The organism is Cellulomonas sp. P2_F12, assembly GCF_056403775.1.
In genome coordinates this window covers 630,054-711,055 of record NZ_JBFUEV010000002.1, presented here as the reverse complement: position 1 = coordinate 711,055, position 81,002 = coordinate 630,054, and the positions used below count along the sequence as shown (strand labels likewise).

The window sequence follows — 81,002 nt, the reverse complement described above, 5'->3', positions numbered from 1 at the left end:
GGGTCAGGCCGAGGCGGCGAACGCCCGTGCCGCCGCCGCCGAGGCCGCCGCGGCCCGGGCCCGGTCGCAGGCCGCGGTGGCGACAGCCCCCGCCGTCGTCGCCAAGCCGACCGCGCCACCCCTGTCGGAGCTGCTCGCGCCGACCAAGCGCCAGTTCGGCCTCTACACGCCGCAGTCGCCGTTCAACTGGGCGGAGCTCGACAACGTCAGCTCGACCGTCGGCGTCGCGCCCACGATCGCGGGCTACTTCCAGGGCTGGGACGGACCGTTCCGGCCGGACGCGGTCACGCGCGCCTGGCAGAAGGGCATGCTTCCGCTGCTCACCTGGGAGTCCCGCCCCCTCAAGGCGGCGAACGACCAGGCCGTCGACCCGAACTACTCGCTGCCCAAGATCATCGGCGGGCAGTACGACGACTACCTGCACCAGTACGCCAAGGACATCGTCAGCCTGGGCCTGCCCATGGCCATCCGTCTCGACCACGAGATGAACGGCAGCTGGTACCCGTGGGGCGAGCGGGCGTGGGGCGGCAACTCCCTCAACGGCAACGGCAAGGGCGACTACGTGAAGATGTGGCGCCACGTGCACGACATCTTCCAGGCGGAGGGCGCCAACCAGTACGTCATCTGGGTCTGGGCGCCGAACATCGTCAACGCGCTGCCGGACTGGGCCAAGAACTCGTCCTGGTACATGCGGAGCCTGTACCCCGGCGACGACTACGTGGACTGGGTGGGCCTGTCGGGCTACTACCGGCCGCCGTTCAGGTCCGACCAGACGCCGACGTTCTCCTACACGTACGACAAGTCCCTGAACCAGCTGCGGTCGATCACCAAGAAACCGATCCTGCTCGCGGAGATCGGCGCCTCCGAGGTGGGCGGCCAGAAACCTCAGTGGGTCGCCGACCTGTTCGCGGCCCTGGCCAAGCCGGAGAACGCCGACGTCATCGGGTTCGCGTGGTTCAACCACACGGTCACGACGATCTCCGGCGGCCAGCGCGTCACCAACGACTGGCGCATCACGTCCCGGCGCGACTCGCAACAGGCGTTCATCGACGGCATCCACAACCCGGCGGCGGGCTTCGTCGACGGACCGGTGGCCGCCACGACGCTCGCCGCACCCGCACCGACCCCGGAGGTCGTGACCCCGACCCCGACCCCGACGCCCACCCCGGCGCCGGAACCGACCCCGACGCCGGAACCCACCCCGACGCCGACACCCGAACCGACCCCCACACCGACCCCGGAACTGACCCCCGAGCCCACCCCGAGCCCGACGACCACCCAGGAGCCGTCATGAAGACACCCCGTGTCGACGCCCTCGACACCCCCGTCCGTCGCCCGTTCGACCCCGCCGGCCCCGCGCCGCGGATCGCCGTCCTCGGCACCGGCTACCTCGGCGCCACCCACGCGGTCGCCATGGCCCAGCTGGGCATGGAGGTGGTGGGCGTCGACACCGACCCGCACAAGGTCGAGATGCTCGCCGCCGGCAAGGTCCCGTTCTACGAGCCCGGGCTGCCCGAGCTCCTCGCCGAGCAGATGGCCACGGGTCGGCTCCGGTTCACCACGGACGTGGCCGAGGCGGTGGGCTGGGCGGACGTGCACTTCGTCTGCGTCGGCACCCCGCAGTCCAAGACGAGCCACGCCGCGGACCTGCGGTACGTGGAGGCGGCGACGACGGCCATCGCGCGGCACCTGACCCACGACGGGCTCATCGTCGGCAAGTCGACGGTGCCCGTCGGCACGGCCGCCCGGCTCCGGACGCTGGTGGCCCGCGAGGCGCCGTCGGGCGTCCGGGCCGAGCTGGTGTGGAACCCGGAGTTCCTGCGGGAGGGCAAGGCGGTCGCCGACACGCTGCACCCCGACCGGATCGTCCTGGGCGGCACGTCGCCCGAGGCGGAGGCGCTCCTGCGGAAGGTCTACTCCGGTCCCATCGCCGAGGGGTCGCCGGTGGTCGTCTGCGACCTGCCGACCGCGGAGCTGGTCAAGGTCAGCGCCAACGCGTTCCTGGCCACGAAGATCTCGTTCATCAACGCGATCTCCGGGGTCTGCGAGGCGGCGGGTGCCGACGTCACGGTGCTGGCCGACGCCCTCGGGCACGACATCCGCATCGGGCGGCGGTTCCTCGACGCCGGCCTCGGGTTCGGCGGCGGGTGCCTGCCCAAGGACATCCGCGCCCTGATGTACCGGGCCAACGAGCTCGGGGCCGGCCGGGCGGCGGCGCTGCTCCAGCAGGTCGACGAGATCAACATGGGTCAGCGCGAACGCGTCATCGAGCTCGCCGTGCAGGCCTGCGGCGGCTCGGTGCTCAACCGGCGGGTCGGCGTGCTCGGCGCCGCGTTCAAGCCGCACACCGACGACGTCCGGGACTCCCCGGCGCTCAACGTGGCGGCGGCCCTGCACCTGCGGGGCGCCCAGGTCACCGTCTACGACCCGCAGGCGGGCGACACCGCCCGGTCGATGTTCCCGACCCTCGGCTACGCGACCAGCGTGGAGGAGGCCGTCGAGGGCACTGACGTGATCCTCGTGCTGACCGAGTGGGACGAGTTCCTCCAGGCGGACCCGTCGCACCTCGCCGCGCTCGCCCACCAGCCGGCCGTCATCGACGCGCGCGGCAAGCTCGACGCGGGCCGGTGGCGCGCGGCCGGGTGGACGTTCACGGGGCTGGGCCGCGCGGCGGCGTGAGCAGACACACCGACGGCCCCGGGGTCGGTCCCCGGGGCCGTCGGCCTGACCTCAGCCTCAGCCCAGCGCCACGCCCTCGATCGCGGCGTTCGGCTGCGGGTCGGGCAGGCGCCGCATCCGGAAGCCGTTGACCAGCCCGACCAGGCCGGCGAGCAGCGGGACCAGCAGCGCGATCTGCAGGGCGCGCGGCCGCACCTCGGTGTTGATGCGCAGGATCTCGGCCTGCACGTCGGCCGGCTGGCCCACCAGGACCTCCTCGAGCTGCGTGTTGCTCATCAGCTGCGCGTCGTCCTCCAGCGCGGTGGCGACCTGGGTCTGCTCGTCGGGCGAGAGGACCGTGCTCGCGTCGGACTGCGTGGTGAACCCCAGCGACAGCGCGGCGAGCAGGAGACCGCCGGCGAACGCGAGCCCGAACGACAGGCCGAACGAGCCCGACGCCGAGTTGACGCCCGCGGCCTCGCTGACCCGCTCCTCGGTGATGGGCGACAGCGTGTAGTTGTTCAGCTGCGACACCAGGAGCCCGAGGCCGGACCCGATGATGATCAGCGGGACCACCAGGTACCAGCCGGACGTCGCCCGCGGCACCACGGGGATCAGCACCAGGACACCGACGACGACCAGCGCGAAGCCGACCAGCACGATGTCCGCCGGCCGGCGCCGGCCCGAGCGCTTCCCGGCCAGCAGGGCCAGGGCGAACATGCTCAGGGACAGCGGGGCCAGCGACAGGCCCGCCGACATCGCGTCGTACTCCAGGACCATCTGCAGGAAGATCGGCAGCGTGATCATCGCGGCCCCGAGCGTGATCTGCTGGAGCATCTGCTGGGAGACGCCGACGCGGAACAGCGGCAGCCGGAACAGGTCGGGGTCGAGCAGCACGGGCTTGCCCGCGCGCTTGCGGCGCACGAGCCAGCGGACCAGCAGCCCGAGGGCGATGGCGCCGACGGCGATCAGGGCGCCGACGGCCTCGCCGCCCTCCTGCCACACGAGGATGCCGAGGACGATGCCGCCCATCGCGAGCGCGGACAGGATGGCGCCGACGACGTCGATCGAGCGGTCGCCGGTGTAGGCCACGTCCTTGACCAGCCTGATGCCGCTGAGCACCACCACGATGATCAGCGCCTCGAGCCCGAAGGCCACGCGCCACGACAGGTAGGTGGTGATGAAGCCGCCGAGCAGGGGACCGACCGCCGCCGCGATCGAGGCGGACGCCCCGACCAGCGCGTAGACCCGCACCTGCGCACCGCCCGTGAAGTTGCCGTGGATCAGCGACTGCATCGAGGGCAGCAGGAGCGACGCGCCCAGCCCGCCGATGATCGCCCAGAAGATGATCACCGCCGTCAGGCTCTGCGCCAGCATCATCGCGACCGCGCCGGTGGCGTACCCGAGCAGCCCCAGCACGTAGGCGCGCTTGCGGCCGATCAGGTCACCGACCTTGCTGCCGATGAGGATGAACGCGGCGGACACCAGGGCCTCGAGCGCGATCGCGGACTGCACGCCGCTCACCGTCGTGTCCAGGTCGGCGACGACCGCGGAGATCGACACGTTCATGAAGGACGTGTCGACCACGAGGACGAACATCGCCATCGCGAGCAGGAGCGCGAGGCGACGGTCCAGCGGCGGTGCGGTCGGTGTCGACATCTATGCCCCCAGGGCTGCGGAGACGACGTCCTTCGCCTCTGCCTGCACCTGGGCCAGGTGCTCGGCGGACACGAACGACTCGGCGTAGATCTTGTACACGTCCTCGGTGCCGGACGGCCGGGCGGCGAACCAGGCGTTCTGCGTGGTGACCTTGAGGCCGCCGATCGCCGCGTCGTTGCCGGGCGCGTTGGTCAGCTTCGCGGTGATCTCCTCGCCGGCCAGCGTGGTCGCGGTGACCTGCTCGGGCGTGAGCCTCGACAGCGTCGCCTTCTCCTCGCGGGAGGCCGCGGCGTCGACCCGGGCGTACCAGGACTCCCCGAACTCGGCGACGAGCTCCTGGTGGTGGACCGACGGCGACTTGCCGGTGGTCGCCAGGATCTCCGAGGCCAGCAGCGCGGGGAGCATGCCGTCCTTGTCGGTGGTCCACACGGTGCCGTCCTTGCGCAGGAACGACGCTCCCGCGGACTCCTCGCCGCCGAACCCGACCGACCCGTCCACCAGGCCCGGCACGAACCACTTGAACCCGACCGGCACCTCCAGCAGCCGCCGGCCCAGCTTCCCGGCCACCCGGTCGATGAGGCCGGACGAGACGAGGGTCTTGCCGATGGCGGTGTCGGCCGGCCAGCCCCGGCGCGCGCCGCCGTAGAGGTAGGAGATGGCGACCGCGAGGTAGTGGTTCGGGTTCATCAGCCCGTCCGGGGTCACGATGCCGTGGCGGTCCGAGTCGGCGTCGTTGCCCGTCGCGATGTCGAACGGCGCCGGGTCCCCGGCCATCCGGGCCACCAGCGACGCCATCGCGTACGGCGACGAGCAGTCCATGCGGATCTTGCCGTCCCAATCGAGCGTCATGAACCCCCACTGCGGGTCCACCGTCGGGTTCACCACGGTCAGGTCCAGCCCGTAGTACTCGCCGATCTCGCCCCAGTACTCGACGGACGCGCCGCCCAGCGGGTCCGCGCCGATGCGGACGCCGGACGCGCGGATGGCGTCGACGTCGATGACGTTGGCCAGGTCCGCGACGTAGGAGGACAGGTAGTCGTGCTTGAGGGTGGTGTCCGCCGCCAGCGCGGCCTCGGCGCTCACGCGCGGCACGCTCTTCCAGCCGGTGGCGAGGATCTCGTTGGCGCGGTCGGCGATCCAGCCGGTGGCCTCCGACCCCGCGGGGCCGCCGTGCGGCGGGTTGTACTTGAAGCCGCCGTCGCGGGGCGGGTTGTGCGACGGGGTCACGACGATGCCGTCGGCGAGGCCCGGCCCCTGCGTGCGGACGCCCTCCGAGCTGCCGGCGCCGTTGTGCCGCAGGATCGCGTGCGAGACGCCGGGCGTCGGGGTCCACGAGTCGCGGGCGTCCACGTGCACCTCGACGTCCGCCGCCGCCAGCACCTCGAGCGCCGAGCGCCAGGCCGGGTCGGACAGCGCGTGCGTGTCCCGGCCGATGAACAGCGGGCCGTCGGTGCCCTGGGAGCGGCGGTACTCGACGATCGCGGCGGTGATGGCGACGATGTGCGCCTCGTTGAACGCGGTGTCGAGGGCCGACCCGCGGTGTCCGCTGGTGCCGAACACCACCCGCTGCGCGGGGTCGTCGAGGTCGGGTTCGCGGTCGTAGTACGCGCCGGTCAGGGCGTCGAGATCGACGAGGTCGGACGGTTGGGCGGGTGTTCCGGCACGCGGGTCCATGTCGCGATCCTCCCTTAACGCCCGGTACGAAGCGAGCCCCTCCCCGGCTGGTTGCCCTGGTGGGGACCGGTAACCTTTCCCGCATGGCCAAGAACTCGTCCGACTTCGTGCTGCGCCCGTTCGAGGGGCTCCCCGGTGAGCCCGACTGGGTCGCCCTCAAGGAGCTGGTCCCGGCCGCGACCGCGACGGCCCGGACCACCAAGGAGCACGGCGCGCGCGAGGTGCTGATCACCACGGTGCTGCCGACCAGCTGGCCCGCGCTGCACCGCGCGGACGGCGTCGTCCTCCTGGCCCTGCAGACCACCAGCAGCTCCAACGACGTCAGCCGCGACCTCGCGCACGCGCTGCTCGAGGCCCTCGAGGTCGAGGCCGGGACCGCCGTCGAGACCATCGGCCTGCCCGAGCCGGGCCCGCGCCTGCAGGACGTGCTCGACCTGTCGGTGCCGTTCGAGGTCACAGTGCAGGACTCGTTCGCGTACTGGCTGGCCCCGGACACCGAGCGCACGCCGGACCTGCAGGCCGCGATCGAGGAGGCCGACGGCGGCATCATCGACACGGTCAAGCTCGAGTCCGCCGACGCCGCGTACTGGTGCCGGATGGGTGCCCGCGAGTTCCTGCGCTGGGCCCAGCCGCACGAGGAGCAGGTGGTCCTCGACGGCCTCTCCCGCCTCCACGCCACGCGCGAGTCCGGGTTCGAGGGCGCCAAGTTCGTCGGCTACTTCCGCTCCGCCGGCCTGGTCGTCCCGGTGTGGGAGCTGGCCAAGGGCTCGGAGGCGGAGGACATCGAGAAGCCGGTCGCCGACTTCCTGCCCCGGTTCACCGCCGCGCTCCAGGACACCGCGCCGCTCGACGCCAACGAGCGCCGCGCGCGCGCCGGCCTGGTGGCCCGCCAGGTCACCCTGCGCTGACCCGTCCACGGACGGGCGGGACGGGTGCGGGTCGATAGGGTGGCGGACGTGATGCGCAAGGGCGGCAAGGCCGCCGACGACCAGGCGGAGTCCGCCGCACCCGTCGACACCCCGCAGCCGCCGGCGGACGCCGCGCAGGCTGCCGGGCAGGCTGCCGTGAAGGCTCCGAACGACGCCCGCAAGGCGGCGACCGACGAGCGCAAGGCGGCCGTCCACAAGGCCCGCCAGCGCGTCGCGGTGATCATCCCCGCCAAGGACGAGTCCCGGCGCATCGCCGCCACCGTCCGCTCGGCCCGCGCCATCCCGCACGTGGACCTGGTCCTGGTGGTCGACGACGGCTCCGAGGACAACACCCAGCACGTCGCCCGCGAGGCCGGCGCCGTGGTGGTCCGCCACTCGCACAACCGCGGCAAGGCGGCGGCGATGGAGACGGGCGCGGCGGTCGTCGCCATGCGTGACGCCCCCGACCGGCAGCCCCGCATCCTGCTGTTCATCGACGGCGACCTGGGCGAGACCGCGGTCAACACCGCCCCGCTGGTGCCGCCCGTGTACGAGGGGCACGCCGACCTGTCCATCGCCCTGATCCCGCCGCAGCCCGGCGCGGGCGGCCGGGGGATCGTCGTCGGCGCGGCCCGTCGGGCCATCGTGTCGATGACCGGCTGGACCCCGACGCAGCCCCTGTCCGGCATGCGGTGCCTGACCCGCGAGGCGTTCGAGGCAGCGACGCCGCTGGCCCACGGCTGGGGCGTGGAGACGGGCATGACCATCGACCTGCTGCGCCGCGGCTTCCGCGTCGTCGAGGTGCCCTGCGACCTCAAGCACCGGCCGTCCGGCTCGGACCTCAAGGGCCAGATGCACCGCGCCGCGCAGTACCGGGACGTCCAGCTCGCGGTGAACGCCCGCCGGGTGCGCCGCGCCGCCGGCGCCGTGAAGCGGACCGTCACACCGGCGCAGAAACCGCCTCAGACTCACCGCTAGCCGGTTCGTCGAGCTCCCCGTCGGGCGCCCCGAGCCGCCACTGCGCGGCCGCCGCGACCAGGCACGGGACCGCGACGGCGATGCCCGTGGCCGGAACGACGATGCCAGAGTCGTTCATGAGGAACCCGACGGCCAGCGCCGCGCCGATCGCCGCGACCGCCGGACGCAGGAGGGGCACCGCGCGCTGCAGGCCGGCCATCGAGCTGCCGGTCCCCATGAGCGCGCCGCGGCGGGGCCGGCCGCCGGCGATGACCAGCCAGGTCAGCAGCACGCCGCCGATGGCGAGCACGAGGTAGCGCCAGGACGTCAGGACGCGCAGGTTCACGGCGATCTTGCGGCCGACCACGTCCCACAGCCCGCCGTCGAGCACGGTCGCGAAGAACCGGCCGAGGTGCGTGCGGGCGTCGGGCGGGCGCATCCAGTCGAGCACCGCGAAGCCGCCGACGACCACGACGCCGACCAGGACGATCAGCCCGAGCCACTTCCAGCTGACCTTGCGGCCGCTGACCACGATGGTCAGCATCGCGAACGCGAGGATCAGCGCGGGCGGCCCGCCGAAGTCGCTGCCCAGCCCGGGCGCGCCGTCCACGACCACGAGCAGCAGCCCCAGACCGGCGACCGCGGCGGTGGCCAGCCCGCGGCGGCCGCGGCGCAGCAGCGGGTCCGCGATCGCGACCGCGAGCAGCAGCCCCGCCGCGGTGAGCAGCGCGAACGCCTGGTTGCTCATGCCGTAGAAGCGCGCGGCGAGCACCCGGTGGGCGCCCATCGGGGAGTCGATGACCAGCGTGGAGCCGGTGCAGGCGTCGACCACGAGCACCAGGACCGTCACGCCCGCGACGACGCCCGCCGGCCCGAGCAGGTTGCGCCGCCAGGGCCCGACCAGCGCCACGACCGTGATCAGCGCGATCCAGCCGAGCAGCACCCACCAGAACGTGGTGACCGGCATGTCCGAGCGCCACCACGGGACCAGGTTGGTGAGGAACGACGCCACCGGCGCGGCGGCCAGGGCCAGGGCGGCGACCCGCAGCACGCGCAGGGCCGGGCGCAGCGGCGCCTGGTCGGAGCGGCCCTTGCGGGTCAGGATGATCGCCGCCGCGATGAACAGGACGGCCTGGACGAGGACCAGCCGCGTCGAGTACGCCCCGGCCACGCGCGCGATCATGGTCGCGTGCCGCTGGATGTCGAGCAGGCGGTCCACCCGGGCGGTCGCGGCGGCGGTCGACGGGCCGGGCAGGATCTCGGACCCGCTGAACGTCGCGGCGCTGTCGTCGAGCCCGATGCCGGACAGCAGGGTCGGCGTGACGTCGACCGACTGGATCAGCCCGGCCTGGCGGGTCGAGCCCGACGTCAGCAGGCTCTGGGAGTACTCGGCGCCGTCGGGTGCGCGCCCGGTCGCGGCGCCGAGCTGCAGGACGGTGCGGCCTGAGTCGGCGAGCGAGACGACGAGGACGGTCGCACCCGAGCGCTGGGCCCCCGCGATCGCGGCGCCGATCCGGTCGTCGATCGCCTGGGCCTGCAGCGCCCGCGACGGCTCGATGATCGCGTCGGGGGTCGAGACCTCCGGCTGCGTCGGCTCGTCCACCTGGTCGCCGGGTTCGGTCGCGGTGGGCGCGGGGGTGTCGGGCCGGTCTGCGGTCGCGTACCCCGGGTCGCGCAGGGAGCCGGCGTCGATGACCACCAGCTGCGAGGTGGCGAGGGCGTCGCGCACGGCGCGGGTGATGCCGAGGTTGCTGGTGGGCAGGACCTGGTGGGTGCCGACGGGGATGCCCTGCTCGTCGGCCAGCGCGATCGCGGCGCCGGGCCCGATGCCCGCCACCGCGGAGCCGGCGTCGGCCAGCATGTTCCCCAGGAGCCCCGGGACCGCGCCGTACGACTCGGCGTCGGCGGCGGCCACGTAGTCGTCCCAGCCGGGCACCTGGCCGGTCTCGCCGGGCTCGCGCAGGGTGCGGCAGGTGCCGTCGTCGGTGCGCACGTCGGCGGCGCGGGTACCCGTCGAGACCGCGAGCCAGCCGTCGGCAGGGCAGGAGCGGGAGGCGACGCTGCGGGCGGCGACCAGGCCGACCGACCCCTCGCGGGACATGCTCCACAGCGCGGGCGTCGTGAGGGTGGTGACGTCGTCCCAGCGGACCCCGGTGACCCCGATCAGCAGGACCGGCGGCTCGTCGGCAGCCTGCGCGGGAGCCGCCAGGAGCAGGCTCGCCATGCTCAGCAGGAGTGCGAGCACCGCGCCGCGAAGCAGGGACGCGCGCGGGCGGGCAGGGGTCAGCACCGTTCCAGCCTACGGGCGCACTACCCTCGACCCCGGCGGCGCTGCGGGGTATCCGTGCAGCGTGCACATCATCTGCACGGGAGGAACGCCATGTCGAAGGCGCTACCGCGGTACGCCTACCTGGGTCCGGCCGGCACGTTCACCGAGGCCGCGCTGCGCCAGGTGGTCGCGGTCGACGAGTGCGTGGACCTCCCGGTGTCGGACGTCGCGTCGGCCATCGAGGCGGTCCGCACCGGCGACGCCGACTTCGCCGTGGTCGCCATCGAGAGCACGGTCGAGGGCGGCGTCACCGCGACCCTCGACAGCCTGGCCGGCGGCGACCCGCTGGTGATCCTGCGCGAGATGCTCGTGCCGGTGCAGTTCACGCTGGCGGCCGCGCCCGGGGTGCGGCTCGCGGACGTCGAGCGCATCTCCGCCCACCCGCACGCCTGGGTGCAGTGCCGGCGCTGGCTCGCGCACCACCTGCCGCACGTCGTGCACGTGCCGGCCACGTCCAACACGGCCCCGGCGGCGCTCATCGCCGACGGCGACGGCCGCGACCTCGGGTTCGACGCCGCGCTCGTCCCGCCCGCCGCCGTCGAGTCCTACGGCCTGGTCCCGTTGGCGGAGGACGTCGCGGACAACGTGTCGGCGCAGACCCGGTTCGTCGTCGTCGGCCATCCCGGCGACGTGCCGCCGCCCACCGGCGCGGACAAGACCACGCTCGTGGTGCACCTGCCCGACAACGAGGCCGGCGCGCTGCTCGCCATGCTCGAGCAGTTCGCGGTCCGCGGCGTGAACTTGTCCCGGATCGAGTCGCGGCCCATCGGCGACTCGCTCGGGCGGTACTCGTTCTCGCTGGACGCCGAGGGGCACATCACCGACGAGCGCGTCGGCGAGGCCGTCATGGGCCTGCACCGGCGCTGCCCGTACGTCCGGTTCCTCGGGTCCTACCCGCGGGCGGACGCGGTCGAGCCGACCGTGCACGTGGGTACGGCGGACGGCGACTTCGTGGGCGCGCGCGGGTGGCTGCAGGCCGTCCGCGGCGGGACCGCGACCTGAGCGTCAGGCGTCCGCGGGCGACTCGTCCGGCGCGTACGCGAGCAGGTGCGCGACCAGCAGGTCGCCGCTGTCCTTCGCCAGCCGCTCCCCGCTCCACGCCTCGCTGATCGACACGGTCCGCCCGTCGTGGAGCGTGAGCTCGGCGCGCACGGGGATCTGCTTGAGGACGCGGGCGACCGCGATCTCCTCGTACGCGAGGAAGCGGTGGTACGACGCGAGCTGCACCACCGAGCCCGACTGCAGCAGCCCGAGCAGCCGCTGCTTGCCGAACTCGTCCTTCTTGGGCGTCGGCACGAGGATCAGACCGTTGTCGAGGACCAGCACGTCGTGCTTCTTCCCGTCGACCTTGACGCTGGCCAGGCCGCCGACCACGTCACCGCCGTGCGCCGTGGCGGCCTCGTTGACCTGACCGGTGGACTCGACGTCCACCCCCAGCTCGACCAGCCGGGCGCGGGCCTCCGGCACGGACCCGGGGCTCAGCGCGAGCGTGACCACCGGGTCGACGTCGAGGACCTCGCCGTCCGCGCCGACCAGCTCCGCCGGCCCGCTCCACGAGTGGCGCCACCGGGCGACCCCCGCCTGCACGGCCGCCTGGCTGATCAGCATGTCCATCACGACGGCCAGGGGGTCGGCGTCCTGCGCCTCCTCCGGGTGGATCCCGAGATCCTTCTCCCAGGCGGCGCGCCGGCCCGACGCGACCAGGTCGAGCACCGTGCCGAGGTTCGCGCGGGGCTGCCCGGCCACGCGCGCGGCAGCGCGGTAGAAGATGTCGACGGTCCGCTGCCGCGTGAGCACGAGGGAGGTCGCGGTGAGCTCCTCCCAGTCCAGCTGCGTGCGGCCCTCGACGTCGAACGCGCTCGCGGCCAGGGCCGTGGCGGCGTCGTCGAAACCGGGGACCAGCACCGTCGCGGGACGGGTGTCGCGGACCGGCGCCGGGTCGGTCATCCGGTCCATCGCGGCCACGCGCACGGCGATGGACGGGTGGCTGTCCCAGCGCGACTGCTCGGCCGGCGGCGCGTCGGAGCGCATCTCGGCCAGCTCGCCCGCACGGGCGCCGACCAGCCGGCCGAAGCCCCCGAAGAACCCCTGCGCGGTCGGCGCGTAGCCGGACTCCCAGGCGTCCTCGAGGTACTGGCTCAGGTAGAACGACCAGGCGGCGTCGGCCACCGGCAGCTCCCGCAGCGCGCTCTGCGCGGTCGCCCGGCCCGCGATCTGCACGGAGAGCCGGTCCGCCTCGAGCTCCTGGCGGCGGTTCACGGCGGCGGCGACCATGACGTAGAGCCGGGCGTAGAGGGCGAGGAACCAGCCGACCAGGTTGCCGGAGAGCTGGTCGAGGGTCGCGCCGATCGCCTGCTTGCCGCGGTACGTGATCGCGCCGAGCCGGGTGTGGCTGTTCGAGTAGTGACCCAGCTCGTGCGCCAGCACCGACCGCAGCTGGCCCACGTCGAGCGTCTGCAGCAGCGGGACCCCGAGGTAGAGGTGCCGAGCGCCGCCGACGAGGCCGAGCAGGCGGGTGTCCTCGGAGACGGCCGCGTTGACGTCGGCGATGAGGCGGATGTCGTCGGGCACCCGGGTGTCGGCGGCGGCGGCGAGCTCGCGGACCGTGTCCCACAGCGCCGGGGCGTCGGCGGGCGTGAGCGTCGGGCCGTCGTCGGCCACCGGACGGGCACGGGCGACCTTCCACAGCGCGACGACGATCGCCACCGCGACGGCGGCGGCGAGGAACCCGAGCTTGGCCGCGGCGGCCTCGGCGTCCGACTGGAACGCCCACCACGCCAGCGCCCCCATGCCGACGACGACCGCCAGCGCGACGACGTAGAAGCCGACCAGCAGGAGCACGGCGAGCGCGGCCCGCAGGGTGGTGGTCATGGCGGTCCTCCCGGTGCGGGCGGCGCGGTCGCCCACCCTCGTTCGGCGGGGAGCGTAGCGGCCGCGCGCGCCGGTCCACCAACGCGCGTCCGGGTTGCCCTCGAACGGGCGTTCCGCGGGCCCGGATCCGCGCGATCGTGCGGATCTCAGCCCAGCGGCACCCGCACCACCAGGGCCGCGTGGTCCACGCGGGCCGACAGCTCGGTGACCCGGCCGACGATGTCGCCGTCCACCTGCACGTGCTCGCCGCCCTGCACCACCACGCGGACCTCCTGTGCCCGCGTGTGGTCGATCCGGCCGATCTTGGCGGGCAGGTCGTTGCGCATCCCGGCGCCCTGCAGCATCACCTCGCCGAACAGCTGCGCCCAGCCCGCGATGCCGCCGCGGGTGTCGATCGCCGCGACGTCCAGCCACCCGTCGTCGAGCACCGCGTCCGGGAGCAGCGTGATCCCGCCGGGCAGCTTGCCGCAGTTGCCGATGAGCAGGCTACGCAGCCGGGTCGTGGTCATCGGCTGGTCGTCGAGCCGGACGTGCATGCGGGTGCGGCGGCCGTGCAGGTGCCGCATGCCCGACACGAAGTACGCGATCCAGCCGACCCGGCGCTTGAGCTGCTCGTCGGTGTCGGCCACCATCGCGGCGTCGAACCCGAGCCCGGCGATGACCAGGAAGATGTGGTCGCGCTGCAGGCCCTCTTCGTCGGCGAGGTCGTCGACCGCGTCCGTGACGGCGTCGTCGACGTCGGACTCCCAGCGCAGCACCCGCAGCCAGCCGACGTCGATGGTCCGGTCCCGGCCCTCCAGCGCGATCCGCATGGCGGCCAACGGGTCGCTCAGCGGCAGGTCGAGATTGCGCGCCAGCAGGTTGCCCGTGCCCAGCGGCATCAGGCCCATGGGCACGCCGGTGCCGACCAGACCCTCGGCCACCGCCCGCACGGTCCCGTCGCCGCCGATCGCGACCACGACGTCGGCACCGTCCGCCACCGCCTTGCGCGTCTGCCCGACGCCGGGGTCCGCGATCGTCGTCTCGTACCAGAGGGGCTCGGGGTACCCCTGGGCCTCGCGCGCCCGGAAGACCGCCGCCCGCAGCGCGGGGACGTCGGACTTGCTGGGGTTGGCGACGAAGGCCACGACCTGCCCGGTCTCCTGCACGTCGCGCGAGAGCCGCAGCGCGCGGGCGCTCGTGCCGGCGCTCGGCGACTCGATCCGCCGCCGCAGCTCGCGCTGACGGATCCAGAGGATGAGGACCAGCAGGAGCGCGGCGAGCGCGGCGATGCCCGCGCTCACGGCGACCCACGCCTCCCACGTCATGCCGAGAATCTACGGGTCGCGCCCCCGAAAGCGCCGAGCCCGCCCCGACCCGAGAACGTCACTTCAGCGCGAGAACGGCAGTTCACGGTGACGTTCTCGCGCTGACATGACGTTCTCGAGCGCGGGCGCGGCGTCCGTCGGACCTCGGTGCGAGCGCCGCCGCACGGGTCTGTAGGGTTCTTGGGTGATCGATCTGCGGCTCCTGCGGGAGGACCCCGACCTCGTCCGGGCGAGCCAGGTGGCGCGCGGGGACGACCCCCACCTCGTCGACCAGGTGCTCGACGCCGACGCCCGGCGACGTTCGGCGCTGACCGAGTTCGAGACGCTGCGGGCCGAGCAGAAGTCCCTGGGCAAGCTGGTGGCGAAGGCGCAGGGGGACGAGAAGCACGCGCTGCTGACCCGCGGCAAGCACCTCGCCGACCAGGTCAAGGCGCTGCAGGCCGACGCCGACGCCGCCGAGACGGTCGCCACCGAGCTGAGCCGCCGCATCTCCAACGTCGTCGAGGACGGCGTGCCCGCCGGCGGCGAGGACGACTACGTCGTGCTCAAGCACGTCGGGCAGGCGCGCGACTTCGACTTCCCGGTCAAGGACCACCTCGAGCTGGGCGAGGGCCTCGCGGCGATCGACACCGAGCGGGGCGCCAAGGTCTCCGGCGCGCGGTTCTACTACCTCACCGGCATCGGCGCCCGCCTCGAGCTGGCCCTGCTCAACGCCGCCGTCGACAAGGCCCTGAGCGCCGGCTTCACGCCCGTCATCACGCCCACGCTGGTCAAGCCCGAGATCATGGCCGGCACCGGCTTCCTCGGCGCCCACGCCGACGAGATCTACCACCTGCCCGCCGACGACCTGTACCTCGTCGGCACCAGCGAGGTCGCGCTCGCGGGCTACCACTCGGGCGAGATCCTCGACCTGTCCAGGGGCCCCAAGCGCTACGCCGGCTGGTCGGCCTGCTACCGGCGCGAGGCCGGCTCGTACGGCAAGGACACCCGCGGGATCATCCGCGTGCACCAGTTCCACAAGGTCGAGGCGTTCACCTACACGACGATCGAGGACGCCTACGACGAGCACCGCCGCATCCTCGCGTGGGAGGAGGAGATGCTGGCCCTGGCCGAGCTGCCGTACCGCGTGATCGACACGGCCGCGGGCGATCTCGGCTCGAGCGCCGCCCGCAAGTTCGACTGTGAGGCGTGGCTGCCCAGCCAGCAGCGCTACCTCGAGCTCACCTCGACCTCCAACTGCACGACGTTCCAGGCCCGCCGCCTGGGTGTCCGCGAGCGCACCGCCGACGGGTCGATGCGGCCGGTGGCCACGCTCAACGGCACGCTGGCCACCACGCGCTGGATCGTGGCGCTGCTGGAGAACCACCAGCAGGCCGACGGCTCGGTGCGGGTCCCCGAGGGGCTGCGCCCGTACCTGGGCGGCCTCGAGGTGCTGGAGCCCGTGCGATGACGCGCTGCCGGCTCGTCGCGCTCGACGTCGACGGGACCCTCATGTCCTACGACGGCGTGATCTCCGACGAGGTCCGGCACGCGGTCCGGGCGGTCCGGGACGCCGGGCTGCACGTGGTGCTGGCGACCGGACGCGGGGTGCACTCGGCCGCGCCGGTGGCCCGGGACCTGGGCCTGACCGAGGGGTGGGTCGTCTGCTCCAACGGCGCGGTGACGGCGCGTCTCGATCCCGCCATGGAGCACGGGTACGAGATCGTCCGCGTGGTCACGTTCGACCCCGGACCGGCCCTGCGGGCGATCGCCATGGAGCTGCCCGACGCCCTGTACGCCGTCGAGGACCTCGGTCTCGGCTTCCGGGTGTCGGCCGACTTCCCGGACGGCGAGCTGTCCGGCGACCTCGAGGTGGTGTCCTGGGAGGAGCTCACGTCGACGCCCGCCACCCGCGTCGTCATCCGGAGCCCCGACAGCACGCCCGAGCTCTTCCACGAGCTGGTCGAGCGCGTCGGCCTGCACGAGGTCGAGTACGCGGTCGGCTGGTCGGCGTGGCTCGACCTGACCCCCGGGGGAGTGTCCAAGGCCAGCGCGCTGGAGGAGGTCCGCCAGCACCTCGGTGTCCAGCCGCACGCGACCGTGGCGATCGGCGACGGCGGCAACGACGTGCAGATGCTGCGCTGGGCCGCCCGCGGGGTGGCGATGGGCCACGCGCCGGAGTCGGTGCGCGCCGCGGCCGACGAGGTCACCGGCGGCATCGAGGACGACGGCGCGCTCGCCATCCTGCACAGCCTGCTCGTCTGACCCACAACGCCCCCGACCGGCCCATCTCGTCCGTTTCGGGCCCGATTCCGGGTGATTTCGACCGTGTGCGTGCGCTGTGGTCGAGCCGTGACTGAATCGTGACCGGATTGCCCGGTCTCTGAGGTTGCGCCCGTCTTGCGTAACGGCTTGCATCGCTTGCAAGGGCGCCGGGATTCCTCCTGCGCCCGACCGGTACATGACGACGTGGAGGTCTCATGAACGGCACGCGCAAGCGTCGCGGGTATGTGGCAGCAGCAGCAGCGAGCGCGGGCATCGCCCTCGCGCTGGCGGCCTGTTCGAGCGGGGACGACGGGGGCGGCGGCGGAGGCAGCACGGACAGCGCGTCCTCCGACTGCGCGATCTACGACTCGTACGGCGACCTGTCGGGCAAGACGGTCTCGATCTACGCCGGCATCGTCGCCCCGGAGGACAAGCCGTACACCGACTCGTTCAAGGCGTTCGAGGACTGCACGGGCGTCAAGGTCGACTACCAGGCCGACAAGAGCTTCGAGCAGCAGATCCTGGTCCAGGCGCAGGCGAAGAACACGCCGGACATCGCCATCGTCCCGCAGCCCGGCCTGCTGGCCCAGCTGGTGGCCACGGGCACGGTCGTCGCCGCGCCGCAGGCCGTCGCGGACAACGTCGACAAGTTCTGGGACCCGTCCTGGAAGGACTACGGCTCGGTCGACGGCACGTTCTACGCGGCCCCCTCGGGCGCGAGCGTGAAGTCGCTGGTCTGGTACTCGCCGAAGCAGTTCAAGGACAACGGCTGGGAGATCCCGACGACGCTGGACGAGCTCCAGCAGCTGTCCGACGACATCGCCGCCACCGGGATCAAGCCGTGGTGCGCCGGCATCGCGTCGGGTGACGCGACCGGCTGGCCGATCACGGACTGGATGGAGGACATGATGCTCCGGGTCGCCAGCCCGGAGTCCTTCGACAAGTGGGTCTCGCACGAGGAGGCGTTCAACTCGGCCGACCCGACCAAGGCGCTCGACGCCGTGGGCGACTACCTGAAGAACGACAAGTACGTCAACGGCGGCTTCGGCGACGTCACGTCGATCGCGAGCACCGCGTTCCAGGACGGCGGCCTGCCGATCCTCGACGGCCAGTGCGCGCTGCACCGCCAGGCGTCGTTCTACGCGGCCAACTGGCCCGAGGGCACCAAGGTGGCCGAGGACGGCGACGTCTTCGCGTTCTACCTGCCGGGCGAGGCGGCCGACGACCACCCCGTGCTCGGCGCCGGTGAGTTCGTGACCGCGTTCTCCGACCGTCCCGAGGTGCAGGCGCTCCAGACCTTCTGGTCGACGGACGCCTGGGCCAACATCAAGGCGAAGGCCAGCTCGGACGACACCGGCGGTGGCTGGGTCACCGCCAACAAGGGGCTCGACACCGCGAACCTGGTGAACCCCATCGACCTGCTCTCCGCCAAGATCCTGCAGGACCCGAACACGGTGTTCCGCTTCGACGGCTCGGACCGCATGCCGGCCGCCGCGAACACCGCCTTCTGGAAGGAAGCGACCAACTGGATCACGGGGCAGTCGACGAAGGACACGCTCGACAAGATCGAGGCCGCCTGGCCGACGTCCTGACGTGAGGCCGGTCCCCGGGGAGTCGTCCGCGGCTCCCCGGGGACCGGCCTGCACAGCGTCAGTGCCACCGTCGCCACTCGTCCCTGTCCGGAGGTCCGATGCAGCTCGCCGACAAGCTCGGAACCATGGTGATCGCGCTGCTCGCGTTCACCCTCGTGATCGGTCTGATCCTGTTCGTGGTCGCGCTCCTGGAGAAGCGGGGGGCCAAGCGGGTCGCCTGGTTCTTCGTGGGGCCGACGATCCTGCTCCTGCTGATCGGCCTGGTGTACCCCGCGGTGCGGACCGTCGGGCGCTCGTTCTTCGACGCCGCCGGCAAGGCCTTCATCGGCGTCGACAACTACACGGCGATCTTCACGTCCCCCGACCAGCTGGTCGTCCTGCGCAACACCGTGCTCTGGGTCCTCGTGGCGCCGTTCGTCGCGACGGCCGTCGGTCTCCTGTACGCCATCATCGTCGACGGCGCCAAGGGCGAGGCCGTGGCCAAGTCCCTGATCTTCCTGCCCATCGCCATCTCGTTCGTCGGGGCGTCGATCATCTGGAAGTTCGTCTACGAGTACCGGTTCTACGACCCGACGCTCAAGGTCAACCCGCAGCAGATCGGCCTGCTCAACCAGATCATCGTGTGGCTCGGCGGCACACCCCAGCAGTTCCTCATCAACCAACCGTGGAACAACCTGTTCCTCATCGCGGTGATGATCTGGATCCAGGCCGGGTTCGCCATGACCATCCTCTCCGCGGCGATCAAGGCGATCCCGCAGGACATGGTGGAGGCGGCGCGGCTCGACGGGGTGTCGTCCTGGGGGATGTTCCGCTTCATCACCATCCCGACCATCCGGCCCACGCTCGTGGTCGTCCTCACCACGATCGCCATCGGCAGCCTCAAGGTCTTCGACATCGTCCGCACCATGACCGGCGGCCAGTTCGGCACCAGCGTCGTGGCCAACGAGTTCTTCACGCAGAGCTTCAGCGCGGGCAACCAAGGACTCGGCGCGGCTCTCGCCGTGCTGCTGTTCATCCTCGTGATCCCGATCATCGTCTACAACATCCGGCACATCCGGGCATCGGAGGCACGATGAGCGCCGTCGGACCCCAGCTGGACCTCAGCGGGGTACAGGGAGGTGTCGACGACCAGGCCGGCGACGTCCGCGGTGTCGCCGAGGCGACCAAGAAGCGCCTGACGTCACCCTGGGCGTCGCTCGCGGCAGTGGTGCTCGCGGTCGTGTGGACCGTGCCCACCCTCGGGCTGTTCATCAGCTCGTTCCGGCCGGCCGCGGACATCAACAAGTCGGGCTGGTGGACGGCCTTCAGCGACCCGAACTTCACGCTCGAGAACTACCAGACGGTGCTGTCGTCCGACAGCTCGTCGTCGCTCGCGCCGTACATCGTCAACTCGCTCGTCATCACGATCCCGGCCGTGCTCATCCCGCTGCTCATCGCGTCCCTGGCGGCGTACGGGTTCGCGTGGATGGACTTCAAGTTCAAGAACGTGCTGTTCGTCGGGGTGTTCGCGCTGCAGATCGTGCCCATCCAGGTCACGCTCATCCCGCTGCTGACCATCTACGCGGATATCAACATCGCCGGCACGTTCTGGGCGATCTGGCTCTCGCACACCATGTTCGCCCTGCCGCTCGCGGTGTTCCTGCTGCACAACTTCATGAAGGAGATCCCCGCCGAGCTGATCGAGGCGGCCCGCGTCGACGGCGCCGGGCACGTGACGATCTTCTTCCGGCTGATGCTGCCGATCCTCAAGCCCGCGCTGGCGGCCTTCGGCATCTTCCAGTTCCTGTGGGTGTGGAACGACCTGCTCGTCGCCCTGACGTTCGCCGGGTCGTCCCAGGCGGTCGCACCGATGACCGTCGCGCTCTACAACCTCACGGGGCAGCGCGGTTCGCAGTGGTACCTGCTGACCGCCGGGGCGTTCGTGTCGATCATCATCCCGGTGATCGTCTTCCTCAGCCTGCAGCGGTACTTCGTCCGCGGGCTGCTCGCCGGGTCGGTCAAGGGGTAGGCCTGGTGCGGGCGCGGCTGTCCTAGCCTGAGGCCGTGCCCGCACCCCTCCTGTTCGTCGTCTCCGGGCTGACGCAGTACCTGGGTGCGGCGCTCGCGGTCGGCATCTTCGACACCGTCGCGCCCGCCACCGTGGCGTGGCTGCGGGTCGCGGTGGCCGCGGTCGTCCTGCTGGTCTGGCGACGGCCCTGGCGCGCCCGGGCCCTGTGGACCTGGCCCGAGCTGCGCACGGCCGTGGTGTTCGGCGTCGTCCTCGCCGTGATGAACGTGGCGTTCTACATCGCCATCGACCACCTGCCGCTGGGCACCGCCGTGGCCATCGAGTTCCTCGGGCCCGTGGCGGTGGCCGCCGCCACCGGGCACGGCTGGCGGGACCGTGTCGGCATCGCGATCGCGGCGATCGGCGTGGTGCTGCTGGCGGGGGTGAGCCTCGACGCCGGGCCCGACGCCGTCATCGGGCTGGTCGCGATCCTCGTCGCGGCGGCCTGCTGGGCGGCGTACATCCTGCTCGGCCGCCGCGTGGCTCGGGCCGCGTCCGGCGGGATCACCGGCCTGTCGGTCGCCATGGCCGCCGGCGCGGTCGTGCTCGGGCCGTTCCTGGCCGGTGGCGCCGGGCCGGTGCTGCACGACGCCCGGCTCGCCGCCCTCGTCGTCGCGATCGCCGTGTGCTCGTCGGTGATCCCCTACGCGCTCGAGCAGGTCGTGCTGCGCCGGGTGCGCGCCGCGACCTTCGCGGTGCTGCTGGCGATGCTCCCCGCGACCGCCGCGGTGGTCGGCGCGGTCCTGCTGCAGCAGGTGCCGCACGGGCTCGAGGTGGTCGGGCTGCTGCTGGTGTCCGGCGCGATCCTGCTCACCGGGCTGGAGCGCGAGGAGCCCGCCACCGACGAGGCGCCGCCGCCGGCGTAGAGGCCGTCGTGGCGTTACAGGTACTGCCCGGTCGACGGGTCCCGGCCGTCCGCCTGCAGGCCCGGCATCGGTCCGGCAGGGAGCTGGCGGCGCGTTCCGGGCAGCTGGGCCTGCGCGGCCATCTGCTGGGCGACGAGCGCGGTCTGGATGCCGTGGAACAACCCCTCGAGCCACCCGACCAGCTGGGCCTGCGCGATCCGGAGCTCGGCATCGGACGGCGCCTGGTCCTCCACGAACGGCAGCGTGATCCGGTGCAGCTCCGCCACCAGCTCGGGGGACAGGCCCTCCTCGAGCTCGTGCAGCGACCGCTCGTGGATCTCCGCCAGACGGGCGCGGGCGGCGTCGTCCAGCGGCGCGCTGCGCACCTCGTCGAGCAGCTGCTTGATCATGGTGCCGATCCGCATGACCTTGGCGGGCTGCTCGACCAGGGACGTGATGTCCTCGGGGGCGTCGTCGTCCGGCGGATCCACGATCACCACGCGAGGCGTGTCGTCCTGCGGGGCGTCCTGCGCGTTGTCGGTCACCCGGGCATTCTGACCGACTCGCACCCACAGCGCAGCGGCTCGCGTCACCCAATCTGCGCGCCCGGCCTCGTCGCTAGGGTGGTCGCATGCCCTGGCTCACCACACCTGCCCATGCCCGGTGGCTCGAGGACGAGACCGACCGGCTGCTCGCCTTCGGCCGGGCCTCCGTGGTCCCGGGCGGGTTCGCCCGGCAGGACGAGGCGGGCCTCGCCGTCGACGGGCCGCTGGAGCTCTGGATCGCCTGCCGCATGACGCACGTCTACGCGCTCGGGCACCTGCTGGGCCGCCCCGGCTCCGCGGCGCTGGTCGACCACGGGCTGGCCGCGCTGACCGGCGCCTTCCGTGACGACGAGCACGGCGGGTGGTTCGCCGAGGTCGAGCGCGACGGCACGCCCCGCGACACCGACAAGGCCGCCTACCCGCACGCGTTCGTCGTCCTCGCGGCATCCAGCGCCGCCGCGGCCGGCCGTCCGGGCGCCCGCGAGCTGCTGGACCAGGCGCTGGCCGTCTCCGAGCGGTGGTTCTGGGACGACGAGGCGGGCATGGTCGTCGAGCAGTGGGACCGGGGCTTCGCCACCCTCGACGACTACCGCGGCGTCAACGCCAACATGCACACGGTCGAGGCCTACCTCGCGGCCGCGGACGTCACCGGGCAGCGCGTCTGGCTGGACCGCGCCCTGCGGATCGTCGAGCGCGTCGTGCACGGCTGGGCGCGCGACAACTCCTGGCGCATCCCGGAGCACTTCGACTCCGCCTGGGTGCCCGACCTCGAGTACAACGTCGACACCCCGGCGCACCCGTTCCGGCCCTACGGTGCGACCATCGGCCACTGGCTCGAGTGGGCCCGGCTGACCCTGCACGCCCGCGCCGCGGTGACGGCCCGCGGCGACGTCGCCCCCGCCTGGATGCTCGAGGACGCGGTCGCGCTGTTCGACGCCGCCGTCCGCGAGGGCTGGGACGTCGACGGCGCGCCCGGCTTCGTCTACACCGTCGACTGGTCGGGTGCCCCGGTCGTGCGCGAGCGGATGCACTGGGTCGCCGCCGAGGCCGTCGCCGCGGCCGCCGCCCTGCACGCCGCCACGGGCGAGGACCGGTTCGACGACGCCTACACGCAATGGTGGGAGTACATCGGCGCGCACGTGCTGGACCGGGTGGGCGGCTCGTGGTGGCACGAGCTGGGCACCGACAACGAGGTGTCCCGGACCGTCTGGGCCGGCAAGGCCGACCTCTACCACGCGGTGCAGGCGACGCTGATCCCGCGCCTGCCCCTGACCCCCGTGATCGCCCCGGCCCTGGCCGCCGGCCTGCTGGACTGACAGCACGCAGCGTCCGCACTCGGTGGGGCTCCGACCCGCGGGAGTGCGGAGGTTGCGTCAGGGGATCAGCAGGACCTTGCCGAAGGCGTCGCCCGTCTCCAGGAGGCGGTGCGCCTCGGCGGCCCGGTCGAACGGCAGGCGCGCGTGCACCACGGGCCGCACCGAGCCGTCGGCGACGAACGGCCAGGCGTGCCGGCGGACGCCGTCCATGATCGCGACCTTCTGGTCGAGCGGACGCGAGCGCAGCATGGTGCCGAGGATGCTGGCCCGCTTGCTCAGCAGCACGGACAGGTCCAGCTCGCCGCGGCGGCCCTGCTGCATCCCGATGACGACCAGGCGGCCGTCGTCGGCGAGCATCGCGAGGTTGTCCGCGAGGCCGCCCGCGCCCAGCACGTCGAGGACGACGTCGACCCCGCGGCCGTGGGTCGCCTCAAGCACGCGGCCGACGAGGTCCGGCTCGCGGTGGTCCAGCGCGACGTCGGCACCGAGGGCGAGCACCCGGGCGGTGCGCTGCGGGCCGCCGGCCGTCGCGACCACCCGGGTCCCCAGCGCGTGGGCCAGCTGGACCGCCGCGGACCCGACGCCCCCCGAGCCGCCGCGCACCAGCAGGGTCTCGGCGGGGGAGAGGCGTGCCGCACGCAGGTTGGACCACACGGTGGCCAGGGCCTCGGGCAGCGCGGCGGCGTCGACGGTGGGCACGCCCTCGGGGACGCGCAGGCAGAGCGCCGCAGGCACGGCGACCCGCTCGGCGTAGCTGCCGCCCGCCAGCAGCGCGGCGACGCGATCACCCACCTGCAGGTCGTCGGCGCCCAGACCGTCGCCGCGGGCGACGACGGTCCCCGAGACCTCGAGCCCCGGCCAGGCCGGCGCACCCGGTGGCGGGGGGTAGTGACCCGCCCGCTGGAGCAGGTCCGCCCTGTTGACTCCGGCCGCCGCGACCTCGACTATCAGGTCCAGCGGTCCGGGGGCGGGTTCGGCCACCTCGTCGACTGCGAGGACGTCCGGATCTCCCGGCTTCGTGATCACCACCGCACGCACGTCCGCACAGTAACCCCAGTGTCACCGAGGCCCGCTGCTAGCACACGACACCCGAAAGGGCGGTCATGTCGCCGTATCCCAGTGGGTGAGGTCCATGGCAAACTCACCCGCGGGCTAATGGTCCGGCGTCCAGCAGCCGATGAAGGCCAACGGGACACCTCGTGGGTCGACTGGCCAGAGGGAACGACCGGTACGACCTGGTGGAGACACCTGTTGTCGGAAGACGGAAGGGAACGACATGCTGCGACGGCTCGGCATCCGCGCCAAAGTGATGGCTGTCCTTGCCGTCCCCATGATCGTGCTGCTTGCAGCCGGTGGGTACATCTCGTGGAACGCCCTCTCCGAGCTGCGGTACGCCAGGGCGGCCGAGAGTGTCGTGACGACGCTGCAGGCCTATGCCCCGGTGTCGAGCGCGCTGCAGGCGGAGCGGCTCCTCTCGCTCAACGGCGGGACCCCCGAGCAGCTCGCCGCGGCGCGTGAGCAGACGGACCAGGCGCTCGCCGCGGTGCGTCCGATCACCGCGAAGCTCGACCTGAGCCAGTTCCCCCCGTCGGTCGTCGACCAGTTCGTCGAGGTCCAGCTGGCGCACAACACGATGCTCCCCGCCGTCCGCACGGGCGTCGACATCAAGTCCCAGCGTGCGCAGATCGAGCGCAACTACTCGCAGATCATCGAGGGTCAGCTCTCGCTGATGGAGCAGGTCTCCAACAGCCTCGAGAACCGTGACCTCTCGGAGTACATCACCGCCTACCGCGAGATCGGCACCACCGCCGACGACCTGGTCGTCGAGATGATCGACGGTGTGGCGCTGCGGTCCAACCCGCGCTCCCCGTCGCCCGCCGCGGTCCGCCAGTACGGCACGCAGGCCGCCGCCGTCGAGCTGGCCCGTACGCGTGCCCACGACGCCGTGACCACCCTGGGCATCGAGGCCCTGGCCTTGCCGACCAAGGACCCGAGCTCCAACTTCACGCGTATGCGGGCCATGATCGAGCAGGGCAACACGGCCGGCCTGGTCCAGGTCGACCCGGCGCGGTACGTCGAGGAGATCCAGAACCAGCTGACCAGCCTCGGCGCGCTGAACACCGACGTCCTGGCCGACGCGCACAGCGTCGCGGCCCAGGCTGCCGACGACGCCGCCGCCCGAGCGTGGATCACCATCGGCATCGTCGCCGCGGCCCTCGCAGCCTCCCTGTTCTTCGCGCTCCTCGTCTCCCGCTCCATCGTCGTCCCGCTGCGTCGCCTGACGAAGGCCGCTGCCGACGTCCGCGAGCAGCTGCCGCGACTGGTCGAGCAGGTGGCCGTGCCCGGTGAGGGCCCGGAGATCACGCTGGCGCCCATCCCGGTGACGTCCCGCGACGAGGTCGGCCAGCTGGCCGCCGCGTTCAACTCGGTGAACTCGACCACCGTCTCGGTCGCCCAGGAGCAGGCCGCGCTGCGTGGCTCCATCGCTGAGATGTTCGTCAACGTCGCCCGCCGCGACCAGGTCCTCCTCAACCGCCAGCTGTCGTTCATCGACTCGCTCGAGCGTGCCGAGGAAGACCCGAGCACCCTGGCGAACCTGTTCCGCCTCGACCACCTCGCCACCCGCATGCGGCGGAACGCGGAGTCCCTCCTCGTCCTCGCCGGCATCGACTCGGGCCGCCGCCTGCGCGACGCCATGCCGCTCTCGGACGTCGTCCGCACGGCCTCCTCGGAGATCGAGCAGTACGACCGCGTCGAGCTCGACCTGCAGGTCGACCCGCACATGCACGGCTTCAACGCCCTGGGCGCCGCCCACATGCTCGCGGAGCTGCTCGAGAACGCGACGATCTTCTCCGAGCCGGAGACGCCCGTCACGGTCACCACCGGCGTCTCGGGCCAGTTCGTGGTCGTCCGCGTCCTCGACCAGGGCCTCGGCATGAGCGACCAGGAGCTCGAGGCCGCGAACGCGAAGATCATCTCGACCTCCGCCAGCGACTCCCTGGGCAACCAGCGCCTCGGCCTCTTCGTCGTCGGCCGCATCGCCCAGCGCCTCGGGGCCGAGGTCAAGCTGCTCAAGGCCGCGCACGGCACGGGCACCGAGACCATCGTCAAGTTCCCGGCGACGCTGTTCGTCGCCAACGAGACCGCCCTGTACGGCGCCGGCGCGCCGGCTGCCCTCGCGGCGCCGCGCAACGACCAGGGCCTGCCCCAGATCGAGGCGCCCGTCGTCGACGAGGTCGACCTCGCCGCCCTCACCGACGGCCAGACCCCGCTCGGCCTGCCGCACCGTCGCCGTCGTGAGGACGGCTCGGACGCCGAGGTCGGCCCGATCCCGGTCACCGAGCTCGCGCAGTCGACCGGCCTGCCGTCGCGGTCCAAGAAGACGTTCGACGAGGACAACCTCGTCCTGCCCGAGGCCCCCGACGGGCACATCGCGCCCGAGATCCAGGCCGCCGGTTCCGACTGGAAGCCCGAGACCCTCGCGCCGCTCAAGGGTGGTCTGCCCAGCCGCAGCCGCGCCGCGACGTCGGCGTGGGCACAGCCGGAGGAGCAGACGTCGACTGCGGCCGCTGCCGCGCCGGCCCCTGCCGCCCGTGCCGGGCTCTTCTCCGGCTTCCGTGGCCGCACGGAGACGCCCGCCACCGCCAACGAGACCGACGAGAACCTCGTCGTGCCGGCCCTGCAGTCCGAGGACGACGAGCGCGCCCTGCCGCCCGCCCAGTCGAACGCGGTCCGCGCGCCCTGGATGTCGAGCGGTGCGCACGCCGCGCCGGTCGAGCCCATGGTCGTCCCGAAGCTCGTCGACGACGAGGACTCGTGGGAGGCGCAGGAGGCCACGCACCGCCAGGAGCAGAACGACGCCGCCGCCGCGCTCGCCGCGCAGGTCGAGGCCGCCCCGGCCGAGGAGGAGGCGCCCGTCTGGGAGCCGACGCCCGCCTGGGACGCCGCCGAGACCGAGGCGCCCGCCGCCGAGGCGTGGGACGCACCCGTCGTCGAGGAGACCCCCGCGTGGGAGGCGCCCGCCGCTGAGGCGTGGGCTGCTCCCGTCGTCGAGGAGACCCCGGCATGGGAGGCACCTGTCGCCGAGGCGTGGGCCGCTCCCGTCGTCGAGGAGATCCCCGCGTGGGAGGCGCCCGCCGCTGAGGCGTGGGCCGCTCCGGTCGTCGAGGAGACCCCGGCGTGGGAGGCCCCCGTGGCGTCCGACTCCGAGGCCTGGGACCAGGCGATCGTCGACGACGAGCCCGCCTGGGAGGCGCCGGTCGTCGCCGAGCAGGCTCCCGCAGCCCTGACGGCACGTGTGGCCACCCCGGCACCCGAGCCGGTGGCCGAGTTCGAGGCCGAGTTCGAGGCCGAGGTCGAGGTCGCCGAGCTGCCCGCGCCGGTCGCCGAGGTCGAGGTCGCCGAGCCGGTCGCCGAGGTTGCCGCCGAGCCGGTCGCGCCCGTCCAGACCTTCACCTCGTACAGCGGCTACTCGGGCTGGGGCGCTCCCGCGTCCGACGTGCCCGCGCCGTACGTGCCGTTCGAGCGCACGCTCGACGAGGCCCGTGCCTGGCACACCGGCGCCATGCCGATCGTGGCCGCGCCGGTCGCCGAGCCCGCCGCCGAGCCGGTCGCCGAGGTCGTCGAGCCCGTCGAGGAGCAGGCCGTCCCCGCCGACGACGCCGCCTGGCCGGCCCCCGCGTGGGAGCCGCCGACGTGGCAGGCGCCGCAGTGGGAGGAGCAGGCTGCCGAGGCCATCGCCGAGGTCGCCCCCGAGCCCGAGCTGGCCGTCGTCGACGGTGTCGCCTTCCGCCGGGTGTTCCTCGAGCCCGACCCGGAGCCCGAGTACGAGGGCGAGGCCGAGTACCAGCCCGAGGCCGAGTACGAGGCCGAGGTCGCTCCCGAGCCGCAGCCCGAGCCCGAGCCCGAGCCGCAGCCCGTCGCTCAGCAGGAGGCACCCGTCTGGGCCGCCCCCGTCCAGGAGGCGCCGGCGTGGCCGGCCTTCCAGGCGGCGCACCCCGGGACCGAGTCGCCGACGCAGCTGTTCACGCCGGTCGAGGCGGCAGCCGCCGTCACGCCCGAGCCGGTCGCGTACGCGCCGCAGGCCCCGGCCTACGACGCGGCCCCGGTCACGTTCGCGGCCCCCGAGCCCGCCGCCGCCCCCGCGTGGGCGCCGACGGCGTCGGCAGCAGCGCCTGCTGCGCCCGCAGCGCCCGAGGCTCCGTTCGCCGAGCTCGTGCAGACGCCGTCCGACGACGCCAAGGGGCGTCGCCGCTGGGGCCTGTTCGGCAAGAAGAAGGCCGACGAGGTCGTCCCGGAGCTCCCCGCCCCGGTCGCCCAGGCGCCCGAGCCCGTCAGCCCGGCCGCCCCGGTGCGGACGTCGGCGTGGACCTCGGAGGCACCCGCCCCGCAGGCGCCCGCCGGTGCCGACCCGTCGCAGTCGTGGATGGCGTCGACCGCGTGGCCCGCCCCGACGGCACAGGCTCCGGTCGCACCCGCGCCGGCCGCCCAGCTCCCGAAGGCGCCCGCTCCCATGGAGCCCGCGCCGGCCGGTTCGTGGCAGCCGCCCGAGTGGGCCGCGCGTCCGGGCGGCAACCCCGCACCGCACTCGACGGTCCCGCAGCCTGCGCTGCCGCCGTCGGTCGCACCCCGCGTCGGCACCCTCGACGACGAGGTGGCGGCGATGCTCGCCCTCCGGTCGGACATCCAGGAGCAGGCACTCTCCGAGCTCTCCCAGCTCTCGGCCTACCGGCCGGCGGCATCGGGTGGCAACGCGGAGCGCCTGACCAAGCGAGTCCCCACAGCTGTCCCGGCGACAACCGTCACCGAGGACGAAGGGAAGCCCGTGCAGCGTGACGCGGACCAGCTCCGGTCGCGTCTGTCGAGCTTCCAGTCCGGGACCTCCCGTGGCCGTCGCGCCACGGAGGACCCGTCCGGCCAGAACGGCGTGAGCTGATGACTGCCCCAGACCCCACAACCGTCGTCACCGCCATGGTGGCGTCTGACCCCGCAGTCATCGACTGCACCAGCAAGGAGGAAGTGTGACCGCGCTCAGCACCGAGGCAGCCAACTTCGGCTGGCTCCTGGACAACTTCGTCCGGACCGTGCCCGGCACCCGCCACACACTCGTGGTGTCTGCGGACGGTCTTCTCATGGCGATGTCCGAGCAGCTCGACCGCACCAGCGGCGACCAGCTCGCGGCCATCGTCTCCGGGATGTCGAGCCTGACCCGTGGCGCCGCGCGCCAGCTTCGTGCGGGGGAGGTGCGTCAGGCGATCATCGAGATGGACAACTTGTTCCTCTTCCTCATGAGCGTCTCGAACGGCTCCGTCCTCGCCGTGGTCGCGGAGTCCAGCTGCGACGTGGGCCTCATCGGCTACGAGATGGCGATGCTCGTCTCTCGTACCGAGGCGACCCTCACGCCGCAGCTCATCTCCGAGATGCGTGGTCAGCTCCCCGTCGACGGCGCCACCCGCGCGCCGGTGGCCTGAGGCCCCGGCCTCGGAGAGAGACTGACTCATGAGCGAGCACATCGAGTACGAGGCCAGAACGGTCCGGCCCTACGCCGTGACCGGTGGCCGCGTGCGCTCGGCGCGCTCCGACCTGCCTCTCGAGGCACTGGTCGAGGTGATGCCCGGCGCCGTCGCGAGCCAGGGTCTGCCGCCCGAGAAGCGGGCGATCCTGCAGCATGCAGCGTCCAACTACATCTCGGTGGCAGAGCTCTCCGCTCTGCTCCACCTGCCGCTCGGAGTGATCCGGATCCTCGTATCCGATCTGTCTGACCAGCAGTACGTGCGCGTGCACACCTCACAGCCGGTCGAGGTCAACACCGGTGAGTCCCCTGCCCTGTCCCTCAGCGTGCTGGAGAGTGTTCTCAATGGCATTTCCGCCCTCTGACGCCGCTGTGGCCGCTCCGGCGGGCACGGCAGGAAGCGTCGCACCCACAGTCGTCAAGATCGTCGTCGCCGGCGGGTTCGCCGTCGGCAAGACGACCTTCATCGGCTCCATCTCGGACATCGAGCCCCTCAACACCGAGGCCGCGATGACCGAGCACTCCGTCGGCGTCGACGACGCCGGTGGCGTGTCGGACCGCAAGACCACCACCACGGTGGCGATGGACTTCGGTCGCATCGCCCTGCCGGGGTCGCTCTGGCTCTACCTGTTCGGCACCCCTGGCCAGGACCGGTTCCTGTTCATGTGGGACGACCTGGTCCGCGGCGCCATCGGTGCCGTCGTCCTGGTCGACACCGACCGGCTCGACCAGTGCTTCCCGGCCGTGGACTACTTCGAGAGCCGCGGCATCCCGTTCGTCGTGGGCGTCAACTGCTTCGACGGCGTGGCCAAGCACCAGCTGGACGACGTCCGTGAGGCGCTGGCCATCCCGGCGCACGTGCCGGTCCTCTACACGGATGCCCGGTCGCGCGCGGCCACGAAGCAGGCGCTCATCTCGCTCGTGCAGCTCGCGATGGAGCGTCTGCGCAGCCGGTGACCCTCGAGGTCTCACCCGACCGCGGCCGGCCCCTGCAGGGGGGCCGGCCGCCGTCGTTCCCCGACGAGGTGGGGGATCATGGTGCCGTGACCGCATCGTCCTCCGTGCCCTCGCCGCGTCCGCGCGGCGACGACGGCGACGGGGTGGTGCCGCAGCCTCGCGCGGCGGGCGACGACGTCGAGCCGGCCGCCGACGAGCGGGTCTCCGACGAGCAGGCCGCCGACGAGCAGGCAGACGACGACGAGTCGTCCGTCGCCGACGAGCCGACCGCCGACGACGGCCCGGTCACCGACGGGCCCCCGCCGGTGCCCGTCCGCCCCGACGTGCCGAACCAGGCGTCGGCCCCCGCGCTCTCCGGGGCGATGCCGACGGTCCCGCCGCGCACGTCGGTCCTGCCCCCGAAGACGCCGCCGCGAATCTCGGGCCCGGCCCCGACGGCACCGCCGTCGACCGCCCCACCGCCGACGGCACCGCCGCGACGCTCGGTCCTGCCGCATCGAGTACCCCCGCAGACGCCGGCCCCGTCGCCGCCGGCCCCGCCCAGCGGCGCGACGGTCGCCGCCCCACCGGTGCGACCCGTGCCCACCGCCCGGGTCTATGCGGACGGATCGGCCCTCTCCCGCTACCTCGACGGCGCCCCCTGCCGCACGCAGTGGCTCACGTGGGTGGCGGACCACGAGGCGCAGCTGATCACCACGTCCCTCGGCATGACCGAGCTGCGCCGCATCGCGCGCCCCCGCGGGGTCGAGGCGACCGGCGTCGCGCACGACGTCGAGGAACGCGTCGAGGTCATCCGGTTCTCGGACCAGACGCTGCGCGCGGCCACCAAGGTCTCCGGGGTGCTCCCGCCGTTCATCGCCCTGCACATCGGTGCAGCCCTGAGCCACCCGGACGTCGCGGGCGTCGCGACGTACGACGTCCAGCTGGCCCAGGTCTCGGCGCTGCACGGGCTGGACGTCGTATCGCCGGGGTGGCCTGCTCGCTGGTGGGAACGGGCCGGGTGAACCTGCCGCTCGGCCCCCTTCCCCGGAGCGCTGGACCGGCCTAGTTTCGAGAGGTGACGGACACCGCGAGCCCCGAGACCGCCCCAGCTCCGACGGAGGGGACTCCCCGCCCCGCTCCCGCGTTGCGGCCGCACCGCCGCCGGGCCGCCGACCCGGTGGTGCACCTGACGCGTGAGGAGCGCATCGCCCGGGGCGCCGCGGCCCGGGTGCTCCTGCCGCGCGAGTCGTTGGCGGACGTGGGGGCCGGGTTCTCGCGGCCCGACCCGATCGAGCTGCTGGTCTCCCAGGGCCAGACGCGGGTGCCCGAGCTGGTGCCGCTGCGGTACGGGCGGATGGTCGCCACGCCGTTCACGTTCTACCGCGGCGCCGCGCTGATCCAGGCCTCGGACCTGGCGGCGACGCCCGACACGGGGCTCGACGTCCAGCTCTGCGGCGACGCGCACCTGTCGAACTTCGGCCTCTACGGCACGCCGGAGCGCCGGCTGCTGTTCGACCTCAACGACTTCGACGAGACCCTGCCGGGACCGTTCGAGTGGGACGTCAAGCGCCTGGTGGCCAGCATCGAGATCGCGGCGCGTGGCAACGGCTTCAGCCGCAAGGAGCGGCGCGACCTGCTGCTCAGCGTCGCCAAGACCTACCGGACGACCATCCGGGAGTTCGCGACGAAGACGAACATCGACGTCTGGTACGCGCGGCTCGACGTCGACGACTTCATGGCGAAGAACGGCTCGTCGTTCGCCAAGACTCAGATCAGGCGCACGGCGTCCACCGTGAAGAAGGCCCGGTCGCGTGACCACCTGCAGTCGGTGGCGAAGCTGACCGAGATCGTCGACGGGCACCGGCGGTTCCTGTCCGACCCGCCGTTGGTCACGACGCTGACCGACCTGCTCGGCCCCGACGAGATGGACCGGTTCATGGCGGGGATGGGTGACCTGGTGCGCGCCTACCAGGCGAGCCTGCAGCCGGACCGCCGGCACCTGGTCGGCCAGTACCGGGTGGTGGACATGGCGCGCAAGGTGGTCGGCGTGGGCAGCGTGGGCACCCGGGCGTGGATCCTCCTGCTCGAGGGCGTCGACCAGAGCGACTACCTGATCCTGCAGGCCAAGGAGGCGCAGCCCTCGGTGCTCGAGCAGTTCCTCGGGGCCAGCGAGTACACGCAGTCCGGTCAGCGCGTGGTCGAGGGCCAGCGACTCATGCAGGCCGCCAGCGACACCATGCTCGGGTGGCAGCGGACCCACGGCCTCGACGGCGTCACCCGGGACTTCTACCTGCGCCAGCTGCGGGACTGGAAGGGCTCGGCGGTCATCGAGACCATGGTGCCGGTCGGCATGCGCGAGTACGGGGCGCTGTGCGCCTGGACGCTCGCCCGCGCCCACGCCCGCTCCGGGGACCGCGTGGCCATCGGCGCCTATCTCGGCGGGTCCAGGGCGGCCGACGAGGCGTTCGCCGACTTCGCGTCGGCCTACGCCGACCGCACGGAGAAGGACCACGGCGCGCTCGTCGCCGCGATCGCCTCGGGGCGCCTGCAGGCGATCGAGGGCGTCTGACGGACCCTCAGCCGCGGCCCAACGCGCTGGCCGCGGCGACCACGAGGGACTCGTCGGTCGTCGTGTAGCCGTCGGACCCGCCACCCGGCCCGCCCGACTCGTCGACGTGCCGGCTCGCCGACAGGTGCACGGCGTCGACCCCGGCCGCGACCAGCGCGGGGATGTCGGGCGGCCGGACCCCGCCGCCGGCCATGACCTGGAGCCGGCCGGCGGCGGCGGCGACCGTGGCGGCCAGGCGCGCGACGCCGTCGATGCTGCGGGGGGCGCCGCCGGAGGTCAGGACGCGGACGACGCCGAGCGAGAGGAGGTCGTCGACGGCGGGCGCCCACGCCTCGAGGGTGTCGAAGGCCCGGTGGAAGGTGACCTCGCGCCCGTCGGCGGCCGACACCAGCCGGGCGACGGCGGGGAGGTCCACGGCGCCGGCGGGGGTGAGTGCCCCGACGACCACGCCGGCCGCACCCGCAGCGACGGCGGCCAGCACGTCCCTGACCTGCACGTCGAGCTCGTCGGCGGCGAAGACGAACGACCCCGCGCGCGGCCGCACGAGCACGTGGACGCCCACCCGGGACGGCACCGCGGCGAGCACGGCGTCGAGCAGCCCGATCGAGGGGGTCAGGCCACCGGTCGCGGCGAGCGCGGCGCAGAGCTCGAGCCGGTCGGCACCGGCCGCCGCGGAGACGACCGCGCCGGCGACGTCCTGGACGGCGATCTCGAGCCGGGTCACGCCCACGACAGCAACGGTGCTCCGGCGGCGACGGTGTCGCCGGGCCGGGCGAGCCGGGTGACCGCGTCGGGGGGCGCCTCCAGGCCGACCACCGGGCACACCGGCGAACGACCGCCGGCCGCCACGGAGGACGGGTCCCACGTGATGACGACCTGCCCGGCGGAGACGACGGCGCCCTCGGCGGCGTGCAGGGTGAACCCGGCGCCGCCCAGCTCGACGGTGTCGATCCCGAGGTGGACCAGCACGGCCCGCCCGTCGTCGTGCTGGACGACGAACGCGTGCGGGTGGAGCTTGAGGATGGTCCCGGCGATCGGCGCGATCACCTCGGACGCGACCGCGAGCGACGGGTCGAGAGCCACGCCGGGCCCGACCAGCTCGGCCGAGAACACCGGGTCGGGCACCTCGGGCAGCCCGAGCACCTGGCCGGCGACGGGCGCCAGGACGGTGAGGGCCGCCATCAGCGCAGGTCCTCGATGTCGGAGGCCAGGGTGTCGGCCTCGGGCCCGACGATCACCTGCACGGCGACGCCGGAACGGACCACGGCGATCGCCCCGGCGGCCTTGAGCCTGGGCTCGTCGACGAGCGAGGGGTTCTGCACCTCGACCCGCAGCCGCGTGATGCAGGGCTCGAGGTCGAGGATGTTCGCGTCCCCGCCCAGCGCCGCGAGGATCTGCTCCGCCTTCGTCATGTCCGTGCTCCTCACATCAGCTCGTCGAGGTCGGTCGCGATGAGGTCGACGTGCGGGCCGACGACCACCTGCACCACGCGCCCGGAGATCATCACCCCGAACGCGCCCGCGGCCCGCAACCCGGCCGCGTCGACCCGTCCCGCGTCGCGCACCAGGGACCGGAGCCGCGTGGTGCACGGCTCGATCTCGTCGATGTTGTCGACTCCTCCGAGCGCGGCGAGGATCGCCGCCGCCTGATCTCTGCCTTCGGGCTTCATCGCCGTCCTCCTGCAGTCGCTTCGGTCTGGTCGGGCACGGTGTCGCCGTCCTGCACGGGGCGGCGCCGGGGGACGAGGGCCGGTCGGGGCGCGCGCAGCGGCACCCACACGCTGTAGCGGTCGGACCGGTAGCAGGCGCGGGAGAACATGATCGCGGCGTCGACCGAGTAGGTCCGACGCTCCGCCCGCAGCACCGCGTTGGAGTCGCCGAGCCCGAGCAGCGAGGCCTCGGTCGAGGTGGCCTCGTCGGCGGACAGTGTGTCCTCGCCCCACTCGGGGGCGAGCCCGCGCTGCCGCAGTGCCTCGTACATGCTCGGCGGCGGGCCGGCGTCGAACAGCCCCGGGGCGAGCGCGACCGGGACCCACACCTGCTCGATGCAGATGGGCGTCCCGTCGGCGCTGCGCACGCGGTAGAGGAAGTGGACCTTGTCGCGCGGCTCGATCTCGAGCGCGGTCGCGACGTCCGGGGTCGCGGCGATCACCTGCGCGGTGAGGACGGTGGTCGCGGGCTCCATGCCGCGGCGGCGCATCTCCTCGCCGAACGTGGTCAGCCGCATCTCGAAGTCGATGCGCTGGGGGGCGACAAACGTGCCACGCCCCTGCTCGCGGACCAGCACGCCGTCGGTGACGAGGGTGTCGACGGCCTGCCGGACGGTCATCCGCGAGAGGCCGAACTGCTGGCTGAGGTGCCGCTCGGAGGGGATGGCGTCCCCGACCCGCAGCTCCTGCGCGACGAGGGTGGCGAGGTGGTCGCGCACCGTCAGGTACTTGTGCGCGGCGCCCTGCTCCGACTCGTCGTCCACGTGCGAACCCACTCCTTCGATGAGGCGGATGGTGCACCGACCGCTACAACCACACGTCGCGACGTGACCCTTGACACATCATGAGGTCTAGACCAGTCTGCTCGCAACTGGTCCAGACCAGATACCCCCAGACATTCCCCCAGGCACGTCGTCGACACCCAACGAGGAGTGCTCCATGACCACCGTCACCGCGGACACCGCTGAGAAGCGAGGCATCCCCGGCCTCGCGCAGCTGCAGCGCATCGGCCGCTCGCTCATGCTCCCCATCGCCTCCCTCCCGGCCGCGGCGCTGCTGCTGCGGCTCGGCCAGCCGGACATGCTGGGCGCCGACGGCCTCGGCGCCCACCTGCCGTGGATGGTCCCCGTCGCGGCCGTGCTCGCGGCAGCCGGCAACGCCCTGTTCGCCAACCTGCCGCTGCTCTTCGCGGTGGGCGTCGCGGTCGGCTTCGCCCGCAAGTCCGACGGCTCGACGGGGCTCGCGGCCGTCATCGGCTACCTCGTCTTCAAGGGCGTCAGCGACGCCCTCTCTCCGTACACCCTGGAGAAGGCGGGGGAGGGCGAGACGCAGGAGCTCATCAACTACGGCGTGCTCGGCGGCATCGTGATCGGCCTGGTCACGGCGCTGCTGTTCCAGAAGTACTACCGGATCAAGCTGCCCCCGTACCTCGCGTTCTTCGGCGGTCGCCGGTTCGTGCCGATCATCACGGCCGGGGTCTCGGTGCTCGTCGCCGTCGCCGGCGCGCTCATCTACCCCGCGTTCAACTCCGGCTTCACCGCGGTGGGCGACTGGGTCACCGGCTCGACGATCGTGGGCGCCTTCGTCTACGGCACGCTGAACCGGCTGCTCGTGCCGCTCGGCCTGCACCACATCCTCAACTCGCTGCCGTGGTTCCAGTTCGGCACGTACACCAACGCGGACGGCGTGGTGGCGCACGGCGACATCAACCGGTTCCTCATCGGCGACCCGACGGCCGGCACGTTCATGACCGGCTTCTTCCCGATCATGATGTTCGCGCTCCCCGCTGCGGCCCTGGCGATCGTGCACACCTCGAAGGCGAAGAACCGCAAGGTCATCGCGGGCATCATGGGCTCGGCCGCGCTCGTCTCGTTCGTCACGGGGGTCACCGAGCCGCTCGAGTTCGCGTTCGTCTACGTCGCGTACCCGCTCTACGTCATCCACGCGATCCTCACGGGGACGTCGCTGGCGCTGGTCAACGCCCTGGGCATCAAGGACGGGTTCGGGTTCTCGGCCGGCGCGATCGACTACGTGCTGAACTTCCGGATCGCGACGATGCCGCTGCTGCTGATCCTCATCGGGCTCGGCTACGCGGTCGTCTACTACTTCCTGTTCCGGTTCGTCATCACGCGCTGGAACCTGCGGACGCCGGGCCGCGAGGACGACGACGACGACGCGGTCTCGGGCAGCGCGACGACGGTCGAGGGCGTGGCGCCGGCGGGCGCCGCCGACGTGCCGACGCAGTCGACCGAGCGGCCCGTCCCCGCCGACGCACGATGACCACCGCGGTCGCCGCCGCGCTGACCCTGAGGGGGTTCGGGGTCAGTCCGGGCCGCCGGGCGGGAGTCGTGGCGCGCATGCCCGACGCCCCTCCGGCGCCGTCGCCCGAGCCGCTCGCCCCGGGCTCGGACCTGACGGCGGCGGCGACCGCGGTAGACCAGGCGGCGGTGCGGGTCCGGGACGCCCTGGCCCGCGCCGCCGACACGGCGACCGGCGAGGCCGCCGACATCCTCGCGGTCATCGCGGCGATGGCGGCGGACCCCTCGCTGGCCGACGAGGCACGCCGGCGGGTGCTCGACACCAGGTCCTCCCCGGCCCGAGCCGTGTGGGACGCGGCCGAGCTGGTCGCCGAGCAGCTGCGCGCGCTGGGCGGCATGTTCGCCGACCGGGCGACCGACGTGCAGGACGTCCGCGACCGGATCGTCGCCGAGCTGCTGGGCCTGCGGCCCCCGGGCGTCCCCGACCCGGGCCACCCGTTCGTGCTGGTCGCGCGCGACCTCGCCCCGGCCGACACTGCCCGGCTGGACCCGGCGAGGGTGCTGGCGATCGTCACCGCCGGCGGCGGACCGACGGCCCACACGGCGATCCTGGCGCGCTCGCTCGGCATCCCCTGCGTCGTCGCGGTCGGCGGGGTGCTGGAGATCGCGGACGGCGAGACCGTCCTGGTCGACGGGTCGACCGGCGAGGTCGTGCGGCACCCGTCGCAGGACGCCGTCGAGCGCGCGTCGCACGCCAGGCCGCGCCCCACCCGCCTGGCCCGCCCGGGCAGCACCGCGGACGGCCACCCCGTCGCGCTCCTGGCCAACGTCGGTGACCCGGCCGGCGCGGTCGCCGCGGCGGAGGCGGGCGCCGAAGGCGTCGGGCTGTTCCGCACGGAGTTCGGCTTCCTCGGCCGGGCGACCCCACCCGGCATCGCCGAGCAGGTCGCGGCGTACGCGTCGGTCTTCGCGGCGTTCCCCGGCCGGCGCGTGGTGATCCGCACGCTCGACGCGGGCGCGGACAAGCCGCTGCCCTTCGTGACCGCCGACGACGAGCCGAACCCGGCCCTCGGCGTCCGCGGCCTGCGCACCTCGTGGTCGCACCCCGGCATCCTCGACGACCAGCTCGCCGCGATCGCCCGGGCGGCGGCCGCCTCGGACGCGGACGTCTGGGTCATGGCGCCGATGGTCGCGACCGCCGACGAGGCCGACGCCTTCGTCGAGCTCTGCGCCGCGCACGGCCTTCCACAGTCGGGGGTCATGATCGAGGTCCCCGCCGCCGCGCTGCGGGCCGGCGACCTCCTGGAGGGCGCCCGCTTCGCCAGCCTGGGCACCAACGACCTCACGCAGTACGCGATGGCGGCGGACCGCGAGCTCGCGGGCCTCGCGCGCCTGTCGACCCCGTGGCAGCCGGCCGTGCTGTCGCTCGTCCAGCTCGCGTGCGCGGGCGGTGCGGCCCGTGCGCGGCCCGTCGGCGTGTGCGGCGAGGCCGCGGCCGACCCGGTCCTCGCCCCGGTCCTCGTCGGGCTCGGGGTGTCCTCGCTGTCGATGACCGCGCGCGCACTGCCGGACGTCGGGGCGGTGCTCGCGTCGGTCACGCTCGAGCAGTGCCGCGCCCTGGCGGCGCTCGCGCTCGTGCAGCGGACCGCCGACGCAGCCCGGACCGCGGTACGGGCCGGGCTGCCGGTGCTCGAGGAGCTGGGTCTCTAGGCGGTCTGCTGGAGGAACTGCTCGAGCGCCGCGATCGAGGCCTCCGCGTCGGCGCCGTCATCGGCCGTCGCCAGGACGACCTCGTCGCCCGCGCCCACGCCGAGCGTCATGATCGCGAGGATGGACGCCGTGGCGACCGGGTTGCCGCCGGACTTCGCGATGGTCACCTTGGCGGGGAGCTTGCCGGCCGTGGCGACGAACTGCGCGGCCGGGCGGGCGTGCAGCCCCTCGGGAAGAGCGACGACGACGGAACGCTGCATGGCCTGCCTCCAGGGACGGGTCGACGGTGACAGGGTCGACCATACTGGTCTAGACCAGAACGCGCGAGGGTGGTGTGGAAGACTCGTGCCGCTGCGAGCCGCGAGGCCCGCGCGGGAGGGCTGTCTGAGCGGCCGAAAGAGACGGTCTTGAAAACCGTTGGAGCGGGACAACCCCGTTCTCGTGGGTTCGAATCCCACGCCCTCCGCCCGTGCTCACACGTCCCGTCGCAGGTACCGCCAGGCGAGGAACGCGCACACGAGGCCGTTCGCCATGCCGACGAGCACGTCCGTGGGGTGGTGCATGCCGCGGTAGAGGCGCGCCGTCGCGACAGCGAACGGGACGAGGAGGCAGATCGCCGTCAGCCCCCACCGCAGCCACGGCCGGGTGATCCGCTGGCAGAGCAGCGCGAGCGACACGTAGAGCGCCGTCGCGGCGCTGGTGTGGCCGCTCGGGAACGCCGTGGTGGGGGGCGAGTCGTCCAGCAGCGCGACGTCGGGACGCCCGCGGCCGACCAGCAGCGACGCGGTGAAGAAGAGGATCGCCTGCAGCCCGAGCGCGATGGCCGGGACGACGGCGAGCCACCACTGCCTGGTGCGCCACCAGAACAGCGCCACGACGAGGACGCACACGGCGACGGCGTACTGCGTCTGGCCGAAGTTCGACAGCACCAGCGTGAGGGAGTTCAGGCCGGCGGCGCGGCGCGCCTCGAACCACCGGTCGACACCGGTCTCCGCGGGCAGGTCGTGCAGCGGCCCCACGATGAGGAGGCCGATCCCGACCATGACGAGCCACCACAGGGCGGCGGGGAGCACAGCCCGCCCGGCGAGGTCGCGACTCGCCGAACCGAACGTGGGGGCGGATGTGTCCAGCTCGTAGCGGTGCACGAACGTCCGGACGGAGCTGGGCTTCTTCGTCTCGCCGACGAGGAGGGTCATGAGATCCCTTCGGTGGGGGGCCGTGAGCTCCAGCCCCGGTAGCCGAGGTAGGAGGCGCCGGCCATGGAGGTGCCGAGCAGCATGCCGGCGACGACGTCGGACGGGTGGTGCACGCCGAGGAGCACACGGTCCGCGGCGGTGATCACGGTGGCGGTCGCGGCGACGACCGGGACGACGACCCGGCCACGCCGTCCGAGCAAGGGCCACACGAGGAGCGTGAGCGTGACGGCCGCGGCCGCGGTGTTCGTCGCGTGCCCGGAGGGAAAGCTCGACCCGGGGGCGTGCTCGAGGGCGTCGTCCACCACGGGGCGGGCCCGCTGCACGAGCCCCTTCGCGCCGATCTGCACCACCCACGCCGACATCAACGTGACGAGAGCCCACAGCGCGCGGGTCGACAGACCGTGCCGCCGCCAGACCCACAGGCACAGCAGCGCACCGGCGAGGTTGGCCCACACGGGCTGGAGCAGCTCCTGCCACACCACGAGCGCCCGGAGGAACGCGGGGTGCGCGCGGGTGAAGGAGGTCGCGGCGGCGATCACCTCCTCGTCGAACCGGACCAGCCCCGGCGACTCCGCTCGCACCAGGTACGCGAGGACGAAGACCGGGGCGGACGCGCCCACGCCGAAGGCGACGGCCGGCAGGAGGGCTCGGTGGCGGAACGTCGGCTGAAGCACCTCCGCAGGCTAGGAGACCCCGGGGGATTCGGCTCGCTGGGCGTCCTGCTCGTGGGTACGGGCCCACGCCGTCCGCCGGTTTCGCCCCATTCCCAACGCGGCCCACGGAGTGGGAGCATCGACCCGCTCGATCGTGCTCGACGACGACGTCGGAGGAACCATGTCTCGGTGGCCCGTGCGACTCGGAACGACGATTGCTGCGACGGGGCTCGTCGCGGCGTCAGGACTGCTGGCCGGGCCGGCGTTCGCGGGACACGGGCCCGGGCATGACCCCGGGCAACAGAGGTACAAAGACATCCAGCTGCTGGCCATCAACGACTTCCACGGCAACCTGGAGCCGCCGAGCGGGTCGTCGGGCCTCGTCACCCGGCTGCAGCCGGACGGCTCGACGCTGCCGCAGACGGTCGGCGGCGTCGAGTACCTCGCGACGCACCTGGAGCAGGCGCGCCAGGGGCACGACCGGTCGCTGACGATCGCCGCGGGTGACCTGATCGGTGCCAGCCCGCTGCTCTCCGCCGCGTTCCACGACGAGCCGACGATCGACGCCATGAACGCGTTGCACCTCGACGTCACCAGCGTCGGCAACCACGAGTTCGACGAGGGCTCGACCGAGCTCAAGCGGATGCAGGACGGCGGGTGCCGCACCAACCCCGACGGCACGCCCGCGGCCGACAGCTGCCCCGCCGGCCCGGGATCGTTCACCGGTGCCGACTTCCCGTTCCTGTCCGCCAACGTGGTGGTCACCAAGACCGGCAAGACGCTGTTCAAGCCGTACGTCGTGAAGAAGCTCGACGGCGTCAAGATCGGCTTCATCGGCATGACCCTCAAGGGCACCCCGGACATCGTCACGGCGGCCGGCGTGCAGGGCCTCACGTTCCTCGATGAGGTGTCCACGGCCAACAAGTACGCGAAGGAGCTGCAGCGCGAGGGCGTGCAGTCGATCGTCGTGCTGCTGCACCAGGGCGGCATCCCGGCGAGCGGCTTCTACAACTACGACTGCAACGCCGGCGGCGCCCTCGGCCTGTCCGGCGACATCGTGCCGATCGCCCAGCAGATCAGCCCGGCGGTCGACCTCATCGTCACCGGCCACACGCACACCGCGTACTCGTGCAACATCCCCGACCCGAACGGTCAGCCGCGGATGGTCACGAGCGGCTCGTCGTTCGGCCGGCTGTACACCGACATCGAGCTGAAGTACGACCCGCGGACCAACGACGTCGTGCGGCCCTCGGTGGTCGCGACGAACGTGCCGGTCACCCGCGACGTCCCGCCGGCGCCGGCCGAGACGAACATCATCACCAGCTACAAGGGCTTCCTGGGCCCGATCGCCGACAAGGTCGTCGGCTACATCGCCGGCACGATCCTCGGCCGGGCCTGCGCCGGCGTGCCCTGCTCGGCATCGGGTGAGTCGCCGGCCGGTGACCTCATCGCCGATGCGCAGCTGGAAGGCCTGAAGAACGACCCGCTCAACACCGGGGGCGCCGACTTCGCCATCATGAACCCCGGCGGGATCCGGTCCGACTTCGTCTGCGCGCCCGGGACGGCCCCGTGCGCACAGACCTACAGCCAGGCGTTCACGGTCCAGCCGTTCACCAACATCATGAACGTGATCTCGATGTCCGGCGCGGACGTCATCACGATGTTCGGCCAGCAGTGGGTGGGCCAGAACACCTCGCCGAAGGTCCTGCAGGTCTCCGCGAACGTCAGCGAGGTCGTCCGGGCGGCCGGCGCGGCCAACGAGAACCGGTTGGTCTCGGTCGCGGTCGACGGCGTGCCGGTGAACCCGGCGGGGACGTACCGCGTCGCGATGAACGAGTTCCTCGGCGGCGGCGGCGACGGCTTCACCGCGATCCGCAACGGCACGAAGGTGTTCGTCGGCCAGAGCGACCTGGACGTGCTGATCGCCTACCTGGGTGCCCACAGCAGCCAGGCGTCGCCGTACCCCGTCCCGACCGGCGGGCGCATCACGATCGGCTGACCACACACGGACGGGCCCGCCCCCACAGGGAGCGGGCCCGTCCGTACGTGCGGGAGGTCAGCCCGCGGAGGGCAGCGCGGCCACGAGGCGGGTGCCACCTCCGGCGACGTTGGTCGCCGTGTTGTTGGTGACGGCCCGCAGCAGCGGCGAGAGCGCCTTCCAGTCCTTGTTCGCGTTCGCGGCCTGCGTGGCGTCGCAGGTGTGCTCGCAGAACAGGGACTGCGTGGAGGAGCGCACCAGGACGTGCGCGCCGTAGTTCTGCAGGGCGTGGCCCAGGGCCTTGCCTTCGGCCGTCAGGTTCATCGCGTCGATGTTCACCGAGCTCGGGATGGCGAACAGCGTGCCCATGGGGATGGTGCCGGTGTACGCCGTGGCGCCGTTGGCGTCCTGCGTGCGGGCCGGCCAGACGGCGCCCGACTTCAGCTGGGCGTCCGAGATGCCGAGCGCGAGCGTGTGCTTGATCGAGAGCTTCTTGAGCTCCTGCGTCCGGATCAGGCCGGCGTAGAAGGAGACGCCCGAGGCGCGCGCCCCGTCGGTCAGGCCGTCCGTGCGCAGATCCGTCTTCACGATGCGCGTCGACGTCCACTTGTCGGTGCCGACGTTCGTCATCTTGTAGAACTCGTAGCCGGTGACGCCGTCGGGCTGGATGACGCCGACGTGCTTGTCCGTGCCGTACGTCGGGGCGGTGTTGCGCGGTACGCGCACCTGGATCGACGCGCCCGTGTTCGGGTTGGTGACGGTGGCGATCGGGTCGCTCGTCGTGGCGTAGAAGACGGCGATCGACCAGCGCGACGAGTTCAGCGTCGGGGTTGTCAGCGCGAGCTTGCTGGTGATCGGGCCGGTGGCGGCCTCGAACTTGGCGCCCGAGCCGATGGACGTGTTCCACGGCGCGGTCGACGAGAACGGCAGCTGCGAGACGTCGCGCGCCGGGGTCGTCGGGGCCGGTGTGGTCGGCGTGGGGGTCGGGGTCGGCGTCGGCGTGGTCGGGACCGGCGTCGTGACCGCGGTCGAGGGGACCGTCAGCGGCGTGGTGCTGGTGGGGGCGTTCCAGTCGACGACCGTGCCGTGGCTCGAGACGACGTACCCGCTGTCGTGGACGAAGACCACCGGGCAGGTCGCGGCGACCGAGTTGGCCCACTTGGTGGTCCCGTCCTTGGCGACGAGGACGAGCTTGCCGCCCGCCCGCAGGTCGAGGTGCGCGCCCGTGCCGCCCTGCTGCACCCAGCGCCGACCGCCCGTGGAGGCGTTGGCCAGCGTCAGCGAGCCGTCGGTGGCGAGGGTGAGCTTGTACGTGCCGTTGGCCGACACGAGGCTCTTGCCGGCCGTGAGGGAACCGCCCTCGACGAGCTGGTTCGCCTTGGCGGCGGCGCACGTGGTGCCCGTCGTGGTGGTTGCGGCCGAGGCGATCGTCGGCGCGGCGACCGTGGCGACGATGCCGACGGCGAGCGCGGAGAGGACCACGAGGGGTCGGGACAGAGAGAACATGTTTTGGCTCCAGAGATCGGGTCAAAGAGCGCGCAAATGCTCCGACACGACGCATCGGGCATCCGGGCGAACAGCAAGTATTAGCGGCTCTATCGGACGTTCCGAGCGGGGCTTGAAGCGCGTGATCCTGCGGATCTGGGGCCTGTGAGCAGCCTGTGAACTTCATGAGAGGCCCGTCCTGGTCGGTTGACCAGGAGGTTCGATGAATTCTTCGTCTGAATTGCCCGGAAAGGCGCTGTGACGGCAGTCACGAATACGGAGCACAAATGTGGCGCATGTCACATGCACCGTCCGCCGGGTGAAAAACCGACATTTGCGGTCCAACGGTGACAGCGCTCCCATACCTCGCACGCCGGTGCCGGGACGCGTCGTCCGGTGCCCGCGCCGACGAGCGCGGCGAGGCCCGGAGCGGGTGCGACCGACCCGCGCGGCCTTCTCCCGGCCTGCGATCGTGGGGTGGCGCGCGAGGACGTGGCGCTCCCCGCGCAGCGCTTTCTGGTGGGCGTCGGCGACGTCGCCCGCCTAGGCTCGCGGCGTGCCCCGACGTCACGTCCAGCTGCACGCCCGCCCGCCGCAGGAGGCGCAGGGGGAGGCCGTCGACGTCCTCGTCCGGCGGGGTCTCGACGACCTGCGGCGCGAGCTGGGCGTCCCGGCCGACTTCCCGCCCGACGTGCTCGCGGAGGCGGCGGACGTCGTGCGCAGCGGGCCGGCGGCCCCCGGGGCGGTCGATGCCACCGAGGTCCCCTTCGTCACCATCGACCCCGAGGGCTCGAAGGACCTGGACCAGGCCGTCCACATCGCCCGCCTGGGCGACGGCTTCCGCGTGCAGTACGCGATCGCCGACGTGGCCGCGTGGGTACGCCCGGGCGGCGCGATCGACGACGAGGCGCGCGAGCGCGTCGAGACCCTGTACGCCCCCGACGGCCGGACCCCGCTGCACCCGCCGAGCCTGTCCGAGGGCGCGGCCAGCCTGCTGCCGGGTCAGGTCGCGCCGGCGCTGCTGTGGACGATCGACCTCGACGCGGCCGGCGCGCCCGTCGCCACGACCGTCGTCCGCGCCTCTGTACGCAGCCGCGAGCAGCTGACGTACGCGGGGGTGCAGGCGGCCCTGGACGACGGCTCGGCGGACGAGCCGCTGCAGCTGCTGCGGGAGGTGGGGCTGCTGCGGGAGGCCGCCGAGCGCGCCCGCGGCGGGATCACGCTGCCCACCCCGGAGCAGGTGGTCGAGCAGGGGGCCGACGGAGTCTGGACCCTCGGCAGCCGGGCGACCCTGCCGGTCGAGGAGTGGAACGCGCAGATCTCGCTGCTCACCGGCATGTGCGCCGCGCGGTTGATGCTGGACGGCCGCGTGGGGATCCTGCGCACCCTGCCCGACGCCGACCCGCGCGACGTCGAGCGCCTCCGCCTCTCGGCCCACGCCCTCGGCGTCCCCTGGCCCGACGGCGCCACCCCGGCCGACGTCATCCGCGACCTCGACGCCGCCAACCCCGCCCACGCGGCGTTGCTGACCGACGCGACCTCGCTGCTGCGCGGTGCCGCGTACGTGGCGTTCGACGGCGAGCTGCCCGCGTTCACGATGCACGCCGCGATCGCCGCCCCGTACGCCCACACGACCGCGCCGCTGCGACGGCTGGTCGACCGGTTCGTCGGCGAGACGTGCCTGGCCCTGAGCGCCGGCACTCCCGTCCCCGCGTGGGTGCGGGACGCCCTGCCCGAGCTGCCCGGCCTCATGGCCAGCGGGGACAAGCACGCGGCGGAGTTCGAGCGCGGCTGCATCGACCTGGTGGAGGCGGCCCTGCTGACCGGACGCGTGGGGGAGGTCTTCGACGGCGCGATCGTCGACGTCCGCGCGGATCGTGACGCCGGCGTCGTGCAGCTGCGGGACCCCGCGGTGCGCGGACGCATCGAGGGGGCCGGACTGCCGCTCGGCGAGGACGTCCGCGTGCGGCTGGTCGAGGCGTCGGTCCGCGAGCGCAAGGTCCGCTTCGAGCTCGAGACGCCGCGACCGCACGATGAGTGAGCTCGACGAGGTCGCCGACGAGCTCTACGCGGGAAGCCCCGCCGAGTTCATCCCGAACCGGACGGCCGCGGTGAAGGCCGCGAAGGCCGGCGGCGACAAGGACCTGGCCGCGGCGATCGGAGCGCTGCGCAAGCCCACGGTCTCGGCCTGGCTGGTCAACCTGCTGGTCCGCGACGACGCCGCGCTCGCGGGCCAGATCGTCGCCCTGGGCGAGGGGCTGCGCGAGGCGGAGAAGTCGCTCGACGGCCCCGCGCTGCGCGAGCTGTCGACGCAGCGCCGCCAGCTGGTCCGCTCCTTGGTGGCGCGGGCCCGGCGCCTGGCCCAGCCGACCGGCCAGAAGATCGGCGACGCCGTCACGCAGGAGCTCGACGCCACGCTGACCGCCGCCCTGGCCGACCCGGGAGTCGCGCACGAGGTGCTCTCCGGCCGGCTCACGGCTGCCCGCGAGTACTCGGGGTTCGGCAGCGCGGGCGGCGGGTCGGTGACGACGGGGGCGTCGCGGACCACGACGTCCGGCTCGACCTCCGCTGCGGGCTCGGCGCCCCGGGCGGCCGCTCCGAAGGCCCCGCCGCGCCTGACCGTCGTCGGCGGCTCCGGCGCGTCCCGGCCCACGCGAGCGGCGACCGACGACGAGCCGGCCGAGCCGGAGGAGACCGGCGAGACCCGCGCCGAGCGCGAGCGACGCCAGCGCCGCGAGGAGCGCGAGCAGCGCGCGCGGGACGAGGCCCGGGCCGCGTGGGAGAAGGCCGACCGGGCCGCGCGGGAGGCGCGGGAGAGGCACGACGCCGCCGTCGCCACCCGCGACGACAGCGCCGCGCAGGTCGCGCGTACCGAGGAGGCGGCCACCCGAGCGCACGAGGAGGAGGACGACCTGGTCCGCGAGCTGGCCGAGGCGCGTCGACGGCTCGCCGCCGCCGGCAAGGCCGCCACCGCCGCCGACCGGGAGGTCGGGCTCGCCCAGCAGAACCTGCGGCACGACGACCGCGAGGTCTCGACGACGGAGCGCGAGCTCCACCGCGCCGAGCGCGCGCGCGACGCGGCGGCCGCCGCCCGCGACGCCGTCGTCGACAAGGACGCTTAAGAGGTCAGGACCTGTCCGCCGCGGGCGCGACGATGGGCGATCAGGTCGAGGGAGGACACGGATGGTCGGGAGCAGGGACGACGCCCCGCGGGTGCACGCCGAGACGGCCGAGGAGTGGCGAGCCTGGCTGCTGGCCCACCACGCCGAGGTACCCGGCGCCTGGCTGGTGTCGTGGAAGTCGCAGACGGGCCGTCCGTCCGTGGGGTACGAGACGGCGGTCGAGGAGGCGCTCTGCGTCGGCTGGATCGACTCGTCGGGCCGCAAGCTCGACGACGAGCGCTCGATGCTGTGGTTCACGCGGCGCAAGTCGGGCAGCGGCTGGGCGCGGACCAACAAGGAGCGGGTCCTGCGGCTCGAGGCCGACGGGCGGATGACCCCGGCGGGGCGCGCACTCATCGACGCCGCGAAGGCGGACGGCTCATGGACCCTGCTCGACGACGTCGAGAACCTGGTCGTGCCGGACGACCTGGCCGCCGCGTTCGACCGCTACCCGGGCTCGCGGGAGCAGTTCGACGCGTTCCCGCCGTCCGCGCGGCGCGCGATCCTCGACTGGATCGTGCACGCCAAGCGCGAGGCGACGCGAGGCGCGCGTCTCGACGAGACGGCGCGGCTCGCGTCGGAGGGCCGTCGGGCGAACCAGTGGGTCCCGAAGGCGTGACGCTCCCGTGCCCCGACAAGCCGGACGGAAGCTGCGCCCCCGCAGGTCAGAGGCCGCTTTGGAGGTCAGCCACCGGCACGGGTACCCTGTGCTGGTCCTGGAGACGTCGCATAGCCCGGTCTAGTGCGCGACCCTGCTAAGGTCGTGAAGGCGTAAGCCTTCCGTGGGTTCAAATCCCACCGTCTCCGCTCTCGTTGTCAGAACAGCTCGAACCCCTCAGGGTTCGGGCTGTTGCTGTGTGCGGACCCGGCGCCGCCCGAGCACCACGTCGCCGACGATCACGGCGAGCATCACCCCGTTCGACAGCCAGTTCAGCCCCAGCGGCGAGAGCACGTCCCGCAGCAGGAACGCGGCCAGCACCACGACGACGCCGACCAGGTGCGGCGCGGACCACCGGCCCCCGGTCGCTCGTCGGAAGAACGCGTTCCCCAGCAGGTAGACGGCGGCCGCCCCGCAGATCAGCCCGGCGGTCCACGTGTCGGTGTGGCCGGTCGGGTGCTGCAGGACCAGCTCGTCGGCCACGGCGGTGAGCACGATGCCGACGATGAGCAGGAACGGGACATACGTGTACGCGGTCTGCGCCACCATCCCGGGCGCGGCCTGCCGGGAGAAGTAGGCGGTCGCCGACTGCTCGGACCGGTCGAAGAAGAGCAGCCACATCAGCACCGTGCTCACGAAGGCCGCGAGGAACGCCAGCAGCGTCGTCGCCGACAGCTCCAGCTCCGCGAACGCGCTGCCGGTGACGATGATCGACTCGCCCAGGCTGATGATGAGGAACAGCGACACCCGCTCGGCCATGTGCGAGCCCCGCACGGCCCAGGTGGTCGGGTCCGTCGGCCCCATGAACGGCACCCAGAACAGGGCGCGCGGTCCGGCCACGTCGATGAGCGCCGCAATCACCCAGAGCACGATCCGCGTGTGCTCGTCGGCCAGGGCGCCGCCGATCCAGAAGGCCCCGGACACGGCCAGCCACACCGTGATCCGCACGAAGTTCAGGGCGTTCTCCGGCCAGTGCCGCCCCATCGCCCACGTGGTGAACATCGTCCGACCCAGCTGGATCGCGACGAACGGGACCGCGAACAGCAGGGCCTTGGACTCGAACGCCTCCGGGATCGCGCTCGACATGAGCAGGCCCAGCAGCATGAGCACCAGCAGCATCGCGCGGACCGGCACCTTGTCCGGGTCGAGCCAGTTGGTCACCCACGTGGTGTCGATCCAGAGCCACCACACCGCCCACCCGAGCACCACCGTGTGCAGCAGCGTGGTCAGGTCGGGGTGCGAGATGAGGCTGTGCGACAGCTGCGTCACCGCGAACACGAACACCAGGTCGAAGAACAGCTCGACGTACCCGACGCGGCTGCCGTCGTGCCCGTCGCCGTGCCGCAGGACGTCCGCGCGCATGCCCCACCGACCGCCGCCGGTGCCGAGTCGGGCGGTCGTCGTCATGCGCGCGATCCTGCCACGAGCGTGTTTCGGGTCACGCTCATCCGGTTTGGGCCTGCGGGCCCCTGGCCTGTATCGTCGTCTGCGGCCCTGCGGGGCCATGCGCCCGTAGCTCAATGGATAGAGCATCTGACTACGGATCAGAAGGTTGGGGGTTCGAGTCCCTTCGGGCGCACTTCTCACGATGAAGGCGCGGTGCTCACCAGCACCGCGCCTTCGTGCTTCCCCCGGCACGCCGGCAGGAGGAGCATCGGTCCCACGAGACCGAGGTCGCCGTCGGGGCGACGGTCCGGGGGTGTGCCGTGCGACGCAGGCAGCTGATCTTCCGCTCGGTGGTGCTGGTCCTCGCGCTCGTCGGTGTGGTGGTGCTGGTCATCCCGTCGACGTTCGGGGGTGTCGTCGGCGCGGTGCTCGCGACGTTGCTGCTGGGGGTCGTGGCGGTGATCGAGCTGGTCAACCTGATCGCGGCGCTGCGCGACCGGACGCCGGACCACGCGCCTCCCGGGGCGTGGTGGCTGTGCGAGCTGCCTCTCGACCACCCGTACGTCCTGCTCGCCGGGGCAGAGGACAGGACGTGGCGATGCAGGAGGTGCGGTCACCTGCGCTACACGCCCCCGCCGCGCGCGACGATCGACGTGGCGACCCAGGGCGAGGGCGGCTTCAACGCCCGGTACCGCGACTGACCGTCAGTCGAGCACCACGAGCTCGTCGGTCTTCTCGTCGTGCCCGACGATCGCGCGGCGGGCCGGGCCGAGGTCGGCGATGCCGGGCGGGTAGCCGGCCCTGAAGTCCACGTGGCCGTCGACCAGGTCGTAAGCCACGAGCGCCGAGGTGGCATCGGCGGACGTGGCCTCGGTCGGGACGAGCAGGTGACGCCCGTCGGTGAGCAGCGTGGTCGCGACGAGGTCCTCGTCGTACGGGGCCGTCCAGAGCAGCTCGCCCGTGCGCCCGTCGACCGCGACGATGCCTGTGCTCCCAAGGAAGTACACGCGCCCGCGCACGACGAGGGCGCCCGTGACGACCGAGGTGTCGTACGACCACCGCGCCTCGCCGGTGCGCGCGTCCCACGCGTCCAGTGCGTCGCCCGAGGTCAGCAGGAGGCCGGGCAGGCTGCCGTCGTCGACGGTGACGGACAGGCCCTCGCCGTCGACGGTCACGTCGTGGTCCGGGTCCCCGTCGGCCGCGACGAACGTCGACCGGATGCCGCCGTCGGCGGTCTGCGACCGCAGGACGATCCGGCCGTCGCTGTCGGTCATCCAGCCGGCGAAGGTGGCGTCCTCGGCCGCCAGGTCGCGCACCGTCTCTCCCGTCGCGGACAGGAGCACGAGCAGCCGGCTCGGCGAGGTGTACGCGAGCAGGTCGCCGACGCGGAAGAGCCCGAGGCTCGGCAGGTCGTCGTCCGACCAGCCGTACCCGTCGGGCAGCGGGTCCTCCTGCCTCCAGCGCTCGGTGCCCGTCAGCTCGTCGTACGCGACGACCGCGGTTCCCTGGGCGCTGCTCGACCCGAGCACGACGACGCCCGCGGGCATCAGCGCCAGCGCGTCGCCGCGGTCGACGGGCCAGTCGGCGTCGACCGTCCCGTCGGCGGCGGACAGGACGAGCACGCGGTGGACGGTCGCCGGGACGTGGTCGACGCCGCTGCCGCCGTCGACGAGGTAGCCGCCGTCCGTGACCAGGCAGACGACGTGCTCGGCGGTGCTCACCTCGGCCCCCGGCGCCTCGTCGCTCTGGCACGAGCTCCCGCTCATCGCGTGGTCGGCCGCGTCGGCGAGCGCAGGCGTGGGGCCCAGCAGGGGGACCGTCCACCCGCGCGCGCCGCCCCACGTGAAGGTCTGCGCACCGTCGTCGCCGACGTCCAGCGAACCGCCGAGGTCACCGAACAGCTCGCCGGGGTCGTTCGCGGGGACCCCGCGACCGGGGCTCAGCGTCGCGTCGACGGGCGCGAGCACGCCGGGCACCTGGGCAAGCCGCGCCAGCGCGGCCCGTTCGCGGGACGAGGCGACCCCCTGGGTCACGGCGAGCGCCACGACGCCGGCCGCGGCGACGGCCACGATCCACCGTCGGCCCCGGTGGGACACGCGGACCGGGGGCTCGTCCGGGGCGTCGTCGGCGCTGCGGAGCTCGACCTCCTGCATACCGCCGCCCCGCGCCATCCGGCGACAGTACCCACGCGATCGCGCCGCCGGCAGGGCGTTCGGAATGAACCCGGACAGACCTGGCGCGGCCGCCCGCGGCGCAGTTATGTTCCTCGCAGGCTGACCGGCGCCGCCGGAGCCCACCCGCCAGGGTGAGGGGACGACGAGCACGCGGCGCGGGCCGCCCTCGGAAGGCGAGGGGACATGGCCGACGTCGCGACGAAGGCGGACGCGGGACCGGCTGCACCGGCCGACCGGCGCCCCACGGTGGGCGACTCGGGACGCCTCGACGACCGGTGGCCCGACCGGTTCGCGGCCGCGATGTTCCTGGCGAGCGGCTTCGCGCTGGTCGTGGCCGCGGTGCCGCCGTGGCGGGACTACTTCTCGCGCCCGGACGACGTCGTCTCGATGCTGACGATCCCGCTGATCCCCAACATCGTCTACGCCGCGCTGCTGGCGAGCGTGGGCATCGCGCTGCACCGCCGGATGCGGGCGGCGTGGTGGATCCTGCTGATCTGGTGGGTCGTGCTGCCGCAGGTCGGTCGGATCGTCCGGCTGGCCGACGGGGGCTCGCCCGTCAACCTGATCGGCTTCGCGCTGATCGGCGTCGTCTTCGTCGTGCTCCTGCGGTCGCGTCGCCAGTTCGGCGCGAAGGCCGTCAGGGGCAGCTTCCTGCGGGCGCTCGCGGCGTTCCTCGGCGGCGGCGTCGTCGTGCTGCTCGTCGGCTCGTGGCTCGTGGCGCGCTTCGGCCATCCCACGACGGCCGGGTCGTCGGCCCAGTTCGTCTGGGACAGCATGCTCGGCGACCTGGGCACGGTGGACGACGCCAGCAACGCGACCGCACCGCTGTGGGTGCGCGTCGTCATCAACCTGCTGGCCCTGGTGACGGTCATCTGGTCGACCGTGCTGCTGTTCCGCTCGCCCGCGTACACGCACACGCTCGACGCCGCCGACGAGGCGAGGGTCCGGACCCTGCTGAGGGAGTTCGGGTCGGAGGACTCGCTCGGGTACTTCGCCACGCGCCGCGACAAGTCGGTCGTGTGGGAGTCAGGGGCGGCCGCGACCGCCCGCGCGGGGGTCTCGTACCGGGTCGTCGGCTCCGTCAGCCTGGCCAGCGGCAACCCGGTGGGCGACCCGCAGTACTGGGCGGCGGCGATCGACCAGTGGCGGATCCAGGCCCGGACCAACGGGTGGTCGCTCGCCGTCATGGGCGCGGGCTCGGCCGGTGCGCTGGCGTACACCGAGGCCGGGCTGACCGCGTGGGAGATCGGCGACGAGGCCATCCTCGACATGCGGACCTTCTCGCTGACCGGCCCGGGGATGAAGGCCGTGCGGCAGTCCGTCACGCGTCTGCAGCGGCGCGGGTACACCACGCGCGTGACCAAGCACGAGTCGATCGACGCCGAGCACTTCGCCGCGCTCGACCGTGCGGCGGCGCAGTGGCGCGGCGACGGCGGCGACGAGCGGGGCTTCTCGATGGCCCTCGGTCGGCTCGGCGACCAGCTCGACGGCGACTGCGTGCTGGTCGAGGCGCACGACGGCGACGGGGTGCTGCGCGCGTTCCTCAGCTTCGTGCCGTGGGGTCGCACGGGCGTCTCGCTCGACCTGATGCGGCGCGACCCGGCCGCCGACAACGGCCTGGTCGAGCTCATGGTCTCGTCGTTGGCCGACCGCGCGACCGCGTTCGGGGCGGGCCGGGTGTCGCTGAACTTCGCGATGTTCCGGGAGGCGTTCGAGCGCGGTGCCGAGGTCGGCGCCGGCCCGATCGCCCGCCTCTGGCGGCAGTCGCTGGTGCTGGCCAGCCGCAACTGGCAGCTGGAGTCGCTCTACCGCTCGAACGCGAAGTACCAGCCGGAGTGGCAGCCGCGGTTCATCTGCTTCGAGTACGCGTCAGACCTGCCGCGCGTCGGGACGGCGACGGGCAGCGCCGAGGGGTTCCTCACGCGCCCGTCGCTGCACCGGCTGAACCGGCGGGGTGGTCATTCGACCGACGCGGAGGCCCTGGACCGGGCGGGCAAGGAGTACGCCGCGCAGGTCGAGGCGCAGATCCCCGCGGCGCCCGACGCCCTCGAGGAGGCGATGTCGGCGCACCGGCTCCCCGAGCAGCAGCGCGTGCGGCGCGCCAAGGTGGACCGGCTGCGCGAGCGCGGCATCGACCCCTACCCGGTGGGCTACCCCCGGACCCACACGCTGGCGCTGGTCCGCACGGAGGCCGGCGAGCTCGCGCCCGACACGTCGACCGGGCGCACCGTGTCCGTCGTCGGCCGGCTCATCCGCAAGCGCGACGGCGGGAAGCTGGGCTTCGGCACGCTGCGGGACGGCAGCGGCGACCTCCAGGTCATGGTGGGCGCGGACTTCGTCGACGCCGAGGACCTCGAGCTGTGGCGGCACGACGTCGACCTGGGCGACCACATCGGCGTCACCGGCGAGGTCGTCACGACGCGCCGCGGGGAGCTCTCGGTCCGCGCCACGTCGCTGCAGCTCACCAGCAAGGCCTTGCGGCCGCTGCCCGACAAGCACAAGGGACTGACGGACCCCGAGGCCCGCATCCGCGCCCGCTACGTCGACCTGATCGTGCGGCCCTCCGCCCGCGACATCGCGTACACGCGGGCGACCGTCGTGCGCAGCGTCCGCGACTCGTTGCACGCCAGGGGCTTCACCGAGGTCGAGACGCCGATGCTGCAGCTCATCCACGGCGGCGCCAACGCCCGGCCGTTCGAGACGCACATCAACGCCTACGACATGGACCTCTACCTGCGCATCGCCACGGAGCTGCACCTCAAGCGGCTGGTCGTGGGCGGGATGGAGAAGGTGTTCGAGATCGGGCGCCAGTTCCGTAACGAGGGCGTCGACTTCAAGCACAACCCGGAGTTCACGTCGCTGGAGCTCTACGAGACGTACGGCGACTACGACACCATGCGGGTGCTGACCCAGGAGATCATCCAGGAGGCCGCGACAGCGGTGTACGGCTCGCCGGTCGCCCGCCGGACCGACGCGGACGGCACCGTCACCGAGTACGACCTGTCCGGCACGTGGCCCGTCAAGACCATCTGCGAGGCCGTGTCGGAGAAGCTGGGCGACCAGATCACGGCGGACACCCCCGTCGAGGTGCTGAACCGGCACGCCGAGGCGATCGGCCTCGAGCTCGAACCGGACGCCAGCTGGGCCGTCGTGCTCGAGGAGATCTACGGCGAGCTCTGCGAGAGCACGACGACGACGCCCGTCTTCTACACCGACTTCCCCAAGGAGAACTCGCCGCTGACCCGGCAGCACCGCGTGGACCCACGGCTGGCCGAGAAGTGGGACCTGGTGATCTTCGCCTCCGAGCAGGGCACCGCCTACTCCGAGCTGATCGACCCGCTGGACCAGCGCCGCCGGCTCGTCGCCCAGTCCCTGCTCGCCGCGGCCGGCAACCCCGAGGCCATGCAGGTGGACGAGGACTTCCTCACGGCGCTCGAGTACGCCATGCCCCCGACCGGGGGCATGGGGATGGGCATCGACCGCCTGGTCATGAACCTGACGGGCCTGAGCATCCGCGACACGATCCTCTTCCCGCTGGTGAAGCCGTCCCGCTGACGGTCAGGCGGTAGCGGCGCGGTTCTTGTCGATCCGGTTGCGCAGGAAGATCAGCGGCAGGACCAGCGTGGCGAGCATGGTCACCAGCCAGACGGTGAGCGAGCCGAACACCCAGGCGGTGCCCGTGTCGATCGTGATGGAGTTGCTGACCAGCGTCGCGATCCAGAGCGACACGACCGTCGAGACGAGCCCGACCGCGCCCGTGAGCGCGTTGGCGTACTTGCGCGTCATCACGACGAACCACGGCGTGAGGATGCTCTGCAGGGCCGCGAAGACGATCACCGCGATGAGGAAGCCCTCGGCGCTGACCGAGAACCCGTCGACGATCAGCGAGGCGATCCACAGCCCGAGGGCGGCGGAGCCGAGGAAGATCAACGCGCGGATGAGGAAGACGACCATGGGCGCACGCGCTCCTTCGTCGGCGGCAGCGGGGAGGGTCCTCCCTGAGAGCCACCATAGAGATCGGCCCCCACGAGCGGAATCCCCTCCGGCCGTGTGACCAGTCCGTTTGCTACGAGTGATCGCCACGTCATGACCAGTTCACACACGCCCGCTACCGTGGCTCGGGTGACGGACAACACGACACCCATCGCCACCCCCGAGCACACCGTGGAGGGATTCGTCCGCGAGTTCCTCAGGGAGCTCAACTTCGGGCAGGGCACGGACCTGACCAAGGCCTCGGTCAACGACAAGTACCTGGCGATGGCGCGCACGGTCCGCCACTACCTGATGGTGCGCTGGATCGCGACGCTGCGGCGGCAGTTCGAGATCCAGGCCAAGTCGGTGGCGTACCTCTCCGCCGAGTTCCTGCTGGGCCGGCAGCTGGACAACGCGCTGCTGGCGTCGGACCTCGAGGGTGTCGTCGAGGAGGGGCTGGCGTCGCTGGGCATCGACCTCGCGGAGCTGCGCGAGGCGGAGGTCGAGCCCGGCCTGGGCAACGGCGGCCTCGGCCGGCTGGCCGCGTGCTTCATCGACTCGCTCGCGACGATGAACGTGCCGTGCATCGGCTACGGCATCCGCTACGAGTACGGCATCTTCCGCCAGACGTTCGTCGACGGCTGGCAGGTGGAGAAGCCCGACAACTGGCTCGCCCTGGGCTCGCCGTGGGAGTTCCCGCACCCCGAGTCGGCCGTGACCGTCGACTTCGGCGGGCACACCGAGAAGCACGTGGACGACGACGGCGTCGAGCGCAGCACGTGGGTGCCGGGCTGGAGCGTCCTCGGCGTGCCGTACAACTACATGGTCCCGGGCTACGAGAACGGCCGCGTGAACACGCTGCGGCTCTGGAGCGCGCGGGCGACCCGCGCGTTCGACCTCGAGATCTTCAACGCCGGCGACTACGCGCAGGCCGTCCGGGCGCAGACCTTCGCGGAGAACATCTCCAAGGTCCTCTACCCGGAGGACTCGACCCCGCAGGGCAAGGAGCTCCGCCTCCAGCAGCAGTACTTCTTCGTCGCGTGCTCGATCCGCGACTTCATCGACCAGGTGCTGCCGCCGGACTTCGACCTGCGCAACCTGCCCGACCGCATCATCTTCCAGCTCAACGACACCCACCCGGTCATCGCGATCCCCGAGCTCATGCGGATCCTGGTCGACGAGCGCAAGTGGGAGTGGGAGGACGCCTGGGCGGTGACCCAGAAGTGCTTCGCCTACACGTGCCACACGCTGCTGCCCGAGGCGCTCGAGGTCTGGTCGGTGGACCTGCTGGGCAAGCTGCTGCCGCGGCACCTCGAGATCATCTACAAGATCAACGAGGACTTCATGGCCGAGCTGCGCACGGCCTACCCCGACGACGAGCTGCGCGTGCGCCGCATGTCGATCATCGCGGAGTACCCGGAGCGGGCCGTCCGCATGGCGTACCTGGCCACGGTCGCCGGCGCGAAGGTCAACGGCGTCGCGGCCCTGCACTCGCAGCTGCTCAAGGACAAGGTGCTGCACGACTTCTCTGACCACTACCCGGACAAGTTCACCAACGTCACCAACGGCGTCACGCCCCGCCGGTTCGTCCGGCTGGCCAACCCCGGGCTCTCCGAGCTGGTCACGGCCGCGATCGGCGACGGGTGGGTCACCGACCTCGAGCGCCTCAAGGAGCTGGAGCCGCTGGCCGACGACGCCGAGTTCCGACGGGCGTTCCGCGAGGTCAAGCGGGCCAACAAGCTGCGCCTGGTCGACGTCCTGGCCGAGCGGGATGGCATCACGATCGACCCCGACACGATGCTCGACGTCATGGTCAAGCGGCTGCACGAGTACAAGCGGCAGACCCTCAAGCTCCTGCACGTGGTCACGCTGTACGACCAGGTGACGTCCGGCGCCCTCAAGATCGAGGACGTCACGCCGCGCACCTTCGCGTTCGGCGCCAAGGCGGCACCCGGCTACAAGATGGCCAAGCAGACGATCGGCCTGATCAACGCCGTCGGCCGCACCATCAACGCCGACCCCGCGCTGCAGGGCCGGCTCACGGTCGCGTTCCCGGCCAACTACAACGTCACGCTCGCGGAGAAGCTCATCCCCGCGGCGGACCTGTCGGAGCAGATCTCGCTGGCCGGCAAGGAGGCGTCGGGCACGGGCAACATGAAGTTCGCGCTCAACGGTGCCCTGACCATCGGCACCGACGACGGCGCGAACGTCGAGATCCGCGAGCTGGTGGGCGACGACAACTTCTTCCTGTTCGGCCTGCTCGAGCCCGAGGTCGCCGAGATCGTGGACGCCGGGTACCACCCGACCTCCTACTACGAGAAGAACCGCTCGCTGCGGCACGCGCTCGACCTCATCGCGTCCGGCGCGTTCTCCGACGGCGACCGCACGACGTTCGAGCCGATCGTCTCCAACCTGCTCTCGGAGGACCGGTTCCTCGTGCTCGCCGACTACCAGGCGTACATCGACGCCCAGGCCCGGGTGGACGCGGCGTACGCCGACACCGACGCGTGGACCCGGTCCGCCGTGCTCAACGTCGCGCGGTCCGGCTTCTTCTCGTCCGACCGCAGCATGCGCGACTACATCGACCGCATCTGGCACACGGAACCCGTGCCGCCCGAGCGCTGACCTGGAGTGCAGCGAAGGGTGGGGGCGCGCAGCGCTCCCGCCCGCAGCGGAACGCAAGGGCAGCGCGACCACAGGAAGGAGCGCTGACCTGATGTCTGAGCTCACCCCCTACATCGCGGTGCCCGACTCGCGGGCGGCGCTGCGGTGGTACGCCGACGTGCTCGGGGCGGTCCAGGACGGCGAGCTCATCCTCAACGAGGACGGGTCGGTGGGTCACGCGCAGGTGCGGATCGGCGGTGCGCTGCTGATGTTCGCCGACGACGCCCCGGCGTACGACTCGGTGTCGCCCGACCCGGCCGGCCCGGTGCCGGTGACGTTGCACCTGACGGTCGACGACTGCGACGCGGTCGTCGACCGTGTACGCGCGGCCGGGGGCGTGATCGACCGCGAGCCGACGCCGACGCCGTTCGGTCGCATCGCCGTCGCGCGCGACCCCTTCGGGCACCGCTGGATGTTCGACCAGTCGCTGTGACGCCTACGCTGGTCCGGTGACACCCGCGAAGAAGTCCCAGGAGATGAAGGCGTCGACAGCCGCCGCCAAGCTCGACGTGTACCTGCCGGCCACGCCGGAGGACTTCCAGAACCGGATGATCACGCGCGACGAGCTCACCGAGCTGCAGCGCACGCCTCCGCAGTGGCTGGTGGACCTGCGCCGCGACGGGCCGCACCCGCGCAGCGTCGTCGCAGGCCGCCTGCGGGTCTCGATCAGCGGGCTGGCCCGCGGCGGGATCACCGACCCGCTGACCACGGCCGAGATCGACGCCCTGCAGGCCGACCCGCCCAACTGGCTGGTCCGCGAGCGCGAGATCGCCGCGCAGGTGCGGCTCGAGGAGCGGCTGCTGGAGTCCCGCGAGGCCGACCGCAAGGCCGCCGAGGCAGCCAAGAACCGCTGACGGTCGGGCCGGTCAGCGGCCCGTGCGCGGCTTGCGGGGGTTCGGCTTCGGCTTGCCCTTGGCCGACGACGGTCGCCCCGAGGAACCTTTGCCGCTCGAGCCCTTACCGGTCGAGCTCTTGCTGGTCGCGCTCTTGCTGGACGGCCTCGAGGCCTTGTCGCGACCGGTCGTCGTCGGTTGCACCTGCGCGGGTGCGCCGATGCCGCGGCTCGACGTGGCGGTGCGGCCCCGGACGATGCCGATGAACTCCTCGGTGAAGTCGTCGTAGCGGTCGGTCACCCAGGCGAGGCCCACGGCGGACCCGGGGGCGTCGCGCACGATCCGCGCGGTGACGCCGCGGCGCTGGTGCAGGCGACCGAGCGACTGGGGCAGGACGACCACCCCGACGCCGGCGGCCACGAGCTCGATCGCGTCGGGGGTCGTCGCCACGGGGCCGTCGCCGACGAACGGCGTGCCGGGCGGGTCGACCCAGCGCAGGGTGTCGTCGAGGGGGACGACGAGGGTCTCGTCGTCGAGGTCGGCGGCGTCCACCTCGTCCACGACGGTGACCACGTGGTCCTTGGGCACGACGACGACCGTCGCCTCCGTGTAGAGGGTGATGACCGAGAGGTCGTCGCCGTCGGCCGGGAGCCGGAGCAGCGCGACGTCGGCGTCGCCGGACCGCAGGAGGCCGGCGGCGTCGGCGGGCTGCGTGTGCACCAGCTCGACGGGCACGGTCCGGAGCCGCTCGGCCCACACGCGGAGCCAGCGGTCGGGGTTGACGCCCGGCACGAGGGCGACGCGGAACACGCGCGGCCCCGGGCGCGCATCATCCGCGGGTGCGGGGCTGGTCGGCTCGTCGGTGCTCATCGGACCCTCCGGAAGACCAGGTCGCGGACCTCGTGGCCCAGGTCGAGCCCGCGCTGCTCGAACTTGGTGACCGGGCGGTGCGCGGGTCGGGGCGCGAAGCCGTCGGCGGTGTTCTCCAGGCCGGGGTCGGCGGTCAGGACCTCGAGCATGGCGTCGGCGTACTCGACCCAGTCCGTCGCGCAGTGCAGCCTGCCGCCCAGCCGCAGGCGCGACCGCAGCAGCGCGACGTGGGACGGCTGCACGAGCCGCCGCTTGTGGTGCCGCCCCTTGGGCCACGGATCGGGGAAGAACACGTGCACCGCGTCGAGACCGGCCGGCGGGAGGGCGGTGCGGACCAGGTCGAGGGCGTCGCCGTGCGCCACCCGGACGTTGGTCAGGCCGGCGCGATCGATCAGGCCGAGCAGGTTGGCGACGCCCGGCAGGTGGGCCTCGACGGCGAGGTAGTCGCGGGCCGGGTCGGCGGCCGCCATCGACGCGGTCGTCTCGCCCATCCCGGACCCGATCTCCAGGACGAGGGGTGCGGACCGGCCGAAGAGCGCGGCGCTGTCGAGGGAACCGTCGGCCGCCCGGGGCATCGGGGACCGGTCGTCGTGCACCGAGAACCCGAGCTGCGGCCACAGGTCCCGCAGCGCCTCTTCGCGCTCGCGGCCCAGGGGCGCCCGCCGCGGGTGGAACGTGCGCAACGGCTCGTGGGGTCGCGAGGCCACGTGCCGGAACGCGTCGGACGGGAGGCTCACGAGGGTCCAGCCTAGGTGGCGCGCCGACGGCGACCGCCGGTGCCGAGGGGTCAGGAGCCGAGCACGGGCCCCATGAGCGCGAAGACCTCACCGAACGGACCGGCGGCGATCGCCATGCGGCCGAAGGGGGTGTCGGTCGGCGGGCTGACCACGGTCCCGCCCAGCTCCGTCACGCGGGCGGCCGACGCGTCGGTGTCCGTGACCGCGAAGTAGAGGGTCCAGGCGGCGGGAGCGTCGTCGCCGGCCCGCTCCCCGTAGCCACCGACGCCGGCCAGGGGCGCGCCGCCGAGGGACACGGACGCGTACTCGAACCCGGGTGCGCTGAGGTCCTCGACCGAGTAGCCGAACACCCGCTGGTAGAAGTCGAGCGCGCCGGGCTGGTCGTGGACCATGACCTCGGACCAGACGACCGCGCCGGGCTCCTCGACGACGTCCCAGCCGGTGTGGCTGCCGGGCTGCCAGACCCCGAAGACGGCGCCGGCGGTGTCGACGAAGATCGCCATGGTGCCGAAGTCCATGATCGCCATGGCCGGGACGATCTCCTGCCCGCCGGCGTCGGCGATGGCGGCGGCGGTCGCCGCGAGGTCGTCGGTAGCGAGGTACACGCACCAGGCCGGCGGCGGCGCGGGATCGTCGCCCATCGGCTCGCCGAGCCCGACCACCCGCTTCCCGTCCACGAACGCCTGCGTGTAGAAGCCGAGCTCCGGGCCGCCGATCTCGAACTCCCAGCCGAACAGGGGGCCGTAGAAGGCGCGCGCGGCGGCGAGGTCGGGGACGGTGATGTCCGCCCAGGCCGGGGTTCCGGTGGGCCAGGCCTCGCGGTGGGTGGTCATGGTGCCCAGCCAACACCCCGGCCCAGCCGCGCGCCAACAGGGGCTCGGACCAGCGCAGATGCGGCACAACGGGAGACATGGGGCACCTCGTGTGCTAGTCACGTCTCATGGCCGACGCACCCCCCGACGAGAGCGAGCCGGCCGTCGACGTCGCCGGCGGGTCGGCCGCCCCCGAGGGGAGCGAGAGCGCGCTGACCGTGGTCCTCGCGTTCGGGGCCAACCTGCTCATCGCCGTCGCGAAGTCGGTGGCCGCGGCGATGACGGGCTCGGCGTCGATGCTCGCGGAGGCCGCGCACTCCTGGGCGGACACGGGCAACGAGGTGTTCCTGCTCATCGCGCAGCGTCGGGCGGCCAAGCCGGCCGATCCGACCCACCCGCTGGGGCACGGCCGCGAGGTCTACGTGTGGTCGCTGTTCGCCGCCATCGGGTTGTTCGCCGTCGGCGCCGGCGTCTCCATCACCCACGGGATCTCCGAGCTGTCCAACCCCGAGCCGGCCGGCGACTTCGGTATCGCGTACGCGGTGCTCGCGGTGTCGTTCGTGCTCGAGGGGGTCTCGTTCTTCCAGGCGTCGCGTCAGGCCAAGCGGGGGGCCGCGCGGCAGGACAAGGACCTCGTCGCGCACATCCTGCAGACCTCCGACCCGACCGTCCGCGCCGTGTTCTTCGAGGACGCCGCCGCGCTCGTCGGCATCGTGATCGCGACCGTGGGCATCGGGTTGCACCAGGCGACCGGCTCGCCCGTGCCGGACGCCGTCGGCTCGATCCTGGTCGGTGTGCTGCTGGGGGTCGTGGCGATCGTGCTCATCGACCGCAACCGCCGGTTCCTGGTGGGTCAGGTGGTGGACCCGCAGCTGCAGGCCGCGGCGGTGCAGGCGCTCCTCGAGCTGCCGGAGGTCGACCGGGTGACCGAGCTGCGGCTCGAGTACGTGGGCGCGCGGCAGGTCTACCTGACCGGTGCGGTCGACCTCACGGGCAACATGGAGGAGGACGACGCGTCGCACGTGCTGGCCTCGCTCGAGCGCCGGATCGCGCGGACGCCGGCGGTCGTCGGGGCGATGCTCTCGCTGTCCGAGCCCGAGGACCCGAGCCTGTGACCGGCGCCGCGTCGCGGTGGGGCAGGCCGACCGGCAAGGACGTCACGTCGGGGCTGGTCACCGGGCTGTTCAGCATCCCCGAGGGCATGGCGTACGCGAACATCGGCGGGTTCAGCCCTGTGGTCGGCCTGTACTCGGGCGTGGTGCCGACGATCGTGGGCTCGTTCTTCGCCCGCACGGTCCTCATGGTCACCACGCTGACCAGCGCCATCGCCCTGTCGTCGGCCAGCGTGCTCGCCGGTTCCGGGCTGGACCCGCACGACCCCGGGGCGATCGCGACGCTGACCCTGCTGGTCGGCGTGGTCATGCTCGTGCTCGGCCTGCTCAAGCTCGGGTCGGTCATGCAGTTCGTGTCGACCGCCGTGATGACGGGCTTCACCACGGGGATCGCGGTGCAGATCATCGCCGGCGAGGTCGGTGACGCGACGGGCTACAAGCCGGACGCGCACAACACCGTGGGCAAGCTGGTCGAGGCGATGGCGCACGTCGGCTCGTGGGACCTGCGGACCGTCGGCGTGGCTGCCGCGACCATCGTGGTCTGGGCGCTCGCGCGGCTGGTGAAACCGCTGCGGTCGCTGGCCACGCTGGTGGCCCTCGTCGTCGTGTGGGTCGTCGTGGTCGTCGCCGGGATCGACGTCGAGGACGTGGGCTCGATCGCGTCGATCCCGCGGAGCCTGCCGCCGTTCTCGCTGCCGGACGTGTCCGCCGTGCCGAGCCTGGCGCTGGGTGCCGTCGCCGTCGCGCTCGTGGCGCTCGCGCAGGCGGCGGGGATCGGCGCCGCCGTGCCCAACCCCGACGGCTCGCGGCCGAACGCCTCGCGGGACTTCGTCGCGCAGGGCATGGCGAACGTCGCGGGCGGCCTGTTCTCGGCGCTGCCGACGGGCGGCTCGCTCTCGCGCACCGGCGTCGGGACCAGTGCCGGGTCGCAGACGCGGTGGTCCGGGGTGTTCGCGGGGCTCTGGCTGGCCCTCGTCGTCCTGCTGGGGGGTCCGTACGCGGAGACCATCCCGATGGCCGTCATCGGCGGGCTGCTGATCGTGATCGGCGTCGAGCTGGTGCAGGGGCGCTGGAAGGACATCGTGCTGGTGGTCCGGACCTCGTGGTGGTCCACGGCCGCGATGGTGGTGACGTTCGTGGCGACGACGCAGCTGCCGCTCCAGCAGGCGATCTTCATCGGCGCCGGGCTGTCGCTGGTGCTCTACACCGTCTCGTCGTCGCGGGCGGGCCGGCTCCAGGCGCTCGAGAACCGCGGCGAGGGGCGCTGGGCAGTCGTCGAACCGCCCGCCGAGCTGCCGTCGCACACCGTCGTGGTGCTCCACTACGCGGGCGCGGGCTTCTTCGCGGAGGTGGCGCGCATCAACGAGACGTGGCCCGACACGACGCGGACCCGCGGCTCGGCGCTCGTGCTGAGCCTGCGGACCCTTCCCGACGTCCCGTCGGCGACGTTCGTCAAGGCCATCGACGCGCTCGCCGACACGCTCCGCACCCGCGACAACGTGCTGCTGCTCGCCGGCGTCTCCGAGGAGTTCCTGGTCGTCGCGCGCCGCAGCGGCCTGCTCGACGCGCTCGACCCCGACGCCGTGCTGCCCGCCGACGACGAGGTGTTCGCCTCCGTCGACCACGCCGTCGCCCGCGGGCAGGCGTGGGTGGAGGCCCACCTCGACACCGCCCCGACCTCCGACCAAGGAGCACCGACATGACCGAGCAGCCCGCGCTCGACGCCCCCTTCCGGGTCCCCGTCGGCAACCTGCTGAAGCTCGCGGTCCCCGCCGTGGTCGTCGGCATCATGTCCGCCCTCACGCTCTACGGGCTCAGCAAGCTGGCCGGCCTCCTCGAGGGCTGGGTGTGGGACGACCTGAGCGCGGCCGTCGGGGTGAGCTCGGACTCGGCGTGGTGGATCATCGGCGTGCTCACCGCGACCGGCCTCGCGATCGGGCTGGTCGTCCGCTACGTCCCCGGGCACGCCGGGCCCGATCCCGCGACCCTCGAGCTGGTGGCCGAGCCGCTCAAGCCCAGGGTCCTGCCGGGTCTCGCGCTCGCCCTGGTGATCATGCTCGCCGGCGGGGTGAGCCTGGGCCCGGAGAACCCCATCATCGGGATCAACGTGGGCCTCGCGGTCGCGCTGGGCATGCGGTTCCTGCCCAAGGTCAACGCGCCGATCTGGCTCGCGATGGCGGTCGCGGGCACCATCGGCGCGATGTTCGGCACGCCCGTGGCGGCGGCGCTGCTGTTCTCCGAGCTGGACGCCGGTGACCGCCGCATCCCTCTGTGGGACCGGCTGTTCGCCCCGCTGCTGGCCGCCACCGCCGGGTCGCTGACGATGCTGCAGCTCGAGGCGCTGAACCTCGCGGTCGCCACCCCGGTGTACACGTACGGGGGGCTCGACGACCTCGGGTTCTCGGTCGCCATCGCGCTGGCGGCCGCGGCCCTCGGTCTGGTCGGCGTCTACCTCTTCGTGCCGCTGCACCGGGCGTTCCAGCGGATCGGTCACCCGGTGCTCATGCTCACGACCGGCGGCCTGATCCTCGGCCTGCTGGGAGCGCTCGGCGGCGAGGTGACCCTGTTCAAGGGCCTCACGCAGATGCAGGAGCTCCCCGGTCTGGTCGCGACGACGACGGGCGCCGGGTTCCTCGCGCTGGCCGGGATCAAGCTGCTTGCCATGCTGATCGCCGCGACGTCCGGGTTCCGCGGCGGCCGGATCTTCCCCGCGCTGTTCGTCGGGGTGGCCCTCGGGTTCGCCATCAACACGGTCTGGGACTCCGTGCCGCTGGCGCTGGCCATCGGCTCGGCGGTGGTCGGGATCGTCGTCGCCGCCACGCGCAACGGGTGGCTGAGCCTCTTCATGGCGGTCGCGGTGGTGCCGCAGGTGTCGTTGCTCATCGGGCTGCTTCTCGCCGCGCTGGCTGCCTGGCTGCTGGTGACCAACCGGCCGCCGCTGCTCGCGCCGCCGACGAAGGAGCCCGCACCCGAGCCGCCCGCGACGGGGGCGCCTGCCGCCTGAGCCTGTGAACCTGATGGCTCTACGCCAGGTCGCGTCCGTGCGTCAGACCGTCTGCCAGGTCACGGCGTCGTCGCGCCCGCGGATGAGCCGACCCAGCCTGCCCTCGTCCTGCGCGCACGCCTGACCGACGACACAGGCCAGCACCAGCGCGAAGCTCAGCGCGAACAGCCACCCGATGTAGGCGAACACCAGGCCCAGCACGCCGAACTGCTTCGCGCCCGAGACGAGGACGATCGGCAGGTAGAGCTGGCCGGCCAGGCTGAGCAGCCCGAGAAGCAGCGCGGTGACGCAGCCGGAGAACGCCAGGACGCGGATCGGGATCTCGGCGCGCAGCAGGGCCCAGGGGATGTAGGTCCAGACCACGGCCCAGACCACGAGCCGCACGACGAAGTCCCACAGGGCGGGCAGCGGCACCCCCTCCGTGGCCTCCCGCGTCAGCTCGATGAGGGCGACGGCGAGGACCACCGCGAGCACGGTGGCGAGCCAGCGCCACGCCGACCGCAGCCCCGGACGCTTCACCTGCCAGACCTTGGCGTACATGCGCTCGAGGGCCCGGGAGTAGGACGTGGCGCTGATCAGGGCGACGATGAGGCCGAGGATCCCGACGCTGCTCCCCACGCTCGCGCTGGCGCTCACGCTGCCGGCGAGCGTGTCGCGGGTGGCGTCCGAGAGGCCGAGGCTGTCGGCCATGAAGAAGCCGAAGCCGTCCTGCCGGTTGGGCCGCAGGGCCGCGGTCACGATCATCACGGGGACGATCGAGACGAAGGCCTGCGCCGCCAGCGTCATCGCGCGGTCGAACGGCTCGATCTCGACGAAGCCGGTGTAGCCCCGCTCGACCAGCGCGCCGAACGGGGTGAGCCGCAGCCGGGCGGCGATCCGCAGGCCGCGCAGCCGCCACCGGTCGGTCCGTCCGGTCACGGCAGCCGGGCGTCGAGGAACGCCAGCACCGCGGCCAGGTAGGTGTCGCGGGCCGGCAGCGGGGACAGCGCGAGGTCGTGCGCGCCGCCGGGCACCTCGACGAAGGTCACGTCCGGCCCCAGGTTCGGCGCCAGGCGCTGCATGTCGGCGACGTCGAGCACCGAGTCGGTGGTCACCAGAGCGTCGTGCCAGACGTCGTCGGGACCCGACGCGTCGGACGCCAGCAGCAGCACCGGGACGTCGATCGCCAGCCCCGCGGCGACGCGCTTGTGGCCGCGCCGGACGGTCCGGACGAAGCCCGCGCGGACCGGGAACCCGTCGAGCGGCTTCCAGTCCAGCTCGTAGGCCCACTCGCCACCGGTGCCCTCGTGCAGCGCGCGGCCGTAGTGCGGGCCCAGCTTGGCGACGGGGAGGCTCGGGGCGACCTTGCCGACGACGTCGAGCACGCCCGTGAGCGCGGTGCGCTCGAGCCGGGAGCCGCGCAGGTCCAGCCACGGGCTGTTGAGCACCAGCGCGTCGATGAGCCCCTCGCCCTTGCGGGAGTCGGCCCACAGGGACGTGACCAGGCCGCCCATCGAGTGCCCGAGCAGGACGACCTGGTCGTGGTCCTGCCGGATGATGCGGATCGCGGCGTCGATCTCCTCCGCGAACGTGCCCAGGTCGGTGACGTAGTTGGGCGGGCGGCCGTCGCGGATGGACCGCCCGTAGTCGCGCAGGTCGAGGGCGTACACGTCGTAGCCGTGGGCGGCGAGGGCGTCGCCGAACCCGGTGTGGAAGAAGTAGTCGACGAAGCCGTGGACGTAGAGCAGGGCCCGGCGGGTGGGGGAACCGTCACGATGGACGAGCGTGGCGACCGGGTCGGGCGTGCGACCGTCCGGCCGGAGCCGGAGGGTCCGGGCGGTCCAGCCGGGTCCGAGCACGTCGGGGGTCGCATCGTCCATGGCGTGATCGTGCCACGGGGGTGACCGTCGGGGTGGGTGAACAGAGTTGAGCGGAATAGACTCAACTCTGGCCGTGGTTCACCTGAGCAGAGATCGACACCAAGGAGGTCATATGGACGCCAAGTTCACCACCCGGTCCCAGGAGGCCCTCGGCGACGCCATCCAGCAGGCGTCGGCCGCCGGCAACCCTCAGCTCGAGCCCGCGCACCTGCTCAACGCCCTGCTGCACCAGGAGGGCGGCGTGGCCAACGGGCTGCTCGACGCGGTCGGTGCCGACCGCGTCGCGCTCGGGCGCGCCGTGCGCGGCATGCTCGTCAGCCTGCCGACGGCGAGCGGGTCCGCCGTGGCGCAGCCGAGCGCGTCGCGCACCCTCGCGACCGCCCTCGAGGCGGCCTCGTCCGAGGCTCGCTCGCTCGGCGACGACTACGTCTCCACCGAGCACCTGCTGCTCGGCCTCGCGGCGGGGCAGTCCGGGGTGGCCGACGCCCTGCGCGCCCAGGGGGCCTCGCGCGAGGCGCTCGCGGCCGCCCTGCCGACAGTCCGAGGCTCCGCGCGCGTCACCACGCCCAACCCCGAGGGCACCTACAAGGCGCTCGAGCAGTACGGCCTCGACCTGACGCAGCGGGCGCGCGAGGGCAAGCTCGACCCCGTCATCGGCCGCGACGCCGAGATCCGGCGCGTCGTGCAGGTCCTGTCGCGGCGCACGAAGAACAACCCGGTGCTCATCGGCGAGCCCGGCGTCGGCAAGACGGCCGTCGTCGAAGGGCTGGCCCAGCGCATCGTCGCCGGTGACGTGCCCGAGTCGCTGCGGGGCAAGAAGCTGGTCGCGCTCGACCTGGCCGCGATGGTGGCCGGCGCCAAGTACCGCGGTGAGTTCGAGGAGCGGCTCAAGGCCGTGCTGGCCGAGATCACCGGCTCGAACGGCGAGGTCGTCACGTTCATCGACGAGCTCCACACGGTCGTCGGCGCGGGTGCCGGCTCCGAGGGCGCCATGGACGCGGGCAACATGCTCAAGCCCATGCTGGCCCGCGGCGAGCTGCGCCTGGTGGGTGCGACGACGCTCGACGAGTACCGCGAGCGCATCGAGAAGGACCCCGCGCTCGAGCGGCGGTTCCAGCAGGTGTTCGTCGGCGAGCCGTCGGTGGAGGACACCGTCGCGATCCTGCGCGGGCTCAAGGAGCGGTACGAGGCGCACCACAAGGTCACCATCGCCGACTCCGCGCTGGTCGCCGCCGCGACGCTGTCCGACCGCTACATCACCGGCCGCCAGCTGCCCGACAAGGCCATCGACCTGGTCGACGAGGCCGCGTCCCGCCTGCGCATGGAGCTGGACTCGTCGCCGATCGAGATCGACGAGCTGCAGCGCGCCGTGACCCGGCTGGAGATGGAGGAGGTCGTGCTCTCGGAGTCCGACGACCCCGCCTCCGCTGACCGCCTGGAGCGGCTGCGCAAGGACCTGGCCGACCGGCGCGAGGACCTGGCGTCGCTGACCGCGCGGTGGGAGAAGGAGAAGGCCGGGCACAACCTGGTCGGCGACCTCAAGGCGCGCCTCGACACGCTGCGCACGGACGCCGAGCGGCTGCTGCGCGAGGGCGAGAACGAGAAGGCCGCGCGCATCCTGTACGGCGAGATCCCCGCGCTGCAGGAGCAGATCTCCGTGGCCGAGGCCGAGGAGGCGTCGGCCGACGCCGCGCCCGACGGTCCGCCGATGATCGCGGAGAAGGTCGGACCCGACGAGGTGGCCGAGGTGGTCGCGCAGTGGACCGGCATCCCCGCCGGCCGGCTGCTGGAGGGCGAGACCGCGAAGCTGCTGCGCATGGAGGAGGTGCTGGGCGAGCGACTCATCGGCCAGCGCCCGGCGGTCGCCGCGGTGTCCGACGCCGTCCGACGCGCGCGGGCCGGCATCTCCGACCCGGACCGCCCGACGGGCAGCTTCCTGTTCCTCGGGCCCACCGGCGTGGGCAAGACCGAGCTGGCCAAGGCGCTCGCGGACTTCCTGTTCGACGACGAGCGCGCCATGGTCCGGATCGACATGTCCGAGTACGCCGAGAAGCACTCCGTGGCCCGCCTGGTCGGTGCCCCGCCGGGGTACGTCGGGTACGAGGAGGGCGGGCAGCTGACCGAGGCCGTCCGTCGTCGGCCGTACTCGGTCGTGCTGCTCGACGAGGTCGAGAAGGCGCACCCCGAGGTGTTCGACGTGCTGCTGCAGGTGCTCGACGACGGGCGCCTGACCGACGGGCAGGGGCGGACGGTCGACTTCCGCAACGTGATCCTGGTGCTCACCTCGAACCTCGGCTCGCAGTACCTGGTGGACCCGATGCTGTCCGACGACGAGAAGCGCGACGCGGTCATGTCCGCGGTCCGCACCTCGTTCAAGCCCGAGTTTCTCAACCGGCTCGACGACGTGGTGCTGTTCGACCCGCTGTCGCTCGACGAGATCGGGCACATCGTGGAGCTGCAGGTGGCGCTGCTGGCCCGCCGGCTGGCGGACCGTCGGCTCACGCTTGACGTCACGCCCGCCGCGCGCGAGTGGCTGGCGCTCGAGGGCTACGACCCGGCCTACGGTGCCCGACCGCTCCGGCGGCTGGTGCAGCGCGAGATCGGCGACCGGCTGGCGCGGCAGATCCTGGCGGGCGAGATCCGCGACGGGGACACGGTGCTGGTCGACAGCGGGGCCGACGGACTGGCATCACTCTCCGTCGGCACCGAGCGACGTCGGCAGAACACACGGGTAGAAGCGTTGCGACGAGAGTTGGCGATTTCGGGCAGTGCACTGGACGAAGTTCGTGCGCGAGCTTCCGACGTTGCTCGAGACTTGAGCGACCTGGCCACCAGAGCGAACCGTCACGACGCCGAACTTTCCAGCGCAATCGCCGAACTGGCTGACTCCAGGAGCGATCTCTTGGAACTGAATGATCGCCTCGCTGAAATGGAATGGCAGTCGACGATGACCGCTGAGGATGTCGAAAGGGCGGCTGACATCGCCTTGGAGGTCGATGCGCTCCGCCGCCTGGTCGAGCGGCTTAGGGCCGATATCGCCCGCGTAGAGCAGGTCGCCCGGCGACCACGAGCCGATGATGGCGACGGCTCTGCAGCAAGTTCCTCAGGCGGACGACGATCGCTGCGCGGTCGCGCGCGCTCCAGGGCGCGGCGACAGCTGCTGCTGGGCGCGCGGCCTGTGGCACCGGGTCGGGCTCGACGCTGACCTCACACGCAGGGGGGACAAGGACGGTTGGCTTCCAGGATCGAGGAGTCGGGCGTTCGCGAACGTACGACGAGATCGGGAGGGGCTTCGTCGGCGCGCGTCGACGCGGGTACCGAGCTGAGCGCTCGAGGACCGGTCCGCGCCGCTCGACAAGATGCGCACCCGGCAGCGGGTCACCCGATGCCGCGGACCGCCGTGCCGTCGTCGGTGATCAACCGGTGGCCGGCGACCCACGCGTAGGCGACGCCGACCGGCAGGGGGACCCGGCGCAGCGCCGTGCCGTTGCGCCGGTCCATCACCAGCAGGTCGCCGGTGCCCGAGCTGTCGAGAGGCGACTGCACCAGCAGCACGTGGAGGCCGTCGGTGAGCAGCCCCCCGCCCGTCGTCGACGGCGAGCGGGGGGTGCTCCACACGGGCGACCCGTCGCGGCCGTCGAGCGCGACCACCGCGTCGGCGGTCGTCAGGTAGACCCTGCCCTGCAGGACGAGCGTCTGGCCGCCCGCGTTCTGCGCCGCGGCGACGTCGGCCTCCCAGAGCTTCCTCCCGGTCCGGGCGTCCCAGGCGTAGGTCTTCCGCCCGGAGGAGAGTGCGAGGCCGGGGATGCTGCCGTCGTCGACCACGCTGTCCAGCAGGTCGCCGGTGACGTCCAGCGGGAGCTCGCCCCCGCGCAGCACGCTCTCCTTCTGGTCGCCGCCCGCTGGGTCCGGGAGCGTCCACGCGAGCCCACCGTCCAGGGTCGGCTGCCACGAGCCGCCCTCGCCGTCCGCGTCGAGCGGCAGGCCCGTCGGGGTGAGCACGAGCGGACCGCCCGGCCGGTTGAACAGCACGACCACGCCGCCGGCGCCCGCGATGTCCGCGGCGCTGTCGTCGGCGGCGCCCCGCACCGGGTCGGGGTCGCGGTAGCGCCAGAGCTCGTCGCCGGTCATGGGGTCGGTCGCGACGACGACGAGGTGCTCCTGGTCGTCGACCACCGCGGTGGCCACCAGGCCCGGCAGCACGGCCAGCGAGCCCGCCGGTGCCACCGGGTGGTCGGCCAGCACGCTGCCGTCGGCCAGGTCGAGGACGACCGCGTGGGCCTGCGTGGCGGGTCGGCCGTCACTCGCGTCGCCGGTGTCCGAGAAGTTCCGGTACCCGTCGGTGACGAAGCACACCGCGCGGTCGTCGGCCGCGGCCTGGCAGTCCGTCGTGGTGCGGTTCGTCGGGTCGGTCAGCGCCGGGTCGGGTCCTCGCAGCGTCGCGGACCAGACCTGCGTCCCGGTGTCGACGTCGACCGCCGAGTACGTGAGGGATCCGTCGGGTCCGACGAGCAGGCCGTGCAACGCTCCGTCGGCGACCGGCCCCGACGCGAGCGGGCTCGTTCCCGGGTCCGTCGTCCAGACCGTGCCGAGGTGGTCGCCGACCTGGGCGATGGCACCGGGCAGCGCCGCGATCCGGGCGTCGGCGGCCCGCTCCCGGCCGTCGATCACCTGCTGCGCCCCGACGACCAGCCCGAGGATCATCACCGGGGCGGCGAGCAGCAGCCACCACCGGCGGCCCCTCGGCGCGGCGGCGACGGTCGGGTGCGGTTCAGCGGGCGGGACGTCGTCCCCCTCGACGAGCTCGACCGAGGCGAGGTCGGCGCGTCGTGGCATGTGCGGAGACTACCCACCGCGATCCCGGGTGCAGGGTCCGCCGCGGCTCAGCACGTCGGACCCTGTCCCGGGGCGTTCAGAGCGCCAGGCCGTGCCCGAACCGGAACAGCGGGTCCGCGGTGTCGAACGGGACGTCCTCGCGGGACGCCTCGACCGCCGCCATCGACCGGGGCAGGTCGAACGGGAGCCTCCCGCGGGCCGCGCCGGCGAGCGCGTCGAGCAGCGGGCCGTCGCCGGCGCCGAAGTTCACGACGACCGCCGCCGCCGACTCCACCAGCGGAGTGAGGATCGCGGGCCGGTCGAGGTAGACGTCGAGGATCGTCGGGACGACCGACGCGATCGCGGTGATCCGCGCGATCTCGTCGGCGGGGAAGTCCAGCGAGCCGGCGTGGAAGAACGCCTCGAACCCGGGGCCGCGCTGCTCGAACGGCGCCTTGAGCCGCAGGATCGCGACATCGGCGTCGGCGGGGTCGCCGACCGAGCCCTCGAACCCCTCGGCGTAGATCCGCAGGCCGGGGGTCAGGGGCAGGATGCCGTCGTTGGTCAGGACGGTCACCGCGGCGGCCTGGGCGGCGATCCCGGCCGCACGGAACTCGTCGTTGCCGACGACGGCCGACGCCGCCTCGACGTCCACGTACCGGCGCTCGTCGAAGAGCCCGAGCAGGAACTTCTCCCGCAGCAGCCGCCGGACCGACTGGTCGATGCGGCCCTCCGTGACCCTTCCGGACCGCACCAGCGACACCACGACCTCCGGGCAGGACTCCCCGCCCAGCTGGTCGGCGCCGGCCTCGAGGATCAGCGCGACACGGTCCTCGACCGACAGGTGCTCGACGCCCCACGCGCGGGCGGGGAACGGCTGCCCGAACACCTCGGCGTCGGACACCAGGCCCCAGTCGGTGCAGATGATGCCGTCGAAGCCGAGGTCGTCCCGCAGGAGGTCCAGGATCGGCTTGTTGAAGCCGAACCCGACCTCGGGGATGCCCTCCAGGCCGACCGGCATGCCGTAGTACGGCATCATCTGCCGCGTCCCGGCGGCCAGCAGCGCCTTGAACGGCTCGAGGTGCTCGGCGAACCGGCCGCCCGGGTAGACCTGCTCGCGGCCGTAGGCGAAGTGCGGGTCCTCGCCGTCCTTCTGCGGGCCGCCGCCGGGGAAGTGCTTGGTCATCGTCGAGACGCTGTCCACCCCGAAGTCCGGGCCCTGGAACCCGCGCACGTAGGCGGCACCCATCCGGCCGGTGAGCTCGCCGTCCTCGCCGAACGTGCCGTTCGCGCGGGCCCAGCGGGGCTCGGTGGCCAGGTCGACCTGCGGGTGCAGGGCGGTGCGCAGGCCCACGGCCAGGTACTCCTGCCGTGCGACGTCGGCGTGCTGCTCGGTGAGCGCCTCGTCGCGGGTCGCCGCCAGGCCCAGGGTCTCGGGCCACTGCGAGAAGGGCCCGGACAGCAGCGCGGTGCCGGGGTTGTCGGTGAACGCGTGCCGGGGGTCGGTCGCGATCGTCGCGGGGATGCCGAGGCGCGTCGTCTCGCAGAGCGCCTGGAGCCGGTTGTGCCACTCGGCGAGCTCGCGCGCGCTGCCCGGGACACCGAGGAGGTTCCAGTGGGTCATGTGCTTGGCGTTCACGTACTCGTCGGCCGACGGCAGGCCGAAGATCGGGTCGCTCTCGGTCAGGGGCCCGGCCGTGATCATGTGCTGGAAGAGCTGGCCGGCCTTCTCCTCGAGCGTCATCCGCCCGAGCAGGTCCTCGACCCGGTCGTCCACCGGCTGGGTGGCGTCCTGGTAGACGTACGTCTCGTTGGTCACGGTCATCAGCGAACACCCTTGATCCGGTAGACGAGCACGGCACCGGCCAGCGCGACGACCGCGCCGAACAGGTACCAGGTGGGGTACTGACCCATGGGCAGGTGCGCGCCGACCGCCAGGATGGCGGGGGCCATCGCGGGGGCGAGCGACTGCGGGAGGGCGTTGGCGATGTTGAGGACGCCGAGGTCCTTCGCGGTGTCCTCCTTGGTGGGGAGCACCTGCGTGGCCAGCGCGATGTCCACGGAGAAGAACGCGCCGGCGCCGAGGCCGATGATGGCCTGGCCGAGGACGACCAGGGCGATGGTCGGGGCGAACGCGAGCACCACGAGGCCGACCGCCATGATCGCGCCGGCGGCCGCGACGAACGGGCGACGCTTGCCGAACCGGTCGGACAGGATGCCGCCGACGGGGCTCGAGATCACCATGCCGACCACCGACGCGAACGTCGCCGTGAGGATGACGCCGGTCGCCTCCTGCTCGGACAGGTCGAACTTGCCGACCAGGTAGTAGGGCAGGAAGGTCGCGATGCCCGCGTAGCCGAACATGACCATGAACTTGGTGAGCCAGGTCCAGCCGAAGTCCGGGTGCTTGCGCGGGTTGAAGACGAACGAGCCGAAGAACTGCCCGACGGTGAACTTCTGCGCGGGCGCCTGGTCGAGCCGGCGGTCGTGCAGCACGGCGGCGAACAGCAGCGAGAAGACCAGACCGAGGGCGGCCGGCACGATGAACCGCGCGGCGTCGGCCGAGATCTGGTTGACGATGACGCTCCCGAGCAGGATGGCCAGCGGCGTCGCCATGCCGACCAGGCCGGACACCTTGCCGCGGCGCTCGACCGGCACCTGGTCCGGGATGGTCGCGTTGGCGGCGGCGAGCACCGCGTTGAACGCGGCCTGCGCGATGCACCAGCCCACCAGCACCAGGGCGACGGACTGCGCGGTGCCGACGACGGCCAGGGCCGCGGCGCCGACGATCGCACCGCCGAGGATCCACGGGCGGCGCATGCCGAGCCGGCTCGTCGTCCGGTCGGACAGCCGGCCCGCCAGCGGGTTGCAGATGAGCGCGAACAGCGCGCCGACGCCCATGACCGTGCCGAGCGCGGCGGGGGCGGCAGCGGCGCCGACCAGGTGGTCGATCTTGAAGGCCATCGACACCATCACCGGCGTCAGCAGCGCCATGTAGACGCCGAGGTTGGCGAAGCCGAGGAACGGCAGGTAGCTGCGCGGTTCGCGGGCGGTCGGCGTGGTCGATGGCGCGGGGGCCGCGCTCGTGACCGGGGCGGGGGGCTGCGTGAGGGCCATGTCGGACTCCTGTGTCGGACAGCGGGTCGGTCCGTCCTTGAATCCCGACCACGTGGTAAGCAGAAGTTACCAGGCGGTCGGGATTCGCGGAAGTCCTCGGTTACCATCTGGTCGGAATTGGTCTCCGCGTGCGATCCTGGGGCCATGACGACCGAGGTCACGACTGCCGCCGGCCCTGTTCAGGATGCCGTCCGGCCGTCCGGCGGCTCGTCGGCACCCTCGGCCCGCGCCGGCGGCTACGCCAAGGGCCGCGCGACCCGCGAGGAGATCCTCGACGCGGCCATGCAGCTGTTCGGCGAGGTCGGGTACCACACGGCGTCCCTGCGGGAGGTGGCTTCACGCGTCGGCATCTCGCACCCCGGGCTGCTGCACCACTTCCCCAGCAAGGCGGCCCTGCTCGAGGCGGTGCTGACGCGTCGCGACGAGATCGACGAGGCCCTGTTCGCCGCCGACGTCGCCGCCGGCCACGACTACTTCGACGGCCTGTCGATGCTGATCGAGCGCAACGCCGCCCGCCCCGGCATCGTCGAGCTCTTCGCCACGCTGTCCGCCGAGGCCACCTCGCCGGACCACCCCGCGCACGCGTACTTCCAGAACCGCTACCGCACCGTCGTGGAGCTCTCGCTCGCCGAGTTCGAGCGCTGGCGCGACCTGGGTCGGCTCCGGGCCGGCGTCGACCCGCTCATGGCCGCGCGCCTGACGGTCGCGGTCATGGACGGCATGCAGATCCAGTGGCTGCTCGCCGCCGACACCCCGGACACCCGCCCGGACATGGCCGCAGCGCTGCGCGCCCACTTCGCGGCCCTGCTCACGCACTGACGAGCTCGCGCGCTCGGGAGGGTTCGGGCGGCGCTCACGGCTGGGCGGGGTCGATCCCGTCCACCAGGTCCGACCAGAACGGGACGCGGACCGACGGGTCCGCCGGCGGGACCGGCGACGACCGGTGCAGGAACTCGCGCGTGAGGTAGTCGGCGAGGTCGGAGCCGTAGGTGATGACGTCGGTCTGGTAGATCGAGAAGACGGGCGTCCCGGTGGGCGCCGCCCCGCCGGGCAGGTAGCGGTGCGAGTAGAGCGGGACCATCGTCGGGACGCGCGCGAGGTGCCGACGAGCCGCCGCCTCGAGGTCGTCGGCCGGCCGCGGACCCCAGGACGCCGGCCAGAAGCCGTCGTGCAGCACGTCGAGCACGACCCCGTCGACCGGCCGGGCCAGCTGCGTGCGCACGCGGGACTCGTCGTCGTCGAGCCAGTCCGGCCAGCCGTCGCCGACCGGGACCGCGAGCGTGAGCATCGCGCGGTGGTCGGCGCAGAACGTGATCCCGAACCGCCGCTCGACGTCGGCGATCTCGCCGTCGGTCAGCCCCGGGTCGAGCCAGACCCCGGCGGAGTCGAGCGCGGCGAGCACCGGGTCGAGGTCCATGGGGTTGAGTGTCCCAGGCGCGCCCGCGTGGCCGAGAACGCAGATCGCCGCGAGAACGGCACTGCGGGGTGCCGTTCTCGCGGCGACGTGACGTTCTCGAGGGGTCAGCCGGCGGCGACCTTGGCCACCAGCGTGTCCAGCGCCTCGCGGTCGAAGCCGGCCATGCCGAAGTCGGCGATCACCTTCGCCGGCATCTGCATGATCATCGCCTGCATGGTCTCGTCCAGCGGGCCCATGTCGGCCGGCGGCACCAGCGCGGCCTCCAGGAGCGGACCGCCGACCGGGTGCGCGAACCACTCCTCGATCGTCGACATCACCGTGAGCTCGCCCCAGAGCGGCTCGCCCTCGACCTCGACCGACGCGGACCCGCGCACGTCCCGGGACGACGCCCCGACCTCGATGACGAACTCGCCGCCCTCGACCACCCAGCGGTGCAGGCCGGGGTGCCAGTACGACAGGTCCCGTGCCGTCAGCGTGAACGACACCGCGCGGGACTCGCCCGGCTCGAGGGCCACCTTGGCGAACGCCTTGAGCTCGCGCGTCGGGCGCAGCACCGAGGCCTGCGGGTCGCGGACGTAGACCTGGACCACCTCGGCGCCGGCGACGGACCCGGTGTTGGTGATCGTCGCGGTCACGGTGACGTCGGTGCCCTCGGCCTCGGCTGCCACCGAGGAGTAGCCGAACGTCGTGTACGACAGGCCGTGCCCGAACGGGTACGCGACGTCCATCGCGCGGGTGTCGTACCAGCGGTAGCCCACCAGCACGCCCTCGCCGTAGCGGACGACGCCGGCCTCGCCGGGGAAGTTGCCGAACGCCGGGGTGTCCTCGATGCGGTGGGGGATCGTCTCGGTGAGCTTGCCCGACGGGGTACGGACGCCGAGCAGCAGGTCGGCGACCGCCGAGCCGCCCGCCTGGCCGCCGAGCCACGTCTCGAGGATCGCCGGGGCGAGGTCGCGCCAGTCGGTCACGCTGACCGCCGAGCCGTTGGCCAGCACGACGACGACGCGGGGGTTCACCTCGGCGATCGCGCGCAGCGCCGCCACCTGGTTGTCGGGCAGCCCGAGGCGGGGGCGGTCGTAGCCCTCGGACTCGTCCGGGCCGGGCAGGCCGAGGAAGAGGACGACCGTCGCGGCGTCGCCGGCCACCGACACGGCCTCGGCGAGGAGTGCCTCGTCGTCGCCGTCCGGACCGCCCGCGATGGTGAAGCCGGCCGCGAACGGGAAGTCGCCGCCGGTCGCGCGCAGGGCGTCGAGGGGTGCGTCGAGCCGGGTCGGGTTGACCTGCGACGAGCCGGCGCCCTGGTAGCGCGGGGTGCGGGCGAACTCGCCGATCACGGCGACACCGTCGGCGGAGGTCAGCGGCAGCAGGCCGCCGTCGTTCTTCAGCAGCACGGACCCGGCGGCGGCGGCCTCGCGGGCGAGCTCGTGGTGGGTGTCGACGTCGAAGGAGTCGTCCGACTCGACGCCGGGCAGCGACTTCGCGATGAGGTCGAGCACCCGGCGCGCGGCGACGTCGAGCACGGCCTCGTCGAGCGAGCCGTCGCGGACGGCGGCCACGACCTCCTCGTCGGGGCGCGGGCCCGCGGCGGGCATCTGCAGGTCGAGGCCGGCGGCCAGCGCCGGGACGCGGTCGTGCACGGCGCCCCAGTCGGAGACGACGAGCCCCTCGAACGCCCACTCGTCGCGCAGCAGCTCGGTGAGCAGCCAGTGGTGCTCGGACGCGTACGTCCCGTTGACCTTGTTGTACGCGCACATCACGGTCCACGGCTGCGCGTTCTTCACCACGCGCTCGAACGCCGGGAGGTAGATCTCCCGCAGCGTGCGCTCGTCCACCTCGGCCGAGACGCGCATGCGGTCCGACTCCTGGTTGTTGGCCGCGAAGTGCTTGAGCGAGGTGCCGACGCCCTGGCTCTGGATGCCCCGCACGATCGCGGTGCCCAGCTCGCCCGCGACCACCGGGTCCTCGGAGACGTACTCGAAGTTGCGGCCGCACAGCGGGGTCCGCTTGATGTTGACGCCCGGGCCGAGCAGCACCGCGACGTCGTTGGCGCGCGTCTCACGGCCGAGCGCCTCGCCCACGCGGGTGACCAGCTCGACGTCCCACGACGAGCCGAGCGCGGCCGCCGTCGGGAAGCACGTGGCGGGGACGGAGTTGCCGAGCCCGAGGTGGTCCGCGTCCTCCGCCTGCTTGCGCAGACCGTGCGGGCCGTCGGTGACCATGACGGCGGGGACCCCGGCGCGCTCGATGCCCTGCGTGTGCCAGAAGTCGGAGCCGGACGTCAGCGACGCCTTCTCCTCCAGGGTCAGCTGAGCCAGGACACGTTCGACGTCGAAGACCTGCGTCATCGCGGGGTACCTCCTCGTTGGGGTTCGTTGCGTGCCACCATAGCCCATTCCCTACCACGTGGTAAGTGTCTGGAGCATCCGGATGCGCGCACGACAAAGGAGGGGTGGTGCCGCAGGCCCGTGTGACGGCTCAGGGGAGCTGCGCGGTCCCGTCGAGGAACGAGCCGGTGACGCCGCCGCCGTCGACGACCGCCAGGCACAGCCCGACGCGGTCGCCGTCGGCCCAGGACCGCTCGGTGGGCGACCACGTCACGGTTCGGACGCCGGCGGCGATCTCGGTGTCGTCCAGCACGCAGGCGCGGGCCACGCGGGCGTCGGCGGACTGCTGCCCGGGCCACACGGCGTTCCCCGCGAACGTGAACTCGGTGACCACCTGGCCGGCGTGCGGCTCGGCGCAGGGCACCACGCGGACCCGGTCCACCGCGCCGTCGTCGGGGACCGAGGCCAGGCAGTTGCCCGTCACCAGCTGTTGCGCGTGGGCGCTCCGGGCGGCGGGCACGTCGGCCGGCAGCGGCGTCGTCGCCATCGAGGTCAGGACGAGGATCGTGCCGCCGACGACGAGCCCGACCGTCCCCAGCACCCCCAGCACGCCGCCGGCGATCGCGAGGCCGCGACCCCGGGTGCGCCGGGTCGCGACCCGGCGCAGGGCGATGATCGCCAGGACCAACGCGACCGGACCGAGCCCGAGCAGCCCCGCGACCAGCGACCAGGGTGCCGTGGGTTCGAGCGGCGGGCGCGGGGCCGTCCACCCCGGCGCGTAGTGCGGCTCGGGGTAGGCGTAGGGGTCGCCGGGTCCGCTCAGGACGAGGTCCCGGCGCCGGCCAGCTGCAGCGTGCCGGCGGTCGCCGATCCGGTCATCCCCGGCTCGTCGCCGTAGTAGACGCAGTACCCGTTGGTGACCCCGGCGGCGTAGTCGTCCGGGTGCGGGAAGTACAGGCTGATGTCGCCGTCGTCGAAGTAGCCCGGCACGAGCCCCTCGGTGAGCTGGTCGCAGGCGTCCCACGCGTCGTTGTAGGCCGTGTCGTACTCGTCGTCGGCGTCCATGGTCACCGGGCCCGACATGGGGATCAGCCCGACCACCTCGGCCTCGTGCGGCACGGCGCAGTCGACGGGGTCGGTGTCGGCCATGTCGTAGCTCTCCGAGAACGTGGTCAGGCAGGTGCCCGCCGTGAGGTCGGTGCGCAGCGTGAAGTCGGGCAGCGTGGCGCCGGTGTCCGTGCCGGTCGAGCCGTCGGACCCCTCCTCCATGCCCTGCTGCACCTCGTCGAAGGCGTCCTGGAACCCTCCGCTGGAGAAGAGCGCGATGACGAACACGAAGTAGGCGATGAGCGCGAGCAGGTACACGATGCCGACCGCTCCGACGACGATGCCGGCGATCGCCCACCCGCGGCCCGCCTTGCCGTTGACCTTGATGCGCCGCAGCGCCGCGATGCCGAGCCCGAGGCCGACCGGCCCAGGGAGCCCGCCCAGGAAGAAGAGCCCGGCCGTGCTGGTCACGAACGACGCGATCGCCATGCCCTCCGTGGGCCGCGGGCCGTACGGCTGCCCGTACCCGTAGGGCTGGGCGGCGTACGTCGGCGGCACCTGGTCGTACCCGGGCGCGCCGTAGGGCTGCGCGCCGTACTGGGGTGCCCCGTACTGCGGAGCCCCGTACGGGGGGGCGCCGGCCGGTGGCGCTCCGTACGTCGGCGCGCCGTACTGCGGAGCCCCGTACTGCGGAGCCCCGTAGCCGGTGGGCGGCTGCTGCCCGTAGGGCGTGGCCGGCGCGGCACCGTACGGACCCGGCTGGCCGACGGGCGCGGCCGGCGCGGCGGGCGGCTGGCCGTACGGAGCGGACGGAGCACCGTACGGCGCCGTCGGCGTCGGGCTGCCGACGGGCGGCGGCACGGGCGCGGTGGTCGCCGGGTCCGGGACGGCGTAGGGGTCGGGAACCGGAGCCGGCCCCCCAGGCTCGTTGCTCATGCGCGCAACCTAGCCCACCGCACCCGCGAGCCGATCGGTCTTTCCACCGACATCACCCGCGCGCTCAGTCCGCGATCTCGAGCACGACCGGCACGTGGTCGGACGGCGCCTTGCCCTTGCGCTCGTTGCGCTCGATGGACACCCC

General features: G+C 72.9%; 65 protein-coding genes, 3 tRNA genes and 1 pseudogene (1 of these 69 only partly in view). 37 read left to right on the top strand and 32 right to left on the bottom strand.

Features of this window, described 5'->3' with window-relative positions:
- Together AC1DWH_RS08030 and AC1DWH_RS08025 are read left to right on the top strand one after the other, a co-directional pair.
- A partial coding sequence (locus AC1DWH_RS08030; protein ID WP_477093214.1) for a glycoside hydrolase family 26 protein occupies nt 1-1,294 on the top strand: 1,294 nt, incomplete at its 5' end.
- A complete protein-coding gene (locus AC1DWH_RS08025; RefSeq protein ID WP_477093213.1) occupies nt 1,291-2,679 on the top strand; it encodes a UDP-glucose dehydrogenase family protein in 1,389 nt (462 codons plus the stop codon). The genes AC1DWH_RS08030 and AC1DWH_RS08025, both read left to right, overlap by 4 nt.
- A gap of 57 nt (nt 2,680-2,736) precedes the next feature.
- On the opposite strand, the gene AC1DWH_RS08020 is transcribed toward AC1DWH_RS08025, so the two are convergent.
- Together AC1DWH_RS08020 and pgm are read right to left on the bottom strand one after the other, a co-directional pair.
- The gene (locus AC1DWH_RS08020) at nt 2,737-4,317 is read right to left on the bottom strand and encodes an MFS transporter (protein ID WP_477093212.1); all 1,581 of its coding nucleotides are present in this window, start codon (nt 4,315-4,317) and stop codon (nt 2,737-2,739) included.
- Nucleotides 4,318-5,991, bottom strand: a complete 1,674-nt coding sequence (gene pgm, locus AC1DWH_RS08015) for a phosphoglucomutase (alpha-D-glucose-1,6-bisphosphate-dependent) (RefSeq protein WP_477093211.1) — start codon at nt 5,989-5,991, stop codon at nt 4,318-4,320. It abuts the gene before it with no gap.
- Nucleotides 5,992-6,074: 83 nt separating this feature from the next.
- Here pgm and AC1DWH_RS08010 point away from each other — a divergent pair, with 83 nt between their 5' ends.
- Together AC1DWH_RS08010 and AC1DWH_RS08005 are read left to right on the top strand one after the other, a co-directional pair.
- Nucleotides 6,075-6,899, top strand: a complete 825-nt coding sequence (locus AC1DWH_RS08010; RefSeq protein WP_477093210.1) for a DUF5926 family protein — start codon at nt 6,075-6,077, stop codon at nt 6,897-6,899.
- A 48-nt stretch (nt 6,900-6,947) separates the two neighbouring features.
- Complete coding sequence (locus AC1DWH_RS08005) at nt 6,948-7,877, top strand: glycosyltransferase family 2 protein (protein WP_477093209.1); 930 nt, start codon at nt 6,948-6,950, stop codon at nt 7,875-7,877.
- Here the strand turns inward: AC1DWH_RS08005 and AC1DWH_RS08000 are convergent.
- Nucleotides 7,840-10,146, bottom strand: a complete 2,307-nt coding sequence (locus AC1DWH_RS08000; protein WP_477093208.1) for a hypothetical protein — start codon at nt 10,144-10,146, stop codon at nt 7,840-7,842. The genes AC1DWH_RS08005 and AC1DWH_RS08000 overlap by 38 nt on opposite strands.
- A gap of 90 nt (nt 10,147-10,236) precedes the next feature.
- On the opposite strand from AC1DWH_RS08000, the gene pheA reads away from it, so the two are divergent.
- Nucleotides 10,237-11,187: a prephenate dehydratase gene (gene pheA, locus AC1DWH_RS07995; RefSeq protein WP_477093207.1), complete on the top strand. Its 951-nt coding sequence runs from the start codon at nt 10,237-10,239 to the stop codon at nt 11,185-11,187.
- A gap of 3 nt (nt 11,188-11,190) precedes the next feature.
- Here the strand turns inward: pheA and AC1DWH_RS07990 are convergent, their stop codons facing one another.
- Together AC1DWH_RS07990 and AC1DWH_RS07985 are read right to left on the bottom strand one after the other, a co-directional pair.
- Nucleotides 11,191-13,056, bottom strand: coding sequence for a M48 family metallopeptidase (locus tag AC1DWH_RS07990; protein ID WP_477093206.1), 1,866 nt, complete (start codon nt 13,054-13,056; stop codon nt 11,191-11,193).
- A 146-nt stretch (nt 13,057-13,202) separates the two neighbouring features.
- Nucleotides 13,203-14,363: a diacylglycerol/lipid kinase family protein gene (locus AC1DWH_RS07985; RefSeq protein ID WP_477093205.1), complete on the bottom strand. Its 1,161-nt coding sequence runs from the start codon at nt 14,361-14,363 to the stop codon at nt 13,203-13,205.
- A 184-nt stretch (nt 14,364-14,547) separates the two neighbouring features.
- On the opposite strand from AC1DWH_RS07985, the gene serS reads away from it, so the two are divergent.
- The 6 genes from serS to AC1DWH_RS07955 all read left to right on the top strand — a co-directional run bounded on the left by serS (nt 14,548) and on the right by AC1DWH_RS07955 (nt 21,112).
- Nucleotides 14,548-15,813 (top strand): serine--tRNA ligase, encoded by a 1,266-nt coding sequence (serS, locus tag AC1DWH_RS07980; protein WP_477093204.1) that lies wholly within the window; start codon nt 14,548-14,550, stop codon nt 15,811-15,813.
- Nucleotides 15,810-16,607 (top strand): HAD family hydrolase, encoded by a 798-nt coding sequence (locus AC1DWH_RS07975; RefSeq protein WP_477093203.1) that lies wholly within the window; start codon nt 15,810-15,812, stop codon nt 16,605-16,607. Before serS ends, AC1DWH_RS07975 begins: the two co-directional genes overlap by 4 nt.
- Nucleotides 16,608-16,822: 215 nt before the next feature.
- The gene (locus AC1DWH_RS07970; RefSeq protein WP_477093202.1) at nt 16,823-18,199 is read left to right on the top strand and encodes an ABC transporter substrate-binding protein; all 1,377 of its coding nucleotides are present in this window, start codon (nt 16,823-16,825) and stop codon (nt 18,197-18,199) included.
- Nucleotides 18,200-18,297: 98 nt separating this feature from the next.
- Entirely contained in the window at nt 18,298-19,275 is a 978-nt protein-coding gene (locus AC1DWH_RS07965; RefSeq protein WP_477093201.1) for a carbohydrate ABC transporter permease, read from the top strand.
- A complete protein-coding gene (locus AC1DWH_RS07960) occupies nt 19,272-20,207 on the top strand; it encodes a carbohydrate ABC transporter permease (protein WP_477093200.1) in 936 nt (311 codons plus the stop codon). Before AC1DWH_RS07965 ends, AC1DWH_RS07960 begins: the two co-directional genes overlap by 4 nt.
- 35 nt (nt 20,208-20,242) lie before the next feature.
- A complete protein-coding gene (locus AC1DWH_RS07955) occupies nt 20,243-21,112 on the top strand; it encodes an EamA family transporter (RefSeq protein ID WP_477093199.1) in 870 nt (289 codons plus the stop codon).
- Between the two features lie 14 nt (nt 21,113-21,126).
- Here AC1DWH_RS07955 and AC1DWH_RS07950 read toward each other — a convergent pair whose 3' ends face one another.
- Nucleotides 21,127-21,636, bottom strand: a complete 510-nt coding sequence (locus AC1DWH_RS07950; protein WP_477093198.1) for a bacterial proteasome activator family protein — start codon at nt 21,634-21,636, stop codon at nt 21,127-21,129.
- Nucleotides 21,637-21,722: 86 nt separating this feature from the next.
- Between AC1DWH_RS07950 and AC1DWH_RS07945 the strand changes: the two genes are divergently transcribed.
- Nucleotides 21,723-22,952: an AGE family epimerase/isomerase gene (locus AC1DWH_RS07945; RefSeq protein WP_477093197.1), complete on the top strand. Its 1,230-nt coding sequence runs from the start codon at nt 21,723-21,725 to the stop codon at nt 22,950-22,952.
- Between the two features lie 57 nt (nt 22,953-23,009).
- Here AC1DWH_RS07945 and AC1DWH_RS07940 read toward each other — a convergent pair whose 3' ends face one another.
- Nucleotides 23,010-23,990 carry an NAD(P)H-quinone oxidoreductase gene (locus AC1DWH_RS07940; protein ID WP_477093196.1) on the bottom strand — a complete coding sequence of 327 codons (981 nt, stop codon included), beginning with the start codon at nt 23,988-23,990 and terminating at the stop codon, nt 23,010-23,012.
- 238 nt (nt 23,991-24,228) lie between these two features.
- Between AC1DWH_RS07940 and AC1DWH_RS07935 the strand changes: the two genes are divergently transcribed.
- The 6 genes from AC1DWH_RS07935 (at nt 24,229) to AC1DWH_RS07910 (ending at nt 32,971) form a co-directional block, all read left to right on the top strand.
- A complete protein-coding gene (locus AC1DWH_RS07935) occupies nt 24,229-28,887 on the top strand; it encodes an ATP-binding protein (protein WP_477093195.1) in 4,659 nt (1,552 codons plus the stop codon).
- Nucleotides 28,888-28,972: 85 nt separating this feature from the next.
- The gene (locus tag AC1DWH_RS07930; RefSeq protein WP_028051268.1) at nt 28,973-29,422 is read left to right on the top strand and encodes a roadblock/LC7 domain-containing protein; all 450 of its coding nucleotides are present in this window, start codon (nt 28,973-28,975) and stop codon (nt 29,420-29,422) included.
- Nucleotides 29,423-29,450: 28 nt separating this feature from the next.
- Entirely contained in the window at nt 29,451-29,828 is a 378-nt protein-coding gene (locus AC1DWH_RS07925) for a DUF742 domain-containing protein (protein WP_456824043.1), read from the top strand.
- Nucleotides 29,809-30,420 carry a GTP-binding protein gene (locus AC1DWH_RS07920; RefSeq protein WP_055916480.1) on the top strand — a complete coding sequence of 204 codons (612 nt, stop codon included), beginning with the start codon at nt 29,809-29,811 and terminating at the stop codon, nt 30,418-30,420. The genes AC1DWH_RS07925 and AC1DWH_RS07920 overlap by 20 nt, the downstream gene beginning before the upstream one ends.
- A gap of 86 nt (nt 30,421-30,506) precedes the next feature.
- Nucleotides 30,507-31,424, top strand: coding sequence for a hypothetical protein (locus AC1DWH_RS07915; protein ID WP_477093194.1), 918 nt, complete (start codon nt 30,507-30,509; stop codon nt 31,422-31,424).
- A 53-nt stretch (nt 31,425-31,477) separates the two neighbouring features.
- A complete protein-coding gene (locus AC1DWH_RS07910; RefSeq protein WP_477093193.1) occupies nt 31,478-32,971 on the top strand; it encodes a DUF2252 domain-containing protein in 1,494 nt (497 codons plus the stop codon).
- 7 nt (nt 32,972-32,978) lie between these two features.
- Here AC1DWH_RS07910 and AC1DWH_RS07905 read toward each other — a convergent pair whose 3' ends face one another.
- From AC1DWH_RS07905 to AC1DWH_RS07885, 5 genes are read right to left on the bottom strand one after another with little or no spacing between them, the layout of a single operon-like run.
- Nucleotides 32,979-33,701: a copper homeostasis protein CutC gene (locus tag AC1DWH_RS07905; RefSeq protein WP_477093192.1), complete on the bottom strand. Its 723-nt coding sequence runs from the start codon at nt 33,699-33,701 to the stop codon at nt 32,979-32,981.
- Nucleotides 33,692-34,153 (bottom strand): PTS sugar transporter subunit IIA, encoded by a 462-nt coding sequence (locus AC1DWH_RS07900; protein WP_477093191.1) that lies wholly within the window; start codon nt 34,151-34,153, stop codon nt 33,692-33,694. Before AC1DWH_RS07900 ends, AC1DWH_RS07905 begins: the two co-directional genes overlap by 10 nt.
- Nucleotides 34,153-34,383, bottom strand: coding sequence for a PTS sugar transporter subunit IIB (locus AC1DWH_RS07895; protein WP_456846213.1), 231 nt, complete (start codon nt 34,381-34,383; stop codon nt 34,153-34,155). Before AC1DWH_RS07895 ends, AC1DWH_RS07900 begins: the two co-directional genes overlap by 1 nt.
- A gap of 11 nt (nt 34,384-34,394) precedes the next feature.
- Nucleotides 34,395-34,640: a PTS sugar transporter subunit IIB gene (locus AC1DWH_RS07890; RefSeq protein ID WP_370502200.1), complete on the bottom strand. Its 246-nt coding sequence runs from the start codon at nt 34,638-34,640 to the stop codon at nt 34,395-34,397.
- Nucleotides 34,637-35,443 (bottom strand): GntR family transcriptional regulator, encoded by an 807-nt coding sequence (locus AC1DWH_RS07885; RefSeq protein ID WP_477093190.1) that lies wholly within the window; start codon nt 35,441-35,443, stop codon nt 34,637-34,639. The genes AC1DWH_RS07890 and AC1DWH_RS07885 overlap by 4 nt, the downstream gene beginning before the upstream one ends.
- 175 nt (nt 35,444-35,618) lie before the next feature.
- Between AC1DWH_RS07885 and AC1DWH_RS07880 the strand changes: the two genes are divergently transcribed.
- Both AC1DWH_RS07880 and ptsP read left to right on the top strand, forming a co-directional pair.
- The gene (locus AC1DWH_RS07880) at nt 35,619-36,959 is read left to right on the top strand and encodes a PTS transporter subunit EIIC (protein WP_477093189.1); all 1,341 of its coding nucleotides are present in this window, start codon (nt 35,619-35,621) and stop codon (nt 36,957-36,959) included.
- The gene (gene ptsP / locus AC1DWH_RS07875; protein WP_477093188.1) at nt 36,956-38,647 is read left to right on the top strand and encodes a phosphoenolpyruvate--protein phosphotransferase; all 1,692 of its coding nucleotides are present in this window, start codon (nt 36,956-36,958) and stop codon (nt 38,645-38,647) included. The genes AC1DWH_RS07880 and ptsP overlap by 4 nt, the downstream gene beginning before the upstream one ends.
- Here the strand turns inward: ptsP and AC1DWH_RS07870 are convergent.
- Complete coding sequence (locus tag AC1DWH_RS07870) at nt 38,644-38,907, bottom strand: HPr family phosphocarrier protein (RefSeq protein WP_477093187.1); 264 nt, start codon at nt 38,905-38,907, stop codon at nt 38,644-38,646. The two genes, ptsP and AC1DWH_RS07870, sit on opposite strands and share 4 nt — an antisense overlap.
- A gap of 114 nt (nt 38,908-39,021) precedes the next feature.
- Here AC1DWH_RS07870 and AC1DWH_RS07865 point away from each other — a divergent pair.
- A tRNA-Ser gene (locus AC1DWH_RS07865) sits at nt 39,022-39,113 on the top strand.
- 7 nt (nt 39,114-39,120) lie between these two features.
- Here AC1DWH_RS07865 and AC1DWH_RS07860 read toward each other — a convergent pair.
- Both AC1DWH_RS07860 and AC1DWH_RS07855 read right to left on the bottom strand, forming a co-directional pair.
- Nucleotides 39,121-39,843 carry a phosphatase PAP2 family protein gene (locus AC1DWH_RS07860; protein WP_477093186.1) on the bottom strand — a complete coding sequence of 241 codons (723 nt, stop codon included), beginning with the start codon at nt 39,841-39,843 and terminating at the stop codon, nt 39,121-39,123.
- Nucleotides 39,840-40,517, bottom strand: coding sequence for a phosphatase PAP2 family protein (locus tag AC1DWH_RS07855; RefSeq protein ID WP_477093185.1), 678 nt, complete (start codon nt 40,515-40,517; stop codon nt 39,840-39,842). Before AC1DWH_RS07855 ends, AC1DWH_RS07860 begins: the two co-directional genes overlap by 4 nt.
- A gap of 160 nt (nt 40,518-40,677) precedes the next feature.
- Here AC1DWH_RS07855 and AC1DWH_RS07850 point away from each other — a divergent pair, with 160 nt between their 5' ends.
- On the top strand, nt 40,678-42,495 hold the full coding sequence (locus AC1DWH_RS07850) for a bifunctional metallophosphatase/5'-nucleotidase (RefSeq protein ID WP_477093184.1): 1,818 nt from the start codon (nt 40,678-40,680) through the stop codon (nt 42,493-42,495).
- 57 nt (nt 42,496-42,552) lie between these two features.
- Here AC1DWH_RS07850 and AC1DWH_RS07845 read toward each other — a convergent pair whose 3' ends face one another.
- On the bottom strand, nt 42,553-43,980 hold the full coding sequence (locus AC1DWH_RS07845) for a hypothetical protein (RefSeq protein ID WP_477093183.1): 1,428 nt from the start codon (nt 43,978-43,980) through the stop codon (nt 42,553-42,555).
- Between the two features lie 535 nt (nt 43,981-44,515).
- On the opposite strand from AC1DWH_RS07845, the gene AC1DWH_RS07840 reads away from it, so the two are divergent.
- The 4 genes from AC1DWH_RS07840 (at nt 44,516) to AC1DWH_RS07825 (ending at nt 47,927) form a co-directional block, all read left to right on the top strand.
- Nucleotides 44,516-46,000, top strand: a complete 1,485-nt coding sequence (locus AC1DWH_RS07840) for an RNB domain-containing ribonuclease (protein WP_477093182.1) — start codon at nt 44,516-44,518, stop codon at nt 45,998-46,000.
- A complete protein-coding gene (locus AC1DWH_RS07835) occupies nt 45,993-47,081 on the top strand; it encodes a hypothetical protein (RefSeq protein ID WP_477093181.1) in 1,089 nt (362 codons plus the stop codon). The genes AC1DWH_RS07840 and AC1DWH_RS07835 overlap by 8 nt, the downstream gene beginning before the upstream one ends.
- A gap of 61 nt (nt 47,082-47,142) precedes the next feature.
- Nucleotides 47,143-47,739 carry a YdeI/OmpD-associated family protein gene (locus AC1DWH_RS07830; RefSeq protein WP_477093180.1) on the top strand — a complete coding sequence of 199 codons (597 nt, stop codon included), beginning with the start codon at nt 47,143-47,145 and terminating at the stop codon, nt 47,737-47,739.
- A 99-nt stretch (nt 47,740-47,838) separates the two neighbouring features.
- Nucleotides 47,839-47,927: transfer RNA gene (locus tag AC1DWH_RS07825), tRNA-Ser, on the top strand.
- Between the two features lie 28 nt (nt 47,928-47,955).
- On the opposite strand, the gene AC1DWH_RS07820 is transcribed toward AC1DWH_RS07825, so the two are convergent.
- Nucleotides 47,956-49,185, bottom strand: a complete 1,230-nt coding sequence (locus tag AC1DWH_RS07820) for a low temperature requirement protein A (protein ID WP_477093179.1) — start codon at nt 49,183-49,185, stop codon at nt 47,956-47,958.
- A 99-nt stretch (nt 49,186-49,284) separates the two neighbouring features.
- On the opposite strand from AC1DWH_RS07820, the gene AC1DWH_RS07815 reads away from it, so the two are divergent.
- Nucleotides 49,285-49,357, top strand: a tRNA-Arg gene (locus tag AC1DWH_RS07815).
- 127 nt (nt 49,358-49,484) lie between these two features.
- Nucleotides 49,485-49,865 carry a hypothetical protein gene (locus tag AC1DWH_RS07810; RefSeq protein ID WP_477093178.1) on the top strand — a complete coding sequence of 127 codons (381 nt, stop codon included), beginning with the start codon at nt 49,485-49,487 and terminating at the stop codon, nt 49,863-49,865.
- Nucleotides 49,866-49,868: 3 nt separating this feature from the next.
- On the opposite strand, the gene AC1DWH_RS07805 is transcribed toward AC1DWH_RS07810, so the two are convergent.
- Entirely contained in the window at nt 49,869-51,335 is a 1,467-nt protein-coding gene (locus AC1DWH_RS07805) for an outer membrane protein assembly factor BamB family protein (RefSeq protein WP_477093177.1), read from the bottom strand.
- Between the two features lie 186 nt (nt 51,336-51,521).
- Between AC1DWH_RS07805 and lysX the strand changes: the two genes are divergently transcribed.
- Complete coding sequence (gene lysX, locus AC1DWH_RS07800; RefSeq protein ID WP_477093176.1) at nt 51,522-54,893, top strand: bifunctional lysylphosphatidylglycerol synthetase/lysine--tRNA ligase LysX; 3,372 nt, start codon at nt 51,522-51,524, stop codon at nt 54,891-54,893.
- A gap of 3 nt (nt 54,894-54,896) precedes the next feature.
- Here the strand turns inward: lysX and AC1DWH_RS07795 are convergent, their stop codons facing one another.
- Complete coding sequence (locus tag AC1DWH_RS07795; protein WP_477093175.1) at nt 54,897-55,292, bottom strand: hypothetical protein; 396 nt, start codon at nt 55,290-55,292, stop codon at nt 54,897-54,899.
- A 132-nt stretch (nt 55,293-55,424) separates the two neighbouring features.
- Here AC1DWH_RS07795 and AC1DWH_RS07790 point away from each other — a divergent pair, with 132 nt between their 5' ends.
- The 3 genes from AC1DWH_RS07790 to AC1DWH_RS07780 all read left to right on the top strand — a co-directional run bounded on the left by AC1DWH_RS07790 (nt 55,425) and on the right by AC1DWH_RS07780 (nt 58,828).
- Nucleotides 55,425-57,935 carry a glycogen/starch/alpha-glucan phosphorylase gene (locus AC1DWH_RS07790; RefSeq protein ID WP_477093174.1) on the top strand — a complete coding sequence of 837 codons (2,511 nt, stop codon included), beginning with the start codon at nt 55,425-55,427 and terminating at the stop codon, nt 57,933-57,935.
- Nucleotides 57,936-58,026: 91 nt separating this feature from the next.
- Nucleotides 58,027-58,407 (top strand): VOC family protein, encoded by a 381-nt coding sequence (locus AC1DWH_RS07785; RefSeq protein WP_477093173.1) that lies wholly within the window; start codon nt 58,027-58,029, stop codon nt 58,405-58,407.
- Nucleotides 58,408-58,450: 43 nt separating this feature from the next.
- Nucleotides 58,451-58,828, top strand: a complete 378-nt coding sequence (locus tag AC1DWH_RS07780) for a DUF5997 family protein (RefSeq protein WP_456844779.1) — start codon at nt 58,451-58,453, stop codon at nt 58,826-58,828.
- Between the two features lie 12 nt (nt 58,829-58,840).
- On the opposite strand, the gene AC1DWH_RS07775 is transcribed toward AC1DWH_RS07780, so the two are convergent.
- The 3 genes from AC1DWH_RS07775 to AC1DWH_RS07765 are packed head-to-tail and all read right to left on the bottom strand — an operon-like array spanning nt 58,841 to nt 61,247.
- On the bottom strand, nt 58,841-59,677 hold the full coding sequence (locus tag AC1DWH_RS07775) for a LysR substrate-binding domain-containing protein (protein WP_477093172.1): 837 nt from the start codon (nt 59,675-59,677) through the stop codon (nt 58,841-58,843).
- Nucleotides 59,674-60,414, bottom strand: a complete 741-nt coding sequence (gene trmB / locus AC1DWH_RS07770) for a tRNA (guanosine(46)-N7)-methyltransferase TrmB (protein WP_477093171.1) — start codon at nt 60,412-60,414, stop codon at nt 59,674-59,676. Before trmB ends, AC1DWH_RS07775 begins: the two co-directional genes overlap by 4 nt.
- A 50-nt stretch (nt 60,415-60,464) precedes the next feature.
- The gene (locus AC1DWH_RS07765; RefSeq protein WP_477093170.1) at nt 60,465-61,247 is read right to left on the bottom strand and encodes a VOC family protein; all 783 of its coding nucleotides are present in this window, start codon (nt 61,245-61,247) and stop codon (nt 60,465-60,467) included.
- 107 nt (nt 61,248-61,354) lie between these two features.
- Between AC1DWH_RS07765 and AC1DWH_RS07760 the strand changes: the two genes are divergently transcribed.
- From AC1DWH_RS07760 to AC1DWH_RS07750, 3 genes are read left to right on the top strand one after another with little or no spacing between them, the layout of a single operon-like run.
- Nucleotides 61,355-62,341, top strand: coding sequence for a cation diffusion facilitator family transporter (locus AC1DWH_RS07760; RefSeq protein ID WP_477093169.1), 987 nt, complete (start codon nt 61,355-61,357; stop codon nt 62,339-62,341).
- Nucleotides 62,338-64,041 (top strand): SulP family inorganic anion transporter, encoded by a 1,704-nt coding sequence (locus tag AC1DWH_RS07755; protein WP_477093168.1) that lies wholly within the window; start codon nt 62,338-62,340, stop codon nt 64,039-64,041. The genes AC1DWH_RS07760 and AC1DWH_RS07755 overlap by 4 nt, the downstream gene beginning before the upstream one ends.
- The gene (locus tag AC1DWH_RS07750; protein WP_477093167.1) at nt 64,038-65,342 is read left to right on the top strand and encodes an ion channel protein; all 1,305 of its coding nucleotides are present in this window, start codon (nt 64,038-64,040) and stop codon (nt 65,340-65,342) included. The genes AC1DWH_RS07755 and AC1DWH_RS07750 overlap by 4 nt, the downstream gene beginning before the upstream one ends.
- 42 nt (nt 65,343-65,384) lie before the next feature.
- On the opposite strand, the gene AC1DWH_RS07745 is transcribed toward AC1DWH_RS07750, so the two are convergent.
- Together AC1DWH_RS07745 and AC1DWH_RS07740 are read right to left on the bottom strand one after the other, a co-directional pair.
- On the bottom strand, nt 65,385-66,260 hold the full coding sequence (locus AC1DWH_RS07745; RefSeq protein WP_477093166.1) for a YhjD/YihY/BrkB family envelope integrity protein: 876 nt from the start codon (nt 66,258-66,260) through the stop codon (nt 65,385-65,387).
- Nucleotides 66,257-67,201 (bottom strand): alpha/beta hydrolase, encoded by a 945-nt coding sequence (locus AC1DWH_RS07740; protein WP_477093165.1) that lies wholly within the window; start codon nt 67,199-67,201, stop codon nt 66,257-66,259. Before AC1DWH_RS07740 ends, AC1DWH_RS07745 begins: the two co-directional genes overlap by 4 nt.
- 112 nt (nt 67,202-67,313) lie before the next feature.
- Here AC1DWH_RS07740 and clpB point away from each other — a divergent pair.
- A pseudogene (clpB, locus tag AC1DWH_RS07735) lies at nt 67,314-69,899 on the top strand (ATP-dependent chaperone ClpB); the annotation flags it as partial.
- 680 nt (nt 69,900-70,579) lie between these two features.
- Here the strand turns inward: clpB and AC1DWH_RS07730 are convergent.
- The 3 genes from AC1DWH_RS07730 to AC1DWH_RS07720 form a co-directional block, all read right to left on the bottom strand.
- Complete coding sequence (locus AC1DWH_RS07730) at nt 70,580-72,037, bottom strand: outer membrane protein assembly factor BamB family protein (protein ID WP_477093164.1); 1,458 nt, start codon at nt 72,035-72,037, stop codon at nt 70,580-70,582.
- Nucleotides 72,038-72,113: 76 nt separating this feature from the next.
- On the bottom strand, nt 72,114-73,841 hold the full coding sequence (locus AC1DWH_RS07725; RefSeq protein WP_477093163.1) for a glycoside hydrolase family 3 protein: 1,728 nt from the start codon (nt 73,839-73,841) through the stop codon (nt 72,114-72,116).
- A complete protein-coding gene (locus tag AC1DWH_RS07720; protein ID WP_477093162.1) occupies nt 73,841-75,133 on the bottom strand; it encodes an MFS transporter in 1,293 nt (430 codons plus the stop codon). The genes AC1DWH_RS07725 and AC1DWH_RS07720 overlap by 1 nt, the downstream gene beginning before the upstream one ends.
- A gap of 144 nt (nt 75,134-75,277) precedes the next feature.
- On the opposite strand from AC1DWH_RS07720, the gene AC1DWH_RS07715 reads away from it, so the two are divergent.
- Nucleotides 75,278-75,952: a TetR/AcrR family transcriptional regulator gene (locus AC1DWH_RS07715; protein WP_477093161.1), complete on the top strand. Its 675-nt coding sequence runs from the start codon at nt 75,278-75,280 to the stop codon at nt 75,950-75,952.
- Between the two features lie 34 nt (nt 75,953-75,986).
- On the opposite strand, the gene AC1DWH_RS07710 is transcribed toward AC1DWH_RS07715, so the two are convergent.
- The 5 genes from AC1DWH_RS07710 to AC1DWH_RS07690 form a co-directional block, all read right to left on the bottom strand.
- The gene (locus AC1DWH_RS07710; protein WP_477093160.1) at nt 75,987-76,550 is read right to left on the bottom strand and encodes a hypothetical protein; all 564 of its coding nucleotides are present in this window, start codon (nt 76,548-76,550) and stop codon (nt 75,987-75,989) included.
- Nucleotides 76,551-76,654: 104 nt separating this feature from the next.
- The gene (locus tag AC1DWH_RS07705) at nt 76,655-78,895 is read right to left on the bottom strand and encodes an aryl-beta-d-glycosidase (protein WP_477093159.1); all 2,241 of its coding nucleotides are present in this window, start codon (nt 78,893-78,895) and stop codon (nt 76,655-76,657) included.
- 130 nt (nt 78,896-79,025) lie between these two features.
- Nucleotides 79,026-79,598 (bottom strand): DUF4190 domain-containing protein, encoded by a 573-nt coding sequence (locus AC1DWH_RS07700; RefSeq protein WP_477093232.1) that lies wholly within the window; start codon nt 79,596-79,598, stop codon nt 79,026-79,028.
- Nucleotides 79,599-79,693: 95 nt separating this feature from the next.
- Nucleotides 79,694-80,857 (bottom strand): DUF4190 domain-containing protein, encoded by a 1,164-nt coding sequence (locus AC1DWH_RS07695; protein ID WP_477093158.1) that lies wholly within the window; start codon nt 80,855-80,857, stop codon nt 79,694-79,696.
- Between the two features lie 64 nt (nt 80,858-80,921).
- Nucleotides 80,922-81,002 carry the 3' portion of an exodeoxyribonuclease III gene (locus tag AC1DWH_RS07690; RefSeq protein WP_477093157.1) on the bottom strand. It continues 711 nt past the right edge of the window, so only the last 81 of its 792 coding nucleotides appear in the window; its start codon lies beyond the right edge, outside the window; the stop codon is at nt 80,922-80,924.

Excerpts from the sequence above, each read along its gene's own strand:
- AC1DWH_RS08025 (WP_477093213.1), top strand. The coding sequence starts at position 1,291 with ATGAAGACACCCCGTGTCGACGCCCTCGACACCCCCGTCCGTCGCCCG.
- AC1DWH_RS08020 (WP_477093212.1), bottom strand. The coding sequence starts at position 4,317 with ATGTCGACACCGACCGCACCGCCGCTGGACCGTCGCCTCGCGCTCCTG.
- pgm (WP_477093211.1), bottom strand. The coding sequence starts at position 5,991 with ATGGACCCGCGTGCCGGAACACCCGCCCAACCGTCCGACCTCGTCGAT.
- AC1DWH_RS08010 (WP_477093210.1), top strand. The coding sequence starts at position 6,075 with ATGGCCAAGAACTCGTCCGACTTCGTGCTGCGCCCGTTCGAGGGGCTC.
- pheA (WP_477093207.1), top strand. The coding sequence starts at position 10,237 with ATGTCGAAGGCGCTACCGCGGTACGCCTACCTGGGTCCGGCCGGCACG.
- AC1DWH_RS07990 (WP_477093206.1), bottom strand. The coding sequence starts at position 13,056 with ATGACCACCACCCTGCGGGCCGCGCTCGCCGTGCTCCTGCTGGTCGGC.
- AC1DWH_RS07985 (WP_477093205.1), bottom strand. The coding sequence starts at position 14,363 with ATGACGTGGGAGGCGTGGGTCGCCGTGAGCGCGGGCATCGCCGCGCTC.
- AC1DWH_RS07975 (WP_477093203.1), top strand. The coding sequence starts at position 15,810 with ATGACGCGCTGCCGGCTCGTCGCGCTCGACGTCGACGGGACCCTCATG.
- AC1DWH_RS07970 (WP_477093202.1), top strand. The coding sequence starts at position 16,823 with ATGAACGGCACGCGCAAGCGTCGCGGGTATGTGGCAGCAGCAGCAGCG.
- AC1DWH_RS07965 (WP_477093201.1), top strand. The coding sequence starts at position 18,298 with ATGCAGCTCGCCGACAAGCTCGGAACCATGGTGATCGCGCTGCTCGCG.
- AC1DWH_RS07960 (WP_477093200.1), top strand. The coding sequence starts at position 19,272 with ATGAGCGCCGTCGGACCCCAGCTGGACCTCAGCGGGGTACAGGGAGGT.
- AC1DWH_RS07945 (WP_477093197.1), top strand. The coding sequence starts at position 21,723 with ATGCCCTGGCTCACCACACCTGCCCATGCCCGGTGGCTCGAGGACGAG.
- AC1DWH_RS07935 (WP_477093195.1), top strand. The coding sequence starts at position 24,229 with ATGCTGCGACGGCTCGGCATCCGCGCCAAAGTGATGGCTGTCCTTGCC.
- AC1DWH_RS07925 (WP_456824043.1), top strand. The coding sequence starts at position 29,451 with ATGAGCGAGCACATCGAGTACGAGGCCAGAACGGTCCGGCCCTACGCC.
- AC1DWH_RS07920 (WP_055916480.1), top strand. The coding sequence starts at position 29,809 with ATGGCATTTCCGCCCTCTGACGCCGCTGTGGCCGCTCCGGCGGGCACG.
- AC1DWH_RS07900 (WP_477093191.1), bottom strand. The coding sequence starts at position 34,153 with ATGGCGGCCCTCACCGTCCTGGCGCCCGTCGCCGGCCAGGTGCTCGGG.
- AC1DWH_RS07895 (WP_456846213.1), bottom strand. The coding sequence starts at position 34,383 with ATGACGAAGGCGGAGCAGATCCTCGCGGCGCTGGGCGGGGACGCGAAC.
- AC1DWH_RS07890 (WP_370502200.1), bottom strand. The coding sequence starts at position 34,640 with ATGAAGCCCGAAGGCAGAGATCAGGCGGCGGCGATCCTCGCCGCGCTC.
- AC1DWH_RS07880 (WP_477093189.1), top strand. The coding sequence starts at position 35,619 with ATGACCACCGTCACCGCGGACACCGCTGAGAAGCGAGGCATCCCCGGC.
- ptsP (WP_477093188.1), top strand. The coding sequence starts at position 36,956 with ATGACCACCGCGGTCGCCGCCGCGCTGACCCTGAGGGGGTTCGGGGTC.
- AC1DWH_RS07870 (WP_477093187.1), bottom strand. The coding sequence starts at position 38,907 with ATGCAGCGTTCCGTCGTCGTCGCTCTTCCCGAGGGGCTGCACGCCCGC.
- AC1DWH_RS07860 (WP_477093186.1), bottom strand. The coding sequence starts at position 39,843 with ATGACCCTCCTCGTCGGCGAGACGAAGAAGCCCAGCTCCGTCCGGACG.
- AC1DWH_RS07850 (WP_477093184.1), top strand. The coding sequence starts at position 40,678 with ATGTCTCGGTGGCCCGTGCGACTCGGAACGACGATTGCTGCGACGGGG.
- AC1DWH_RS07845 (WP_477093183.1), bottom strand. The coding sequence starts at position 43,980 with ATGTTCTCTCTGTCCCGACCCCTCGTGGTCCTCTCCGCGCTCGCCGTC.
- AC1DWH_RS07835 (WP_477093181.1), top strand. The coding sequence starts at position 45,993 with ATGAGTGAGCTCGACGAGGTCGCCGACGAGCTCTACGCGGGAAGCCCC.
- AC1DWH_RS07830 (WP_477093180.1), top strand. The coding sequence starts at position 47,143 with ATGGTCGGGAGCAGGGACGACGCCCCGCGGGTGCACGCCGAGACGGCC.
- AC1DWH_RS07820 (WP_477093179.1), bottom strand. The coding sequence starts at position 49,185 with ATGACGACGACCGCCCGACTCGGCACCGGCGGCGGTCGGTGGGGCATG.
- AC1DWH_RS07805 (WP_477093177.1), bottom strand. The coding sequence starts at position 51,335 with ATGGCGCGGGGCGGCGGTATGCAGGAGGTCGAGCTCCGCAGCGCCGAC.
- lysX (WP_477093176.1), top strand. The coding sequence starts at position 51,522 with ATGGCCGACGTCGCGACGAAGGCGGACGCGGGACCGGCTGCACCGGCC.
- AC1DWH_RS07795 (WP_477093175.1), bottom strand. The coding sequence starts at position 55,292 with ATGGTCGTCTTCCTCATCCGCGCGTTGATCTTCCTCGGCTCCGCCGCC.
- AC1DWH_RS07790 (WP_477093174.1), top strand. The coding sequence starts at position 55,425 with ATGACCAGTTCACACACGCCCGCTACCGTGGCTCGGGTGACGGACAAC.
- AC1DWH_RS07785 (WP_477093173.1), top strand. The coding sequence starts at position 58,027 with ATGTCTGAGCTCACCCCCTACATCGCGGTGCCCGACTCGCGGGCGGCG.
- AC1DWH_RS07780 (WP_456844779.1), top strand. The coding sequence starts at position 58,451 with ATGAAGGCGTCGACAGCCGCCGCCAAGCTCGACGTGTACCTGCCGGCC.
- AC1DWH_RS07775 (WP_477093172.1), bottom strand. The coding sequence starts at position 59,677 with ATGAGCACCGACGAGCCGACCAGCCCCGCACCCGCGGATGATGCGCGC.
- AC1DWH_RS07765 (WP_477093170.1), bottom strand. The coding sequence starts at position 61,247 with ATGACCACCCACCGCGAGGCCTGGCCCACCGGAACCCCGGCCTGGGCG.
- AC1DWH_RS07760 (WP_477093169.1), top strand. The coding sequence starts at position 61,355 with ATGGCCGACGCACCCCCCGACGAGAGCGAGCCGGCCGTCGACGTCGCC.
- AC1DWH_RS07750 (WP_477093167.1), top strand. The coding sequence starts at position 64,038 with ATGACCGAGCAGCCCGCGCTCGACGCCCCCTTCCGGGTCCCCGTCGGC.
- AC1DWH_RS07740 (WP_477093165.1), bottom strand. The coding sequence starts at position 67,201 with ATGGACGATGCGACCCCCGACGTGCTCGGACCCGGCTGGACCGCCCGG.
- AC1DWH_RS07730 (WP_477093164.1), bottom strand. The coding sequence starts at position 72,037 with ATGCCACGACGCGCCGACCTCGCCTCGGTCGAGCTCGTCGAGGGGGAC.
- AC1DWH_RS07725 (WP_477093163.1), bottom strand. The coding sequence starts at position 73,841 with ATGACCGTGACCAACGAGACGTACGTCTACCAGGACGCCACCCAGCCG.
- AC1DWH_RS07720 (WP_477093162.1), bottom strand. The coding sequence starts at position 75,133 with ATGGCCCTCACGCAGCCCCCCGCCCCGGTCACGAGCGCGGCCCCCGCG.
- AC1DWH_RS07715 (WP_477093161.1), top strand. The coding sequence starts at position 75,278 with ATGACGACCGAGGTCACGACTGCCGCCGGCCCTGTTCAGGATGCCGTC.
- AC1DWH_RS07710 (WP_477093160.1), bottom strand. The coding sequence starts at position 76,550 with ATGGACCTCGACCCGGTGCTCGCCGCGCTCGACTCCGCCGGGGTCTGG.
- AC1DWH_RS07705 (WP_477093159.1), bottom strand. The coding sequence starts at position 78,895 with ATGACGCAGGTCTTCGACGTCGAACGTGTCCTGGCTCAGCTGACCCTG.
- AC1DWH_RS07695 (WP_477093158.1), bottom strand. The coding sequence starts at position 80,857 with ATGAGCAACGAGCCTGGGGGGCCGGCTCCGGTTCCCGACCCCTACGCC.